Raw genomic sequence first — 115,343 nt, forward strand, 5'->3', positions numbered from 1 at the left:
GCAATGTGCTCCACAACGACAAGACTCTCATGCGAGACGCGATATGCCTTGTAGACGACCTCCAGTGGATTATTGAATGTCATGGCCACAAACGTCTGCAAGCAAATCCATGAATAACGCTTCATCGAGCAGCACCGCGCGGCGCACCCTCGACTCGATCCAATACCATCCGTCCTCTTCCACTCTTCGTACGAGCCGCGCTCTCAGCGGATTCCCGGGTCGGCGAATAACAATCGTCGCTGATTTGAACCCGGGGTCGTACTCTCCGTAGAACACCAGATTGTGGAATGTGTACGAACCAACGATATCCACAAGGCCATCTGCCGCGATGGCGTCCGACGCTCTCGGAACGAGTTTGGCCAGCAGCTTGCCGTCTTTTGAAATGTACAAGGCAGGCGCTTCGTACCTCCCCTCTCGTTCCTCGCTCAAAAACTGAAGTCGGGTTTCGACCTCCAGCTTGTGTTGCCGGCACCACCGCGTCGCGTCTTGTAGCAAGGCGTCTACGCGCTCGAGATATTGCTCAAGGAGAGGCGATTTTTCCGGACGTATTTCGCTCATTTCATGACTCGCTGGACTCGGCGGACTCCGCAGCGAAGTGTTCGCGCGCGGCACCATCACCGAGGGGTTGAAGAAGTCATGAGCGTACTGGACACACTAACGTGTGCGACGAGAGCATTTGCTCTGGGAGACGTAAAGCCGTACGCCTCCGGCTTGAAACTACGGCGTGAGGCGCATACGGCAGGCTTCCGACAGGCCCGTTCCTTTGAAACGAAAATCGGAAATTGCCGGGCTTTTCGCAAAGCCCTACGCAAGCCGTTCAGTACCCCGTCAACACCGCAAACGCGAGTGCACCGCCCGAGAGCAACAGCAGCACGATGAACAACGGCAGGATGAACTTGATCCACTGACCGAACCCCACGCGTGCCGTGGCAAGATAGGCGAGCAGCATGCCCGAGGTCGGGGTAATCATGTTCGTCAGTCCGCCACCGAGCAGGAACGCCAGCACCGACGTTTGCGGACTGACGCCCGAAAGCTGCGCAATCGGTCCGATGATCGGCATGCTCACCGCCGCCTTGCCCGACACCGACGGAATAAAGACGTCGAGCGCCATCTGCACGCCCATCAGCCCGTTGGCCACCGCCACTGCCGACTGTCCACGCACCGTGCGCGTGAAGTCATTGATCAGCGTATCGAGCACGTAGCTGCCATGCAGGATGATCTCGACGGACGCCGCGAGCCCGATGAGCAACCCGGCGAGCATCATGCCCTTGAGTCCCTCGACGAACGCGTCCGCTGCCGTGCGTGAATCGAGACGACCGACGACAGCCGTCACAAGACTCGTCAGCACGTAAAATGCCGACAACTCCAGATTGCCCCACTTCAGTTCGCGCGTGCCGTAGACGAGCATCGCAGCCGCCACAGCCAGCACAAGCAACGTCGCCTTGTGACGCCCCGACAACCGCGCATGCAGATGCGCCACCGTCGCCATCTGCGCGCGTGCCTCGCTTAGCCGGTACTCACTGCGATACACGTGCCACAGGAAGTACGCGATGCCCAGTGCCAGAAAAACCACGAACACCGCGATACGCAAACCAATCCCGGAAAACAGTGGCAAGCCGACGAGCGGCTGCGCCACGGCCAGCGCCAGCGGGTTCGTCACCGACGCGATGTAACCGATCTTTGCCGCAATCGCCACGAGCGCGACGGCAAACAGATTCGACAGTCCAAGTCGGCGCGTAAGCACCATCACCATCGGAATGACGACGAGATACTCGGAGATGAACCCGAGCAGCGTGCTGCCCAGCGCGATCAGCACCATCAGCAGCGGCGCGAGCACGTACATGTTGCCGGACGTGAGTTGCAAGAGCCGGTCGATGCCAGCGTCGATGGCCCCCGTCCTGCGCATCACGCCGAACATGCCGCCGACGAACATCACCATGAAGATGAGCGGTGCGTTCTTCACCAGTCCTTGCGGCACCGAAAGAAACGCGGAAACGACGTTCGCCGGTTGCGCCTGTTCGGGCGTGCTGTGTGTGGCTTTGGGCGCGATCAGCATGCCGATGTCGTGCGTCTTCGGCACCACCTCGTAGGTGCCCGGCACCACGAGCTTGCCGTCGCGCTCGAAGCGTCCGGCATCGACCCACCACGTCATCGCCACTGCCATCACGAGCACCCACAGCATCATGACGACGGGGTGCAACATCTTGCCGTGCGGCTTCTCGGTAGGCCCCGCGGGCGGGTCCGGCAATTCGGATTGTGAGGATGCGGAGTGCCCGTCGACGGGCGTCGGCGCGAGTGCTGTCATGTCTGTCCTGCCTGTTGTCTCTTGTTGTATTCGTGAAATGACGTCGCACCGCGCCTGAGGCAGCCGACTACGCCACCTTATTGGCTTGCGCCTGGAACGGGGCCGGTGCGCCAGCGCCGCCCGTGTAACCCAGTTCAGCGGAAATCTGACGGCTGCACGCCTGCAAACGCTCCAGATAGTCCGGGATCTCGATACGGCTGATGCGCGCTTCGGGTCCGGAAATCGAGAGGGCTGCCACAACCTCACCTGACACGTCGCGCACCGGCACCGCAATGGCGACGGCGCCACTCGTGACTTCGCCCGCACTCATCGCATAGCCCTTGCGGGCGACGGCCGAGAGTTCATCCGCGAATGCCATCGCGTCGGCCGCAACCGGCACGTGCTTCATCCGGGCAAAAAACTCGTTGCGAATGGCGTCCTGCGAAAACGCGAGCAGCAATTTGCCCGACGCTCCCGAGCTGAGCGGCCGACGATTACCGACCGAGCCGACCGAGCGCACCTGATGCGTGGTCTCGCAACGTGCGACGCACACCGTTTCCAACCCTTCGGGCACGCGCAGCACGACGGTCTCGTTGATCGCCTGATTGAGCGTCAGCATGTGCTTCTGCGCCGCTCGCACAAGAATGTTCTGCTGCGACGCAGCCACCCCGATCACGAACGCCTGCGGGCCGAGCGCGTAGGTCGTCGTACGCTCGTCCTGCAGCACGAAGCGGTTGTGCTCCAGCGTGCACAGCATGCGATAGGTGCGTGACTTATTAATGCCCAGGCGGTTGGACAACTCGGTCACGCCAAGCCCCGGATGCTCCGCGACGAGCGAGAGCAATTTCAGGGCGCTGTCGACGGAATCGACGATGTAGTTCATGGGATTTCCTTCGGGCTTGACTGCGAGCGGACCCACCGGGCGAGCGCAGCCGTGAACGTTTCCAGATGGCGCCCGAGCGTATCAAATCCTGCGTGCTTCACAAAGCGCGCCTCGTCCATGTACAACGCGCGATTGATTTCGATTTGCAGGCTCGAACGGCGAAGGGCCGGATCGCTCACCGCCGTGAGCAGATCGCCTCCCTGATATGGCGTATTGACCTGCACCCGATAACCCAGTTCGCGCAACTGGTCGGCGACCCACTGCGTGAACACGGGATCGGACGTCGTGCCCAGCCGGTCGCTCACGACCATGTCGGGGCGTGCCGCACCGTCGTCCACATTCATGGCGTTACCGCGCGACTTCATCGAATGACAGTCGACGTGCCACAACGCGCCATGACGCGCATAAGCGTCCTGCGCCGCATCGATCAGCGCCTGACGGTACGGCTGGTAATACGCGTCGATGCGATGACGCACCTCGGCCACCGTCAGCTTCCGGTCGTACATCGGCATGCCCGGCAAGGCGTAGCGGCGCAGCAGCCCCATGCCGCGCGCCGAGTACTTCTCCGGCGCAATCGGGCCGGGCCAGGGCGCGTCGAGCATATCGGCGTCGATGTCGGTCACGGCTCGATTGGCGTCGATGTACATGCGCGGAAAGTTCGCGGCGATCAGCGTGCCGCCGTGGCGCGGTACACATGCCCAAAGCTCGTCGACGAAGGCGTCCCAGCCGGTAAGGAGCGCCTCATGCGGCACCGACGTGTGGAAGTCGTCCGGCATGACGACGCCGCTGTGCGGCGAGTCGAACACGATAGGTAATGACACGCGGGACAAGTCCGCCGCCCCCTAGCCGGACGCATGACGACGCACGCTTTGCTGCGCGACACGCAAATGCCTGCCGACGAATCCGTTGTGCGGTTCGCGACTTCAGCCTTGTTGTTTTCTGGCGTCACCATCAAAAATTTTTTCCGCGTTCGCATGACCGCTGACCGGTCGAAATCGCTGCCATCGAAGCTCACGAATCCTTGTTGTTTTATTTATTAAAACAACGTATTAAAAATTAAACATCAAAAATTTGAGCTGGTCAATTGAGGAATCTGTCATCGACGCAAGAGATGACAAATGCCCCATTGGCAATCACGGCAAAAACCAATGTCACAAAGCATGTTTTAGTGATTGAAATACAAAAATCGGCAATCCCCTCTCCTACCGTCTGTCGAATTTTTTTCTCGACGGTTGACGTGTTCGAAGCATCGACTCGATAATTTTCAAAACATTGTTTTAATTATTAAAACATTTGTAACAAGCCAAATTTCACACAAACACCCGGAGGGGGGATATGAAGCACAAGGCCTGGCCAATCGCTCGCGTGGCCGTTATGGGGATGGGAATGGTACTGACGGGGCTCAGCACGTCGGCGCTCGCGCAATCCAATGTCACGCTTTACGGCCTGATCGACAGCGGAGTGACCTATGTCAGCAAAGTCGCGGGGCCGACCGGGACCGCCACGGGCAGCCGCTTCAGCGTGGACAGCGGCGATCTCCAGCAATCGCGCTGGGGCATGAAGGGGACGGAAGATCTCGGCGGCGGCCTGAAGGCGCTGTTCATTCTCGAGGGCGGCTTTTCAGTAGCCAACGGCACGTCCGGCCAGGGCAATCTGCCGCTCGGACGCACGTCCGTCGTCGGCCTGTCCAGCCCGTACGGGACGGTGCAAATCGGCCGTCGCAAGGATTACATCGACGAGATCGCCACCTGGTATTCGAGCGTCTACAACTTCGGCGTCTTCATCAACGGTGTGCACGACAACAACCTCGACCGTGTTGGCGGCAATCGCGCCAACAACTCCATCCGTTATGACACGCCGGACTTCCGCGGGCTGACCGCTAACGTGACGTACGGCTTCGGCGGCACCGCCGGGTCGATGGCCACGGGGCAATCGCTGGGCTTCGGCGCGAACTACAAGTACGGTGGTTTCGGTGTGGGCTTCGGCTACTGGCAGTCCCGTCTGGGCACAGGCACGGCGAGCACGAACACGTCGAGCGACGTCGGTGCGTCATCCGGCGCAGGCTGCGATCCGGCCTACGGCAACGCAGGCGCGGTATGTATTCGCACGTGGATGGTCGGCACGAGCTACAAGTGGGATAAGGCGCGCGTCTATGCATCGTGGTCGCGCACTTTGCAGCCGCTCGCACGCTTCGGCGGCACCGCCGCCCCGTTCGCCACGACGTTTACGAGCACTGCAAGCAGTGGCGCGTTTGCGGCCGCAGGGTCGAACAACAACGCAACGAATGTCTTCGACGTCGGTGTCAACTACTGGGTGCTGCCGAATCTTGAGCTGATCGGCGCAGTGCTGCACTCGCGCTATTCATTCGTCGGCGCACCGGCGACGGGTCGTCTGCTGCAATTCAACGTAGGCCTGGACTACTTCCTGTCCAAACGCACTGACATCTACACGTACTTCGCCAATTTGCGCGCGACGCACATGTATAACCCGGGCATCACGGGCGGCGCACCGGGACGCGACGCGACCCAAAACGCCATGACCATCGGCATGCGTCATACGTTCTGACGCGGCCCTAACTCAAGGTAGGAAAGCCGCACCCTGCAACGGGGTGCGGCGGTGCTTTGCCGAACGTCAGCGGGGAGGCGACTCCCCGTCGTCCCGGCAATCGCTCCCGGAACAGCGCGACGGCGCACCGCGCGCATGCGCGGCGTGGCCGGACGACGTGCCCTGACGTCCGAAGCCAATCTGCTGAAAGACGCCGCCACCGATCTCGAATCCGGTAGCGTAGTGATAAGCGGCAACGGTCGAACCAAGTGCCACCGACAGCAACAACAACGTACCCGTACGCCAGCGGCGTCGGACCGTGGAAGCCATGTCTCCTCCCTGTCAGAGGTCGGCCCGCTCGGAAGACGTCTGTCGCCGGTTCCCGGTGAACAGCATTCCGGCACTGCTACGTCTTGGCGGGGATCGAGTTTCCAGTCACTACTGAGTCTCGTTTTTTCGCGATTCTGCACGCATCAGCCGCGAATTGTCACCCCGGCTATCCCTAAGACAGAACCTATATATCGCAATGTGATATATTTTTTGCTTTTCGGAAACATCCCATTTCCCTGACGGCCGACTTATGACTGCACCGACTCCGCCGAACGCACCGATCACAGGTGACGCGCTGACCAAGAGCGATTTCGAAGCGCTCTCCGAGTTTCGCTATCGCCTGCGCCGCTTCCTCAATTTCAGCGAGACGGCGGCACGCGAAGGGGGCATCACCCCGCAGCAATATCTGTTGTTGCTGCATGTCAAAGGTATCCCGGGACGCGAATGGGCGTCCATCAGTGAATTGGCGGAGCGCCTGCAAGCGGTGCACCACAGCGTAGTAGCCCTCGTCGCCCGATGCGAAAAGGCTGGCCTCGTAACTCGACGCCAGAACGAAAGCGACCGGCGCGTGGTCGAGGTGCATCTCTCGCCTAGCGGCGAAGCGTGCCTGGCGAATCTCGCCGCGCAGCACCGTAACGAATTGAGCACGTTTGCGGACATCTTCCACATTCGTGGCGTTCATCTGTAATTCCCAGGACTGTCATGGCATCGGCTTCTCAATCGACGCACGCGTCGAACGCCCAGCACTCACCGCTCGCGCCCATGGCCTTACCGGAACACGCCCGCGACTTCGCGCGTGCGCCGGGACTGCCCCGCCTCATCGCACTGGCCGCCGTTATCGGCTTGTGCGGTGTGCCCGCCGCCTGGTTGCTGCTGAATCTGATTCAGGGCTTCACCAACCTCTTTTTCTATCAGACGCTCTCGTTCGCCCCGCACTCCCCTGCGGGCAACACGCTTGGTGCCGTGGTGATCGTGCTACCGGTCATCGGCGGTCTGATCGTGGGCGCAATGGCGCGCTTCGGCAGCGAGAAGATTCGCGGCCACGGCATTCCGGAAGCGATCGAAGCGATTCTCTTTGGTAAGAGCAAGATGTCACCGCGCGTGGCCGTGCTCAAACCGCTGTCGTCGGGCATCGTGATCGGCAGCGGCGGACCGTTCGGCGCGGAAGGTCCGATCATCATGACGGGTGGGGCCATCGGCTCGCTCATCGCGCAGTACTTTCACTTGAGCGCTGCCGAACGCAAGACGCTGCTCGTAGCCGGTGCCACTGCGGGCATGACGGCCGTGTTCGGCACGCCGGTCGCGGCCGTGCTGCTTGCTGTCGAACTGTTGCTGTTCGAATGGCGTCCGCGCAGTCTGCTGCCGGTGATCGTGGCCTGTGCCGTCGCCGGTTTTGCGCGTCCGCTGCTGCTCGAAGCCGGACCGCTCTTCCCCATGACGACGCCCGCCGTCTCTCCGAGTGCGCTGGTGTCGTGCGTGATCGCGGGTGTGTGCGCCGGGCTGCTGTCCGCCGGGATGTCGCGCGCGCTTTACGCCATCGAAGACGCCTTCCACAAGCTCCCCCTGCACTGGATGTGGTGGCCAGCCATCGGTGGTCTCGCCGTGGGCATCGGCGGCTATCTTGAACCGCGCGCGTTGGGTGTTGGGTATGACGTGATCGCCGACCTGCTCGCCGGTCATTTCACACTGCATGCGGCAGCGGCGCTGCTACTCGTCAAGGCGCTGATCTGGGCGATTGCGCTCGGCTCGTGCACCTCCGGCGGCGTGCTCGCCCCGCTGCTCATGATCGGTGCCGGTCTGGGCACGTTGCTCGCACCGATTCTGCCTGGCGGCGACATCACCCTGTGGGCGCTCGTGTGTATGGCCGCCACCCTCGCGGGCGTGCTCGGTACCCCGCTCACGGCCATTGTCTTCGCGTTGGGCCTCACACACGACGTCAATGCCCTGCTGCCGTTGCTGCTGACCTGTGGCGTGTCGTATGGCGTGACCATCTGGATCATGCCGCGCTCGATCATGACGGAGAAGATTGCGCGGCGCGGACGTCACATTCACCGTGAATATGGCGTCGATCCGCTAGAACGTCTTCACGTCGGCGAGTTGATGACGCGTGAGCCGCAAGCACTTGTCGCCGACATGACCATCGACGAAGCGGCGCAACGCGCCTTTGGGGCGACGCAACGTCACCGCGCTTATCCGGTGATCGACGCCTCACGTGCCGTGCTGGGCATGATCGACCGTCAGGCGCTCACGCGGGCACAGGAACAGGGTCTGCAAACGCTGGGCCAGCTATACGGCGTGAATCCGCCACTCGTCGCCCTGCCGTCCGAAACCGGACGCATCGTGTCGGCCCGCTTCGCGGCGCACCATCTGGAGCGTCTGCCGGTGGTGAGCGACGCCACCTCGCGCGAGCTGATCGGCATCATCAGCCGTAGCGACCTCGTCAAACCGGCCGAACACTGGCGCTCGGAAGAGGAAGTGCGCGAGCGCATGCTGCACCTCGGACGCAAACGTGGGTAAGCATCGCTGAGCGTCGCTGAGCGTCACCGGGCGCACGTCGACACCATTGACGCGCGCCCGGCCGTTGATTCACCATCGGGGCTTCCTCCCACCGAATGCGCACCGGCGCGTGCGCCTCTACCCGATGGCGACGACCCGCTCCACCAAAGCTTCGTCCTACGCAACAACGCCGTCCAAAGTCCCCGACACGCGCATTCGCATCGGCGTCGGTGGCTGGAACTTCGCGCCGTGGCAAGACACGTTCTATCCCGAGAAGTGGCCCAAGCGACGCGAACTCGAATACGCGAGCCGTCACCTCACGTCCATCGAAATCAACAGCACCTTCTACGGCTCGCAAAAGCCCGCAACATTTCGCCACTGGTTCGACGAAACGCCGGACGATTTCGTGTTCTCGGTCAAGGCGTCGCGCTATGCCACGCACCGGCGCGTGCTGGGCGAAGCTGGCGAATCCGTGGCGCGTTTCTTCGACAGCGGTGTGCTGGAACTCGGCAGGAAGCTCGGTCCGGTGAACTGGCAGTTCGCGCCGACGAAACAGTTCGACGCCGAAGACTTCGAGCATTTCCTGAGCCTGTTGCCCACGTCCGCGAACGGGCACACGATTCGCCATGCCCTTGAGGTCCGCCACGAGACCTTCGACGTGCCCGAGTTCGTCGCGCTCGCACGCAAGTACAAGATGGCCATCGTGCTCGCCGGCGATGCCAAATTCCCGTGCATCGCCGACGTCACCGCACCCTTCGTCTATGCACGCCTGATGGGCACCGAGGAACGCTACAAACTCGGCTACGCCCCCAAAGCCATGGCGCAATGGATCGAGCGCGCGACCACGTTCGCGAACGGCGGCGTTCCCGACGATCTCGACACGGTAGCCAAAGCCCCGCCGAAGGCTAAACATCGCGAAGTCTTTCTGTATGTCATCAGCGGCTTCAAGGAACGCAACCCGGCTGCTGCAATGGCGATGATCGAGGCACTATCCAAGCAAAAATAAGCGGCCTATAAAAAACGCGGCGCACAAGGCGCCGCGTCGCTACAGCCACTGCTACGGTCAATCGATGAACCGCATACGCTTCGCACGTCAGTGCATCGCGGCCGAGTTGCGTGCCTCGCTGGCGTTCTGTACCGGTCGGTTGCCGCTCGAACGTTCCCATGCGTTCTTGGCGAGCAACGCGACGGTCGCAATCACAGCCGGAATCGCCAGCAACGAGAACGTAGCCGAAAAGCCCAGGTGACGACGCACCAACTCTGCACCGAGCAAGGCCCCGGCAATGCCTCCGAAGCGGCCGATGCCGAGCATCCAGGCGACCCCAGTCGCACGACCGTTCGTCGGGTAAAACATCGCCGCCAGCGACGGCATGGACGATTGCGCACCGTTCATTGCCGTGCCCGCGAGGAAGATCAGCGTCACCAGCATGCCGATGTTGCCGATTGCCTGTCCGACGGCGTAGACCAGCACAGCGGTCAGCGCATAGCCCGCAGCCACGACCTTCTGCGCGTTGAACTTGTCCATCAGCCAACCCGACAGGATCGTGCCGATGCCCCCGCCGAGCGGGAACAATGCCGTGATCAGCGCAGCGCGCTCGATGGTGAAGCCCGCATCCTTGAACAGAATCGGCATCCAGCTCGTGAGCAGATAGAAGATCACCAGCCCCATGAAGTAGGTGACCCACAGCATCAGCGATCCGAAACCGTATTGCTTCGACAGCACCACGCCCATCGCCGACCCGGCGCGCTTCGGTGCGGCTTCCACCACGGTGAATGCGCCAACGTCATCGAGCGATTCGCCGGAAATGCGCGACAAGATGCGGCGCACACGCTCCACCGGCTTCTGCTTCACCACAAGGAACTTCACCGACTCCGGCAGGCAAACGATCAGCAGCACCGACAGCACTAGCGGCAGTACGCCACCGAGCACCAGCACGCTATGCCATCCGAAGTGCGGAATCAGCCAGGAAGCGACGAATCCGCCAAGCGATGCGCCCAGTGGGAAGCCGCAGAACATAGTGTTGACGATCACCGCACGGCGCGCCTGCGGCGCGTACTCGGAAATCAGCGTCACGGCGTTGGGCATGGCCGCGCCCAGACCGAGACCCGTGAGAAAGCGCAGCACGGTCAACGTCTGGAGATCCTGCGCGAACGCCGTCGCGAGACTGGCGACCCCGAAGAACACCACCGACAGCACGAGCATCGTCTTGCGACCGACCTTGTCGGCGAGCGGCCCGGCGAAGATCGCGCCACCCGCCAGACCGAAGAGCGCCGCCGAGAGCACCGGACCGAGCGAACCCTTGTCGATGTGCCACTGCTGCACCAGCGACGGCGCGATGTAACCGATGGCCGCCGTGTCGAATCCGTCGATGGCCACGATGAAGAAACACAGAATCAGCACCAGCCACTGATAGCCGGAAAATCGCTGTGCATTGATGTAGGCGGGCACGTCCACCGTGCGCGGTTGATTCATGACGCTGTCTCCTCGGGGCGATGCCGCCCCGTTGTTCATTCCATTATTTTTTTTTGAAATCGTCACCGGCGGTGCGCCCCCGGATGTCGAGGGGGTGAGCATAACAATGCTAGGGGTGTCCGGCCCAGTGGCTGCCCGCCGTCTTCATGCGGCATTGCAGCGAAGCAGATTTCTGCCGCTAATGTACGTCCTTACCTTGCCTACCGAAATGATCTTTCGTCAAGCCATCCATAACCGGCAGTTATGGATGACCTGACACCCGTAACGCTCAGGCCAGCGGCAACCCGACGTAATTCTCCGCCAGCATGAGCGACGCGGCGCGCGAGCTGACCACGTACTCCAGCTCCGAGCGCTGCATCTGCTGTTCGAACGGCGTGGCATCGTCGATCCGGTGCAGCATGCGCGTCATCCAGTACGAGAAATGCTCCGCGCGCCAGATGCGCTTGAGCGCCGCCTCGGAATAGCCTTGCAGTGCGGTTTCACTGTCGCGATGAAAGAAGTCGTCGAGCGCACGCGCCAGACGCCACACGTCCGCCACCGCCAGATTCATCCCCTTCGCGCCGGTCGGCGGCACGATGTGGGCCGCGTCGCCCGCCAGGAACAAACGCCCGTACTGCATCGGCGTCGCCACGAAGCTGCGCATTGCAACCACGTTCTTCTGGAAGATTGGCCCTTCCTTGAGACGCCAGCCATCGTCGCTCTCGGTACGCGCATGCAGTTCTTCCCAGATGCGCGCGTCGCTCCACTCCTGCGCGCGTTCGTTCGGATCGCATTGGAAGTACATGCGCTGCACCGTGGGCGAGCGCGTGCTGATCAGCGCGAAGCCACGGTCGTGCGCGGCATAGATCAGTTCGTCCGATGACGGCGGGGCCTCCACCAGTACGCCAAACCAGCCGAACGGATACACGCGCTGGTACTCCTTGCGCACCGACGCAGGCATGGCCGGGCGGCAGACGCCGTGAAAGCCGTCGCAGCCTGCGATGAAGTCGCACGTGAGTCGACGCGACTGACCATCCACCGTGAACTGCACGCTCGGTTGTGTGCTATCGATGTCGTGCACCGAGACGTCGGACACGTCGAACAGAATCTCGCCCTGCGCCGCTTCTCGTGCCGCAATCAGATCCTTGATGACCTCGTGCTGCGCATAGACGGTGATCGCACGGCCAGTCAGCTCCGTGAGTGCAATGCGGTGACGCTGCCCGCCGAACGCCAGCTCGACACCGTGGTGCACCGCGCCTTCGCGACGCATGCGCTCACCCACGCCGGTCTCGTTCAGGATATCCATCGTGCCCTGCTCCAGCACTCCGGCACGAATGGTCGATTCGACGGCTTCACGCGAGCGCGATTCGAGCACGATGGACTCAATGCCTTGCAAATGCAGCAGATGGGACAGCAGTAGACCGGCAGGGCCGGCACCGACGATGACGACAGGGTAATGGGTGCGCATAAGTTGTCTCCTTTCATTGCACCGCCCGCGTCCGGCGCACCTGCGCCGGACATCTCGTGACAGGAAAACTGCCTGTCGGCGGATTGCATTTCTTGGATGCTTCACGCCAACCGCCCCAACTTAGGACTGCGCGTAAACGAGCATGTCCGAAGTCATTTTGATGCCTTGTCACGAGGGGCGAATGCGTCATATCTTATGGAGCGCGCACGTCGCGTTGAATGGATGAATCGACGACTTTCTTGTACTTTTTTGACAACTTCGACCAAGGGAAAACCAGTATGTCAGGCGCGTCATCCCGGCTGCGCGCGGCGCGCGAGACGATTCCGGAATTCTCCTTGTATGGCGAGTTGACGGAAACCGACAGCGGCGACTTCGTCCATATCGAATGGATCGAGACACGTAGCCGCCTTTACGACTGGCATATCGATACGCATCGCCATCTGGGGTTGTTTCAGGTGCTCGCGATTTTCGAGGGCACGGTGGAAGCGAACGTCGACGACGCGACGTGGGAAGTCGAAGGCCCGGCCGTCATCACGGTGCACCCGTCGGCCGTGCACAACTTCCGTTTCTCACGCGGGGCACACGGCTTCGTGCTCACGATGGCGCAGAGCGTGCCGTTCGATGCCGCCCTCGGGGCGGATGCCGATATGGCGTCGCTGCTGCGAAAACCGTGGCTATTCCCGCTGGCCGATGTGCCGCAGACACGCGACCGTCTCTACACGCTGCTGGGCCTCATCATGGACGAGTTCTCGCGCCCGCAACTCGGGCACGCGGAGATGGTCGGATGGCTCACGCGCAGCGTTCTGTTGTTGCTCGCCCGTCTGCATGCGCATCACGATTCGGCCACGCGCACGGGGCGTACCGAACTGGATCTGTTCGCGCGCTTTCGGGCGCTGGTGGAGGCGCACTACACCGAGGCGTGGGCCGTCCCGGCATACGCGGAGCGACTGCATGTGACGGAGAGCAAGCTCAACCGTCTTTGTCGTCGCATCTCAGGAAAATCGGCTTTCGATCTGGTGCAGGACCGGCTGATGCTGGAGGCACGGCGCAAGCTGATCTACATTCCCGCACCGGTCTCCCATGTCGCCTACGAACTGGGGTTTCAGGATCCTGCCTACTTCTGCCGCGTGTTCAAGCGGCACGTCGGCGTCACGCCGTCGGCCTTCCGACGAACGGCGCAACACGCGCATCTGGGCGACGAATCCGATCTTGCATCGGATCTCGTCGCTGCCATCACCGAATAATCACGCGCGCAGGAAGCTCAGCAACGCCTCGGTGACCGCCGGTGCACACTCGATGTTCGAGAGGTGTGCGCCTGGCACGATGACCTGCTTCGCCCCCGGAATGCGCTCGACCATCGCCGTGGACATCGCAGGCGGCGTCGCCAGATCGCCCGAGCCGGTAATGACCAGCGTCGGCGCAGTGATCGCGGCGATCTCGTCCAACTGATTCATGTCGCGCACCGCCGCGCAAGCGGCTGCATACCCGGCGGGGGTGAGCGAGCGGAACATCGCCTTCATACGCTCGACGGTCGCGGCCTCGCGCTCGGCGAACTCGGGCGTGAACCAGCGCGAGACCACGGCGTCCGTCACGGCGCTCATGCCGTCGGCCTGCACAGCGCGAATGCGGCCGTTCCAAACGTCCTGCGCACCGATGTGCGCCGACGAGCAGACGATGGCGAGACGATTCAGGCGCTGCGGCGCGTGAATGCCCAGCCACATGCCCGTCATGCCGCCCATCGACACACCCGCGAGGCTCGCACGCCCGATGTCCAGCGCGTCGAGCAACGCGACGACATCGCGCCCCAACTGGTCGATGACGTACGGTCCCGGCGTGACGGACGAGCCACCATGCCCGCGCGTGTCATAACGAATCACACGGAACTCGCGCGCGAGCGCGGGCACTTGCGGCGCCCACATGTCGAGCGTCGTGCCCAGCGAGTTAGACAGCACCAGCGCAGGTGCGTGGTCGTCGCCATCGATGGCGATGCGCAACTGGGCGTCGCCCACGTCGATCAGACGTTCTACCGTCATTTGCTTCGTCTCCTCAGGCGGTCTTCTCGTCATCCACATTGCGCACGCGCGTGGTCGATCCCGGCTCGGCGGCTTCCATCTCTGCGAAGACCTTCTCGGCATCGTGAATCGCCTGATTGGCGGCGGGCAGCCCGGCGTACAGCGCAGCGTGCATGAACAGTTCCTTCATCTCCTCGCGCGTCACGCCATTATTGAACGCCGCGCGCACGTGCATGCGGAATTCGTCGCCGCGATTGAGCGCGATGAGCAGCGACAGCGTGATCATGCTGCGCATGTGGCGCGTCAGTCCCGGGCGCGTCCAGATATCGCCCCAGGCGAAGCGCGTGATGAAGTTCTGAAAGTCGTCGTTGAAGTCGTTACGGCGCGTGAGCGTGCGGTCGACGTGCGCGTCCCCGAGCACACCGCGTCGCACTTGCATGCCGTTGTCGTAGCGTTCCTGATCGTTCATTTGGATGTCCTGCCGTGTTGGGTTGACGGCACCGCCGCGTCCGCGAGCGCAAGCACCTGACTCACGAACGTATCGGCAGCGCCAAGATAGTGCTGTGGGTCCGTCAGGCGTTCGAGCGCCTCGACGGACAGCACGCGGGTGATCTCGGTGTCTTCGCGCAGGACGTCGAGCAGGTGACGGTGCTGCGCGAGCGCGTCGCGGCAGCGTGCTTCCACGCGACGATGTGCTTCGAGCCGTCCCATCGATTCGCCCAGCGCCATCGTCACGGCCTCGGCCATGATGAGCCCGTGCGTGACGTCGAGATTGGCGCGCATGCGTGCGGTGTCGACCGTCCAGTCGCTCACGAGGGCGCGCGCCGTCGCCAGCGCGCCACCGCAAAGCATGAGCAGCTCGGGCAGCGTTTCCCACTCGGCGTGCCAGGTGCCCAGCCCGCGCTCGTGGTCCTGCTGCATGGCCGAGAACAACGTCGCGACAAGTTGCGGCGTGCGCGCGGCCGCTGCAAGGATAGCCGCACAGCCGACCGGGTTGCGCTTGTGCGGCATGGTGGATGAGCCGCCCCGCCCCGCGCCGGAGGCTTCGGCGATCTCGCCGACTTCCGTTTGCGTCAGCAGCGCCGTGTCGCGCGCAAACTTGCCTAGCGAGCCGGTCAGCGTCGCCGCCCAGCTTCCCACTCTCACGATGCGATCGCGCTGGCCATGCCAAGGCGTCGCGCCTTCGGACAGACCGAGATGACGTGAGAGCGCCGCCGCGACCGCCGGGCCTTGCGTGCCAAGCGACGCCAGCGTGCCCGCTGCGCCGCCGAACTGCACGCAAAGCACCTGTTCGCGCACGCTGGCGAGGTCGTCACGCGCGCGCAACAAAACGTCGAGCGTACCGGCAAGTTTCAGTCCGAAGGTGATCGGCAACGCGTGCTGAAGCCACGTACGGCCGATCATGACCGTCGCGCGATGTTGCCTGACCTGCTCGGCGAGCGTAGCGACTAGCGCATCGAGATCCGCACCGAGGTCGTCGAGCGCACCGCGCACTTGCAGGATGAGACCGGTATCGATGGCGTCCTGACTGGTCGCGCCCCAATGGACAAAGCGGGCGGCATCGGCGTCGTGCGTCTTCACGCGCGCCGTCAGTTGCTTGACCAGCGGAATGGCGAGGTTACCCGCGCAGGCGGCGGCGTCGCGCAACGCCATCCAGTCGAGATCGCCCGCACGGGCGGCCGCAGTGATCGGCGCGACGGCGGCGGCCGGGATCAGGCCGACTTCGGCTTCGGCGACAGCGAGCGCCACTTCGAAGTCGAGCATGCCCTGCAGCGTGGCGTCGCGGGAGAATCGCGCCGACACGGCAGCGCCGCGCAGTAGAGAGTCAAGCAGTTCCGTCATCAGAGAATTCGATGCGTTGCAACAATGCGGATACGGCCACGGGCTGCCGGCATTCGCATGCCGGCAGCCCGAAGCCGCGCCAGATTCAGCGTGACATGACAGACGTCAGAGGTCGAGGAACACCGTCTCCTCGTCGCCCTGCATGCGAATGTCGAACCGGTACGACACACGCCCGCCGTTCACCTCACGACGCGCAATCAGCGTGTGACGGCGCTCGGCCGGCACTTGTTGCAGCACGGGGTCAGCCGCATTGGCCGCTGCCTCATCGTCGAAATAGATACGCGTAAACAGGTGATTGAGCAAGCCCCGCATCGTGAGAATCACGTCGATGCGCGGTGCGTCGCCCCGCGCGGCCGCGCCAGGCTTGACCGTCTCGATGATGAAGCGGTTCTCGGCGTCTGTGCCCGTGCCGCAACGGGCCGCGCCTGCGAAGCCAGTGCGTTCGATGTCTTCGGCGGTTTCGACGTAGCGGCCATGGGCGTCCGCCTGCACGATTTCGATGAGGGCGTCGTTGACCGGATTGCCCGCACCGTCGAGCACCTGCCCGATCAGACGGATGTGCTCACCTTCTGCGCGCTCGGTCGCGACCACGGGCGTAAAGGCGCTCTTGAAGTCGTACAGGTACTGTTCCGGCGACAGGCCATAAGCGAAGTACGGGCCGACGGTCTGCGACGGCGTTTGCTTGAATTCGGGAGTAGTGGACATGGCTCAGGACTCCATCGGCGTTTGGTCGGCACCGCGCAGGACGATGTCGAATTCGTAACCCAGTGCGTACTCCGGCTCGGTGATGTCCAGCGAGAAGCGCGCGATCAGGCGGTCGCGGGCATGCGCCGGCGTCGCCTCGAAGATCGGGTCGTAGGCGAGCAGCGGATCGCCCGGAAAGTACATCTGCGTGACCAGACGGGTCGCAAAGTAATGGCCGAACACCGAGAAGTGCAGATGCTGGGGACGCCACGCGTTGTGGTGGTTCTTCCACGGATACGCGCCCGGCTTGATCGTCAGGAATTTGTAGCGGCCTTCGGCGTCGGTCATGGCGCGCCCGGCACCGAGGAAGTTCGGGTCGAGCGGCGCGTCGTGCTGGTCGACCTTGTGGACGTAGCGCCCACACGCGTTTGCCTGCCACAACTCCACGAGCGTGTTCGGCACCGGACGCCCGCCTTCGTCGAGCACGCGGCCCGTGACGATCATGCGCTCGCCCAACGGCTCGCCGTTTCGCACCGCGTTACGTGTGAGGTCGTTGTCGAGCGCACCGATGATGCCGTTGCCATAGACCGGCGAGCGCAGGTCGGCCAGGTTCTGCTTGACCGGTACGAGCAATTGTTTGGGGCCGCGCAGCGCCGTGGACTTGTACCCGCTGTCGATGAGCTTGGGATGCGAATCCCAGTCGCGGGGGCGCAGGACGGTTGTCGTCTTCGACATGGTCTCACTCCATTTTATGTTGACTGATCTGGCAGGCACATTGGCCGGTCGCCAGCTTGTTTTCGACACTATATCCATAATCAACGGATATATTTATTGACATTTTCTTAGGCTTTTCATAACTTTCCGGCATGGAAAGACACCTACTCGACGGACGCATCAAGCTGCGTCATCTGCAATGCCTGCTGGCCGTCGCCCAGCACGGCAGCTTGCAGCGCGCAGCGGAAGCGCTGTCCATTACCCAGCCCGCCGTCAGCAAGACCATTGCCGAGCTCGAAGGGCTGCTGGGTGTGCGCCTGTTCGACCGGGGGCGCAACGGGGCCCGACCCACGGCACAGGCGGAGCTGTTCTTGCGCCATGCGGGCGCGAGCGTCAGTGCGCTGCGTCAGGGCATCGACGTGTTGTCGCGTGCCGTCGGCCAGACCGGCGGCGTGATCGAGATCGCCGTGCTGCCCACGCTCGCGGCCGCGATGATGCCTGGCGTGCTCGAAGCGTTCCGGCGCGAATGGCCGGGCATCGTCGTGCAGGTGCATACCGGCGCCAACCAGCAACTCCTCACGCAACTGAAGTCCGGTCAGGTCACGTTGGCGCTGGGGCGGATGTCCGACCCCGAAGGCATGGCAGGACTCACGTTCGAACATCTGTGCGCCACGCCGCTTTGCGTCGTCGTGCGTCCCGAGCATCCACTGGCGCAGCAGCGCAGCGTGTCGATGGCGGACATCGCCCACCACCACGTGATCCTGCCGCCGCACGGCACGATCCTGCGTCACACGGCGGACAGCTTTCTGCGTGCGCATGGCGTCGGCACGCTCGACGACTATTCCGAACTGCTCTCGATGTCGCTCGCCCGCGCGATGACTTTGCGTGACGACGTCGTCTGGATCGCCTCGGAGATCACCGTGCAGGACGACCTCGCCGACGGCGCACTGTGCGCGCTGCCCTTCGCGACGAAAGGCACCGAGGAGTCCATCGGCATTCTGTGGCGCAACGACACGGTGCCGACGCCGCCCGAGCAGACGCTCATCAGCGCCATGCGCGAAGCCGCGCGCGTGCGTTACGGGATGCCGGGGTTGCGCTGACGACATCCCGGCTCACGCTACGACGGTGGCCATTGCATCCGACGCGGCCGCCAGCCCGAGCATACGCACGGCGTTGTCCTTGAGCAGCAACGGTTTGACCTCGTCGCGAAAGCCCGCGGTCTCGAAGTCCTTCAGCCAGCGGTCCGGCGCAATGAGCGGGAAATCCGAGCCGAACAACATCTTCTCGCGCAGCAGCGAATTCGCGTACTGAATCAGTTCGGGCGAGAAGTACTTGGGCGACCATCCCGACAGATCGATGTAGACGTTCGGCTTGTGCAGCGCGATGGAGAGCGCCTGCGATTGCCACGGCCACGACGGATGCGCGATCACGATGTTCATATCCGGGAAGTCGGTCGCCACGTCGTCGAGGTGAATCGGCTCCGAGTACTTGAGCCGCAAGCCGCCGCCGCCCGGCATGCCCGAGCCGATCCCCGAATGCCCGCTGTGGAACACCGCCGTGAGTTTGTGCTCGGCGATGAGTTCGTACATCGGGTACGCCATGCGGTCGTTGGCGAAGAAGCCCTGCATCGTCGGATGGAACTTGAACCCGCGCACACCGAATTCCTCCACTAGCCGACGCGCCTCACGCACGCCCATCTGGCCCTTATGCGGATCGATGCTCGCGAACGCGATCATGATGTCGGCGTTCTCCTGTGCAAAGCCCGCGATCTCCTCGTTCGGAATACGGCGTCGGCCGATGTTCGCCTCGCAGTCGACGGTGAACATCACAAAGCCGATATTGCGCTCGCGGTAATGCGCGATGGTCTCTGGAATCGTGGGGCGGCGATTCTGCTTGAGCACCGTGCCGAAATACTTGTCGGCGGCGTCGTCGAACGCCTTGCCGAACAGGTCCGGCGGCTGACAGCAGGACACCTCCGCGTGCACGTGTGTGTCGATGGCGACGAGATTGTCGAGGTTCATTCGGCGGTCTCCGGATCGTGAATCTGCGACGCAACGATCGCCATGGCGCGGTGCGTCTGCGGCAGTTCGAACTTCAGCCAATAGCGTGCGGCACGGCGTTTGGTGTCGGAAGGAGTGCCCGACGCGGCCTCCGCCAGCGATGCCTGCGCCCAAAGCCCCGCCATCGACAAGCCGTGAACCGCCTGCATGACTTCCCCGGCGACGCACAGCGCGGCACGAGGCGTCGCGCGCGCCACTGCGATGAGCAAGGGCATCAGGTCGGTCCACGTATTGAAGCCGTGAAGTGCATCGTCGAAGCCGCTCATTCGTTCCAGCGCCCTCGCCTCTCGTACCATCGCCTGCCCCCACGCCAGCCAACGCGACAGCGTCACGCCGTCGTCTTTGACGATCTTGCGCATCAACAAGTCGATGGCCTGGATTTCGTTGGTGCCCTCGTAGATCATCGGAATGCGCGCATCGCGCACGAACTGCGAGATGCCTGTCTCTTCGACGTAGCCATAACCGCCGAAGACTTGCAACGCGTCGCTACTGCCAGCGAATGCCTGCGCCGTCGCGGTGGCTTTGACGACGGGCGTGAGCAGCGCCACCAGTGCATCGGCATCGGCGCGCATAGCCAGTGTGGGCGCGTGATGGGCTTCGTCGATGGCGAGTGCGGCGCGATACAACAACAAGCGCGCGCCCTCCACACCGACACGCTGACCTTCGAGCAGACGCCAGACGGCTGGATGTGCGGCAATCGGCGTTCCCGCGTCCGCGCCCGGCACGCGCGACTGGACACGCTCGTGCGCATGACGCACCGACATCTCGTAAGCGCCTTGCGCCAGCCCCACCGCCGACGCACCGACATGCAAACGTGCCGAGTTCATCATCGCGAACATCGCTTCCAGACCACGGTGCGCTTCGCCGACGAGATACCCCGTCGCACCTTCGAACGCCATCGAACAGGTCGCGCTGCCGCGAATCCCCATCTTGTGTTCGATGCCGGTGCAGCGCACCTCGTTGCGCTCGGCGTTCGCGAGAATCTTCGGTACCAGAAAGAGCGACAAACCGGCGCTGCCTGCGGGCGCATCAGGTGTGCGCGCCAGCACCAGATGCACGATGTTCTGCGTCAGATCTTGCTCACCGCCGGAGATGAAGATCTTCTCTCCCGTGACACGCACGGTCTCCTGTCGCTCGTCAGTCCAGACCGCGCGCGTACGAATCTGCCCCAGATCGCTACCCGCGCCCGGCTCCGTCAGACACATCGTCGCCAGCCACTCGCCGCTGACCAGCGGCGCGAGCCAGGCGTCGCGCAACGCCGCGCTGCCGAAGCGATGCACGCACTCGTACGCCCCGTGCAGAATGCCGGGATACATCGTCCAGGCGAGATTCGCGCCCGCCGTCAGTTCTTGCACGGCAATCTGCGCGACAAGCGGTAGTCCTTGCCCGCCCAGAGACGGATCGCATGGCAACGATGGCCATCCTGCGTCGCGATACTGACGATAAGCGTCGGCGAACCCGACAGGCGTGCTCACCTCGCCGTCGCGCCACGTGCAACCCTCGCGGTCGCCGACAGCGTTCAGTGGGGCAAGCACCTCTCGCGAGAAGCGAGCCGCCTCGTCGACGATCTGCACGAGCGTGGCGGTATCGAATTCCTGGAACGGTGCGAGGCGCATCAGCGCTTCGCCCACCCCGAGCGTCTCCAGCACGAACGCGATGTCCTCGGCCGCGCTGCGCAATTGCGGTGGATGCATGACAGCGTCCTATCGACGTGCGGGCGCAAAGATCACGCGCGGGTCGCCTGCGGTGGCGGCGTGCAGCGATTCGACCGTTGCGGATCGATGGTCCTGCACCGCGCGCTGATTGATCGAGCCTTTGTCCGTTACCTCGCCCCGGTCGAGCGACGGCGGCGTGTCGAGCAGCAGCAGACGGGCAACGCTCGTGGCGCTGCCGCTCGCGCTGGCATTGAGCCGAGTGAGGAGCGACGCGAACATCTCGCGCACCGGCGTGGATGCCAGCACGTCGGCCAGCGACGCATCCTTCGGCAGACCGCTCAACCGGCGACAATCGTCCACGCGCGGGAAGATCATCAGACCGATATCGTCGCGATTGATGCCGGTGATCACGGCGTCCTGCACGTAGGGCGCACCTTCGGAGATCACGCGCGCCCGCAGCGGTCCGACGCTGACGAAGGTGCCCGAGCTGAGCTTGAAATCCTCGGTGATGCGGCCGTCGAACTGAAGACCGGCTTCGGGGTCTTGCGTATCGACGAAAGTCGCGGCGTCACCCGTGCAGTAGTAGCCCTCTTCGTCGAACACCGGGTCCGACGCTTCGTGACGCCAGTACCCCGCCATGACGTTCGGGCCGCGAAAGCGCACTTCGAGCTTGCCGCCCACGGGCGCCAGCTTCACCTCGCACCCCGGTGCGGGCAGACCGATGTAGCCCGCGCGCATGACCGGCCCCGTGGTGAACATGCAACTCGGCGACGTCTCTGTCATCCCGAGACCGGACATGATACGAATCCGCTCGCCGCAATGCGTTTCGGTCACGCGCTCCAGACGGTCCCACGCCGCTTGTGACAGTCCCGCACCGCCGAAGAAGTAAAGATTCACACGAGCGAAGAAGCGCTCGCGCAGGGCCGCGTCGCGCTCCAGCGCAATCGCCAGGTCTTCCCAGCCCTTGGGCACATTGAAGTAGACGGTCGGAGAGATCTCGCGCAGATTGCGCAATGTCTCCTCGAACTTGCCAGCGACGGGCTTGCCGTCGTCGATGTACAGCGTGCCACCGTTGTAGAGCGCGATGCCCACGTTGTGACTGCCGCCATACGTGTGATTCCACGGCAACCAGTCGACGAGCACGGGCGGTGCCTCGCCGAACGTCGGGAAAGTTTGCAGCAACATCTGCTGGTTGCTGCAAAGCATGCGCTGCGTCGTCGGCACGGCCTTCGGCTGCCGTGTCGATCCCGACGTGAACAGAATCTTGGCGACGGTATCGCCGTTCACCTTTGCGTGCACGGCGTCGATGTCGCGTGGCACCACGTCCACGAGCGTGTCGAACGACATGGCGCGGGAATCGCCGTGTGCCGTGACGCGAATCACCTCGTCGCTCAGCACAGCGTCCATCGCACGCCCGTAAGCCGTCACGTCGCTCGCATACACAAGGCCCGGCTTCAGCAGACCCAGCGTATGACGCAGCTTGCCGTAGTCCGTCGACACGATGGAGTACGCGGGCGAAATCGGAGCAAACGGCACGCCTGCGTACATCGCGCCCAGCGCGAGCTGAAAGTGTTCGAGATCGTTGCCCGACAGAATGGCGATGGGGCGCTCCGGCGACAGCCCCCGGTCGCGCAATGCCTGTCCGATGGCGCGCACGCGCAGCAACATCTGCGCATAGGTAATGCCGACCCACTCGCCCTGTGCGTCACGGCGAGCAACGAGCCATCGCGTCGGATGCTTCGCGGCGCCCGACACGAGCCGGTCGGTCAGACGCTCGGGAAAATCGCCCAGCGCCTCACGCGAGCGCAGATACCAGAACTCGCCGTCGCGCTGCACTTCGACACCGGGATTGCCGATTGCGACGTGCCGGTAGCGGTGCCCGGCCATGTTGTTGCCTTGATTCAACACACTGTCTCCTGCTGGGTCATGCATTCACCCGGCACGACGCGCTTTTTATTCTCTGGGCGGCGTTCGTGCACGGGGACATTGTCGTCTCCCGCGTTGCGGGGTTCAGATCGGATAGTGACGCGGTGACGTCTGCACGGTGATCCAGCGCAGCTCTGTGAATTCGCCGATGGAGGCCTTACTACCGAAACGTCCGTAACCGCTCGCCTTCACGCCACCGAACGGCATCTGCGCTTCGTCGTGCACGGTCGGGCCGTTGATATGGCAGATGCCCGATTCGATACGTTTGGCCAGTTGCAGCGCGCGGGAGACATCGCGGCTGAAGATCGCCGCCGACAGGCCGAACTCGCTGTCGTTCGCGACACGCACCGCCTCGTCGTCGTCGCTCACACGCTGAATCGTCACCACCGGACCGAACGACTCCTCGCCATACAGACGCATCGCCGGGGTGATGCCGTCGACAATCGTCGCCTGCATGATTGCGCCGTCGACGCGGCACCCGAGCGGCAGACGCGCACCGTGTTCACGCGCATCCTCGACCAACGCCGCGACACGCGACGCCGCCTGCGCGCTCACCATCGCACCGAGCACGCTGTCGGGCGACGTCGGCGAACCGGCATGCAGCTTCGCGGCCTTCGCCGTCAGCTTTTCCACGAACGCATCGGCAATACGCGCATCGACGATCACGCGCTCGGTCGACATGCAGATCTGCCCCTGGTTGAAGAAGGCACCGAAAGCGACGCCATCGACGGCGGCATCGAGATCGGCATCGTCCAGCACCAGCACGGGTGCTTTGCCGCCCAACTCCAGCAACGCAGGCTTGAGATGCTCGGCCGCGAGACGCGCGATGATGCGACCGACGTGCGTCGAGCCGGTGAAGTTCACGCGGCGCACTGCCGGATGCGCAATCAGACGCGCCACGATGTCACCCGCATCCTGAGGTGCATTCGTCACGACGTTGACGACACCGTCGCCAAGCCCCGCTTCGTGCAAGCAAGCACCGATCAGGGCATGCACGCCGGGACATTGTTCCGACGCCTTGAGTACCACGGTATTGCCGCACGCGAGCGGCATGGCGAGTGCGCGCGTCGCCAGAATCACCGGCGCATTCCACGGGGCGATGCCAAGCACCACACCGACCGGCGAACGCACGGCCATTGCGAGACTGCCGGGCACGTCGCTAGGAATGACGCTGCCGTCGATCTGCGTGGTCATTGCCGCCGCTTCGCGCAGCATGTTGGCAGCGAGCATGACATTGAAGCCGTACCAGTTCGCCATCGCACCGGTCTCGGCTGCGCCAATCGCGATGAACTCCGCAGCACGGGCGTCCATGCGCTCGGCCGCGGCAAGCAGACGCTGACGGCGCGCCGTCGGAGAGAGCGCCGCCCACGCGGGGAACGCGGCCTGCGCGGCATCGACGGCCGCGTCGGCGTCGGCCAGCGTAGCCGCCGGGGCGCGCGTCGCCACATCGCCGGTCACCGGATCGATTCGCTCGAACGTCGCCTCGCTTTGCGCGCCGCGCCACTGGCCGCCAATCAGCATCTGCACTTCATGCATCGCAGTCTTCCTCAATGTTCAACGCTTGTAGGCTTGCAGGCCCGGCTTGATCGACTTGTCGTCGAGGAATTGCTTCAAGCCCTGCTCGCGGCCATGCTCCGGGTCGCGCAGTTGCGCCTGATCGAGCTTGGCGTACAGGTAGTCTTCGCACTGCTCCCACGTGAGTTCGCGCGAACGCTTGAAGCCGTGCTTCGCCGCACGCAGCACCACGGGGTTCTTTTCGAGCAGCTTGGCGGCGAGCGCAAGCGTAGCGGCGCGCAATTCGGCGAGCGGCACGCTCTGATTGACGAGGCCCATGTCGGCGGCTTCGCGGCCGGTGAAGGTGTCGCCCGTCATGATGTAATGCAGCGCGCGACGATGGCCCACGGTGTCGGCCATGGCCTTGCTCACCAGATTGCCCGGCGGAATGCCCCAGTTGATTTCCGACAGACCGAACACGGCGTCGTCGGCGGCAATCGCCAGATCGCAGGCCACCAGCGGCGAGAAGCCACCGCCGAAGCACCAGCCGTTGACCATCGCGATGGTCGGCTTGGCGTACATGCGCAGACGACGCCACTGCCAATCGGACGCGTCGCGGCGAATGCGCTCCTGCACGATTTCCGGTCCGCCGTCGATCTCGCGGAAGTATTCCTTCAGGTCCATCCCCGCCGTCCACGCTGCACCAGCACCGGTGAGCACAACAACGCGGGCATCGTTGTCGAGTTCAAGCGCGTCGAGCACCTGATTCATCTCGGTGTTCAGCGTCGGGCTCATGGCGTTGCGCTTGTCTGGACGATTGAAGGTCACCCAGCCAATGCCACCCTCCACCTTCACGTCGACCGTCTTCCAGCGTCCTTCGTATGCATTCATTTTGCGTAATTCCCATATGTCCAGGGCAACCGGACCGCGCGCCGGGAGTGGTGCGCGGCGTTGCCGACAGACACAATTTAATATCAGGTTACCTTACATTGCAAGCATGGCGACTTCAGGGGAAACCCTGAAGATCGGTCCGCGCTTGCGATCAGAACGTGTGACGCATGCCGAGCATGACGCCTGCTTGCCCCTCGCCTGCGGGCGGCGTGGTACCCCCACCCCCGCCGCTGACCGAATAGGCTGCGCGGGGGCTGTTGAAGAGGTAGGCGGCCTGTGCATAGACGGCGGTGCGCACGGAGAGCGAGTACGTGGCGCGCAGCGTAGTCATCGTGCCGCGCGTGTCGTGGTCGCTGTTAATGATGCGATAGACCTCGGCGTCGACCAGCCAGGCGGGCGTGACGCTGTACGCCGCACCGAGATAGAACAGATTCGAATGCGTGTTGACGGCAGACGTCGACACACGGCGTCCCAGCCAGCCGCCACCGACCTTGAAGGCACCGTACTTGTAGTACGCGCCGAGGGTGGTGCGCGTGTCCTTGTCGCCGCTGCTGGTGAAGGCGGATGTGGCTTGCCCATCGAAGAAGTTGGCAGCCGCGTTTGTACCGCCGCGCTGCTCTTCGTACGACGCCGCCACGCCGAAGTTGCTCGCGTCGTACTTGAGCATGACTGACCAGTCGCGACACTGCACCGACTGACCCGGCACTTGCCCGGCGCAGGTGCCCTGGCCCGGCGAATTACCGGTGCCTGCCGAGTCGCGGCCGAAGGAATAGCCTGCGCCGAACGTCAGCCCCTGCCAGCCGACCTGATACGTCACCGAGTTGTCGGTGCGGGCGTTAGGGATGTAGGCGTCGAACGACCCCATGCCGTAGATGTCCGGGCCGAGAATGTCGGAGCCCAGCAGCGCGTAGTACGTCATGGTGTACTGGCGGCCGAACGACAGCGTGCCATACGGCCCTTTCACACCGACGAACGCCTGACGGCCGAATAATCGACCGCCCTGACCGAGATCGCCGCCACGAATGTTGAAACCGCTTTCGAGTTGAAAGATGGCTGCGAGTCCACCGCCGAGGTCTTCGCTGCCACGCAGCCCCCAGCGCGACGGCAGTTCGCCGGTCACGCCCGGCATGCGCACGACCGAACCGTTCGGGCTCGCATGCGAGACGTATTCGATGCCGGTGTCGACGATGCCGTACAGCGTGACGCTCGACTGCGCGCTGGCAAGAGACGGAACCGCCAATGCGGCGACCGCCGCCAATGGCGCAAGCGTGTGACGTGAAATGCGAAAAGCCATGAAAGTCTCCAGATTATTGATGTCGTTATATGTGCTACGTGAATCAGGCGATGCGTCTGGCGGTGCGCCAGAAAAAACGCGACGGCGGCCTTTGCATGCCGTCCGTCGCGCACAAGCGAGGCCGAGTCGAGTCAACCTTTCCAGCCGACTCGTGAGGCGAACTCAGTCGGCCGCGCGGGGACGACGGATCAGCGTGAGCGCCGCAAGCGCGGCCACGATCGTCACGGGAATGCTTGCACCGATCACCACCGCAGCGCTGCTGCCCACCGCGAGCAACATGCCGGCAGCGAGCGGGCCAACCACGGAGCCGATGCGACCGATGGCAACCGCTGCGCCTACGCCGGTGCCACGCATGGCCGTCGGGTAATAGGCGGCAGCGAGGGCATAGAGCACCGACTGGCCGCCGATGATGAACATGCCTGCGAAGAACGCTGCCGCAGCAAGCACACCGAAGCCGTGCGCGGCGGCCAGACCGACGAGCGACGCGATCATGCCGAGATACATGCCACCAATCACGAACGACATGCGCGCGCGGTCCATCAGATAGCCCAGTCCCAGCACGCCGACGGCGCTTCCCAGGTTGAAGAGAATCTGCACCCAACCGATTTCGCCACGTGCAAGGCCACGCGCCCCCATCAGCGACGGCAGCCAGTTGAGCAGGAAATACAGCACGATCAGCGTGCAGAAGTAGGACAGCCAGAGCTGCACTGTCGAGAGGCCTCGCCCTTCGGAGAACAGCACCGACGTCATCGGCGCAGGCGTCGCGCGTTGCCCTTGCGATGTCGCCGCGGCGAATGCACGCGACTCCGGCAGGAACCAGGCGAGCAACGGCAGCAGCAGGATCGGGCCCAGGCCGCCCACATAGAAAATGTGCCGCCAGTCGGCATCGCTCACCGCCAGCATGCCGATGGTCGCCGCAATGCCGCCGCCCAGCGGAATGCCGCAATACATGATGCTCACGGCCGTGCCGCGCAGACGCGGCGCCACCGCCTCCGACGACAGTGCAATCAGATTCGGCATCGCGCCACCCAACCCGACGCCCGTGAGCATACGCACGATCACCAGCATCCAGAAGTCCGACACGAACGCGGTGGCGATCGACAACACGCCGAACAGCGCGGCACTCAGCATCAGCACGCGCTTGCGGCCGATGCTGTCGGCGAGACGGCCACCCACCATCGCGCCCGGCAACAGACCGAACGTGCCCGCAGAGAACGCAATGCCCATCTGCGCCACGCTCAGGCCGAATTCCTTCGCCATGCCGCGCGCCGCCACCCCGACCGACTGCAAGTCGAGTCCTTCGAGCAACGCCACCGCGAAGCACAGCGCGAGTGTCAGCGCAGCGGAATTCGCCGCACTGCCGACCCCGCCGGTCCCGTCATCTCCCAACGGCAACGCCTGCGCGCCGCCCTCCCGATTCGATTTCATGGTGTCTCCTGTCATCTTCTTTATGGATGTCGGTTGCCACCCCGCACGGTCCATCGACATCGGTAACGAGTGCGTATTACACAACCATTTAATCAGGTAACCTGATATTAAAGGCGCATATACGACGGACGTGACAACGCCGCGAGAGCGTTGCATCGCTTTCGTCTTACCGGGTCACTGGGATTCGGTCGCGCACGCTTTATTTACGCTTGTCTGTCGTCGGCTGACTGCCGACGACGGGGCGCGATCCGGTTTGCCGCCGGTGGGCACACAACGATGCCTACCGGGGTGACGGACTCCATTTAATATCAAGCAACCTGACAATACAAGCTATTGTCCGGTCGGGACAAACCCGGAGTCAGTCGCGCAGATTGCGCACGAACAGTTCGAGATGACGCTGCACGGCGGCGGCGTCGTCGCGCGTCACGCCCGCACGCATGCGCGTGTCGATTTCCTTGGCGACGGCTTCGCATTGCGCGAGCACACGCCGTCCTTCGTCGGTCAGTTGCAGCAGTACGATCCGGCCGTGATTCGGATCCGGTTCGCGGGTGATCCACTGACGCGAGGCCATGATGCTCACCACCTCATTGGCGGACTGCGGTGTGATGAACGAGCGTTGCGCGAGTTGCGCGTTGGAGAGCTTGCCGCGCGCATCGAGCACGGAAAGCGCGGTGAATTGCGCGAGCGTGAGGCCCAGCGGGGCGAGCGCCTCCGACATGTGTCGGCGCAGCAAACGGTCGAGACTGGCGATGACGTAGGTCAGGCGCAGCTTCGAGCGGCGCGGGCGGGCGTCGGCACCTGCCGCATCGGCGGAGGCCACGGGTTGCGCGTCGCCGTCGGCCGCGAGCGCGACGTTCTCCGGCGTGTCGTGCGAACGTGAGTCGCTGGCGGCAACCGCAGCGGCAGTCTTCTTCTTCGAGGGTACGACGCTCATGATGACTCAGCGAGAATGCGCAGATTTTCGCGTAATGCGGGAAAGTCAGCAGTGTAACGCCGCCACCGGGGCGGTGGCGACGGTCTGCCCGCGATTCATCCCGACGATGAGCGGCGTTCGCCGCCTGACCGGCTCGCCGGAAGCCCCCTCAGACCTCCGACGCAGCCAGCAAGCGGTATCAGCTGGCGAGCTTGCGAAACGTTTCCAGCACGGCGTCGCCCTTGAACGGCTTGACGATCCAGCCCTTCACGCCAGCGGCCTTGCCGCGTTCCTTCATGGCCGGGCTGCTTTCGGTGGTGAGCATCACGACATTGACGGATGCGTTCGCGAGTTCGCCGCGAATCTTCTCGACCATCGTCAGGCCATCCATATTCGGCATGTTCACGTCGCTGATGACGAGACGTACGCCGGGGCTGGCCTTGATCTTGGCGAGGCCGTCCTTTCCGTCGACCGCAGTGTCCACGTCCAGGCCGTTCTTGCGCAGAAAGCCGGCGACTTCGTCGCGCACAGTGCTCGAATCGTCGACCACGAGAATCTTCGACATGGTGTTGTCCTTTGTGTGTAAGAAAGAGTGAATTGGCGAGCCGGGATCTCAGAACATTTCCAGCGCCCCGGTCTCGACGGGCTCAGCCGCGCTCTGTGACGCTTCGCGAAACGCTTCGGGCGACCAGTTCAGGCTGAATACAAAGTGCTGATGCAGCGTGACGATCTGACCATTGACCGGATCGGTCAGACGGTAGACGAAACACAGCTGCGGGTTATCGGTGCCGAAGGTGATGTACTTTTGCTTGTGGTTGATGAGCAGCGGCACTTGCACCTGCGTGCGGTCCACGGCGAGCGGATCGCCCATGTAGCGGTTCTTGAATGCGCCCCAGACGAGGTTCGTCAGTTCGCCCAGCATACCGTTGAGTTCACGAAAACCGGCCTGCCCTTCGCAGCGGCCCGTGTGTTCGAGCAGTTGCATGAACGGCACCTGCTCGGCCTGCATCATCATGTAGCCACGGCACCAGGCGCTCTCGAGCGGAATCAGGCTGAACACTTCGCCGAAGATGATGCGCTCGCGCACCACGCTGGGGGATTCGCAGGTCACTTCGATGTCGCCGAACAGGCCACGGAACACGCCGTCGGTGATGTCGATCATGCCGCGGACCAGCGCGTCCGGATACTCATGCTCGACGCTGTCTTCGAGGATCAAGAACTGGCTGACCGACTCGCGGGGGATGCTTCGGTTCATTGTGGTGGTTTCCTAAAGCGTAATTCGTGAGAGGCGATGGGGTGCGACCTGAAGCGATTTCCGGTGCACGAGCCGCGTCAAAACAATTCGAGTTCGCCGCCGCTGTCCTGCGTCACGCCGACATCGGCGTTGAAGTCCAGCGGTGCATGCGCACACACGCACAACGTGGCCACGAGACTGACCGAACCGTCGAGCGTGATGTCCCACGACGCCAGATGGTTCGGCTTGAGCTGCATGAGGTGAGGCACGCAGCGCGCGCTGAGCACGTAGGGCGTGGACATGCCCAGATCGGGGAAGTACCCCAGCAACTCCTGGTTAATCGCTCCGCAGCACAGATTGCTGATTTCGAGGAAGGCTTCGCGAAACGACTTCTCCTGATCGTCGCCCACGAAGTACGCGCGGGTGGCGTCGTCTTCATCGAAATGCAGTACGAGCAGCATGCGAAAGTCGATGCCCGAGATCGTGAGCACGACCACGTTGGCGTGGCGTACCTTCAGCTCGATGCTCATGGTCGTATCCGATGCGTCGACCTGCTGCACGGCGAGCGGTGCAATCTCGCACAGTGCGTCGGCCGAGCGGGCGAGCCGCGTGCGCGCCGCCTTGTGAAGGATGCGTTCGAAACTGTCGCGTGCGTGAGCGCTGATCACAACGAAACCTGCCTGCTGAGTGCTTAGTGGAGACGGGAATGCAACTGCTGCGCCAGCGATTCGACGCTGGAGAGCGACGCCGCAATCATCTTGCCGCCGGCCTGAATGTCCTGGAACGTCGCCGTGGTCGTGACGTCGTTGCGATGCAGGCTATCGCGGTAGCTCTTCGAGAGTTCTTCCGAGCGCGTCGCCAGCGCGCGCACTTCGCTCGCGACGATGCCGAAGCCGCGACCGGCCGTGCCCGCGCGCGCCGCTTCGATGGACGCGTTAAGCGACACGATCAGCACATGACGCACGATCGACGCGAGTTCGTGGTTCTTCGCGTGCATGTCCTGGTTCTGCGTCATCAGTGAAATCATCTGCTCGTGCCAGCGCTCGAACGTGGCTGCCAGTCCGCGCAGGCGAGCCGCTTCGCCCGCGATGCGCTGCGCTTCGCTCTGCCACATCGCCTTGTCTTCCAGCACCGACGCTTCCGACTTCTGCGCACTCTGCAAGTCCTGCTCGGCTTGCGTCAGGCGCGCCTGCAACTCGGCGATAGCATCGTCGTGCGACTGTACAAGTGCGTCCCTGCCTGCGACGGCGACACGCTCGCGCTCAAGCGCCTGCTCCAGCGCTTCGTCGTGCGTTTTGGTCAGCGCGCGCCAATGCGCCGTGGCCTGCGCCATGCGCCAGCGATGCACGACGTACCCCGCGACGCCCGCACCGACGAGGCCCGCCGCCGCACCCGCGAATAGCCATTGAACTGCTTCCATACTCGATCCATCTCCGAAAACGGCACGGCGGCCGCAGACACGCCAGGTCTGCGCCGCCTTGCCGATCGTCCTGACGCCGGGAGCCCGACGCTGCTGTCCTCGCCTCAGATCAGACCTTGCCGGCTTGCGACAGGTCGTCGCGCGACGTGTCCCGTGCCGCCGTCAGGCTGTTCGATCCGGCTTGCGCGGCACCGCCTTCCAGCGCGGGCAGGTCGACGGCATCGGCCGCCACGCTATTCAGGTCGAAGCCGTCGACTACGAGGTTGTCGGGCAGGCATACCACCGTCTGGAACTGACGGAATTCCGCGCCCTTGCGCTCATCCGTGAAGCGCAGTTCGATGCGGCCGTGTTCGCGGCGCACGAAATCCTGCACCGCGTCCATGCCAACGCCACGTCCCGACACCTCGGTGACGCTCGACGCCGTCGAGAAGCCCGGGCGGAAGATGAACTGCGCGATCTGTTCGTCGGTCACATACGTCTCGGCCGTGATCCAGCCGCGCTCCACAGCGATGCTGCGGATGCGATGCAAAGCAAGGCCACGACCGTCGTCGGTGAGCGTGACTTGCAGCATGTTGTGATCGAGACCCACTTCGATATCGATGGTGCCTGCCGCTGGCTTACCTTTCGCACGACGCTCGTCCGCCCCTTCCAGACCGTGGTCCATCGAGTTGCGCAGCAGGTGCATGAAGACGTCGCGCAGAATGCGCACGGCCGGGGCGCGCAGACGGTAGCCGTTGTCGTCGATGCGCACGGCCGGGGCCGGTTTGCCGAGTTCGCCCGCGAGCGACGGCAGCGAATCGAGCACGCCGCCCAACGCTTCGCCCACGCCTTCGGTACCCAGCAGTCGCAGCGTCTGGTGAACGGCGTCGCGCATGGCGACCAGTTGATGCAAATCGTTCGGGTCGGCGGCTTCGAGCATGCGCAGGCTGGCGCGGATGTGCGCGCGGTCCACCACCATCGACTGTTCGTCAGCGGTGCGGCCCGGGCCCTTGCGACCGAGGCTCATCTCGTTGATGTGTGCGTACGTGTCGACGGCGTCGCGCACGCGTTCGAGTTCGCGCATCAGGCCGTCCTGATCCCACAGACGCGCTTCGTCCGGTGCACGCAGCTCGTGATAGCGCTGCTCGGTCTCGTGCACGACGTTCGTCAGGTATTGCAGGTTGTACGTGCGCGCATTGCCCTTGATCGTATGCATGTTGCGGAACAGTTCGGCAATGGCTGCGCTGTCGGCTTGGGAGTGCTTGCGGATGATGCGTTCGTTCTCGCGAATGAAGCCCGTCGAGCTTTCGATGAAGTGATGGAACTTCTCCTGGCTCACGGCCAGAATCTCGCCGATCATCTCCAGACGCTGCTTCTGCTCGTTCGCTTCGGCCGCGAGTTCGCGCAGTTCGGTCACGTCGCGCACGCACAGCATCAGTCGCAGGATCGTGTCGGTCTCGTCGGTGATGGCCGACCACGTCAGATCGAGCTGCTTGACGCGGCCGTCCGGCATGCGCTTGCCGATCTCGCCGACCAGCAGGTGTTCGTTGAACGCGAAGTTGATGGCGTCCTGACCGATGCAGGCGTCGATGGCCGCTTCGACTTGCGAGACGGTGTCGGACCCCAGATCGCTGTCGGCGAACACCAGATCCATGACGCCGCGACCGGCAATGTCCTGCGTCTCGAAGATCGCTTCAAGGTAGGCCGAGTACTCGCCGTGCACTTTCGAGCCGTCGACGACCGTCAGAATGCCCTGCTGCATGTTCTGCAACATCGCCTGAATGTCGGCCGTCTTCTGCTTGAGCTGGGCGGAGCGCTCCTGAATCTTCTCGATCATCCCGTTGAAAGCGACGATGGAGTGCCCGATTTCATCCATGCGCCCCACCGGCACGCGACGGGTGAAGTCCTGGCTGTTCGCGATCTCGCTCATCATGGCCTGCATGCGCGAGAGCGGACGCGTAATTTGGCGGTACAGCAGCGCACCGATGGCCGTGAGCAGCACAATGGCCAGCCCCGTCACGATGCCGATGGCAGTCGTGGTCGTCGAGAGCGTGTCGTTGAGCGTGGCGATGGCCGAGTCTTTCTGGCGGTTCTTCTCGACGCGCAGCGTGTTGACCACGCCTTCGAGCTCGTCGCGGTACTGCGCGACCATCGCGAAGAGGAACGCCTGTGCCATCTCGGTCTTGCCCGCCTGCTTGAGCTTGGCGGTGTCGTTGATAGCGTTGAAGTAGTTGTCGACACTCTCGCGCGCCTGCGTTACCAGCCCCTTCTGAGCGTCGCTTGCGGCGCTTTCGGCCTGACGGGCGAGCGACTGGTCGATGTCGCCGCGCAGCTTCTTGAGATTGTCGAGCGCCTGTTCGACGACGGTTTCGTCGGGCGCGTAGACCAGCGTCATCGTGGCGATCTGCACCGCCTTGACTTGCGAGACGAGATCGGCGGAAGCGAGCGCGCTGGGCACCACACCTTCCGTTACCTGCCGTACTTTCTGAGCACTGGCGCGTGTCTGATAGACCGCGTAGCCACCAATGATCGAGAGCGCGACAAACGTCAGGATCACCAATAGCGTTATTCGATGACGGATGGTCATTGCGTCATTTCCCCGGGTCGCACCGGCGCCCGGTGCCACGCGTGATTTGACGCAGTAGATCGGCCGCCGAATTAGTTTGTGAGTTCCTCGTGCGCCGTGATTATTGCGGGTGAACTGTGACGATTCGATGAATCAACAGAAGCTTCACGTTACCTCGATGCCGTAGTGCCGTGTAGGAATCCAAGATGAGTGAGCGCGTACTGACGATATCGCCATCCCTCGACCATCAAGATTTCGGTCCTCACAACGTCCCCCATCCTTCGCGTTGGCACAGCCACCCAGTCAGTACTAACTTCTGCGCTCGTCCGCGATGGCATCGATGCGTTGCAGCGACTCGACGACCAGCTCGGTGAACTGGCGCCACAGTTCAGGCTTCGCGCGCCCGCGCTTCACGATACGATGAAAGCCCAGTGTGACTTCCGGGTCAGTGAGCACCTCCCAACGTACCGCGCGATGACGACACGCAGGTAGCGCGAACGTCGGCATGATCGCGGTGCCGATACCGGCTTCGGCCATGCCGATCAGTGTCTCGAAGCGACGAAACGCCGTACGTGGCTCGTCGGCGCGGTCGATGCGCGCGAGATGTGTCTCGACGAGTTGCTGAATCGGATTGTCCGACGGCAGACCGATGAGTGTTTCGTCCCGCAGGGCGTGCCATGTCGTATCGCCCGCCTCCGCTTTGGCGCTTCCCGTTTTGCGCGCAGGCCGCTTCGTCGCCGTCACGCGCATCAGACGAAACGATTGCAGCAGCGTTCGCTCGATGCCGTGCGACGCCTTGGTGAAAAAGCCGAATCCCATGTCCGCTTCCCCCTGCTCGACGAGCGCATGCACCTGTGCGAGTTCGGTTTCATGCAGCCGCAGGTCCACGTCGGGATTCGCCCGTTGAAACGTGCCGAACCACTCGGGCATCAGATGCGACGACACGAGTGGCGTGGCCGCAATGCGCAGCGTCTTGCGCGACACCTGCCCGAACGTTGCAATCTGTCCCGCGACGGCATCGAGCTGGCTGACGGCCGCGCTCGCGACCGGGAGCAACGCATGACCCGCGTCGGTCAGCGTCACGCTGCGCGTCGTGCGGTCGAACAGACGGCTGCCAAGTTGCGTCTCGATCTCGCGCATCATCACCGACAAACCCGCCTGCGTGATGTGCAGCCGCTCGGCCGCACGCGTGAAGTTGCCCAGCGTGGCCACGAGTACGAACGCTTTCAGTTGACGCAGGGAGATGTTCATCGGCAACTCATAACTGATTCATATTAATTCATATGATAGTCAAAATTCCCTGATGACTAACGACGCGCTTTAATGGTCGTCATTCCAGAACCATCTGCGCAGTCGCGCTCAGGAGACTTTCCCATGCCCCCATCGATCGACGTGGCCATCGTCGGCGCAGGTATCGGCGGTTTGACGCTCGCGCTCAATCTGCATGAAGCCGGTATCGCTTGCCGCGTGTTTGAGGCCGTCCCCGAAATTCGTCCGCTGGGTGTCGGCGTGAACATCCTGCCGCACGCTGCACGCGTGCTCGACGGGCTGGGCCTGACGCCTGCGCTGCGCGACGTCGCCGTGACGACGCGCGAGTCGGCATTCTTCAACCGCTTCGGCCAGTTCGTCTACAGCGAACCCGCCGGAGAACATGCCGGATACGCGTGGCCGCAGTTCTCGATTCACCGGGGCGATCTTCAGGGCGTGTTGCTTGCCGCCGTGCGTGAGCGCCTTGGCGAAGACGCGGTCGTCGTAGGGCATCGCTGCACCGGCTTTCTCCAGGACGACGACGAGATCACGATCTCGTTCGAGTCGCCGCAGGGCGACACGCTGCCGCCGGTGACGGCACGCCTGCTGGTCGCCGCGGACGGCATCCATTCGGTCGTGCGCAAGCAGTTCTATCCGACCGAGGGCGCGCCGCGATACTCCGGCGTGAACATGTGGCGCGGCAGCGTCGTGATGCCGCCGTTCCTGAGCGGCGCGTCGATGGTGCGCGCGGGCTGGCTGTCGGTGGGCAAGATGGTGATCTACCCGATTCGTAACAACGTCGACGGCCATGGCAACCAGTTGGTGAACTGGGTCGCGGAGATCGAAGCGCCACGTCCGGCGCGTCGTGACTGGAACGGCGTGGGGCGTCTGGAAGACTTTTTCCCCGCATTCGCCGACTGGCACTTCGACTGGCTCGACGTGGCAGGCATGATCGAGGCGACCGAGACGATTCTCGAATATCCGATGGTCGATCAGGACCCGTTGCCGCGCTGGAGCTTCGGGCGTGTCACGTTGCTGGGCGACGCCGCGCATCCGATGGTGCCGCGCGGCTCGAACGGCGCAGGGCAAGCGATTCTCGACGCACCGTGCCTGGCCGCGCAATTGCGCGAGCATGGCCTCACACCTACGGCGCTGGACGCCTACGAGCGCCTTCGGGGCAAGGCGACCGCCGAGGTCGTGCTGATGAACCGCAAAGCGCCGCCGGACGCGATCCTGCAAACGGTGCACGAACTGAGCGGCGACAAGCCCTTCACCCATATCGACGATGTCATCAGCGCCGCAGATCTCGCGGAGATTTCGAATCGGTATAAGAACGTCGCAGGTCTGAACCGGGAAGCACTTAATGCAGCTCAGGCGGCTCAGACGGCTCGGACCGGTCGTTGAGTCACCCGGCAGCCGACTGCCAATGACGCGTGCGCGCCTCCGGGTGCGCACGCTTTTGCCTATTCGACAGAGCCTCGCCAAAGAGGCCAATCATGGAGACAGTGCCATGCCCCAACCTAGCATCGATCTGCGGTCGCTCATCGACGAGCGGCCCTTCAGCCGTTATCAGATATTCGTCACAGCACTCTGCGGGCTGATCGTCTTTCTCGATGGCTTCGACACACAAGCCATCGGCTATGTGGCCCCCGCCATCGTGCATGCGCTGGGCATCGAGCGCTCGGCGCTCAGCCCTGTCTTTTCGGCCAGTCTGGTCGGCCTCACGCTCGGCGCGCTCGTCGGCGGACCGATGTCCGATCGCGTGGGGCGGCGGCCGGTGCTGATCGTGGGCATGCTGATCTTCGGAGCGATGTCGCTCGCGACGGCGTTCGCGTCGTCCGTCACGTCGCTGCTGGTGCTGCGCCTGCTGACCGGCATCGGGCTGGGCTGCGTGATGCCCAACGCGATTGCGCTGACCGGCGAGTTCGCCCCCGAGCGCGTGCGCTCTACCGCCATCATGGTGATGTTCTGCGGATTCTCGCTGGGCGCGGCGCTCGGCGGACTCGCTGCGGCTGGCCTGATTCGCGACTACGGCTGGCCGTCGGTGTTCATCGTGGGCGGTTTGCTGCCACTCGCCGCTGCACTGCTCGCCTGGCGGCACCTGCCTGAATCGCCCCGTTTCCTCATCGTGCAGGCAAAGCATCCGGCGCGCCTGCTTGCCGTCCTGCGGAAACTCGCCCCCGATCTACCAGCAGACGCTCGCGTCGACAGCGGTGCCGATGTGCACGCCAGGGCGCATGCCAGCGTGTCTGCCCTCTTCGCGGACAAGCGTGCGCGGATCACCGTGCTGCTGTGGGTGATCTTCTTCATGAGCCTGATGGATCTGTACTTCCTGTCGAGCTGGCTGCCGACGGTGATTCACGATGCAGGCATCGCACTCGATACCGCCGCGATCATCACCTCCATGCTGCAAATCGGGGGCACGCTCGGCACGCTCACGCTCGGACGAGTATTCGACCGCGTGCCGCCGTTCAAGGCGCTCGGCGTGGTGTATCTGGGCGCAGCGGTGTGCGTCGTGCTGGTGGGACTGGCGGGCACATCGGTCGCGGTGCTCGTTGCGACGATCTTCGGGGCAGGGTTCTGCGTCGTCGGCGGCCAGATCGGCGCGAACGCGCTGGCCGCACGCACCTATCCCACGACGATCCGCGGCACGGGCGTGGGCTGGGCTTTGGGGATCGGGCGCATCGGCTCCATCGTCGGACCGATCGTGGGCGGTGTGCTGCTGGCCCTGCATTGGGACCCGCAGCACCTGTTCATGATGGCCGCCGTGCCGGTGACCATCGCCAGTGCAGCGGCCTTCACGATCAGCGCTGTCATGCAGCGTGAAGCACGGCTTGCAGCCCGTCGCGTCGCCCGCACTGCGAGCGACGCTATCTGACGAAGACGTGACTCAGCGAACTCAGTAGCCCGCAGCGAGGCCGTCGCGACGGCTGTCGCTCGCGGCCACGTAGCCGCGCTCCGGATCGTTGCGATCCAGACGCCAGATGTACTGGCCGGAGCCGAAGTCCATGTACGGGTCGTCGATGGACTTGAGCTTGTGGCCCAGCGCCACGAGCCCTGCCACCGTTTCGCGATCCATCGTCGATTCGATATCGACGGTGAAGTCGCGATTGACCTTCCAGCGCGGTGCGTCGCAGGCAGCCTGCGGTTGCTGACCGTAGTCGAGCATGCGCACGACCGACTGCAAATGGCCTTGCGGCTGCATGTCCCCGCCCATCACCCCGAAGCTCATCACGGCTTCGTGCTGACCGTTGACCTTCTGCGTGAGGAATGCCGGAATGATCGTGTGGAACGGGCGCTTGCCACCCTCGACCACGTTCGCCGACTTCGGGTCCATCGAGAAGCCGCAACCACGGTTTTGCAGCGCGATGCCGTAGTCCGGCACCACGACGCCCGAGCCGAAGCCCATGTAGTTCGACTGGATGAAACTGACCATCATGCCCTGCTCGTCGGCGGCGGTCAGATAGATGGTGCCGCCGGACTTCGGCATGCCGAAGTCGAAGTGCGTCGCCTTGTCCGGATCGATGAGCTTCGCGCGTTCGGTCAGGTAAGCGTCGTCGAGCATCTGCTCCGGCGTCACCTCCATCGAGCGCGGATCGGCCACGTACTTGTAGAGATCGGCGAAGGCCAGCTTCATCGCTTCGATCTGCAAGTGTTGCGAATGCACGCGGTCCACCGCCAGGCTGGAGACGTCGAATTTGTCCAGAATGCCCAGCGCGATCAGGGCTGCAATGCCCTGGCCGTTCGGCGGAATTTCGTGCACGGTGTAACCGCGATAGTCCTTCTCGATGGGCTTGACCCAGTCGGCGCGATAGTTGCGCAGATCGTCGGTCGTCATCGCGCCGCCATGCTCGGTGCTCCAGGCTGCGATGCGCTCGGCGATCTCGCCTTCGTAGTACGCGCGCGGGCCTTCCTTCGCCAGCAGACGCAGCGTACGGGCGTGGCCCGGCATGCGCATCATCTCGCTGGTCGTCGGTGCGCGGCCGTTCGGCATGAACGTTTGCGCGTATCCCGGCTGATTCTTGAGTTCGGGCACCGCTGCGGCCCACTTGCGCGCGACGATGTTCGCCACAGCGTGACCCCGCTCGGCGATCTCGATGGCCGGGGCCATCAGGTCCGCAAACGGCAACTTGCCGAACTTCGCGTGCAAGGCTTCCCAACCGGCGATCACGCCGGGAATGCTCACAGAGTCGACGCCGCGAATCGGCTGTTTGGCGATGCCGTGCTCCTCGCCGTACTTCTTGCGGAAGTAGTCGACGTTCCATGCACCGGGCGCGGTGCCCGAGGCGTTCAGGCCATGCACCTGCTTGCCGTCCCATACCAGCGCGAAGCAATCCCCGCCCAGACCGTTGGAGACCGGCTCGACGATGGTCATGCAGGCGGCTGCGGCAATCGCTGCGTCGACGGCATTACCGCCCTGCCAGAGAATGCGCAGACCGGCTTGCGCGGCGAGCGGATGCGACGTCGACACGATGTTGCGGGCGAACACCGGCAGGCGCGGCGTCGGGTACGGGTTTTGCCAGTTGAAGTGCGTCATGGAATTACGGATGACCTCTGTCTCGATTGGTTGGAATACGTCTGCCGGAGCGTGATGCTGCTTTGGTTAAGTGACGGTTATTGCTCGCGAGGATCCAGCGCGTCGCGCAGTCCGTCACCCAGCAGGTTGAAGCCGAGTACCGTCAGGAAAATGGCGATACCGGGAAAAATGGACATCCAGGGCGCCTGCTCGACGAAGTCCTTGGCCGTGTTGAGCATCGAGCCCCACGACGGCAGCGGCGGCAGTTGCCCCAGTCCGAGGAACGACAGGCTCGCCTCGGCGATGATCGCGGTCGCGACCGTGAGACTGGCCTGAACGATGATCGGCGGCAGCACGTTCGGCAGGATGTAGCGCACGATGATGCGCGTATCCGTGAGGCCGATGGCACGGGCCCCCTCGACATACTCTTCCGCTTTCACGGTGAGCGCCTGCGCGCGTGCCAGCCGGACGAAACGTGGCATGGCGGACACGCCGATGGCAATCATCGCGTTGGTCAGGCTCGCCCCGAGAAACGCCGCCATCGCAATGGCCAGGATCAGGAACGGAATGGACAGCAGCGCGTCGGCCAGCCGCGAGACGATGGCGTCGACCCAGCGGCCAAAGTAGCCCGCCAGCAGCCCGAGCGGCACGCCCACGATCACCGCGATACCGACCGACACCACACCGGCGGCCAGCGACGCCTGCGCGCCGTAGATCATGCGCGCGAGAATGTCGCGGCCCAGTTCGTCGGTGCCGAACCAGTGCAGCGCACTAGGGGCCTGACGCACCGCCATGAAACTAGTGGCAATCGGGTCGTAGGGCGAGATCCACGGCGCGAGCATTGCGACAAGCACCGCGAACGCGACGATGATCGCCCCGGCAACCGCCGCCTTGTTGCGCGCAAACTTGCGCAGCCCGCGATAGCGACGGCGCGGCAGGCGCTCCGCGCTCGCGGCGACGGCCACCGGCGCGACGGCAGGGTTCGCGTCCGGCGCTGGCGAAGAGGATGACGTCTGTGTCGTCTGGATAGCAGCCATGTTCTTGAATTCTCAGGCGCGACGCAGGCGCGGGTTAAGCAGGACGTAAAGCACGTCGGCCAGCAGGTTCAACACGATGAAACTCACGGCGGTCACCAGCACGACACCCTGCACCACCGCATAGTCGCGGTTGAACACGGCGTCGACGACCAGCTTGCCGAAACCCGGAATCGTGAAGACCTGCTCCGTCAGCACCGCCCCCGCGAGCAACTCGCCGAACAGCAGCGCCAGCACCGTCACAATCGGTATCAGCGCATTGCGAAACGCATGCTTGAGCACCACCGTACCGCGCAGCAAGCCCTTCGCACGCGCCGTACGGATGTAGTCGGTGCGCAGCACGCCGAGCATGGCGCTGCGCGTGTGACGCATCAGTTGCGCGCCCAGCGCCGCCCCGAGCACGAACGCGGGCATCACCATCGTCTTGAAGCTCATCCACAAATCTTCGCCCGGCGGCACGTAGCCCGACGACGGCAGCAACTGCCAGCGCACCGAGATGAGGAAAATCAGCAGAATGCCGAGCCAGAAGTTCGGAATCGACATGCCTGAGAGCGCCAGCACGTTGGATCCGTAATCGATCGCTTTGCCACGATTGGCCGCCGAGAGAATACCCAGCGGAATACCGATCCCAATGGCGATCACGAGACCGAACATGGCCAGTTGCAACGTGACCGGCAACTTCTGCGCGATGAGTTTCGTCACCGGCTCGCCGGTGCGCAACGAGTTGCCGAGATCGCCGCGCAGCACGCTGCCAATCCACAGCGCGTACTGCGTGGGCAGCGGCTTGTCGAGGTGATACTTCTCGCGCAGGGCGGCGATGACCTGCGGGTTCTGATCCTCGCCAGCCATCGCGAGCACGGGATCGCCGGGCAGCATCTTCTGCAACCCGAAGATCATCATCGACACGATGATGAGCGTGGGAATGGCAACCAGCGCACGATGGACGACGAGGCGCAGCATGGCGGCAGTCCCCTTAGCCCTTGATGGTCACGCCGCGCAGACGGATCAGACCGTCCGGGTAGGCCACAAAGCCCTGCACCTTCTTCGTGAGCACATACGGCCACGGCTGCACGTACAGATAGAGGATCGGGTCTTCGTCGGACAGGATCTTGTTCGCGGCGTCATACAGCGGCTTGCGCTCGGCGACGGTCGACTTCACGCGCGCGTCGTTCAACAATTTGTCGACCTCGGCGTTGCAGTACTGACCGTAGTTCAGATTGCCCTTGCACGAGACGAACTGGTGCAGGTTGCCGTCCGGATCGACACGTCCCGACCAGCCGTTGTAGAGCACATCGAAGTCGCCACGGTGCGCGGCGTCGAGTGCCGCCGCGTAGTCCATCGGGCGCAACTTGAGCGTGATACCGGCTTCCGCGAGCATCGCCTGCAACATCTGCGCCATCTGATTGGAGACGGTGCTATTGCCGAAGCTCAGCGTCACATTGACCTTCTCGAAACCGGCCGACTTCAGCAAAGCCTTCGCCTTCGCAACGTCGCGCTTCGTGGTCTTGATCGACGTGTCGTAATACTGCCCGGAGCGCGGCAATGCCTGATTGGCTGGCGTGAAGATGCCGCCGCCGATTACCTGATTGATCGCGTCGCGGTCGATAGCCAGATCGAACGCCTGGCGCACGCGCTTGTCACGCAACGCCTTGTTCGCGTTCGGGGCGACGTTAAACGTCAGACCATAGTAGCCGAGCCCGTCCATCGAGATGAAGGTCAGGTTTGCATCGCGCTGAACCGACTTCACGTCCGACGGCGAGAGACGCTCCAGCATGTCGAGCGAGCCGGAACGCACGTTCGCAAGACGCACCGTCGTATCCGGAATCGGCAGGAAGATGACCTTCTGGATGGGGTATTTGTCGGCTTCCCAGAAGCCCGGGAATTTCTCCAGCACCACGCGATCGTTCTGCACGCGCTGCACGAACTTGTACGGACCGGAGCACACCGGCTTCGATTGCACGCTCGCATCGTCGGCCAGCGTCTTGGGCGCGAGCATCATTCCCGCGCGGTCGGACAGCGTGGCGAGCAGTGCCGAGTCCGGGGCCTTGAGCACGATGTTGACGGTCGAGTCGTCCACCACGTCGACATGGTCGATGGACGAGAGCTCGCTCTTGCGGTTGCTTGCCTGCATCGTGCGCGCGCGGTCGAGATTGGCCTTCACGGCGGCGGCGTTGAACGGCTCGTCGTCGTGGAACTTCACGCCTTTGCGCAGTTTGAACGTCCAGGTCTTGCCGTCGGCACTCACATTCCATGCGGTGGCCAGCATCGGCACGAACTTCAGATCGGTGCCGATATCGACCAGCGAGCTGCACAGCGAGCGCAGCACCATGCGGTCGACCACCTGCGAACTGCGCGCAGGATCGAGCGAACCGATGTCTTCCTGCAAACCAATCCGGATAGTCGATTGCGCCATGGCCGAAGCCGCGCCGGTCGTCAGAGCCGCCGCCAATACAAGATCGAGCAGAACGTTGCGCATGCGTGTGATCCCTTGTCTGTGTGATGGTGTCGTGAAGGTGTTGTTATGTACTCGTGCGGGCTGCGCTCGCGTCGGTCTGCGACTGTCGCGCCCGATACAGCGCGAGTCGCTCGCCCAGCTTCTCGCTCGGTGCCGCCGCCCGCGCCGGGCTTGCTCCGGCGTTCTGAATCTCGCGCCAGAAGTGGCAGGCGACCTGTCGGCCGTCCGGCAGCACTTCGTCGACCGGCTTGTGCTCCCGACAAGCGTCGCGCGCATGCGGGCAGCGCGGGTGAAAGCGACACCCCGGCGGTGGTGCAGTCGGACTCGGCAGCTCGCCACCCAGCGGTGCGCGCTCACGTCGCAGATGCGGTCGGCTCGCCGGAATCGCCTGAAGCAGCGCCTGTGTATAGGGATGCAGCGGGTTGTCGAAGAGCGCGTCGGCGCTCGCCAGCTCGACGATCTCACCGAGGTACATCACCGCCACCCGGTCGCTCATGTGGCGAATCACCGCCAGATCGTGGGCGACCATGACGAGCGTGAGGCCGAAGTCGTGCTTCAGCCGTTCGAGCAGGTTGATGACCTGCGCCTGCACGGAGACGTCGAGCGCCGAAACCGGTTCGTCGCCGATGATCACGCGCGGCTCACCGGCCAGTGCGCGTGCGATACCGATGCGCTGGCGCTGCCCGCCGGAAAACTCATGCGGGAAGCGTTGCGCATAGTCCGGTTGCAGGCCGACGGTACGCAGCAGTTCGGCGACGCGCTCGTCGCGGGCACGTCCGTGTGCGAGGCCGTGTAATGCAATCGGCTCACCGATCAGACCGCCCACGGTCATGCTCGGATTGAGCGATGCGAACGGGTCCTGGAAGATGATCTGGAGTTCGCGCCGCAGACGCCGCATCGCGCCCGCCCCCAGCGTCATGATGTCTTCGCCCTGATAGCGCACTTCGCCGCGCGTTGCGTCGAGCAGGCGCAGCAGCAAACGTCCCAGCGTAGATTTTCCGCAGCCCGATTCGCCGACGATGGCGAACGTCTCGCCCGCCTGCACTGCGAACGATACCCCGTTGACGGCATACACCGTGGGGGCGCGTGAAAAGCCCACGCGATGGCCGCCGAAGTGCTTGGTCAGATCACGGGCTTCGAGCAGCGGCGTCATTGTCGATGGTGCGTTCATGCCACGGCCTCCTCTCGCAACGACGGCGGCGGAGTGAGTGACTCGACCGGCGCGAGCCAGCACGCCACGCGGTGCGCGCCGGTCAATGTCCGCTCGGGCGGCGCCTCACGAGTGCAACGCGCCTCGGCGAACGGGCAACGCGGCGCAAAACGGCATCCGGCAGGCATGCGCTCCGGCGAGGGCACTGCGCCGCGAATCGTCGCCAGCGTGCCTTCGCGTTTGCCGATGGACGGAATCGCGCCCATCAGCCCGATGGTGTAAGGGTGCTGCGGATCGTCGAAGATCTCGCTCACCGTGCCGTACTCGACGATGCGCCCGGCGTACATCACGGCCACGTCGTCCGCGACCTCGGCCACCACGCCCAGATCGTGCGTGATGAGCACGACGGCGGTGCCGGTTTCGCGCTGCAACGTCTGAATGAGTGTGAGCACCTGCGCCTGAATCGTGACGTCGAGCGCCGTCGTGGGCTCGTCGGCGATGAGTAGCGCGGGCCGGTTGGCGAGCGCCATCGCGATCATCACGCGCTGGCGCATGCCGCCGGAGAGCTCGTGCGGATAGTTGTCGAGCCGGGTTTCGGGCGCGGGAATGCGCACGAGCTTGAGCATGTCGAGCGCTTCGGCACGCGCGGCGCGTCGGTCCAGTCCGCGATGTCGCCGAATGCCCTCCTCGATCTGATGGCCGATCGTGAACGACGGATTGAGCGACGTCATCGGCTCCTGAAAGATCATCGCCAGACGGTTGCCACGCAGGTCCGCGAAATCGCGTTCGTCCAGCGCCAGCAGGTCGCGGCCTTCGAAGACGGCGCGTCCTGCTACGAGGTTCGCCGGCGGGCTGGGCAACAAACCCATGAGGGCCAGCGACGTCACGCTCTTGCCGCATCCCGATTCGCCGACGATGCACAAAGTCTTGCCGGGGTGCACGGCGAAAGAGACGCCATCGATCAGATTCGGCGCGTCGGGTGCCTTGGAGAATTTCAGCGACAGTCCGGTGACTTCAAGCACCGGCCCAGCATCTGCGGGCATGGTCATGGGGCGCGTTGTGTGGGTCGGCCACCCGCTCATGCGGGATGTGCATGACACGATTATGTCTTCCCCGCACGCAAAGGAAATATTAATATTTCTTTTTCATGCTTAAGTTATTTTTACTTTCCAAATGCTCACGCTGCGCATGTTGAAGACGTTTCGTCTGGTGGCGCAAACCGGCTCGTTCGCGGCGGCGGCTGAGCGCGCCGCATTGACGCAGGCGGCCGTCAGTTTGCAGATGCGCGGATTGGAGGACGCCGTCGGCCAGCGGCTGTTCGACCGGCGCGGGCGTCAGATCACGCTCACGCGTCAGGGGCGCGACCTGTTTCCCCGCGTCGAGCAGATTCTGGCGCTCACGGCCGAGCTGACCACCTCGCCCGTCGATGCGATGCAAGGCCCGGTGACCATCGGCGCGGTGGTGTCGGTCATCGGCGCGCTCTCGCTCGTGGTCGCCGAACTGAAGACCGCGCATCCGCAGCTCGATGTGCGGCTGACGTCCGCCCGCTCGGACGAATTGACCGACCTCGTGGAGCAAGGCGAAGTGGACATCGCCGCCGTGGTCGCACGTGCGGACGACGCCCGCGCCGACGGACTGGTGTGGACGCCGCTCTACACCGAGCCGATGGTGATGGTCGTCAATCGCGATATCGCCGAGTCCGATCCGCAGCAGATACTCGATGCACACGCATTCCTGCGGTTCGACCGTCGCGTGCGAACCGGTCTCGTCGTCGAGCAGGCGTTGCGCGCAGCAAAACTCAGCGTAACGGAGTATCTGGAGCTGAACTCCATCGAGACGATCGTCGCGCTCGTGCGCAAGAACGTCGGCGTGTCGGTATTACCGTTGCTGCACCGGGGCGATTGGCACGCAGACCCTCTGCTGCGCATTGTCCCCATTGCCGAGCCGCCGCTGCTTCGCACCGTCGGCATGATTCATCGCGAACACGACTCACGCACGCACAACATTACCGCCGCGATTGCGGGCATGCTGTATGACGTTTGAACGGGTTTGACATGCACGAACATGTCGCACAAATGTCAACGGCGCGAACTTTATCGCGCCGTTGGCGGGAGACAACGTGAGGTGAAATTGTTGAGCGGCGTTTGGCGTTCAGTCTTTCGTTTCGAGCGCCTTGTTGATACGCAGTGCGAGCAGCGTGCAGACCGTGCCGGAGAGCAGATAGCCGCTCACGGCGATCAGCCCGAACTCGGCCGATAATCCGAGTGCCACAAGCGGTGCGAACGCCGCGCCAAACAGCCACGCGAAGTCCGTCGTAAGCGCCGCCCCGGTGTAGCGAAAGCGTTGCTCGAAGTTGGACGTCACCGTGCCGGCCGCCTGTCCGTAAGACAGGCCGAGCAGGCCAAAGCCGACCAGAATGAAGATGTCCTGCCCCACCGAGCTGCCGCCCATCAGGAACGGTGCAAACAGGGCGAAGACGCCGATGAAGAGAGCGAAAAGGCCCAATGTCGTGCGTCGGCCGATGCGGTCGGCAATGCGTCCGGAAATCACCGTGCAGATGATCGCGATGACCGCACCGCAGAGCTGCACAATCAGCACGCTGTTCAGATCCTGTGTGTTTTGCAGCGAAACCCACGAGAGCGGGAACACCGTGACCAGATGGAAGAGCGCATAACTTGCCAGCGCCGCGAACGCGCCGAGGAAGATGTTGTAGCCCTGCGAGCGCACCATCTCTCGCGTGCTGATCGGCTCCAGTTGCCCCTCTTCGAGCATGGCCGTGTATTCGTTCGTCACGACCAGACGCAGCCGCGCGAATAGCGCCACCACGTTCACGGCGAACGCGACGTAGAAGGGATAACGCCAGCCCCAGGTGAGGAAGTCGTCCGGATCGAGGCTCCAGTGCAGGAACAGGAACAACGACGCAGCGATGATGAAGCCGATCGGCGCGCCCAGTTGCCCCATCATCGAATACCAGCCGCGCCTTTGCGGCGGGGCGTTCATCGCCAGCAGCGACGGCAAGCCGTCCCACGAGCCGCCGAAGCCGATGCCCTGTACCAGACGGAAGAAGGCGAGTAACCAGATGGCCTTGTCGCCGATCACGGCATGCCCGGGCAGGAAGGCCATGCCCGCCGTGGCCGTACCGAGCACGAACAGCGCCGCCGTGAGCTTGACGCTGCGTCCCCAGCGGCGCTGCACGTTCATGAAGAGCGCAGTGCCGAACGGGCGCGAGATGAAGGCGAAGGAGAAGATCGTGAACGAGTACAGTAGCCCGTGAAGGCCGTCCGCAAACGGGAAAAAAACGTGTGGAAACACGAGGACGGCAGCAATGCCGAACACAAAGAAGTCGAAGTACTCGGAAGCGCGTCCGACAACCACGCCGACCGCGATTTCCTCAGGCGCGATGCGAGATTTGCTCCCGTGATCGTGCGCTGTCGGCGCGCCGGGTACCCCCGGTGGCGTCGGCGATTGATGAGCACTGCTTGACATTATCGGACCCCCTCGCGGATCGGGATGACGATGACACTCGTGCCAGAAAAGCATCGCAGGTATCTCGAATTGCCGCTATAGGGTTTACCCTAAATTGATGCATCAGGGAGGGCGGTCCATGATGGGTACGGTCTAAGGCTACGGTTCCATCGATCGCAGCATGACTTCCCCCAAGTTCCTCCGCGGGGTACTTTTACTCCCCGCCTTCGCGCTGCTGTCCGGCTGCAATACCGTATTGATGTCGCCTTCGGGGGATCTCGCGGTAAGGCAGCGGGACATCATCATCGTTTCCACTGTTCTGATGTTGCTGATCATCGTGCCGGTGATCGTGCTGACATTGCTGTTCGCCTGGCGATACCGGGCATCGAACAAGAACGCCGTCTACACCCCCGAATGGGATCACTCCACGCTGCTCGAACTGCTGATCTGGGCCGCGCCGCTGCTGATCATCATCGCGCTGGGGGCGCTCACGTGGGTCAGCACCCACAAGCTCGATCCATACCGGCCGCTTGAGCGCATCGATGCGAAACGGGAGATTCCGCCCGACACGCGTCCGCTCACGGTGCAGGTCGTGGCGATGGACTGGAAGTGGCTGTTCTTCTATCCCGACCAGGGCATCGCGACCGTGAACGAACTGGCTGCGCCGGTCGACCGTCCGATCCGCTTCGAAATCACGTCGACCACAATGATGAATTCGTTCTTCGTCCCCGCGCTCGCCGGTCAGATCTACGCGATGCCGGGCATGGAGACGAAGCTGCACGCGGTCATCAACAAGCCCGGCGTGTACGACGGCTTCTCTGCGAACTACAGCGGCGCGGGCTTCTCCGGCATGCGCTTCAAGTTCCACGGCATGACGGCGGACGAATTCGACGCGTGGGTGAAACAGGTCAAGACGAAGGGCGAAAACCTGTCGCGCGACAAGTACGAGGCGCTCGCGAAACCGAGCGAGTGGGTGCCGGTCAAGTATTACGCCGACGTAGCGCCCGACCTCTACGACGCGATTCTGAACCGTTGCGTTCAGCAGGGACAGACCTGCCTGAAGGACATGATGGATCAACCGAATCACGCGCACGCCAGCCGGGCCGGTTCGCGCAAGACCGATGCGTTGCTCGCCGATGCGATGTGTACCGCACAGAACACCGTGCAGTTCGCCGCCGACGCGCAACGTGCCCCGGGGACTGCGCTCGCGCAGTGACTTCGTGAAGCCGACTCGCGACGACCTACCCGTGACGCGCACTGCGCCTAACCGTCGACAATGATGCGCCTCGCGCGCGAATGATCCCAGGTTCGAGCTTATGGACATCGTCAAGCTGATCTTCGGTCGCCTCACGCTAGAGGCGATCCCGTACCACGAACCGATCCTCCTCGCGACCTTTGCGGGGGTGGCGATCGGCGGCGTCGTGGTACTGGGCGCCATCACCTACTTCAAGCTGTGGGGCTACCTGTGGCGAGAGTGGTTCACGAGCATCGATCACAAGAAGATCGGCATCATGTACGTGATCCTCGGCATCATCATGCTGCTGCGCGGCTTCGCAGACGCCGCGATGATGCGCCTGCAACAGGCGGTCTCGTTCGGCGACAACATGGGCTATCTGCCACCGCACCACTACGATCAGATCTTCACCGCGCACGGCGTGATCATGATCTTCTTCGTGGCGATGCCGCTCGTGACCGGACTCATGAACTTCGTGGTGCCACTCCAGATCGGCGCGCGCGACGTGGCCTTCCCGTTCCTCAATAACTTCAGCTTCTGGATGACGACCAGCGGCGCGGTGCTCGTGATGATGTCGCTGTTCGTGGGCGAATTCGCGCGCACCGGCTGGCTCGCGTATCCACCGCTCTCGGGCGTGCTGCAAAGCCCGGACGTGGGCGTCGATTACTACATATGGGCCTTGCAGATCGCAGGCGTCGGCACCTTGCTCTCGGGGATCAACCTGCTCGTGACCATCGTGAAGATGCGCGCACCGGGCATGACGATGATGCGCATGCCGGTGTTCACGTGGACGTCGCTGTGCACCAACGTGCTGATCGTGGCCGCCTTCCCGGTGCTCACCGCCGTGCTCGCCCTGCTCGCCCTCGACCGCTACGCCGGGACCAACTTCTTCACGAACGATCTCGGCGGCAACGCCATGATGTACGTGAACCTGATCTGGATTTGGGGTCACCCCGAGGTCTACATTCTCGTGCTGCCGGTGTTCGGCGTTTTCTCGGAAGTGGTGGCGACGTTCTCGGGCAAGCGACTGTTCGGTTACGCGTCGATGGTCTACGCCACGGTCGTGATTACGGTGCTGTCGTACCTCGTGTGGCTGCACCACTTCTTCACGATGGGCTCGGGCGCGAGCGTGAACTCGTTCTTCGGGATCACGACGATGATCATCTCGATACCGACCGGGGCCAAGATTTTCAACTGGCTCTTCACGATGTATCGCGGACGCATCCACTTCGAAGTGCCCATGCTCTGGACGATCGGCTTCATGGTGACGTTCGTGATCGGCGGCATGACCGGTGTGCTGCTCGCCGTACCGCCTGCGGACTTCTCGCTGCATAACGGCCTGTTCCTGATTGCCCACTTCCACAACGTGATCATCGGCGGGGTCGTGTTCGGCGTGTTCGCCGCCATCAGCTACTGGTTCCCGAAGGCCTTCGGCTACAAGCTCGATCCGTTCTGGGGCAAATGCTCCTTCTGGTTCTGGTTCATCGGCTTTTACGTGGCGTTCATGCCGCTCTACCTGCTCGGTCTGATGGGCGTGACGCGACGCGTGAGCCACTTCGACGATATGTCGTTGCAGATCTGGTTCCAGGTCGCCGCCGTGGGCGCGCTGCTCATCGCCATCGGTATCGGTTGCTTCATCATCCAACTGGTGGTGAGCTACATGCGTCGCGATCAACTGCGCGACGAGACGGGCGATCCGTGGGGCGGGCGCACGCTGGAATGGTCGACGTCGTCGCCGCCGCCGGTCTACAACTTCGCCTTCACGCCGCTCATTCACGACAACGACGCCTGGTGGCAGATGAAGCAACACGGCTTCAAGCGCCCGCTGGATGGCTTCATACCAATTCACATGCCAAAGAACACCGGCGCGGGCATCATCCTCGCGGGGCTCGCCACGGTGTGCGGCTTCGGGCTGATCTGGCATATGTGGCTGGTGGTAATCGTCGCCTTCGTCGCACTGATCGCGACGGCCATCGGACACACGTTCAACTATCACCGCGACTACTACATCCCGGCCGATCAGGTCGAACACACGGAGGCAGCGCGCACGCGACTGCTCGCCCAGCATGTCTGACACGACCGCACCGCTGCCTGTCGGAGGCGTGCCGCTCGGCGGCGGCGCCCACGCCCCCTCCCCACCGCGCGAGGGTGACCTGAAGTTCATGATGTCGACGGATTACCACCCGCCGGGTGGCACGTTGCTCGGCTTCTGGATTTATCTGATGAGCGACTGTCTCGTCTTCGCCTGTCTGTTCGCGGCGTATGGCGTGCTCGGTCGCAACTACGCGGGCGGGCCGACCGGCGCGGAGCTGTTCGAACTGCCGCTCGTGGCGGTCAACACCACGTTCCTGCTGCTCTCGTCGATCACCTACGGCTTCGCGATGCTGGAGATGCAAAAGCGCCGCCAGAGCGCTGTGACCGGCTGGCTGATCGTGACGGGGCTGCTCGGTGCGGCGTTCCTTTCGCTCGAACTGTACGAATTCGCCACGCTGATTCATGAGGGCGCCGGGCCGTGGCGCAGCGCGTTCCTGTCGTCGTTCTTCACGCTGGTGGGCACGCACGGGTTGCACGTCACGTTCGGCATCATCTGGCTCATCACGCTGCTGGTGCAGATCGGCAAGCACGGTCTGAACGCACCGAACCGTCGGCGGCTGATGTGCCTGTCGATGTTCTGGCACTTTCTGGACGTCGTGTGGATCGGCGTCTTCACGTTCGTCTATCTGATGGGAGTGCTGCCGTGAGCACCCATGACTCGACTTTGCACGATGCCCACGGGCATGACCATGATGACGATCATGGCAATGAGGGGCCGCACAGCACGCTGCGCGGCTACGCGACCGGTTTCATTCTGTCGGTGGTGCTCACCGCGATTCCCTTCTGGTTCGTCATGGGTGGCGTGTTCGAGAAATCGAGCACGACCGCGATCATGATCCTGTTCCTCGCGGCGATCCAGATCGTGGTGCACATGATCTACTTCCTGCATATGAACGCGAAGTCCGAGGGCGGCTGGAACATGCTGTCGCTGATCTTCACGATCGTGCTGGTCGTCATCACGCTCTCAGGCTCGCTGTGGGTGATGTATCACCTGAACCAAAACATGATGCCGGGTATGATGCAGGATACGAAAAACCTCCCTTGAACGGCATTTCCCTTGAGTAGCGATCGACTTCACGATTCGGGGGACGCACAGCGTCCCCCGCGCGCTTCCGGCGCCCCCTCCCGCACATCTCCCCTTCGCGTGGTGATTCTCGGCGTCATCACGCTGGTGCTGATTTCCCTCTTCGTCTCGCTCGGCACGTGGCAGCTGCAACGCCGCGCGTGGAAACTCGATCTGATCGAACGCGTGAATTCGCGCGTGCACGCGCCTCCGTCGGCCGCGCCCGCGCGCGCACAATGGGCCGACGTCAGCGCAGAGAAGGACGAGTATCGCCATGTCACCCTGACCGGCACCTACCAGTTCGATAAGGACACGCTCGTGCAGGCCGTCACGGATCTGGGCGGCGGTTACTGGGTGCTCACGCCGCTGCGCACGGCAGAGGGTGGCGAAGTATTGGTCAATCGAGGCTTCGTGCCGCCGGGCTGGAAAGAGTCGGTGCCGCCCGCCCCGGCAGGTGAAGTCACGGTGACGGGTCTGCTGCGCATGCCCGAGCCCATCGGTGGCTTCCTGCGCAAGAATGCCCCGGCGGAGAACCTCTGGTATTCGCGTGACGTGGTCGCGATTGCGGCGGCGCGGGGTCTCAACGCGTCCGACGTCGCCCCGTATTTCGTGGACGCCGACGGCAAACCGGGCGCGAACGCGGGTGCCGGTGCAAACGCGATCACCAACGATGCGGAAGCTATGACCAGCAAGGTTCAGTCGCAAGCTCGCGACTATCCCGTGGGCGGTCTGACCGTGGTGCAGTTCCCGAACAACCACATGAGCTATCTGCTGACGTGGTACGCACTCGCCATCATGTCGGCCGTCGCAGGCTGGTTCGTCATTCGGCTCGAACTTCGCAAGCGCGGCGAATAGACGTCGCGATACACGTCGCAATACAGGTCGCAATTTCCGGCAGCCGCGCATCGTCGAGCGCGGCGTAGCCGAGCACCAGAGCCGGGGGCACCGTCTGCGCCCGGGTGAACTCCCGGGTGAACTCCTTGAGTCCTTCCACGAACACGCCTTGCGCGCGCAGCGTCTCGACAAGCGCCGCCTCGTCCACCTGCGACGGCAGCCACAGCACGCAGTGAAAACCTGCGTGATCGCCGGTGATGCGACACGGTGCCGTCATCCTCGCGCGTAACGTCTCCAGCAGCAGATTCCGACGTCGGAGATACACGCTGCGCGAGGCGCGCAAATGTCGCGCGAAATCCCCGCCATCGATATAGCTCGCGAGCGCCATCTGCTCGATGAGGCTGTTCGAACGTCCCGACGCCGAGCGCTGCCCCGCGATTCGCGCGAGCAGCACTGGCGGCGCCAGCAAATAGCCAATGCGCAGCGACGGAAACAGCGACTTGTTGAAGCTGCTGCAATGAATCACGCGCGCCTGCGTGTCGATGGCCTTGAGCGCAGGTAAAGGCGCACTGCCGTAGCTGAACTCGCTGTCGTAGTCGTCTTCGACGATCCAGATGTCGCGCGCGCTTGCCCACTCCAGCAGTTGCATGCGGCGATTGATCGACATCGTGGTGCCAAGCGGCGCCTGATGCGCAGGCGTCACGTAGGCGATGCCGGGACGCCCCGCCCCCGCATGGTCGGCGGCCTCCACGACAAAGCCCTCGTCGTCGACAGGCACGCTCACGCAACGCTGCGACGGCGCACGCACCAGCGTCGACAGATTCTTGTAACCGGGGTCTTCGAGATAGAACACCGTGGCGTCGTTCGCGAGGACTTCCGTGACGAGATCGATGGCATGGCGAATGCCGGTCGTCACCACGATTTCGTCTGCTTCGCAGGCGATGCCCCGCGTCATGCGCACATAGCGAGCGATGCTCTCGCGCAGCGGCAAATAGCCGCGCGGGTCCGTGTCCGCCAACAATTCGGGGGTGACCGCCCGCAGCGCGCGGTTCATATGCTTGCGCCAGACGGGCAGCGAGAACAACGCGGCATCGGGCGAACGGCCGGTTTTCGACGCGAGCGACGCAGCGCTTTCGGGTAGCGGTTGCGTCGAGCGCTTTGCTTGACCGGAGGCAGCCGGTGTCGCCACCGCCCCGGAGAAGTCCGCGACCACTTCCGTGCCCGCCCCAACGCGACTCGCCACATAGCCTTCGAGCGTCAGTTGCTCGAACGCCAGCTCGACGATGCCGCGCGACACCCCCCACCGCTCCGCCAGCGTTCGTGTAGAGGGCAGACGATCACCGCGGCGCAACTCGCCCGCGACGATGCGCTCGCGCACGCAACGGTAGACCCATGCCTGACGCGTCTCCTTCTCGTGACGAGCGGAGAGCGGCAGTTCCAGCGGCTGGCTGAGGTGGCGTCGGCGCATGAGGCGGCTGCAAAAAGGGATGGAAGCGCGTCGGTGTCACTGCGGTCGAATCGTCGATCCGAGGCAAAGTGGCCCAATCCACTGCGCAACAAATGGCGCTTCGAATTATACAAGTTAGGCTTTATCCTAAACACCATGACGTCTGTTCCGCAGGTTGCAACGCGACTGGCGTTCCCCCCGATCAGAATAATCAGTGGAGAAATTCGATGGAGTTGACGGAGTTAGCCCGGCGCGAAGCGGTCGGAACCAAGTACAGCGTCGAAGCCATGCAACGTGCACAGGCGCTCACGTGGGAAGCCACCGAGAAAATCGCCGCCCTGATCAAGCCTGGCATGCGCGAGTCGGAAGCCATTGCCGCCAGCAAGACGCTGCTTGGCACGCTCGGCATGGACCGCATCTGGCACCCGGTCCTGATCCGCTTCGGCGAAAACACGTTGCGCACGTTCAGCGAGCGCAGCGATAGCGACCCGGTGCTCGGCGACGACGACATCTATTTCATCGACATCGGCGTGGTGTTCGGCGCGCACGAAGGCGATTGCGGGTTCACGCGCACGACCGGCAGCGACCCCGAGATGCAGCGTTGCGCGGACGACGCCAAGCGTCTGTTCGACATCGTCCACCAGCATTGGCGCACCGAAGGGGTGAACGGTCAGGCCCTGTACGAATTCGCGAAGGCACAGGCCGAGGCAATGGGCTGGGTGCTCAATCTCGACATCAAGGGTCATCGCGTGAGCGACTTCCCGCACGCCATCTATAAGGGTGGCAAGCTCGGTGATTTTGAAGGTACGCCCAACGGCGGCCTGTGGATTCTCGAGATTCAGATCGCGCATCCGACGCGTGCGTTCGGCGCTTTCTACGAAGACCTGTTGATTTAATCGGCAGCGAAGACGCGAGCGCCGCCAGGGATGCTCGCGTCATTCATCGCGCATCAAAACTCAACACGCAGTTCAATCCTGCTCAACACGGCATTATTTGCCCGTTATCTGCCCGTTATCCGTGCAAGTCGCGCTTGCCTTCCAACTTCGATTCGCTAATACTCGGGTCACATGACAGCGTGGTGATCGCGCAACAACAACGAGTGGATTCCGAACTTTTCGCGCCGTTTCGCTTCGTGATCCCCTCCGTTTCGACGGACAAACCTCCATCGATATCTGACCCCATATCGTGTGAAATGCGCGTCGTCCAAGGCCTGTGAGGGCGAGCGCACGATTTTGCGAATTGTCCAGAGCCACCCGAAGTCGCGTTGTGGCCCGTCGCCCGGACTTTTGGCGCATCTTTCCCCAATTACCCGTTATGCGTTAACGTTCGATGGTCGACGGGATTGTTCCCGCACGTCGCAACGTCGGTATAGGCAGCGGAGACATCACCCCGCAACCGTGTCGCCCGCTGAGGCACATGGGCGAGGGCGAGCTGCCCGTCGTGTGTCCGTCGCTAGCGCAGTTGAAGCTCCAGCAGTTGCAGCTACCTCCATCTCGCTCACCATAAGAACCACAGAAAGACGATGAAAAACCCAACCTTCACTAAAGCGCTCTTAGCGACAGCTCTGAGCTGCGCGCTGTTCAACGTTCACGCGGCATCGCAGGCACCGGTCGGCGCGCAGAACGGCATGGTCGTGACGGCCCAGCACCTCGCCTCGAAAGTCGGCGTCGACGTGCTCAAGGCCGGCGGCAATGCCGTCGACGCAGCGGTCGCGGTCGGTTACGCGCTCGCCGTGGTGTACCCCGCAGCGGGCAACATCGGCGGCGGCGGCTTCATGACGATCCAGCTCGCAGACGGCCGCAAGACCTTCCTCGACTTCCGTGAAAAGGCCCCGCTCGCTGCAACGGCCAACATGTACCTCGACAAGGACGGCAACGTCATCAAGGGCGCCTCGACGACCGGTTATCTGGCCGTCGGCGTCCCGGGCAGCGTGTCCGGTATGGAATACGCGCGCGAGAAGTACGGTACGAAGACGCGTCAGCAACTGCTCGCACCGGCCATCACGCTCGCCGACAAGGGTTTCGTGCTCGATCAGGGCGACGTCGACATGCTGTGGACGTCCACCAAGGACTTCGAGAAAGACCGCGCCAACTCGGGCGCCATCTTCCTGAACAAGGGCCAACCTTTCCAGCCGGGCGAACGCCTCGTGCAGAAGGACCTCGCCCGCACGCTCAAGCTGATCAGCGCCAAGGGCACCGACGGCTTCTACAAGGGTGAAGTTGCCGACAAGCTGGTGGCATCGATGAAGGCAGGCGGCGGCATCATCACGCAGGCCGACCTCGATCAGTACAAGACGCGCGAATTGGCCCCGGTCGAGTGCGACTATCGCGGCTATCACGTGGTGTCGGCACCGCCCCCGAGCTCGGGTGGCGTGGTGATCTGCGAGATCATGAACATTCTCGAAGGCTACCCGATGAAGGAGCTGGGCTATCACTCGGCTCAGGGCGTGCACTACACCATCGAAGCCATGCGTCACGCGTACGTCGACCGCAACAGCTATCTGGGCGACCCGGACTTCGTGAAGAACCCGATCGCACAGTTGCTCGACAAAAACTACGCAGCGAAGATTCGTGCCGCGATCAACCCGCAAAAGGCTGGCATCTCGCAGGAGATCAAGCCGGGTGTGCCGCCGCATGAAGGCAGCAACACGACGCACTACTCCATCATCGACAAGGACGGCAACGCCGTATCCGTGACCTACACGCTCAACGACTGGTTCGGTGCGAAGGTCATGGCCAACGGCACGGGCGTGCTGCTCAACGACGAAATGGACGACTTCACCTCGAAGGTGGGCGTGCCGAACATGTACGGTCTGATTCAGGGTGAGGCGAACGCCATCGGCCCGGGCCGTCGTCCGCTGTCGTCGATGAGCCCGACCATCGTCACGAAGGACGGCAAGCCGGTGATGGTTGTCGGCACGCCGGGTGGCAGCCGCATCATCACGGCCACGCTGCTGACGATGCTCAACGTGATCGACTACGGCATGACGTTGCAGGAAGCCGTCGATGCGCCGCGTTTCCACCAGCAATGGATGCCGGAAGCGACCAACATCGAAGCGTTCGCATTGAGCCCGGACACGCAGAAGATCCTGGAAAGCTGGGGCCAGAAGTTCGCGGGCCCGCAACCGGCTAACCACATCGCGGCGATTCTCGTCGGCGCACCGTCGCTCGGCGGCAAGCCGGTCGGCAAGAACCGCTTCTACGGTGCGAACGACCCGCGTCGCAACACGGGTCTCGCACTCGGGTATTGATGACTGAATGGATTCGGCACCGCGCCGGATCCGGGTAACGAATGAAAAGAGGCCGCAGATGCGGCCTCTTTTTTTGTCGGATGCTGTGCGTCTTCAGTGTTCAGCGGCGATGATCCACACGACGCGCGAGACGCTCCCCCGCAAACTGCACCAACGTCACGAGCGCCACGAGAATCACAATCACGTTGAACATCACACTCGTCTCGTAACGCTCATAGCCATACCGTACGGCGAGATCACCAAGACCGCCCGCCCCGACCGCGCCCGCCATTGCCGAAGCGCCGACCATCGCAATCACCGTCACCGTCGCACCGCCGAGAATGGCGGGCAACGCTTCGGGCAATAGCACGTGACGCACGATATGCCACCGACGGCAGCCCATCGCGCGCGCCGCTTCGATCAGTCCCGGATCGATCTCGCGCAAGCCGACTTGCGTCACCCGCGCGAAGAATGGAATCAGATGAACGGCAAGCGGCACCACGGCGGCCCATGTGCCCATCGTCGTGCCGACAATCCAGCGCGTGACCGGCAACAACGCCACCAGCAGGATGATGAACGGGACCGCGCGGAACAGATTCACGACGACCGACAACGCACGGTTGAAGCGCGGACGCGGGACCAACCCGCCCGGTGCGGTGATCACCAGCACAATGGCGATCAGCATGCCCACCGCAAAGACGATGGCGCACGCGCTCGTGACCATTAGCAACGTTTCGCCGAAGGCGCGCAGATATTTGTCGAGCATAGCGATTCCGTAGGAATTAGACGGCCTGGGCCTGATGGCGCTGCGCACTTTGCGCGAGGCGTCCCTGCCAGGCGTGTTGCAACGGGCGTAGCAGCGCACGCGTCGCTTCGGCCAGCGGGTTCGCGAAGACTTCGTCGACCGGACCGAGCTCGGCGATGCATCCCTGATCGAGCACCAGTACGCGGTCGCAAGCCTGATGGATTACCCCCATGTCGTGCGTGATGAGGACAACCGTCAGGCCAAATTCGCGCTGGACGTCGCGCAACAACGAGAGAATCGAATCGGTCGTCTCGGGGTCGAGTGCAGACGTCGCTTCGTCGCACAGCAGAATTTCGGGGCGATGCACCAGCGCACGCGCGATCCCCACGCGTTGCTTTTGTCCGCCGGAGAGCATGGCGGGATAGGCGTCGGCCTTGCCCGACAGTCCCACGAGCGCTAATAGCTCATTCACGCGCGGCGCGATTTGTGCTTTCGGCACGCCCGCAACACGCAGCGGCAGCGCCACGTTTTCGAAGACAGTCTTCGCCGACAACAAGTTGAAGTGCTGGAAGATCATGCCGATGCGTCGACGCAGGCCGACCAGCGCCGCTTCGTCGAGCGACGCCACGTCGACGCCATCCACCTTGACGTGTCCCGTGCTCGGCAACTCCAGCGCGTTGATCGTGCGCAGCAGCGTAGACTTGCCTGCGCCGCTGCGTCCGATGATGCCGAAGCTCTCACCACGATGCACGGCGAACGCGATGTCCTGCAACGCCGCACTCGACGCCCCGGGGTAAATCTTGCCGAGTCCGTCGAAGGTGATGTGTGCGACTTCGCGCGCTGCCGCCGTGGGCAAGCGGGTCACCGTGGTCGTGGGCGCGGTGGAAGTGTGCCGGGTTGTCATCGACGGGGTCCTCGAAAATGAGACTGGAGAGTGGGGGATCAGAACGCCGGGACGACCGAACCCTGATACTTCGCCTCGATGAACTTGCGCACTTCTTCCGATTGATAGGCCTTCACGAGGGGCGCGACCCACGGCGCGTTCTTGTCCTTTTCGCGCACGGCAATGATGTTGACGTAAGGATTGTTCTCGCGCTTCTCGACCGCGATGCCATCGCGCGTCGCGATCAGCCCTGCCTGATACGCGAAGCTGTTGACGATGGCCGACGCGTCGACGTCCGGCAGCGAGCGCGCCAGCACGACCGATGCGCTTTCGATGAACTGAAGCTTGCGCGGGTTGGCCGTAACGTCCGAGAGCGTGGCCGTGCCGGTGTACGGGTCGAAGCCGTCGCGCAGCTTGATGAGACCGTGATCGCGCAGGATCACGAGCGCGCGGGTCTGATTGCTCGGGTCGTTCGGCAGGCCGATCTTCGCGCCTTCGGGCAGCGATTCGAGCGACTTGTACTTCTTCGAATAGAACGCGATGGGCGAGATCAGCGTGTCGCCGACCGACACAAGCTTGTAGCCGCGTTGCTTGATCTGGTCGCGCAGGAACGGAATGTGCTGGAACGAATTGGCGTCGAGATCGCCGTTGTTCAGCGCTTCGTTCGGACTGGCCGTGCCGCTCACCACCACGGATTCGACGTTCAGGCCGCGCGATTTCGCGACCTTCGTGACCACTTCCCAAATCTCTTCGTCGACACCGCCGCGCACGCCGACCTTAAGCGGTTTGTCGGCAGCAAAGGCGCTCGCCGAGCCCAACGTGCCGAGCGAGCCGATGGCCAGTGCGAGCGAGAGACTACCGAGCAGACGAAACAATTGACGGCGTTGCATGACGAATTCCCCTTGGATAGTCGATATAGGTGAGGCCGATTCAGGCGAGCGCTCAGTCTAGGAAGTGGGGGCCAGCAGCGTCCAATAACCAATTGCGCAAAGCTAAGTCGCCAGGGGGCGCAGAGCATTCGTATGCTGAAGGTTCTGCACTTGTAACTTTTTGTAATACGTCGCCGACAAACTCAGGAACTCCTCCTCTGACCGCCGTCCAACAGGTTTCCCCGTGGATTGCGTCTATCTCTCGTGTGGCGGTTGCCGTCGCGCGCGCAGAGCATTTTTTGTTCGACGCACATCGCTTTCTCGTCCCTTCTCTCTACGGAACCGCGCGAAGATGTCTGCCCTGTGGTACCCGCTGCTCAGCCCGTCCCTGCCCCGCCTTTACCGTATGCCACCACGTGCGATTGCCATTGCGCGCCTCGTGCTGTTCGGCGTCATTCTGCTCATCGCGGGACTGCCGGTGAGCGACGCCCTCGCCGCGAACGCGCATCAGACGAGCACAGGCAAGCGTCGGCATGACGCCGTCAAGAAGAAGAAAACGGTGGCGAAAAAGGCGAAGGCCGCACCGCAGCGCAAGGCGACGGCAGCGAGCACGTCGCGCAAGCGTGCGGCGACTCACGCGGCAAAGGGCCGCACAAGTCGTACCGCGAAAAAGGCGACACCGCCGCGTCGCGCCAAGGTGACGAAGTCCACGGCGAAGCGATCGCCGACGGTCGCGCGGCGCAAGGCCGTGCCGAAGGCTGCTGTGGCGATGGGGGCCTCGGCAGGCGCTACGGCCGCAACTGCGACGAAACCAGGAGAAACGGCGGTGGTATCAGCCCAAGTGAGCACTGACGCCAAACCCAGGCTGCTTGCCCGTTGCGGCTTCACGTCGGCATCGCGCAAACGACTGTTCTCGAAGGCGGTGTACATCGTCGACGAGAAAACGCATACGCCGCTGTTTGCCCTGAATGCGGATCAGGTGCGCCCCATCGCGTCACTCTCGAAGCTGATGACGGCCGTTGTCTGGCTCGACAGCGGCCCGGCCATGCGCGCGCCGCTCACGGTCACGAATGCGGATCTCGACACGCTGAAGTTCACGCATTCACGTCTGGCCGTGGGCTCTACGCTCTCTCGCGCCAACATGCTGCACATCTCGCTGATGGCCTCCGAGAACCGTGCGGCCGCCGCACTGAGTCGTGACTATCCGGGCGGGCGGCCCGCGTTTATCTCGGCAATGAACGCCAAGGCACGTTTGCTCAACATGCCCAATACGCGTTTTGAAAACGCCACGGGGCTTTCGCCGCGCAATGTGTCGACAGCGCGTGAACTAGCGCGGTTGGTGCGCGCGTCGAACGGCTATCCGCTGATTCGCCGCTACTCGATCGATCATCAGCAGTTGGTGCCCACTGGCAAGGGACAGTTGCAATACGTCAATACCAACCGATTGGTACGCTACGGCAAGGTGCACGCCAGTGTGCAGAAGACGGGCTTCATCAACGAGTCCGGGCACAACATGGTGATGCGAGTGATGGTGCACAAGACGCGTCCAGTAATTGTGACGATGCTCGGCAGCGACACCCCCGAAGGGTCACGCCTCGATGGCGTTCGCATCGCGCATTGGTTGTCGTGCTCGCTGCGTTGAGCTCACATCGCGCCGCGAGAAAAAACGCGCGCTCACCCGTGGGTGAGCGCGCGCTTCGGTAACGATGCATGCAGGGGCAGTTAGTGCTTACGTGCGTGCCAGCGTCCCCAGATGGCCGTGGCGAAGAGCAGGAACGCGCCTGCGCCGATCACGGCGTCGAACCCATGATTGAACGCGGTGTTAGAGAGCGTCGCCAGCGCATCGGCGGCCATCGGCGGCAAGTGCTCAGCCACGATCTGCGCTTCGTCGAGGCTGTCGCGCACGGTGTCCGGAAGCGTCGCGACTTGCGGCACATCCATCGAACGGCCGTAGACGAACGTCAGCAGGCTCCCCATGAAGGTCACGCCCAGCGCACCGCCGAGTTCGTACGAAACCTCTTCGACCGACGCTGCCATCCCGGCGCGCTCAGGCGGTGCGCTCTGCATGATCGTGCTCGACGCCGCCGTCATGGTCGCACCGACGCCAACACCGAGCGTCGCCAGTGCCAGTGCCGACAACAGCAGGCCCGAGTCACGCAGGATCAGATAACCGGCCATGCCCACGGCCGACGTCAGCAAAGAGATGAACAGCATCCGCGCGCTGCCCGTGCGGGGGAGCATGCGTCCGGCAATCGGTCCCGCGACGAAGGCGGCGATCGATAACGGCATGCCCGCCCATCCGGCTTCCAGCGGCGAGTAGCCCAGCGTCAGTTGCAGACGCTGACTGAACACCAGTTGCATGCCGATCAGAGCCGCCGCAGCCATCAGTGCCGCCGCCACCGCACCGGCGAACACCGGATTACGGAACAACGTGAAGTCGAGCAACGGATGCGCGCTGCGCTGCTGGCGTTTGACGAACGCCCACAAGAACGCGACGCCCACGACAACTGCAATGGCGACCGTCGCCCAGTCGGGGGACAGCTTGCCCGCGCTCTTGATCGCGTACGTCACGCCGATCAGACCGACCATGAAGAGCAACGAGCCGAACCAGTCCCACGGTTGCGACGACGTCGCACCGCCCTTCGGAATCAGCCACCAGGCCACAGGCAAAGCGATCAGCACGATCGGGACGTTGATCAGGAAAACCGAGCCCCACCAGAAGTGTTCGAGCAGTGCGCCACCGACAATCGGGCCGAACGCCGCTCCACCTGACGCCACCGACGCCCAGATACCGATAGCGAGCGCCTGCTCACGGGGATCAGCAAACGTCAGGCGAATCAGCGACAGCGTGGCGGGCATCATCATGGCCGCACCGACCCCGAGGAAACCTCGGGCGACGATCAGGACGTTGGCGCTCGGTGCAAAGGCGGCGGCGAGCGACGCCACGCCGAAGACGACCAGACCGGCGAGAAACAGTTGCTTGTGGCCCAGACGGTCGCCGAGCGTGCCCATGCCGAGCAACAGGCCCGAGACCACAAGGGCGTAGGCGTTGACGATCCACAGCTTGGCGGAGGCCGTCGCTGCCAGATCGTGGGTCAGACGCGGCAGTGCCGTATAGAGCACCGTCATGTCGATCACGATGAGCAGCAGCGCCACCGACACGACGGCCAGCACCAGCCAACGGCGTGCACCGCTCGCATGAGGTACCGGATGTGTTGAGGTGTGCAGACTGGACATCGGAAAAGCTCCTTTCCTTTTTGGTGCGTAACTTCCGTTGGGTCCATTTGGTCCATTTGGTCCGACGGGGTTACGTACTGGCTTTATTTCTAGGGAAAACCCGCATCATCCATCAATAAATCGATTGAGAAAAGTTGGATTCCATCTGATAAGTGGATGGATTTGAAAGGTTTTTCCGTTTAACGACCATCCGACGCGGATGCTGACGATCTGGCGGGTGATAGGGTCAGATTCGAACGGTCGTTCTAGTGCGCTCGTCAAGACTGGCGGTGCACCACGCAGGCGCATACAATCTGCGCCACATTCCCATTGGGCGAAAATCCCCCCTATTCGTACATGGCATCTCATCCGACCCGAATTCCCGACGCCGTCTCGCTCCCCGAGTTGACGGTACGCGGCATGATCCTGGGCGCACTGATCACCGTAGTGTTCACCGCCTCCAACGTTTACCTCGGCCTAAAGGTCGGTCTCACGTTCTCGTCCTCCATTCCTGCTGCCGTGATTTCGATGGCGGTACTCCGCGCGCTGCGTGGCGGCAACATCCTCGAGAACAACATGGTGCAGACGCAGGCGTCTGCGGCCGGCACGCTCTCATCGATCATCTTTGTGCTGCCCGGCTTGCTGATGATCGGACACTGGCAGGGCTTTCCGTTTGGCCTGACGTTGGCGATCTGTGCGTCCGGCGGCATTCTTGGCGTGCTGTTCACGATTCCGCTGCGTCGCGCGATGGTCGTCGACAGTGACTTGCCGTATCCGGAAGGCGTGGCGGCGGCGGAGATCCTGCGCGTCGGCAGTGAAGGGGACGAGGGCACGTCGTCTACCAATGCAAAAGCATCGACGGGTAACGAAGCGAGCGGTGTGCGAGAGATTGCCTTCGGCGGGATCGTCTCGGCGCTGTTCGCGTTTGCAACGGCGGGCCTGAAGATCCTAGGCGAGAGCATTACCGCGTGGATCCCGGCGGGCGCTGCGGTCTTTCGTCTGACGACCGGCTTCTCGCTCGCGTTGATCGGTGCCGGTTATCTCATCGGCATCGTGTCGGGGCTGGCGATTTTGCTGGGTGCAGTGCTTACATGGGGCGTTGCGGTACCGGTGCTCACCGCTATCACGCCGAATCCCGATGGGCTGGCGATGGCTGCTTTCGCGAATGGGCTGTGGCAACACAAGGTCCGATTCATCGGGGCAGGTGTGATCGGCGTGGCGGCTATCTGGACACTGATCACGCTGGCAAAGCCGATGGTCGATGGCGTGAAGACGTCGTTCGCGGCGTTGGGCAAGGCGCGTGGCGCGCGGGGTAAGTCGGGTAATGGACAGGCGCCAGGTCGCACGGAGCAGGATCTGTCCCCGTACTGGGTGATCGGTCTCACGTTGCTGTGCGTGGCGGTGTGGGTCGTGACGTTCGGTGTGTTCCTCGCGGATGCGCCGCTCTCGTTCGGCGGTATCGCGACGTTGGTGATTTGCAGCGTGGTGTTCGCCGTGGTCTTCGGCTTTCTGGTCGCGGCGGCATGTGGCTACATGGCGGGACTGGTGGGATCGTCTGCCAGTCCGATTTCGGGTATCGGCATCGTGGCGGTGGTGTTGGTGTCACTGCTGATTCTGAGCGTCAGTCAGGCGAGCGGGCTACTCGATACGGCTGGCGGCAGCAAGCTCGCGATTGCGTTGGCGCTCTTCACGACGGCTGCGGTCATCGCCATTGCCACGATTTCCAACGACAACCTGCAGGATCTGAAGACGGGTTGGCTGGTGGGCGCGACGCCGTGGCGTCAGCAGGTGGCGCTGTTGGTGGGTTGTGTCGTGGGTGCAGCGGTGATTCCGCCGGTGCTGAACCTGCTGTACAACGCATATGGGTTCACCGATGCGCTGCCGCGCGCCGGGATGGACCCGTCTCAGGCGCTATCGGCGCCGCAGGCGATTCTCATGACGGCGATTGCCAAGGGCATCTTCACGCACCAGCTCGACTGGTCGATGCTCGGCATCGGCGCGGTGCTGGGGCTAGCGTTGATTGCGATTGATGCAGCGTTGGCCAAGCGTGGTGGTGTTGCGCGTGTCCCGGTCATTGCGGTGGGCATCGGTATCTATCTCCCCCCGACGATTGGTTCCGTACTGGTGATCGGTGCGGTGCTGGGTTGGATTGCACAGCGTGTGTTGAAGGCACGCGCTAAGGCGCAAGGGAAGGACTTCGGACCGTATGCGGAAGCGGCTGAACGACGCGGCGTGTTGCTGGCATCGGGCCTGATCGTAGGTGAGAGTCTGGTGGGCGTTGCGATGGCGATGGTCGTTGGCTTCACTGGATCCGACGCCCCCCTGGCCATCGTCGGCAGCAGCTTTGCCCCGACGTCGGAATGGCTTGCCTTGCTGGTCTTCGCAGGCATCTGCATCGTCATCGTCCGCCGAGTCCTGTCGACAACTCGTTCGGCATGATCCGCGCGATTGGGACGTTTGGCGTAGTGTGCTATTCCCACGCTACTGCGCTTAACGTCGTATAAATTCCAGCGTCCTCCTGTGAGTCGATAAGCGTGATCCCGCGCACATCGACTCACAACATCCCCTCAGCCAATCCCTCTCCTCCCTGTCAGACCACTCGCCAGAGCGTCCAAACGTTGGTCATGGGCGTGACACGTCGCGGAACACACGACCTAGTATCCGCGCTCCTGAAAATGCGCATAAAGGGTGGCCAAACCCGCTCATACTGAACACGTCCACGTTAAGGCTGGGATTTCCTGTCATCCGGTGAAGATGCCGATGGGCGTCGTAGTTGATGGGAGTGCAGGCGGTACCGCTGATCGTAGCCAACGTGTTCTGGTCGAATCACGTCCCCCACGGGAATGATCGACGCCAGTTGCACGCTTGGGGAATACGGCGTCAGGCAGCCAGGCAGGCGTTGATACCAATCGTTGATACGTGACCAGGCGATTGAGCAAGTCTCGGAAGGAGCGCAATCGTTGGGGAGACGAAGAAAGTGCTTTGGCCTCAAGCGAGCCAGGCGGAGCATCAGCAAGAGACCGAAGATTTGCTGTCGCAATCAGAGCGCTACTTAGCGGTCATCGCCGTGTCGCCTGACGCAGACGCCATAGGATTTGCCGAGGCGCCCATGCGACGAGATTACGCCAACGGCTGCGACAAATCCCCTGTGGTCTTTCTCGAAGGCATTTACGTTAGCCCTCTGTCGCGACGTATGGGTGTCTCGCGCGCCTTGTGTACGTCGATCGAGCAGCGCGGCGTCTTGCAGGGATGTGAGGAATTTGCGCAGGACTAACGCTGCCCAAAGGCTGGATGAGTTGTTCAAATCACTTCGATGAACCCGGCGTGCTTGGCCGGACGACAGCGACGCGTCCGAGCGGTTGATCGAGAGAGGGCTTCGATCGGTGGGGGGGGATCCGCGCGTCATTCAACGAACAAATCTTCAGCGAGCATCGTTCGCCAGTCGACGTTCAGTTGCCAAGCGCCCACGTCTAGGCAAAACAAAGTGCTCAACAACGTCAGGAATCTGACGGATTGCGAGAGAGCGTTGATCGCTGGACCTGTCTTAACGAAAACCGAACGCGTCGTTTTCTTCAGGAAGCGTTGCCGCACTCGCAATACATGAGTGGGATAGATTAAGAGCGGTGGATGCCCGAGTGCGCTCAAAGCGAGTGCTACAAAGCGAGCGCTACAAAGCAAAAACCCCTTGCTACTGCTGTAGCAAGGGGTTTTTAAGGGGAGCCTGACGATTACCTACTTTCACACGGGTATCCGCACTATCATCGGCGTGGAGTCGTTTCACGGTCCTGTTCGGGATGGGAAGGGGTGGTTCCAACTCGCTATGGTCATCAGGCTTAACTTGTATGTTCTGCTGACCTGAGGTCAACAAAACCAATTCGGAAGAAGCGTAGTACAACAAATATTGTGGGTTGTGAGTTGTATCGGCACAGCGATACTCACACCAGGAAAAACACACTGGTTATAGGATCAAGCCTTACGGGCAATTAGTATCAGTTAGCTTAACGCATTACTGCGCTTCCACACCTGACCTATCAACGTCCTGGTCTTGAACGACCCTTCAAAGGAATCGAGTTCCTAGGGAAGTCTCATCTTAAGGCGAGTTTCCCGCTTAGATGCTTTCAGCGGTTATCTCTTCCGAACATAGCTACCCGGCGATGCCACTGGCGTGACAACCGGTACACCAGAGGTTCGTCCACTCCGGTCCTCTCGTACTAGGAGCAGCCCCCTTCAAACTTCCAACGCCCACGGCAGATAGGGACCAAACTGTCTCACGACGTTTTAAACCCAGCTCACGTACCTCTTTAAATGGCGAACAGCCATACCCTTGGGACCGGCTACAGCCCCAGGATGAGATGAGCCGACATCGAGGTGCCAAACACCGCCGTCGATATGAACTCTTGGGCGGTATCAGCCTGTTATCCCCAGAGTACCTTTTATCCGTTGAGCGATGGCCCTTCCATACAGAACCACCGGATCACTATGACCTGCTTTCGCACCTGCTCGACTTGTCAGTCTCGCAGTTAAGCACGCTTTTGCCATTGCACTATCAGCACGATTTCCGACCGTACCTAGCGTACCTTCGTACTCCTCCGTTACACTTTGGGAGGAGACCGCCCCAGTCAAACTGCCTACCATGCACTGTCCCCGATCCGGATTACGGACCTAGGTTAGAACCTCAAACAAGCCAGGGTGGTATTTCAAGGACGGCTCCACAGAAACTAGCGTTCCTGCTTCAAAGCCTCCCACCTATCCTACACAGACCGGTTCAAAGTCCAATGCAAAGCTACAGTAAAGGTTCATGGGGTCTTTCCGTCTAGCCGCGGGTAGATTGCATCATCACAAACACTTCAACTTCGCTGAGTCTCGGGAGGAGACAGTGTGGCCATCGTTACGCCATTCGTGCAGGTCGGAACTTACCCGACAAGGAATTTCGCTACCTTAGGACCGTTATAGTTACGGCCGCCGTTTACCGGGACTTCAATCAAGAGCTTGCACCCCATCATTTAATCTTCCGGCACCGGGCAGGCGTCACACCCTATACGTCCACTTTCGTGTTTGCAGAGTGCTGTGTTTTTATTAAACAGTCGCAGCCACCAGTTTATTGCAACCCCTTCACCCTTCTGGCGCAGGCCAGTTAAGCTACAAGGGCGTACCTTATCCCGAAGTTACGGTACCAATTTGCCGAGTTCCTTCTCCCGAGTTCTCTCAAGCGCCTTAGAATACTCATCTCGCCCACCTGTGTCGGTTTGCGGTACGGTCTCGTATGACTGAAGCTTAGAGGCTTTTCTTGGAACCACTTCCAATTGCTTCGCGAACAAGTTCGCTCGCCCCACAGCCTTGAATTACGCGCCCGGATTTGCCTAAGCGCCTTCTCCACTGCAGGGACCGGGACTTCCAACACCCGGACAACCTTCCGCGATCCGTCCCCCCATCGCATCATACGACGGTGCAGGAATATTAACCTGCTTCCCATCAGCTACGCATCTCTGCCTCGCCTTAGGGGCCGACTCACCCTACGCCGATGAACGTTGCGTAGGAAACCTTGGGCTTACGGCGAGGGGGCCTTTCACCCCCTTTATCGCTACTCATGTCAGCATTCGCACTTCTGATACCTCCAGCATCCTTTACAAGACACCTTCACAGGCTTACAGAACGCTCTCCTACCATGCGAGCAAGCTCGCATCCGCAGCTTCGGTATATTGCTTAGCCCCGTTACATCTTCCGCGCAGGACGACTCGATCAGTGAGCTATTACGCTTTCTTTAAAGGGTGGCTGCTTCTAAGCCAACCTCCTGACTGTTTTAGCCTTCCCACTTCGTTTCCCACTTAGCAATATTTAGGGACCTTAGCTGGCGGTCTGGGTTGTTTCCCTCTTGACACCGGACGTTAGCACCCGATGTCTGTCTCCCGTGATTGCACTCTTCGGTATTCGGAGTTTGCTATGGCGAGGTAATCCGCAATGGACCCCTCAACCATGACAGTGCTCTACCCCCGAAGGTGATACACGAGGCACTACCTAAATAGTTTTCGGAGAGAACCAGCTATTTCCAAGTTTGTTTAGCCTTTCACCCCTATCCACAGCTCATCCCCTAACTTTTCAACGTTAGTGGGTTCGGTCCTCCAGTACGTGTTACCGCACCTTCAACCTGGCCATGGATAGATCACTTGGTTTCGGGTCTACACCCAGCGACTGAACGCCCTATTCGGACTCGCTTTCGCTACGCCTTCCCTATTCGGTTAAGCTCGCCACTGAATGTAAGTCGCTGACCCATTATACAAAAGGTACGCCGTCACCCCTTACGAGGCTCCGACTGTTTGTATGCATGCGGTTTCAGGATCTATTTCACTCCCCTCCCGGGGTTCTTTTCGCCTTTCCCTCACGGTACTGGTTCACTATCGGTCGATTACGAGTATTTAGCCTTGGAGGATGGTCCCCCCATCTTCAGACAGGATTTCACGTGTCCCGCCCTACTTTTCTCAAGCTTAGTTCCACACCAGGGTTTTCTCATACGGGGCTATCACCCACTATGGCCGGACTTTCCATTCCGTTTTGATAACACCGGTGCTAAATCTTGAAGGCTGGTCCCATTTCGCTCGCCACTACTTTGGGAATCTCGGTTGATTTCTTTTCCTGCAGCTACTTAGATGTTTCAGTTCGCCGCGTTCGCTTCGCTAGACCTATGTATTCAGTCTAGGATGACCTAAAAGGCCGGGTTTCCCCATTCGGACATTTGTGGATCAATGCTTATTTGCCAGCTCCCCACAACTTTTCGCAGGCTATCGCGTCCTTCATCGCCTGTAATCGCCAAGGCATCCACCACATGCACTTATTCGCTTGACCCTATAACGAGTGCGTCTTTCGACACATTCTTCATAGGTTGAGTATTAGCGTTGTGCCGTATTCCAAGTCATCTTTCGATCACTTAAATACTGGTTGATACAATCACAACCCGTACAATTTCCACGCGCCATCTCTAACGCGCTTCCGTTGTACTACTTCTTCTTCCAAATTGTTAAAGAACATAAACTGCATGACATTGCTGTCATTCAAAAGCACTCACTTAGCTTGTAATTCATCACAGGGGATTTACTACAGACGTAAAGCGCTTTTGACTGACATCGATGTGATCTAAGGTTTTTGGTGGAGGATGACGGGATCGAACCGACGACCCCCTGCTTGCAAAGCAGGTGCTCTCCCAGCTGAGCTAATCCCCCAATCAAGCCGACTTACCACCACTTGAGTCTGTCACGCAGTGGTTAAAAGCTTGGTGGGTCTAGATGGACTCGAACCATCGACCCCCGCCTTATCAAGACGGTGCTCTAACCAACTGAGCTATAGACCCGACTTAGATCTACGCAGTCAACAACCGATAAGCGTGAACACTCAACTTCCAGTGCATGCTCTAGAAAGGAGGTGATCCAGCCGCAGGTTCCCCTACGGCTACCTTGTTACGACTTCACCCCAGTCATGAATCCTGCCGTGGTAAGCGCCCTCCTTACGGTTAGGCTACCTACTTCTGGCAAAACCCACTCCCATGGTGTGACGGGCGGTGTGTACAAGACCCGGGAACGTATTCACCGCGACATGCTGATCCGCGATTACTAGCGATTCCAGCTTCACGCAGTCGAGTTGCAGACTGCGATCCGGACTACGATCGGTTTTCTGGGGTTAGCTCCACCTCGCGGTTTGGCAGCCCTCTGTACCGACCATTGTATGACGTGTGAAGCCCTACCCATAAGGGCCATGAGGACTTGACGTCATCCCCACCTTCCTCCGGTTTGTCACCGGCAGTCTCCTTAGAGTGCTCTTGCGTAGCAACTAAGGACAAGGGTTGCGCTCGTTGCGGGACTTAACCCAACATCTCACGACACGAGCTGACGACAGCCATGCAGCACCTGTGTTACGGTTCTCTTTCGAGCACATCCGCCTCTCAGCAGACTTCCGTACATGTCAAGGGTAGGTAAGGTTTTTCGCGTTGCATCGAATTAATCCACATCATCCACCGCTTGTGCGGGTCCCCGTCAATTCCTTTGAGTTTTAATCTTGCGACCGTACTCCCCAGGCGGTCAACTTCACGCGTTAGCTACGTTACTAAGGAAATGAATCCCCAACAACTAGTTGACATCGTTTAGGGCGTGGACTACCAGGGTATCTAATCCTGTTTGCTCCCCACGCTTTCGTGCATGAGCGTCAGTATTGGCCCAGGGGGCTGCCTTCGCCATCGGTATTCCTCCACATCTCTACGCATTTCACTGCTACACGTGGAATTCTACCCCCCTCTGCCATACTCTAGCCTTGCAGTCACGAATGCAGTTCCCAGGTTGAGCCCGGGGATTTCACATCCGTCTTACAAAACCGCCTGCGCACGCTTTACGCCCAGTAATTCCGATTAACGCTCGCACCCTACGTATTACCGCGGCTGCTGGCACGTAGTTAGCCGGTGCTTATTCTTCCGGTACCGTCATCCCCCCGAGGTATTAACCCAGAGGATTTCTTTCCGGACAAAAGTGCTTTACAACCCGAAGGCCTTCTTCACACACGCGGCATTGCTGGATCAGGCTTTCGCCCATTGTCCAAAATTCCCCACTGCTGCCTCCCGTAGGAGTCTGGGCCGTGTCTCAGTCCCAGTGTGGCTGGTCGTCCTCTCAGACCAGCTACAGATCGTCGCCTTGGTAAGCTTTTACCCCACCAACTAGCTAATCTGATATCGGCCGCTCTTGTAGCGCGAGGCCCGAAGGTCCCCCGCTTTCCTCCTCAGAGCGTATGCGGTATTAATCCGGCTTTCGCCGAGCTATCCCCCACTACAAGGTACGTTCCGATATATTACTCACCCGTTCGCCACTCGCCACCAGGTGCAAGCACCCGTGCTGCCGTTCGACTTGCATGTGTAAGGCATGCCGCCAGCGTTCAATCTGAGCCAGGATCAAACTCTTCAGTTTAAACCTGTTACTGTTTTCGGTTTTTCGTGATAAATCACTAGAACCGGTCGCTCTCAAAGTATGCTGACAAGTTAATTACTTAACTTACCTATTACTATGTGAGCCTCAATAAATTTAAAGCTTATCTGCCGAAGCAGACGCACTATTCATCGAGTGCCCACACTTATCGGTTGTTTAATTTTTAAAGATCAATCGCATCTGACTTGGCTTCGTCGCTTAATTACCGCGCCGTCGCTTCGTTTTCTGCGTCGCTGCATCAGCAACAGAGAAGTGAGATTATGTCGCAGCTTCTCGTCGTCGTCAACAGTTTTTTTCGCTTTCTTCGTTCGTCGCCGCAGCGACTCGCAAGCTCCAAAACCACTAACCACCGGGCTTTGCGGCCCGTCGCTCCAACCTCGTCGCTGCTTTCGCTGCGTCGCTGTCGTTGCGAGAGACGAGATATTAATGACGTTCGTGGGTGAGCGCAAGCCCTTTGTGAAACAATTTTTACGAAGGCGCATTTTCCTCGGTCTGTCTCGCATCGCATGCGTCGTCGCTCTCTATATAGGGACCGCTCGACGCGCCCTCACATGCGCCCTCACCTTTGGGCACAATAGGCGCATGAACACCGATCTCCCCCAAGGCGCCGATGCGCCCCAGCACCCGTTCGCCGCACTGCTCCCCGACACGGTCATTACCGCCGTGGAACAACTTGGGAGTTTTAGCGACGGGCGTCTGCTCGCCCTCAATAGCTACGAGAACCGCGTTTATCAGGTGGGAATGGAAGACGGCCCGCCGCTCATCGCGAAGTTCTACCGCCCGCTGCGTTGGACCGACGACGCCATCCTCGAAGAGCACGCCTTCACCCTGACGCTCGCGCAGCAAGAAATTCCTGTCGTCGCCCCGCTCGAGATTCACGGCGCGACCCTGCATCACTTCGACGGCTTCCGCTTCGCTCTCTTCCCGCGACGCGGCGGCCGCGCGCCCGAGCTCCAGGATCCAGACACGCTCAACTGGCTCGGGCGCTTTCTCGGACGTATCCACGCCCAAGGCGCAACGCAACCGTACCAACACCGCCTCACGCTGGACATCGACACCTACGGCCGCGCCCCCGTCGACTATCTGTGGACGAACGACTTCATCCCGTCCGACTTGCGCGACGCCTGGCGCACCATCGTCGACCTGGCGCTCGACAGCATCGCCCGCGCCTATGAGCGAGCGGGAGACGTAAAACTGCTACGGGTGCACGGCGACTGCCACGGCGGCAATGTCCTGTGGACGGACGCAGGCCCGCACTTCGTCGATTTCGACGACACGTGCATGGCCCCGGCAATGCAGGACTTGTGGACGCTGCTCTCCGGCACGCGCGCGGAGATGACCGCCCAGTTGGACGAAGTCCTCTCCGGCTACGAAGACTTCGCGGACTTCAATCCCCGTGAGCTGCATCTGACCGAAGCTTTGCGTACGTTGCGCCTACTACATTACAGCGCCTGGCTCGCCCGACGTTGGAACGACCCCGCATTTCCCGCCGCGTTCCCGTGGTTCAACACGCAACGTTACTGGCAGGACCGAATCCTTGAGCTTCGTGAACAAGTGGCATTGATGGATGAACCGCCGTTGACCTGGCGCTAACCATCATCACCTCACGCTGACAGGCGCTCAGTCAGTCCAATCACTCAACCTTCGCCGTCCGACACCCACGCCCGACGAACGACATCGCCGAACGCGTGCCGCCGGGTGCACTACCACCACCGCCACATCGCAAACGCCAGCGCCGCCGCGACGCACCACTCCGCACCCGAGCCCGTTGTTACATACAGCGGGGACCGAAAGCGCGTTCGAAGCGGCCAGCAAAGCGGCACACCGGAGGGCGTCAACCAGTCGGCCAGCAGATGCGAGAGATATCCCGCACATAACGCGAGCATCCACGGCGGCACATGTCCCCAACTAAAAATACATGCCGCGATGGCGAGCGCCGGCAGCAACAAAGAGTGCGTCATACCGCGATGTCCGAACACCCCGGAGATCACCATCGACAACGGGGCAATGCGCCGCCCTAACATACTCTTTGGATGATCGATGTCGGGCAACAAAGCGCCGACGAGCGTAAGCGGCCACGCATGAACGCTGGCGGCCCAACCGGTGCGATGCATCAGCCACGTAGCGCCGACACCGAAAATGAGATGACTTCTGGCTTGCATGAAGAACGAGTGGATAGGTGACGGCCCGCGAAAACCGCATGCGATTCCGCACTTAAAAGGGGCCGAAGTCTATCACCGCGCATCGACCACGGCTTGCAGAATTTCGCTGCTCGTCACCACACCGAAAACCAACGCGCAAGGCCCTCGCCCTCACAAACCGGAAACATCGGCAAATACGACACGTTCGCCGTTTTTTCAGCGCAATCCGATTGACGGTGTCATATACGGACATTACGATCCCGCCGACCGATTGCGCAATCCATCGCGCTCCCGGCAAATCGACAGTCGGATTCACAGCAAATCCACAGCAGATTCACAGCAAGACCACGCCGTACACAGAGAACAGGTCCCGCCGGAGTTTTCGATGAAGAAGTTTCTGATCCTCGCTGCGACACTCGCTCCGCTGGCAGCACACGCGGCGAACCCGCTCGTCACGGACGACACCGGTACGCAAGATACTGGCAACTGGCAGCTGGAACTCAACAGTGAATGGCTGACGCAACCGACGTCGCGTCAACAGCAGTGGAACAACACACTGACCTACGGCGTGCTCTCGAATCTCGACGTCGCCATTCAAGCGCCCTATCAGCGCACGCGCCCCGATGGCGACGGCTGGACCAGCGGCTTCACCGATCTTCAACTACAAGCCAAATGGCGCTTCCTTGAAGGGGAACAATGGAGTCTCGGCTTCAAACCCTTCATCACACTCCCGACGGCCAGTCAGGACCGCGGCCTCGGCAACGGCCGCGCGACGACCGGAGCGAATCTGTTGATGCAGTACAACCTCGATCGCTGGACATTCCTCGCGAACGTCGGCTACACGTGGAATAACAACGGTCTGGGCAATCGCACGAGCTTGTGGAACGCGTCGACGGCCGTACTCTTCAATGTGACGGAGGAGGTGCGGCTCGTCGGCGACATCGGTCTGGCGACCAATCCCGACAGCTCGACGTCGACCAAACCGGCCTACGCACTGGTCGGCGTTATCTATAGCCCGACGAAGGATCTCGATCTGGATGTGGGATACAAACGCGGCCTGAATCCCGCCTCCCTCAGCCATTCCGTACAGGCGGGCGTTACGATCCGGTGGTGAACGGGGAATGCGCAGGATGCCTAAAAAACGCACACCTCGCGCATGAATTTCGGGAGCGCCTTAAATTTAATGTCATAAATGCTTGACACAATGCGCAGAATACCCGTATTATTCTTCTTCTCAGACGCGGGGTGGAGCAGTCTGGCAGCTCGTCGGGCTCATAACCCGAAGGTCACAGGTTCAAATCCTGTCCCCGCAACCAAACGCTGTAAAAAGCCTTGATTTCGCGAAGAAATCAAGGCTTTTTGCTTTTCAGGTCCCTGCGACGCGTTCTCAAACGTACCGCCAGCCCCCACCTTGTCGCCAAGCGTCTACGTGACTCCCACGGCGAAACTCAGTCTTCAGCAAAATACCCACATCGCAGCGTCCGATTTCCGATCACTCATGGCGATGGGCATCGTCACATCAAGCAAACATATTGGCGCCTTCTGGTAAAGTCGTCGCGTCACGCGCCATCCCTCTGCGTCACACTCTCTCTCGAGACATCCGATGACGTCACCTGTCGAACGCAAGTCCGCCGATCCGGCGTCGCAGAACCCCGACGCCTTCAGCAAGACCCTGATCCCGACGAAGACGGCACTGATCGTCATGCACTATCAGACGGACATCCTCGCGCTGTTCCCCACCGTCGCGCCAACGCTGCTCGCCAACACACGTGCGTTATGTGACGCAGCGCGCGCCCGGGGGATCGCCGTCTACTTCGTCAAATTCCACTTCAGCCCCGGCTATCCGGAAGTCAGCCCGATGAACCGCAACGGGCAAGGCGTGAAACGACTGGGATTGTTCGTCGACGACAGAATTTCGCCTGAACTGGCGCAACGCGACGACGAGCCGCTCGTCATCGCGCACCGCGCCAGCGCTTTCTACGGCACCGATCTTCAGTTACGACTGAGCGCGAGCGGCGTAGACACCCTGATGATGGTCGGCATCGCCTCGACCGGGGTCATGCTGTCTTCCGTGGCCTACGCGAGCGACGCCGATTACCGACTTTTCACTGTCAAGGACTGTTGCTACGACCCCGATACGATCGTTCACGATCATCTTTTCGCAACGGCTTTCGATTCGAGAACGACGGTGCTGTCGCTTGGCGATGCCCTGACACTTCTTACGTAAGTCGTGACCGCTCACGCCTTGCGACGCGCCTTGCGACGATTAAACCGCTGCTCGACGACGCGGCTTCCCCATTGCTCACCCTCCGCTTCCTCGGCAAGACGAAAACCGAACGATTCATAAAGATGACGCGCAGCGTCGAGCCCTTTGAACGTCCACAGGTAGGTCTCGTCGAATCGCGCGTCGACATACGTCATGGCCGCCGACATGAGGCGCCGCCCAACGCCCGAGCCCCGCAGCGCGTCGTCCACGATGAACCAACGCAAGTGGGCGACGCCCGTCTCGAGATTCCCATCGATGGCGAGCGAGGCCAGCGTGCGTCCGTTCTCGACGTACAACCATAGCGCTTTGCCGTCCGCTGGCAACGCCCCGGCAAACTCCGCCAGCCCCGTCGCCACTTTCTTCTCGAAGTAAGCGCCGAAGCCCCAGTGCTCTGCGTAGTAGCGTGCGTGCAGGCTCGCGATATCGCCGATACATCCGGGCTGATATCCCTGCGCAATCTGCGCATCGATCCCGACCTCGTCCACCCGCTTCGCCGAATTGTCCTGGGCAAGCGCATCGGCATATAACGCGAGTGAGCGGACCAGCGCCTCCTGATCTGCGGGCACGATACGTCGCAGTGCACTCGACACCTGATCCGTCGCGAAGCGGTCGATCTTGCGCCGCAGCTTTTGCCCGGCCTCGGTCAGCGAGAGTTCGGAGGTTCGCGCGTCGTCGTTGGCTGTCGCACGACGCACGAGGCCGCTGGCCTCCAGCTTCGCCACTTGCCGACTCGTGTTCGATTTGTCGAGACGCAGAATATTGCCGAGATCTTTGGCGCTGATGCCGGGCGTCGCGCCGATTTCGATGATGGCATGGACGGCCGATGGCGAGAGATCGCTGTCGGCGAGCGTGGTTCGCATGAACCCCAGCTCGCGCACCAGTTTTCGGGAGAAATCGCGGAGTTCGAGAATCTCCGCTTCGCGGGGCTTACCGGGCAGATCGACGAGGTCCATAGGGCATCTCACACAGATCGGAAATAACGTCAGACGTGACGGCGGCGCAAAAAAGTTGCGCCTCGCAACCAATGTAGTTGCGAGGCGCAACTTATGCAAGGTAGTGAAATCCCGTGATGCGAGAGATCCGCTGCCGCCCATCACAACGGCATCCGCTCGATGACCTCGCGCACCTCGGCGAGCACCGGCGCGACCTGCGCCTCGCTCATCGAACTCAACCCCAGCCGAAGGGCATGAGGCGCGTGGCGTGTGGTGGCGTACGCCTGCGCCTTCGATACGGCGATACCGCGGGCAGCCAGCGCGGACGCCACCCGATCCATGCGCACCCCCTCGGGCAACGGCAGCCAGAGAAACAATGACGACGGATGCGCGACCACATCCATGCCGTGCAACGCCTCACACGCAACCGTCTGACGCCACTTCGCCTGTGCGCGCTGACGTTCCTCCTGACGCTCGACATCGCCGCTCGCCAGCCAGCGGGTCGCGATGGCTGTGACCACACTCGACAGACTCCAGTACGACGCCCGCATTACACGTTTGACCTGCGCTGCGCAGGCTTCAGGCGCAACGACATACCCGAAGCGCAACCCCGTCGCCACACTCTTCGAGAGACTCGAAACGTAAAACGTCCGCTCGGGCGCGAGCGTGACGATAGACGGTCCCGCGTTATCGACGAGATGCGCATAAGTCGCATCTTCAATGATCACGCAATCGTAACGTCGCGCAATCTCCACCAAGCGCCGACGCTGTGCCGCACTCAACACCCAGCCCAGCGGGTTATGCAACGTCGGCATCGTGTAGATGGCGCGCACGGCATGGCGACGGCACACCGCTTCCAACGCGTCGAGATCGGGGACCACATGCCCTCTTCGCGCGTCACGACCGCTGTGCCCCGACGCGACGGGCTTCAACGCCAGTCCCGCTAGCGATGCCGTCATCTTGAATCCTGGATACGTCAACGCGTCGACGGCCACAGCGTCGCCGGGGCGCAACGCCGTTCGCACCACGACGTCGAGACCTTGTTGCGCGCCACCGACGAGAAAGACGCGTTCGCCCGGCACGTCGATCCCCCGCGCGCGACGCAGATACGCCGCCACCGTCTCGCGCTCATGTTGCCGGCCACCGGGCGGCTGCTGATGCATCAGCGCACGGAGATCGCCAGCGGTCGCCAACTCGCGCAACGTCGCGCGCAACAACTCGCTCTGGTCCGGCCATGACGGATGATTGAACGAAAGATCCACGGCACTAGAACTCAGCCGTGCCTCGTCGTCGACGTCCCACTCGCGCTGCATCGGACGATCCCGTACGAATGTCCCCCGCCCCACCTCGCCGACGACCAGTCCCAGATCTCGCAGCTTCGCGTAGACCTTGGTCGCGGACGCAATCGCAATCCCGTACTGCGACGCGAGCTTTCGATGCGTCGGCAGTGCAGCGCCGGGTGGCAGCACACCGCTGCGGATATCGTCCGACAGGCGCTCGACGAGCGCGGATACCGGGGAAACGGGGGAAACAAGGGAATCGGTCATGACTGTACGTAGGACAATTTCTTGATTGTCCGATTTTAGGCGGCGACACTTCAGATCGCAAACGCCAAAAGAGACCCCCATGCCCCAGACGACCGACATTCCCCAAGATGCGCAATACCCCGTGCTGACCTACTTGCAGCGACTGCTCGACGGCACGCTCAACGGCGACGATGCCATCCACATGCGCTACCCGACGGCGATCTCGCAATTCCTCGGCTTTCGGATCGTGGAAGTCGGCGAGGCGCTCGCCGTCATCGAACTCAATACCCATCCCGAGATCCACGGCAACCAGCAAGGCACCGTACACGGCGGCCTGCTGTGCGAGCTGGCGGACGCGGCCATCGGCACCGCACACTCGACGCTCATGGGCGAAGGCGAGACGTTCACGAGCATCGATCTGAAGGCGACGTTCCTGCGCCCGGTGTGGAACGCACGACTTCTGGCACGCGCGTGGGCGACGCATCGCGGACGCACCGTCTCGCACTATCAATGCGACATCCAACGTGAGGACGGCAAGGTCGTCGCGCGCGTGGACAGCGCGGTGATGACCCTGCGCGGCGAGCACGCCAGGGGGCGATGACAGAATGTAAAAGGCCCGCCGATCCAATGATCGGCGGGCCCTTTTAACCTCTGACGACGACGCTCAGAACGGTGCGGTGAACGTCAGCCGGAAGCCCTGCTGCAATCCGCCCATCCCTGTCGTTACGCTGTAGTCCAGCCCGAAGACGAGCGTGCCCGTACGCAGTTTCGTTCCCGCACCGACTTGCACGCGATCGCTGCCATACGGACTGCCTGGCACGAAGTACACCGGCCCGCTCGACGCGATATCTGCATAGGCCAGCCCGGCAAGACTCTGCCCGTTGAAATCGTGCTGCAACTCCACACGCACATAGGGTGAGAACGTGCCGATGCGCGTCGCTTTCGCGAAGCCGGCGCGCACACCGAGCGTGCCCGACAACGTGTTGACGTTTTGTTTGAAGTACGTCAGCGCATTCAACCCCGCACCGGATTCGCTGTACTGATCAAGCGTGGAGCGCGATGCCGTCAGACGCCCGTACGGAGAGAACAGCCAATCGTCGGTGCGGTATTCATAACCCGCCGATAACGAGCCAAAGAACTGCTGCCCTTTGCGCTTGCCGGTGGCGAAGTCGTTCGCATCGACGACCCAGCGACGCGAGTCGAAACTGAGCGTGCCGTAGCCCGCGACGGCGTCGACGAACAACGTCGGCATCGGACGGAAGCTCGCGTAAATCGCGCCGCTGTAGCTGTCGCCCGTGCTTCGCGTGCCCGAACTGCCGATATCCGTGGCGTCATGGCCATAACCCACGCCCGCGCCGAGTGAGAACTGGTCCGAGAAGCGATAGTCCGCCCCCATCGTCACGCCACCGGTCGTGAACTTGAAGCCCGAGCGCTGGGCCGCCGTGTTGGCGAAACCGAAGTCCACCGTACCGGCCGTCCAGTAGGCGAAGCGCTGGTCGTCTCCCGCGCCGACGCCGGGCAGGTTCGGACCGTCTCCCGACTCGCCGGTCGCCACGCCGCTCGCACCCACGCTCTTGTCGCGCACGTCGAGACTCTTGGCCTTGCTCAGTGCCGTCGGGCTGACTTCGCCGCGCAGACAGGCGTCGCGATCGGTAATGCCTGCGATGTCCTGGCAACGCGACAGATCACGGCTGCTGCCGCGATCCGAAGACGGCAGCACCACGTTCAGTCCATTGCTGGACGGCGCGCGTCCCTTGCCGTGCAGCGCTTCGAGACGCTGGTTGTAGTTGCCGATCTGCGTCGTGGCGAAGCGCCGCGCCGCTTCGACCTGCGCACCGATAAGGCCAGTGACGTCCGGGTCCGTGCTCGGATCCTTACGCGGGGCGACGGTGACCTTCACGGTGCCCGGCGCGGATGTCGCATTGGCATTCGAGATCGTGTACGTGATCACCGCCATGCCGGCAAACGCCGCAGCAGGCACGAAGCGCAACGTGTACGTGTTGCCCGTCGGCAAAGTAGCCGCTCGTGTCACGCCAGCGGCCGCCGGCGTCGCCGCGGCCGTCGAGATGATCGTGACGGTTCCCGCATTCGGCGGGGAAATCGATATGAGGTTGGCCCCGGTGAATGGACCACCGGTCGCACCGGACGTAATGTCCAGATCGGCCGTCCCGTTCGCCGCCACCGAGGCTTCGAGCGAGGCCGCCGTGACCGGCACGGCTTTCACCGACACCGTCACACTGATCGGTGCAGACGTGCCCACGGCGTTCGTCAGCGTGTACGTAAAGGCCACGTCGCCGTTGGTGTTCGCCGTCGGCGTGTAGACAATGTCCTCCCCTTCCACGACCGCCGTACCGCTTTGCGGCGGCGTGGCGATGGCAATACGCGTGAATGGTGCACCTACGGCATTGGCCGTCGCACGAATGCGCAACGGTGCGTTCGACAGCGTTTGTGTCTGCACCGCCGGGGCCGAAGCGACCTGGCCGGTAATGTTGAACGCGAACGCCTTCGCTACCGTGAGCGGCGTGCCGGGACCGGTGCTGGAATCCGTCGCGGTGACGGTGAAGTTGCTGGCACCGGTCGATGTAGGCGTGCCGCTCAGAATCCCCGTGGCCGGATCGAGCGTCAGCCCTGTCGGCAGCGTCCCGCTCGTGACGGCGTAGCGATACGGCGCCGTGCCCCCCGAGGCTGATAGCGTCTGCGTATAGCCTTGTCCGGCAATTGGCGTGGTCAGCGTCGACGGTGAGAGCGTCATCGGCGACGCATTCACCGTCAGCGACAGCGTCTTGTCGACGAAGTACGGTGCGCCGACCCCTGCCGTGCTGTCCGTCATGCGGACCACCACCGTGAACGTGCCCGTCTGCGTCGGTGTGCCGGAGATCGCGTTGCCCGTCACGCTCAGACCGGACGGCAATCCTGTCGCCGTGAAGGTGTAGGGCGTGACGCCGCCCGAGGCGGTGAGTGTCTGGGTGTAAGACGTCCCGACGGCCGCATCGGTCAGCGCGGTCGTGGTGACCGCCAGCACCGGTGCCGTGACCTGAAGGGTCAGTACGACCTGCGCGGGGAACTGATTCGCATCCTTCGCTTGCAGCGTGAACGTGAAGCTGCCGACATTCTTCAGATCACCCGTGATTGCCCCCGTCGCGGTGTTCATACTGACACCCGGCGGCAGACTCCCTCCGACGATCGAGTAGCTATAGGGAGCGGTACCGCCCGATGCCGTGACCGACCGGTTGTATGCTGTGCCGCTGGGCACCGCCGTCAGCGACGTGGTGCTGAACGCAATCGTCGGCGCAACCGTGGTAATCCGGATCGTGCCGCTCGTCGCCGAGTAAGGACCGCCGGGCGTTGCGTTATCAGTGGCCGTCACCGTGATGTCCTGCACATCGACCGAAGTGGGCGTGCCATGCAGCGTACCGTTCGAATCGAGCGTCAGACCCTGCGGCAGGTGTCCGGTGGTGATGGAGTAGCTATACGGTGTCGAGCCGCCGCTGGCGACAGCGAGTGCCGTCGACGAATACAACGCCCCCACGCTCGCCTGCAACGTGGTTGGCGGGGAGTACGTGATGGTCGGCGTTCCGACGGTGACCGTCACCGTACCGGCGGTGGACGTGCCACCGACGTTCGTCAGCGTGTACGTGAACGAGTCACCTCCCGAGTACCCGGCCGTGGGCCGGTAAGTGAGTGAGGTGTTGCTGCTGACGGTTGCCTGTCCGTGCAACGGACCTGTGCCGACGCTCACCAGCGTCACGGCGCTCGCCCCGCTCGACAGGTCGACGTTGACGGGTGCGGCAGCGCTGTTGAACGGCACCGACACCGAGACAGGGGCAGCCGTCGGCGCAGCGACATACGTGAACCGATCGCCAGCGCCCGTGGCACTCGTTCCGCCCGGTGTGGTGACCGTCACATCCAGCACACCGGCCGCGCCAGCAGGCGAAATGGCGGTAAGTTGCGTCCCCGTACCGCCGCTGAACGAAATTGCGTTGGTTGCGCCGAACTTCACGCCCGACACGTTGGATAGATTAGTGCCGTTGATGGTCACGGTCGTTCCCCCGGCCGTCGGGCCTGCGGCCGGCGAAATCGACGTCACGGTCGGCGCGTCGACGTAGGTGAACTGGTCGGCAGCGCTCATCGCGGTCGTGCCGCCCGGCGTCGTCACACGAATGTCGACCGTGCCCGTACCTGCGGGCGCTTGCGCCGTCATCGACGTGCTGCTGGTCACATTGAACGTCGTGGCGGCCGTCCCCCCGAAGGTCACCGCCGTAGCGCCCGTGAAGCCCGTACCGTTGATCGTCACGTTCGTGCCGCCCCCGCCCGGACCGTTCGTTGGCGAGATTGACGTGATGGTGGGTGCCCCGATGTAGGTGAATACGTCGCCCGACACGATTGGCGAGGTACCGTTGGCGGTCGTCACGCGGACATCGGCCGTGCCGGTCCCTGCGGGGGCCGTGGCGTTGAGCGTGGTCGAGTTCATGAAGGTGACACTCGTTGCCGCCGTGGAACCGAACGCCACCGTCGAGGCCGCCGTGAAATTCGCACCGGTGATCGTCACGCTGGTACCGCCCGCTGCGGGACCGGTTGTCGGCGAAATCGACGAGACGGTCGGCCCCGGGATATACGTGAACTGATCGGCCGCGCCTGTGGCGCTAGTACCGCCCGGCGACGTCACTGTGATATCCACGGTCCCGGTCCCGCCGGGTGACGTCGTGGTAATCGAGCCGGGGCCGGTGACCGTGAACGCGGCGCTCGTCGCGCCAAACCTGACATCCGTGACATCGCTCAGGTTGGTGCCGTTGATCGTCACGGGCGTGCCGCCCGACGCCGACCCCGTGGGCGGGAGGACGCCGGTCACCGTCGGCGCGGCTACATATTTGTAGCTGGAGGGGAGCGTAACACTGCCGCCCCCCGTGCTCACCACGACATCGACACTGCCCGCAGCGTGCGCGGGCGCGTTGACGCTCGCCGACGTCGCACTGTTCACGACGAGGCCGGATGCCGACGTGCCGCCGAACGTCACGGTCATGCCCGCGGTAAATCCTGTGCCAGTCAATGCCACCGACGTCGAACCGCCAGTCGGCCCGGCGCTCGGAGAGACGGCCGACAGCGTCGGCGTCGCGAGATAGGTATAGCGGTCGCCCGGCACGGGCGGGCTGGTACCCGCAGCGGTCGTGACGGAAACGTCGACGGTGCCCGCCGCGCCTGCCGGAACGGTGGCCGTCAGCGACGTGGTGCTGTTCACGACGACGCCTGTCGCCGGGGTACTACCGAAGCTGACCGTGGTCGAACCGACCACGAAGTTAGTGCCCGTGATGGTGACCGTGTTGCCACCGCCGAGCGGCCCCTCGTTCTGCGTCACCGAGGCCACCGTCGGTGTACTGACATATGTGTACTTTGCCGAAGCACTGATGGCGCTCTGGCCGCCATTCGTCGTCACCAGAACGTCGACCGTCCCAGCACTTCCCCCCGGCGCGGTGACCGTGATCTGCGACGCCGTGTTCGAGGTGATCGCTGCCGCGTTGCCGCCGATGGTCACGCCCGTCGCCCCGCCGAGATCGGTGCCGTTGATCGTCACGCTGTTGCCACCGCCTGTCGATCCTTGCGTTGGCGACACGGATGTCACGACGGGTAACGGGAGAAAGGTAAACGCGCTGGTCGCCGTTGCCGAACCGCCGGAGGTGGTCAAGACAACGTCAACGGTGCCGACGGCGTGCGGCGGCGCGGTCACATTGACCTGCGTGGGGCTGACGACCGTCACCCCGGTGCCCGCCGTTCCACCGAACGTCACCGTTGCGTTGTTGACGAAGTTGTTACCGGTGATGGTTACCGAACCGCCTGTGGCAGAAGGCCGGGAGGAGGGAGAAATGCCCGAGATTGCCGGACCACCGCGCTCACGGTTGATGACCAGATCTCTGGAACTTCCGTCGCTGCCAAACAGCTTGAAAGTCCACTGCGTCTGGGTCGTCGTCGAGCTCGGTGTGAAAACCACGACGTCCTCGGGAAGTACAGCGTTGGTATCGATCGTTAGCTTGGAACCGTCTCCGGTTGACGAAGGAATATCGGACGTCCCCTGACTCGCGTCCGAATAAATGCCGCCGGCGTCGAAGTCCCCATAAAAAGGGTCGCAGTTCTGGAACCCTGCCGTGGTTTGTGTCGACAGCGTGTAAGAACTTGCACCGGCCGGGCCTGCATTCCACACGTAGCACACCGCAGCCATAGCCGACGACGCAAAGCCGAACAGCAACAGCGCGACCAGCACGCGCAAGCAATGGAACCAAACGGCACACAGACCTGAGCGCACATGGGAGAAGCGCGAGGCCGCGCCGGGGGCATTCATACCTGGGAACATGACGTGAACGGGGAAAAAGCGAGAACAGACCACCGACCGTGTCGCGCGCCACGCGCGCGACCGCACCTGCGTCGACAACGGGAGTCGCACGCGCGTAATCGCGGTGCATCAGCGACGTCTACGAAAAGGAAAACTCAGGAAGTTTCCACGCGCATCGGGCGTGGTAGTGACCGTGGCGGGTCGATGAATGTCCGGCTACCCAACTGCCGCATCGTTGCGGAATTACCCCGTAAGTACTCGCGCTTCATGTCTATGGCCCCCGAACCCCGACCGAACGATCGGCCGGAACTCCATTGTTATTTTCACCATTTCAACCACCGAAATAGCCAGCAGCACTCGCCTACCATATTTTTCGGTATTTTTTATAATGCTTTTTTGTACTAACCAACTGGATTTGCTTTGTTGGCGAAGGTTAAAAGAACCATGAAATATACGTCAAGCAATGTTCCTCCCACCCCACCTTCAAGCGACATTTCCTAGGGTTAATCCGTAGAGATATTGGCATTCAAATCACCGGCAATCCGACTTCAAACGATCGTTTTATAAAAATCTCAAACCCAAAGGACTTCAAAATAAATTTGAAAGTTTGGTTTGAGATGGCACAATTCGCGCCAATAAGAATTCAAAGATCGTGGCGTCGCCACTTAACGAGGAAAGACCAGTGGAAGAAGCATATCTCGGGGAAATACGATTGTTCTCGTTCGCCATGTCTCCACGCGATTGGTTGCCGTGCGACGGGCGCTACATGAACGTTAATGTCAATCAGGCGCTGTATTCGTTGCTTGGCGTGCAATACGGAGGAGACGGCCGGACGACGTTCCGGCTACCAGACTTGCGTGGGCGCGTCGCGATGCACCGCCAGCCCGGCAAATATGAGCAAGGGGTCCCGAACGGCACAGAGACCGTCACCCTGACTGCGCAACAGATTCCGGCGCACACGCACGAATTCCACACTGCCGCGATCGGCGCCACGCAACCGGTGGTGGGGCCGGACAAGAACCGGGTGCTCGCCAAGAGCGTGAATGTGAAGGACGGCCAAACGACCGACGGTCCGTTGCTCTACGGTCCGGTCACGTCGAGCACGCTGTCAGCGGAATCCCCGGAAGCCTGCGGCACGACGAGCGACGCTCTCGGCCATAACAACATGCAGCCATCGCTGGTCATGAACTACATGATCTGCGTCAATGGCATCTACCCTTCGCGCAGCTAGGAGTTCGACATGACACCGTACATTGGCGAAATTCGCCTGTTCGCCGGCACCTACGCGCCCGTTGGCTGGATGCTTTGCAACGGACAGAAGGTCAACATTTCCGACTTCGAAGTGCTCTACTCCCTGATCGGTACGACCTACGGCGGCGATGGGCGGTCGGACTTTGCGCTCCCGGACCTGCGCGCTCAGGTGCCGATTGGCATGGGCCAGGCGCCTGGATTGACGCCGCGCACGATGGGTCAAAAGATCGGCAGCGCGAGCGTCACGCTCAAGCCAGAGGAAATGCCCGGACACACGCATGTGATCAACGCCACGTCGAGCGATGCGACATCGGTGACGCCCGCCAGCGATCTCCTGCTGGCGGTGACGAAGGAGAACTTTTACGACAACGGCACCCGTAACCCCACGGGCAAAGCAGCGTTATCTCCCCAGGCCATCGCGCCATCCGGCAGTGCCGCCCCTGCTGCCCACGCCAACATCATGCCAACCGTGACGATGAACTACATCATCGCGATGGATGGCCTTTATCCGTCGCAAGGCTGACCCGAGCAAATCATGGACGAATACTATATTGGCGAAGTGCGTATCTTCGCCTGCAACTATGCGCCGAACGGCTGGGCATTCTGTGACGGCTCGATACTCCAGATCCGATCGTTTCCGACGCTGTTCGCCGTGATCGGCAATCTGTATGGTGGTGACGGCAAACTCACGTTCGCAGTCCCCGATCTGCGCGGCCAGATCGTACAAGGCATGACGGCACCGACCGATATGTACAAGCGACAGGGCTCCGAGACCGTGACCCTGGACGACACCCAAGTCCCGATGCATACGCATACGGCCTACGTGAACGGTGGTCGTCCATCGTCGCTGACGCCGGGCGACCGTCTGCCAATGCGATTCTTCGCGGGGGGCAACAATACCTATCTCGAAGACACGGCGTTGCAGTCGCCCGTCTCTCTCTCGCCGCAGGCGATTAGCGTCGTCGGCAACGGCGGCTCGCACAACAACATGCAGCCGTTCCTGCCGATGAATTTCTGCATCGCGGTGCAATACGGGGAGTTTCCGCCGCGTCCGTAAGTCCGATGCGGACGGTCGTGACGTTCAGTTGCCGAACAGATCGTGGGCGTTCAGGATTTCGTAGGCGATTTCCGGACGCTCCTTGAGACATCGGCGCACGGCCGCAGGAATGGCGGCCCGGGTTTTGCGACACAGACCCGGGCATTCCTCAAGATGAATATCGAAACCGCTCACCGTGCGGACTTCGTTCGGGCCGGGACCGATCTGCAACTGAATGCCCAGTTGCTCGTGGATCCGTTTCGCCAGATGCCTGAGATCAGCATAGCTCGTCGCCGCCTCGATGCGGGCCACCAGTCGCTTCTCCTCGGCCTGCGTGAGCATCAGAATGCGCCGGTCGCCATTCGGGTCCTGCAACAGGACCTCCCGCTCGCAGGTGCAGGCACCGGGCGGGCACTCCGTACGAATGGGAATCTGAATCTCGGCGGCCATGACAGGGGACAGCGCAATAAAGGGAATGGTGGGCGTGGCGCCCATTATCGTCCCAACCAGTATCGCCGGTGTGACGCCACCGATCCATTAGGGATTTCGACGGCGGTGAGCCCCGACCATCAGGCTATCCCGATGACGAAGCGGCTCAGACGGCTGTCCGATAGCCATGATCGACAAGATGCTGCTGCAACCACGCACCTCCCGACCGGGCGACAACGATGTTCTTCGCAAAAAACAAGCTGCTCCCCGCCAACATCGCCGCCGGATGGCCGATTGACCAAAGCAGTCCTGCTGCGCAATCGACGGCGATTAATCGCCCGCCCCGACGGACCAATCCCTCGGCGTACGCCCACAGCGATCCGAACAGTAGCGCAGCCCAGTTGAAACCTGTCTTCACTCGTCGCTCAGACTTGGTTGGGTGAATCATCAAGAGTGATGGCATGGCAAAACCAAGAAAGTGGGACACACGCGGGTTATCGTACCGATCTCTTGATTCTTTAGGATTTTCGACACGGATGATAGGGGCAATAGCGACGTCCGCAGGTCCTCCCGGTTACAGAATTCGGCTTGCGTGCCGTAATCAGGACAAGGTCCTCGTCGACCACGCCGCACTGACGATGACGTCATCGTCGATTTAGCTCTCCACGCGCAACATGCAAAGACCCGCTCTAGTTACCGTCATTGGCTACTTGCAGTTCATCGCAGCCATCACATCCGTACAGATGTTTCAGGAGCCGCTCGTTGGCAAGGTGGCCATATTTCCGGGTTCATGGCTTTCGGTACATGCGCAATGGAACTACCTCGCGTATTCCGTGCTGCTGAACCTGATCACGGGATTCTCGATTCTCCGCGGATACCGCTTTGCTCCGTGGCTGCTGGCAATGGCCAACTTCGCGGGATTTTCACTGATGATTCCCTCGTTCTCGCAGACCACGTCACTGTCCCTTCTCTCTGCCGCTTACTCGGTAGTGACAGTCGCGCCGCTGTTTCTGGCGCCAAGCGCAAAACAGTACTTCAGGGTACGCCGCACCGTGAGGGCAAAATTTTCCGTAAGAGACATCCTCTCGACGCTACTCCAGATTCTTGCCGCGTTTACGATTCATCGTCAGTTGATCGGGGGATTCACGCACGTCTTTGAACCATGGGCGGCTGGCGTGGCGATCGTGTTCGTTTCCGGATTTGCCATCCTGATCGGCTCATTGATCCGGTGGCGCTTTTGGCACGCATGTAGCGACTTCGCGATAACACTTGTTACCGCCGGCATTTTTTCAGGTTATATGCTTCTGGTCAGTGCATCAGTATGGCCCGCAAATCCTGACGGCCAACTCTTCGAACGTCTGCAGATCGTCGCCATCAACTTTTTGCTTTTGGTGGCAGGCATTGGGCTGGCCCGCTTGTCCACACGCCGTATCGGCGTTGCACGCGCAGCCATGCCGACAAATTAAGCATTTCAGTGGAGATGGCAGTTCCGCATTCAAAGGCTGGCTGCGGGAGTCTTATCCCGGCATTTGAGCCAGCGCAAACGGGCTCGACCTAACGGACGCTATACTCTCGCGCTCTTATCGCCTTCGCATCACTTCAGGGAAATACCAAATGAGCGCTCTGCCCCCGTGCCCGAAATGCAACTCCGAATTCACGTATGAAGACGGCGGGATGTGCATCTGCCCGGAATGCGGCAACGAATGGTCCATGCAGGCCGAAGCTGCCACTGAGACCGCCGAGCGCATCTATCGCGACGCGACCGGCGCGACGCTGCAAAACGGCGATACCGTCACCGTCATCAAAGATCTAAAGCTCAAAGGCGGCGGTGGCACGATCAAGATCGGCACAAAAGTGAAGAACATCCGCCTTGTCGATGGCGATCACGACATCGACTGCAAGATCGACGGCTTCGGTGCAATGAGCCTGAAATCGGAGTTCGTGAAGAAGGTGTAAGGCCACGGTCTCAGGCCACCGTTTAAGGCTATTCCTGCGGCAACCCATCCTCAATCTCGTACCACGACGCTTTCGACGCCACGTGGAGATGCCGCTGTCCAGGCGCGGCAAACGGGGTGTCGATCGTTCCCAGCGCCACCGAGATCCAGTCGGCCAGGTCAGGCGTGTTGCTCGACCAGAAAAGAGAAGTCCCGCAGTCTGCGCAGAACTCCCGGCGGACCGATTCGGACGAGGCGTACGCTTTGATGCGCTCATTACCCGACAGGATATAAAGGTCTTTACGCTTCGTCCGTCCATAGCTAGCGAATGCCGCGCCGTGACCCTTGCGGCATTGTGTGCAGTGGCAGTGACTGAATTTGACCATCGGCGCACGAATCTCGAAGCGGATGGCACCGCACAGGCAGCGTCCCTCAAGCACCGTCGACATACGATTCCCTCCTAAACGTCATTCGGCGATTCCCCTCACTTTACGCAAGAGAGGCTTTCATTTTCGCGCGTTTATCGAAATGAGGCCGCTCCCTACACTGTCACACATGCTGTGATGCAGTGAGACGGGAGGAGACGCCCGCCAAAAATGGAAAAACCGGCGCACATCGGTGCGCCGGTTTCCGTTAAGAACCCAACCGTCTCCAGCAGGTGCGTCCTCACAACGCCCTCACCACACACGACGGCCATGAAAAAGAAGATTGCTTTAGCGGCGTTTCTCGCAGTGCCCGGATCTTTCGCGATCCTCGCCCTCGCTTGTCTCCACCCTGTCCTGCGCCGTGAACTGGCCCGCGCAGCCGGGCTCGGCCCCGTCTTCGCCAACGTGTCGCGACAAGTCGTCCTGCTCGCGCTCGTGTATCACCTGAACATGCATCACCGTCACCGCGAACGCGCCATGCGCGCCTGCCTCGCACGTGGTGGCGTCGATTGCGACGTCTTCGCACAGTAAGACGTCCCCTCAGCGCGCCCGAATGGCGAACCCGTCGATGTAAGCCATCAGATCGGCGGCACTCGCCGCATCCCACCGGCGACCATCGCACAGCACTTCGCCGGTAGCCTCGGACACCGCTGGCACCGCCTCGGCGCGCGCCGCCGCTGCGAACAGTTCGGTCTGATTCACTTCCGCCGCCGTTTGCGCGGCATGAACGACCGCATCGTCTCCCACCATCCCCCAACGTCGGTACTGCGAGACGAACCACATCCCGTCCGACGGATGGGGGTAATTCACCACGCCACCGTCGAAGAAACTCACCGGTAACAGCGCGTGCCGCCCGGACAGCCGTCCGAAATCCCCAAGCAAACGCGCCGCGATCAGATCCCGCGGTGCCCCCACCCACGCCGGTTCGGCCAGCCAGCCCGCAGCTTCCGCCCGGTGTCCCGGCTCGTCCAGCCACCGGCACGCGCTCAGCAGCGTGCGCACCAGCGCGTGCGCCGTCTTCGGATAACGGGTGACGAAGTCCCGCCGACTGGCGAGCACCTTTTCCGGATGATTCGGCCAGATATCGCTCGACACCGCGACGGTCCGCCCCAACCCACGCGCCTGCGCCACCGCATGCCACGGCTCGCCGCAACAGAAACCGTCCAGCCCGCCCTCCTCCATCGCCGCGACCATGTGCGCGGGTGGAATCACCATGCTCGCAATGTCGCGCAACGGATCGATGCCCTGCGCGGCGAACCAGTAATTCATGAACATCGCGTGCGTGCCCGTCGGGAACGTCTGTGCGAATACGGGCTTGCGACCGAGCGACGCCAATGCCTCACGCAAGTCGCCCGTCTCGGCGAGCGCATCGGCCAGCGACGGCGTCACCGTCACCGCCTGCCCGTTGCGGTTAAGCACCATCAGCACGGCCATGTCCTCACGCGGTCCGCCAATGCCCAGTTGCACGCCGTAGACCAGCCCATAAAGCGAATGCGCCGCGTCCAGTTCACCGGTGAGCAGCTTGTCGCGGATCGCCGCCCAGGACGCCTCCCGGCTCAACTCCAGCGTGAGCCCATGCTCGTGCCCCAGTTCCAGACGCTTCGCCACGACCAGCGGCGCGGCATCCGACAGCGCGACGAACCCCACGCGTAAATGACGCTTCTCGGGCGCCCCATCCGAACCCCGGTCCGGCGATGGCCCATCGGAGGCCAACCATGATGACGTCGACATGTGCAGTGTCTATCCCAATAATTCGGCAATCGAGACGAGCTGGCGCGCCACTTCGACGAGCTTCTCGCCCTGATCCATCGCCCGTTTGCGCAGGATGGCGTAGGCCTCCTGCTCTGAAATCCGTCGCCGGTCCATGAGCAGCCGCTTGGCGCGGTCGATCAGCTTTCGGTCGGCCAGTTCGCTTTCCGCCTTGGCCAGCCGCGCGCGCAACTTCTCCTCGTGCGCAAAGCGCGCGAGCGCGACTTCGAGAATCGGTGCGAGACGGTCCGCCGCCAGCCCTTCGACGGAATACGCCGTCACCCCGGCGTCGACGGCCGCGCGGATGAGCGACTGATTGCCGTCAGCGGAAAACATCAGCACCGGACGCGGTGCGGCCGCATTCATGACCGCCAGTTGCTCGAGCGTGTCGCGCGACGGCGACTCGGTATCGATGATGACCACATCCGGCCGCTCGCTCTCCACCACGCGCGGCAACGCCTGCGGCTTGGCGACCTCGGCCAGCATCTCGCATCCCAGACGCGCGAGCGCCGCCCGCAACTCGCCAATCGGCTTGTCGGTGTCGGTCACGAGCAGCACGCGCAGCATGCCGTGCTCGCTCTTGGTGACGGGAACGTCAGGCGGCACGAGCGACAACTTCCTCAACGACCCCGCCCATCACCCCCATCCCACCCATCGCTACCGACGCCTCACCCACGGCGCCGCCGACGAGCAAAATGGTCGGACTGGCGAAGCCCTGCGCGCGCACGTCGGCCGCCAGTTGCCCCAGCGTCGTCACCATGCGGCGCTCCTGCGGTGTGCCCGCCCACTGGACCGCGCCCGCCGGTGTGCCTGCATCGAGATGCGACAGCAACGTCGCGCTCAGTTCCTCCACCCGGTGCAGTCCCATGTATATCGCCAGCGTGGTGCCCGCCGCGGCGAGCGCCGCCCAGTTCGGTGCACTGCCGTCCTGCCGATGCGCGGTGACGAAGGTCACGCCCGCGCAGTGATCGCGGTGCGTGAGCGACATGCCGAGACCGGCCGCCGCCGCGAACGCCGACGAGATGCCGTTGACGATCTCGACCGGCACGCCCGCACGCCGCAACGCCGTCATCTCCTCGCCCGCGCGGCCGAACATCAACGCGTCGCCGCCCTTGACCCGCACGACATGCGCGCCGCGCTTCGCGAAACGGCACATCATTCGTTCGATGAACGCCTGCGGCGTCGAGCGGCAACCGCCGCGCTTGCCCACGGCAATCACGCGCGCCTGCGGTGCGAGCGTGGCGATCTCGGGATTGGCCAGATCGTCCACGAGCAAAACGTCGGCCTCGCCGAGCACGCGTGCCGCGCGCATCGTCAGCAGATCGAGCGCGCCAGGCCCGGCGCTGAGCAGAGTGACTTTGCCGTTCTTCATGATCGTTCTCCCTTGAATCCTTCACATCCTCGATGTCGTGCATGGGTGCTCGGCGCTCACCAAACTCAGGCCGCGCTCGTCGTCACCGCCGACGAGATCCCGACTGACGCCACACACATGCGCTGCAACTCGGGCACGCACGAACCGCAAACGGTGCCGCAGCCGAGCTTCGCCTTGAGTTGCGCGACGTCGGCACCGGCGGCAATCGCCGCGTCGATGCTCGACGCCGTCACCGACTTGCACTGACAGACGGTGCGATCTCGCGGCACCGCCGGTCCGCTATCTGCCACGAACACCGCGTGACGTGCGCGGGTCCACGGCGACGCGCCTTTCACGCGCGCCAGCAACGTTGTCGATCCAGCGACATCCGCCTCACTGCCCGCGACCAGCACGCCGTCGATGAGCGTGTCGCGCCACGCGACGCGCTTGGTCATCGCCCGGCGCGCGTCGCGATACTCCAGCAGCGATTCGTCTCGCGGCAGGGCCAACGCCGTATGCAGACGCTCCAGCCAATCGGCATCCGGCTCGGCATCCGCGGCCGTCACTACCAGCCGGTCGTCGCCCTCCAGGCGCACCGTCGCAAACCGACGCTGCGCGAGCAACGGCTGCACGGCCGCATGCAGTTGCAGCGCATCGCCACGACGCACCGCCGCCACGCGCCACGGCAACGTCACGGGTTCGACACGCACCGCTGCATGCTTCAATTCCGGTTGCTTCGAGTATTTGTCGACGGCACCGATCGTAGTGTCGTTCACGCCACCGCCGCCGAGAAACTGACCGCTCCAGTGCATCGGGACGAACACCGTGCCCGAGGCCACGTCCTCGCTCACCGTCAGCATCAGCACCCGCTCGCCGCGACGGCTCGACATGCGCACGAAATCGCCCGCCCGCAGGCTGCGACGCGCCGCATCCGCCGGATGCATCGTCAGCGCCGGTTCAGGCGCATGCTCGAACAACTGCCCCACGCGTCCCGTGCGGCTCATGCCGTGCCACTGATCGCGCAACCGTCCCGTAATCAGACGCAGCGGATGTCGCGCATTGATCGGCTCAGCCACCGGCCGATACTCGAACGCGTGAAAGCGCGCACGGCCGTCGCCGGTCGCGTACACGCCGTCCTCATAGCGCCGCGCCGCGCCGCGCGCTGCGCCCGCCGGATACGGCCACTGCTGCGGACCGTCGCGCTCCAGCAAGGCGTAATCGATGCCGCCGATATCGAGATCACGGCCGAGCGTGAGCGCGCGATGCTCGTCAAAGATCGTCTCGATGGACGAAAACGCGAACGGCTCGGGTAACGCGTCGAGCTTCGGTGCGAGACGCCTCGCCACTTCGCTCGCAATCCACCAGTCGGCACGCGCATCGCCCGGTGCGGAGATCGCCGCACGCACACGAGAAATTCGGCGCTCGGAATTCGTGACGGTACCGGACTTCTCGCCCCAACTCGCAGCGGGCAGCAGCACATCCGCGTAGGGCACCGTATCCGTCTGATGAAACGCTTCCTGCACGACGACGAACTCCGCCGTTGCCAGCGCTTCACGCACGCGAGCGCTGTCCGGCATCGAATGCACAGGGTTCGTACAGGCAATCCAGATCGCCTTGATGCGCCCGTCGCGCACCGCGTCGAACATCTCCACGGCGGGCAGACCCGGCGTATCGGAGAGTCCCTGCACGCCCCAGAGCTGTTCGACTTCGGCGCGATGGGCCGCATTGCCGATATCGCGATGCGCGGCGAGCATGGTGGCCAGTCCGCCGACTTCGCGTCCGCCCATGGCGTTGGGCTGACCGGTCAGCGAGAACGGCCCGGCACCGGCGCGTCCGATCTGCCCGGTCGCCAGATGCAGATGAATGAGCGCGAGGTTCTTCTCCGTGCCGTGGCTCGATTGGTTGAGTCCCATGCAATACAGCGAGAGCGCCGCCGGACTCTCTCCGAACCAGTCTGCTGCCTGACGCAACGCCGACTCTTCGATGCCGCAGATGTCCGCGACCAACTGCGGCGGGTAAGCACGCAACACTTGCTTCAGAGCGTCGAACCCTTCCGTATGCGCATCGATATAACGACGGTCGATGCGTCCTTCCCAGATAAGGTGGTGCAGCATGCCGTGAAACAGGGCGACGTCGGTGCCCGGCACGATCGCCAGATGCAAATCCGCCATCGCCGCCGTATCGGTGCGGCGCGGATCGACCACGATCCAGCGAATCGACGGGTCGCGCGCCTTCGCCGCTTCCAGACGCCGGAACAGCACCGGATGCGCATACGCCATGTTGCTGCCCGCGAAGATCACCGTGCGCGCGGCTTCGAGATCGTCGTAGCACGTGGGCGGGCCGTCGGCACCGAGCGCCATCTTGTACGCGCTCACGGCGCTCGACATGCAAAGTCGCGAGTTCGTATCGATGTTGTTGGTGCGCACCAGCCCTTTCGCAAGCTTGTTGAAGACGTAATAGTCCTCGGTCAGCAGTTGCCCCGAGACGTAGAACGCCACCGAGTCCGGTCCGTGACGACGGATGACGTCGGCAAAGCGCGACGCCACGGTTTCCAGCGCGGCGTCCCACGTCGCGGGGACACGCCCGGCATCGCGCGTGGCGCGCATCTCGGGCATCAGCACACGTCCGGCGAGCGATTGTGCTGTCAGCGGCAGCGTCATGCCCTTGCTGCACAGCCGCCCGTAGTTCGCCGGATGGTCCGGGTCGCCCTGCACACCGACGATGCGCTCGCCGTCGCTCTCGACGAGCATGCCGCAACCGACGCCGCAGTAGCAGCAGGTGGTTTGCGTGAGGGTTGTCATGGGAACTCCGGCGCTTGTGGGTGGGTGTCGTGGGTGATACGAGGGACGGAAGCGAGAGGCGGTAAAAAGGCGGCGACCGTCAGGCCGCGACCGTCTCGGCCGCGGAGGTGCTTACCGTCTCGTCAATCGACAGATACACCTCGCCCGCGTCGACCCTCACCGGGAAGCGCTGCGCGCAGCCGACGTCCGGTGCGCAGGCTTCGCCCGTCGTCAGATCGATGTTCCAGGCGTGCAGCGGACACGTCACCTTCTCGCCGTGCACGATGCCCTGCGACAACGCGCCGCCTTTGTGCGGGCACTTGTCGCGCAGGGCGAAGACGTTGTCGCTCTCGGTGCGAAACAGCGCGATGTTGCCGCTTGCGTGGTTCAGCACGCGCGTGCCCAGACGCGGGATCGCGTTCACGTCGCAGACATGCAGCCAGATCGGTTGGGATGGCGTCGTCATGGAAACTCCTCAGACAGTCGTGGTTTCGGTTGCGACATCGGCTGACGTCGTACTCTGCGCCGTCGCCATCGCTGTAAGCGGCCGGTACTCGTTGGCCTGCGCGCCGTTGATACGCGCCTGCCACGGGTCGGGCAGTCCGTCGAGCGCGAACAACAGACGCTCGTACAGTGCCCGGCGATTGGCGGCGTCCGCCACCACGCGCTGCTTCACGTAATCGAGGCCCACCCGGTCGAGGTAATGCACCGTGCGGTCGAGGTAGTAAGCTTCCTCGCGATACAACTGAAGGAACGCGCCGGTGTACTCCTTGACCTCCTCGGCCGTCTTCACCTTCACGAGGAACTGCGCCACTTCCGTCTTGATGCCGCCGTTGCCCCCCACATACAACTCCCAGCCCGAGTCGACGGCGATCACACCCACGTCCTTGATCCCGGCTTCGGCGCAGTTGCGCGGGCAGCCCGACACGGCCAGCTTCACCTTGTGCGGTGACCACATGTTCGCGAGCATCGTCTCCAGATCGATGCCCATCTGCGTGCTGTTCTGCGTGCCGAAGCGGCAGAACTCGCTGCCCACACACGTCTTCACCGTGCGGATCGACTTGCCGTAAGCGTGCCCAGAGGGCATGCCCAGATCGCGCCACACATTCACCAGATCGTCCTTCTTCACGCCGAGCAAGTCGATGCGCTGACCGCCCGTGACCTTGACCATCGGAATCTGATACTTGTCCGCCACGTCGGCAATGCGGCGCAGTTCGCTCGCATTCGTCACGCCGCCCTTCATCTGCGGGATGACGGAGAACGTGTTGTCTTTCTGGATGTTGGCATGCACGCGTTCGTTGACGAAGCGGCTTTGCGGATCGTCCACCGCTTCCTTCGGCCATGTGCTGAGCATGTAGTAGTTCAGCGCCGGACGACACGTTGCGCAGCCGTTGGGCGTGCGCCATTCGAGGAAGTCGAAGGCGGCGCGGTGCGTGGTCAGGCGATGCTCGCGCACCGCGCGACGCACATCCGCATGCGACAGGTCGGTGCAGCCGCACACGGCCTTCTCCTTCGGCGCGGCGTCGTAGGTCGAGCCGAGCGTGCTCATCAGCATCTGTTCGCACAGACCCGCACACGAGCCGCAGGAACTGGCGGCCTTGGTGTGCTTCTTCACTTCGTCGAGCGTGAACAGGCCCTTCTCCGTGATGGCCTTCACGATGGTGCCTTTGCAAACGCCATTGCAGCCGCAGACTTCATCGGTGTCGGCCATGGCCGACGCGCGGTTCTGCCCTTGCGTGCCGACGTCGCCCACACTCGACTCGCCGAACATGATGCGCTCGCGCAACTCCCCCAGCGTGCGCCCTTCGCGCAGCAGCTTGAAGTACCACGCGCCGTCGGCCGTGTCGCCATACAGACACGCGCCGACGAGCTTGTCGTCGCGAATCACAAGCTTCTTGTAGACGCCGCTCGCCGGGTCCGACAGCACGATTTCCTCCGTGCCTTCGCCGCCCAGAAAGTCGCCCGCCGAGAACAGATCGATGCCCGTGACCTTGAGCTTGGTGGAGAGCACCGAGCCGCGATAGCTGCCGATGCCCATCAACGCGAGGTGATTTGCGCAGACCTTGGCCTGCTCGAACAACGGCGCAACGAGACCGTACGCCACGCCGCGATGGCTCACGCATTCGCCCACGGCGTAGATGCGCGGATCGTAAGTTTGCAGCGTGTCCGACACCACGATGCCGCGTGCGCAGTGCAAACCGGCCGCTTCCGCCAGCGTGGTATTCGGACGAATACCGGCGGCCATCACCACGAGATCCGCCGCGATTTCGTCGCCGTTGCTGAACCGCACGGCGCGCACGCAGCGGTTGTCGTCACCGAGAATCTCCGTCGTCTGATGCGACAGACGGAACGCAAGGCCGCGCGCTTCGAGCGACTGTTGCAGCAGCTTGCCCGCCGTGCTGTCGAGCTGACGCTCGAGCAGCGTGTCGGCCAGGTGCACGACCGTGACGTCCATGCCGCGCAGTTTCAGGCCATTGGCCGCTTCGAGCCCGAGCAATCCACCCCCGATCACCACCGCGTGACGCTTCACTTTGGCCGTCTCGATCATGATTTCGGTGTCGCGAATGTCGCGATAGCTGATCACGCCATCGAGATCCTTGCCCGGCACCGGCAGAATGAACGGGCTGGAGCCGGTCGCGATAAGCAGACGGTCGTAGGGCGCTTCTGTGCCGTCGGCACAGCGCACCACGCGGCAACGCCGGTCGATTTGGCTGACCTCGCGGCCGAGGTGCAGCGTGATGCCCTTCTCCGCATACCAGTTGAGCGGATTGAGCACGATGTCCTTGAACGCCTGCTCGCCAGCGAGCACCGGCGAGAGCAGGATGCGGTTGTAGTTCGGATGCGGCTCGGCGCCGAACACGGTGATGTCGTATTGGTTCGGTGCAATCTCAAGCAGCTCTTCGAGCGTGCGGATGCCGGCCATGCCGTTGCCAATGACGACCAGACGAGGTTTGCGCATGCTGTCTTCTCCTGTTGCGCCTGCAGCGCCCGAAAAACAAAACGGCGTCCGTCCGTGCCGAAGCACAGAGGGACGCCGTTGTCCTGTGGGTACGTCGCAGGCTGTCCCGCCCGACGTCGCACCTGAATTCGTTGCCGGCGACGCCTTTGCCGCTGGCACTAACGCTTACGCAACAAGCGTGCCAGGCCGCACTAGATCATCGGCAATGCCACATCGGGCAAGGAAAAGAAGTCAGACTGTCTATGGGAATCGTCCGATAAATCTGCGCTACATCACCCAACTTCAGCACCGCATCAGTGCATGACGCGGGACATTCGCTTCGCGCGCACCAACATGAAGCCCTCAGGCGACATGGGGGTTGCCGCGAGACCGGACGCTCCCTCCTCGACGCGCTGCGGTCTCCATCTTGCGCCTCACCTCACGGATACGGCGTCACGGGCGGGATGCCGGCAAACAAAGCGCCCGCGCTATCGTAGGTCGCCTCCCCCAGGAACGCGTGCTGTGTCACGACCAGCGAGTCTCGCATGATCCACTGCAGTCGATTGTCGTTGTAAATCGCCGCCGTTCCAGCCAAACGGTAGGCTTTCTGCACGACATCGGCGCAGATCTGGGCAGCGTGCGTCGCGCTCAGGCGTAACAGGTTCGCCTGCTCAGACGTCACCGGATGTCCCGCCAGAATCGAATTCCACGCGGCCTCGGGCGCCTCATAGAAGAACGCCCGGGCGCTGCGCAACATGGCTTCCGCCTTGCCGAGCTCGATTCGGTAATAGGCGCGATCCCCGAGGCGCGGCGCCCCCGTCACGGTTTTCGTGCCGCCCGCCATCTCCGTGACCATATCGAGTGCTGCGCGTGCAAGTCCCAGATTCACGGCGGCGTGGACCTGCGCCTGGTAGGACACTGCAGGATAGCGGTACAACGGCTCGTCAACCGTCGGTGCCGTGCCGCGCGTGAATGTCCATGCCGTATCCACCCGCTTTTTGTGCAAGCGCAAGTCATGACTGCCCGTGGCTTGCATTCCCACCACGTCCCAGTTGTCCACGATCTCGACTTCCGACGCCGGAAACACAGCGGTCAGCGGTTTGCCAGCAGCAGCGCCACCGCCATTCGCTGGCGTGCCGCCAATGCCCACGCCGAGCCACGAAGCCCCTTTGCAGCCGCTGGCAAAACGCCATTGCCCCGTGACCTCCCATCCGCCTTCGACGGCGACCGCAGGTTGCAACGGATATAACCCGCCGCCGAAGACCTGATCAGGGCCGCTCGCATAGATCACTGCCTGAGTCTCAAGTGGCAACGACGCGAGGTAGATGTTGCCGGAACCGAAGGCAGCGACCCATCCCGTGGACCCGTCGACCTCCGAAATGCGCTCCACGACGCGCAGGAATTCCGCGGGTGCAAGCGCATCGCCACCAAAACGCTTCGGCGTGCTCGCGCGGAAGATGCCAACGGCTTTCATCTTTTCCACCATGTCGCGCGGTACATGCGACAGACGGTTGAATTCCTCTCGACGGTTTTTCACCTCCGCAAGCAACGCGTCGAGCGCTGCCACCGTTACCGGTTCACGTTCACGCGAGGTAAGCAGCACTTCACTGGGTTCGATCTTCATTGGCATCTCCAGGACGGAATCAAGCGCCGAACGGAAAAAATTTCCGTTCATCGCTCAAATGATTAATGCAATGCAGGATCTCGTCAGACTAATGAATGGTCAAATTACCAATTCGAATACACAAAATAAGCAGAATTAATTTCTCAAGAAAAAACTTTCAAAGAAATAATCACCGCTAATAGCGCCAATTATTTAATTGAATTTGCTTGCCGCATCCCCTGCAAACTATGCTTTACGCATTCATTGCTACCGATGGCACCGACATGCAAATCAACGAATTGAAGGCGAAGGAATTCCGACAGGCGATGTCCCAATTGTCTGCAGCGGTGAACGTCGTGAGCACCGATGGTCCCAACGGTCGCTACGGCGTAACGGCAAGCGCCGTTTGCTCGGTGACCGACTCCCCGCCAACCGTTCTGGTCTGCCTCAACAGAAAAGGCGCCGCTCACGATGCACTGCTCAGTAACGGCAGGGTGTGCATCAACATTCTTTCCGGTCATCACGAGGCCCTTGCCATGCAATTTGCAGGCATGACGAACGTTCCTCATGCGGAGCGCTTTGCTTCGGAAACATGGGAAGACGGACCGTCCGGCCTGCCGGTGTTGCGCGACGCGCTTGCCAGTCTGGAAGGGGTCATCGTCTACACGAAAACCGTCGGCTCGCACACGGTGATTTTCGTCGAGATCGCCAACATTCGGATGGGCGATAGCGGCGAAAGCCTGACCTACTTCAGCCGAGGCTTTCACCGTTTGCCCTACGTCGCCACGGCATAACGCTGCCGCAGGTCAATCCACGAACCGCCGAAACATCCGACCGACCATGTCCCTGTGTGTATTCCTGACGGCGACCGCCGACGATCGTCATCCCAAACACGCCGCTCCCGTTAGCGCCACTGCGATTCGCGAAAGACTGCACCGCATTTCCGGGCTGCAAAAGCTCGCCGTTCATCTCCCCGACACTGCTAAAGCGGACGATCCCTTCATCGCAGCGGAGCGTCCGCCGACGTGCGCGATGCAGTTGTACTTCGGTGGGATCGAAGTGCTGGAAGCCGCGCTGGCGAAAGACGGCGCGTTGCAATCGCTGCTCGACCCTCGCTCGTTTCCTTCGCTCGTCGATTGCGACTGGACATTACAAGCCATGCTCACGCGCCGTTTTTCGGTGCCCGGGCTCAGTCCGCAAAGCCCGCCTCCCCATGTCGATGGCCGTGAGAAATGCACGTATCTGGTTGCCTACGAGGGTCCGGCAGACGACGAGAACGCCTGGCACGATCACTACATCCGCCACCATTCCCCCCTCCTCGCACAACTTCCCGGAGTGCGCGAAATCGAGATCTATACCCGGATCGACTATCGCAGCAGCCTGCCCGTTAAGCGTGTGAACCATATGCAACGAAACAAGGCGGTCTTCGACTCACAGCCCGACTTGACGCAAGCGTTGGCCTCCCCCGTCCGGCATCGGCTTCGCGAAGACTTTCTGTCCTTGCCTGCGTTTTCCGGCGCAAGCCCTCACTACCCCATGCGAACTTTCGAATACCGCATTGCCTAGGCTTTCAGGCATCGTTTCTCCAGACTCGATGCCGTTACCGTGTCCAAGCGCATCCCGGGAGGTCTTTGCGTTGACCAGGGATTCTCGGGACTCGATGAAAATAGCTCGATCAGCACGGCGCGCAGCCAGTCGATACCGTCGTCTTCGGCAAACTGATCGTGGCTATAAACGCCCACCGTTATCGGTGGCAGCGCTAGCGGAAGTCGTAACAACCGGTAGGTGCCATTGCGATTCACCTGTTCGGCAATCGCCTGCGGGAGAATGAACGCCAGGTCCGTCGTTGCGACAACCTGCGGTGCAATCGTAAATTGCGGAACCTGCAACGCAATATTCAGTTGAATCCCCGCGTTACGGAACGCAGCTTCCATGGCCGAATGGTGACCGGTGGTATTCGTGCATGAATGCACAAACTGCAGGCGATTCACATCGTCGGTCGTCAGCTCGCTCGCCCCGAACGGGTGCTCCGCTCGCAGCATGCAGACAAACTCGTCCTCACGCAGTCGGTCAAACCGACATTCCTGACCGGGTTCAGCGAGATATCCGAGCGCGAGATCGATGTCGCCTTTGCGCAAAGCCGTCGTAATCAGATCGACCGGCAACTGTTGCACTTGCACGGCGACGTTAGGCGCACGGGCAGAGAGCACGTGCATCAGCGCTGGCAGCACGTGCAACTGCGCCATGTCGGACATCGCCAGCCGAAAGGTTCGCATTGCGCTAACAGGTTCGAATCTCACATGCTTGACCAGCGCACCACGAATGAGGGCGAATGCCTCCTGGATGGGGGAATGCAGCCGCATTGCGGCAGGCGTGGGTTCCATCGACAACGCGGTTCGAACGAAGAGCGGATCGTCGAACACTTCTCGAAGGCGACGCAAGGCATGACTCACTGCGGGTTGGCTCACATGAAGCCGGTCCGCAGCGACTGTCAAACTGCGCACATCCCAAATGACAAGAAATGTCCTGAGCAGATTCAGATCGACCGTGGTCATGTTGACTTGCTTCATTCGGCCTGTCCTACCGTAACGCGCGCTGAAAATGCGTGGGCAGGTGTCCTGTTTCATCGATTCGGTGCTGCATTTCTGCGTTTCCGATCGCTGACTGACAGGCCACCGGCCCGACGGCTGATTCTGCTTCTCGACAGCCTTACGCCAATCGGTCACGCATCCGTGCGTCTCTTGGGTAGGTTTCCGGCGCGATCAACGTCGCGACCACCGTCACCATCCCTAGCGCCGCGAGATACAAGGCGATCGGGCCGATAGTTCGATAGTGCGCGAGAAGTGCCGTCGCGATCACCGGCGCGAATCCCGCGCCCAGCACCGAAGACAATTCCCGACCGATGCCGAGCCCCGAATAGCGAAGTCGCGGCGGAAGCAATTCACTGATGAATGCTGGTTGCGCGCCCTGCAGCGTGCCCAATACCAGGCTATTGGCCAGGATCAGTGCAGTCATCACGGCGCTCGTGGTGCCTGTCTGAAAAAGGGCGAAGAACGGATAGGCCAGCGCGACGATGCCCACGGCGCCAACCAAATACACAGGCTTGCGCCCCACGATGTCGCTGACATAACCGGAAAACAACGACACCGGGATCGACAGCAACATCGAAATGATCAATCCGCTGTAGACCAATTGATCAGAAATACCGCTGAATTTTCCAAACGCGATCGAGAAGGCAAAGAAGATCCACGACGCAGTCCCCTCGCCCAGGCGCAGTCCGAACACCATGAGCACACGTCCCGGGCATGTTCGTAACACGTCGACCAGCGGTGCATGCGCGATCTTGCCCTCTTTGCTGATCTTCGCGAAGTCCGCACTCTCCGCGATATGTGACCGGAGATAGACGCCGATTCCGATCATGACGAGGCTGAGCAGAAACGGAACCCGCCAGCCCCACGTGAGAAAGTTCTCTCCCGAAAAACGTTGCGCGAGCATGAACGCGCCGGTCGAAAGCGCAAATCCGATCACTGCGCCGGACGGGCTCCATGCCGACAGGCGGGCGCGTTTATGCTGCGGCGCGTTCTCGCTGATCAGCAGAATGCTCCCGCTCCACTCCCCGCCTGCCGCCAGCCCCTGCACCAACCGAAGCGCGACCAGAAGCACCGGCGCTGCCAGACCGATTTGCGCGTATGACGGAATGAGCCCCATGAGAAAGGTACTGCTCCCCATCGCGCCCAATGTCAGCATCATCACGGCGCGGCGGCCATATTTATCGCCAAAGTGCCCGCATAGAATGCCGCCGAGCGGGCGCGCCACGAACCCTGCGGCCAGTCCACCAAAGGCTGCGATGGTGCCGGTTAGCGGATCGACGCCAATGGGAAAAAAGATCGTCCCGAAGACTGACGCCGCCGCCGTTCCATACAAGAAAAAGTCGTACCACTCCAGTATCTGACCGATGACCGAGGTCAAGACCGCCCGACGGATGCGCTTCTTATCGCTGTCCGTTGCCCCGACGCGCATGTCGTCTGAAATTTCCGCCGCAACGCTCATAGCCTCATGCCTCATAAAATGTGAACTGCCATTTCACGGATTTCCGTTGATGCAACATCGGGATCTCGTCCCTCCCGATGAACCGGCGTCGGTCGATCACCTGATATCGGTCGAGTTTCAGATCACGATCGTGCGATCGTTCCAACCCAACGAGAACGCACAATGCAGTTCATTCGGAAGGTTGTCCTCCAAAGCCGCATTTCCAACACTGAGGAAACACCGCGTTTCCGATTCGAGAATCGGCTGAATCACACGTTTCTCGTGTCACGTATCGGTGAGTAAATTCTGGTGTCTGCCCGCTGATTCAACAAATTCATCTAAAATCGCAGCGTCATCAGCCAGACGAATAATTCGTTGAGCATCGGCGGGGGCGTGTCGAAGCGTCAGGAAGCGCGATCTGCGCATCGTCTCGCTTGCGGGAAAATCCCGAGGCCGTTGCTGCGCAAAGGTTTCTGCTTGAGAATCCATGGCGCGAGGTAGGTGGTACCCATGAAATCCCAACGCTAATTGCACGGCATCGCCATGACGACCGTTGACAGTATCGATTTGAATCTGCTGCGCGTTTTTGATGCGATTGCGAAGGAGCGCAGCCTTACCCGGGCCGGAGAGCGACTCGCTTTATCACAGCCCGCGATCAGCTACTCGTTGGGCCGCTTGCGCCTCTTGTTTGGCGACACGCTTTTCGTACGGACACGCACCGGCATGCAGCCGACGCCGTTGGCCGTCGCCCTGGAGTCCCCGATTTCGCGCGCGCTCATGACCTTGCGCGAAGCGCTGCGCTACGGCGAATCCTTCGACGCCGAACGAAGCAAGCGCGCATTCAGACTTTCGCTGTCGGACGCCGGCGAGCTGGTCTACCTTCCCCCGATCTGCAGCGCGCTCAATCGCCTGGCCCCGAACGTCAAAATCACGGTCGACCCGCTGCCTTACGATTCGGTCGAGGAGGGACTGCGCTCCAATCGCATCGATTTTGCGATCGGGAATCTGCCCGGCCTGCGATTGAAGACCCGCGCGGAAGTATTGTTTGAAGAGTCGTATGTGTGCATCACCCGAGCGCGCGCCAACCTGCCCTCCGGCCATGTCATCGATATCGACTATTTTTTGTCGGCCTCTCACGTCCATATCCCGTCGCAGGATCGTTACCGCCAGTCGGTCGATTCCGCGTACCGTCTACAGGGTGTGGATCGGAATATCGCACTCGAAGTACCGCATTTCTCGGCCTTGCCGAAGATTCTGGCCGTAAGGGACATTGTTGCGACCGTGCCGCGACGATTGGCCAGCGCGCTGGCGGCGAGAGATGGGCGGCTCAGGATCTACGAACCGCCCGTCCCCCTTCCCAAGGCAGAGATCTCGCTGCACTGGCATGAGAACTTCGACGCCGAGGGTGGCAACATCTGGCTTCGCGGACTGTTATCCGACGTGATCCGCAAGTCGTGTCAGCCAGGCATCGGGACGCCGGTCATTGCAGATATCTGATAAGCATTCCTAATTTTTTCTTGCAGATATCATGAACTCGATCGAAGGCATAGACCTCAATCTATTGCGCGTTTTCAAGGCAATTGTCGAGGAGAGGAGCCTGACGCGCGCAGGGGAACGCCTTTCGCTTTCCCAGCCAGCGGTCAGCCACTGTCTCGGCAAACTCCGCACGCTGTTCGACGATCCGCTATTTGTTCGCACACGCACCGGGATGCAACCCACAACTGCGGCGCTGGAGATCGCGGCCATCGTCTCGAAAGCACTGGACTCGGTTCAGTTTGCGCTGCGCTATGCGCAACGGTTCGAACCTTTGGTCAGTGCCCGCACGTTTCGGCTTTCGGTCTCGGATGCCGGTGAACTTGCTTATCTCCCGGCAATATGGAGCGCTTTGCAGCAGGCCGCGCCGAACGTCCGTCTCGGCGTTTCCCCGCTGCCAGTCGACGAAATCGAAGAAGCATTACGCTGCAGCAATATCGACTTCGCCGTCGGCAATTTGCCGACACTGAAACCCCGCACGCGCAACTTGCCTCTGTTCGACGAAACCTACGTTTGCATCACTCGAAAGCGCAAGGGTCTGCCCGTCGGCAGAACGATAAGTCTTCCTGCCTTGCAGAAAGCGCGCCACGTACAGGTCTCGTCGGCAGAGCACAGTCATCACGCCATCGACGCCGCGTTCGTGCAAGAAGGCGTGAAGCGTCATGTCGTACTCGAAGTGCCGCATTTCGTAGCATTGCCCGACGTTTTGGCTGCCACCGATTGGTATGCCACCGTTCCCCATCATCTTGCCGCAGTGTTCGCGCAGGACTACCCGCTGCGGATCTACGAATTCCCCGTGGACCTCCCCCGTGCCGCCGTGACCCTGCATTGGCACGAGAACTTCGAATCGGACGAGGCGAACGTGTGGATGCGACAGTTGTTGACCGACGTCATTCAGGGATTCGATAAAAGGTGGGCCTGACGACGTGTGCGCTGGCGTGAGAATCCGCGCGGTCAATCCCCCTGCATCAACGCGCGACCAATGATGAGTTGCTGAATCTGCGTAGTGCCTTCGTACAGGCGCAGCAGACGCACGTCGCGATAGAAACGCTCGACCTTGTACTCGTTGATGTAGCCCGCCCCGCCGTGCACTTGCACGCCGCGATCCGCCACGCGCCCGACCATTTCCGTGCAGAACAGCTTGGCGCACGAGGCTCGCGTACTGACGTCGGCGTCGCGCTTGCCCACGGGCTTGGCGTCGTATCGCGCGGCACAGTCCTGCACCATCGACCACCCGGCGTAGAGTTCGGACTGACTGTCAGCGAGCATCGCCTGCACTAACTGGAAGTCGCCGATGCGCTCGCCGAACTGCTTGCGCTCACGCGCATAGGCCACGGATTCGTCGAGAATGCGCTGCGCCATCCCGCAAGCGAGCGCCGCCACGTGCAAACGCCCCCGGTCGAGGACCTTCATGGCCGTCTTGAAGCCCTTGCCCACCTCGCCGCCAATGATGTTCGACGCCGGGACACGTGCGCCTTGCAGCACGACGTCGCAGGTCTTCGTGCCGCGCTGCCCCATCTTCTTGTCCGGCTTGCCCAGCGACAGGCCCGGCGTATCGGCGGGGACGATGAACGCCGAAATGCCGCCCGCCCCTTCGCCGCCGGTACGCGCCATCAGCGTGAACGCCCCGGCGCGCGGCGCATTGGTGATGAAGCGCTTCACGCCGTCGAGCACATAGACGTCGCCGTCACGCACCGCACGGGTCTTGAGCGCGGCCGCGTCCGAACCCACGTCAGGCTCGGTGAGTGCGAACGACATGATCAGATCGCCGCACGCCACGCGCGGCAACAGATCGCGCTTCTGCGCGTCGGTGCCGTCCATCAGAATGCCCTGCGAGCCGATGCCGACGTTCGTGCCGAATACCGACCGGAACGCGAGCGACGTTTGCCCGAACTCGTAGGCCACGCGCACTTCCTGCACCATCGACAGACCGATCCCGCCGAACTCCTCGGGAATCGACAGGCCGAACAGCCCCATCTCCTTCATCTCCTCGACGATGGCCGCTGGCACTTCGTCGTGCTCCTCGACGTCGTTCTCGGCAGGCACGAGCCGCTCGCGGATGAAGCGTTGCACGGCAGCGAGCAACAGCTCGAACGATTCGCTATCGAGTCCCTTCGATGTCATTGGGCGTCCCCTGAAATATGTCGTAACACTTGGCGACGGACGTAAAACCCGCGCGCCGGATGCCGCTATCTTACCCGCCGACATCGCCGAAAGGCACGCCACATCTACCTTCGCGACGATAAGGGATGCGCGCCCAACAAGGCTTCCCACGATTCCCGCGGATTTCGCAACAGCCCATTAGCTAGCATCCTAATTATTAGTTAACATATAATCTTTCGCCATGACCTCCCTAGAATCGCTGCGCTTTGTCTTCACCAGCCATCTGCTGCTGGCAGGCAAGCAATGGCGCCAGTTATCGCAGGGCGCGATCGTCGAATATGGCATTTCCGCGGCGAGCGCTGGCCCCTTGCTGTTCATCCGCCGTCTTGGCCAGGGTGTGCGTCAGGTCGAGCTAGCCGAATACGTCGGGCTCGAAGGCGCGTCGCTCGTGCGCCTGCTCGATCAGTTGTGCGCGGCCGGTCTGGTCGTTCGCGAGGTCGATGCGAGCGACCGTCGCGCCAATGCACTGCGACTCACCGAAGCGGGTGAAGCGCTCGCTGAAAAGCTCGAAGTCGAACTCAGTCAGTTGCGTGCCAAGGTCTTCGCGAATATCCCCCGGGAAGATTTCGATGCCGTGCTGCGCGTGTTCGAGACGCTCAACCGTGCGGCGGACCCGGACGGTTCCATCCTCGCGATGGAACTCCCCAAGAAGTAGTCAAAGACGTCGACCGTGCTTACCTGGCCTTCCTCCCGCGACTGGATTTTCTCGATCAAGGCGTTCGTCGCCTCGATGCTGGCGCTCTACATCGCGCTCGCGCTCGGCCTGCCACGTCCCTACTGGGCGATGGCCACCGTCTACATCGTCTCGCACCCGCTCACCGGCGCAACCCGCTCCAAGGCGCTGTACCGCGTGCTCGGCACGCTGCTGGGCGCTGCGGCGTCCATTGCGTTCGTGCCTGCGCTCGTCAACACGCCAGAATTGCTGATGGCCGCCGTCGGTCTGTGGACCGGCACGCTGCTCTATATCTCGCTGTTGCATCGCTCGCCTCGCAGTTACGTGTTCTTGCTGGCGTCGTACACACTGCCGCTCATCGCCCTGCCCGCCGTGAACACTCCGTCGGGCATTTTCGACATTGCCATCGCGCGTTCGGAAGAGATCATTCTCGGCATCGTTTGCGCCAGCGTCGTGGGCGCGGTGATTCTGCCGACGAGCGTGGCGAAAGTGTTGCACGACCGCTCGACCCGCTGGCTCACCGACGCTGCGCGCTGGACCACCGATATGTTGTCGGCCGACCCCGAGGGCAAGGCCACGCGTCACATGAGCCGTCACCGCATGGCGGCCGACATTCTCGCGCTCGACCAGTTGATCAGCCAACTGTCGTATGACGCCGATACGTCCGCGCGCGTGCGCGACGCACAGGAGCTGCGCGGGCGCATGTCGATGATGATGCCGGTGCTCTCGACGGTGGCGTCGCTGGTGCAGACGTTACGTTTGCATCCGAACGGTGCCCCCGAAGCGCTCGAAGCGAAGATGGCGGAAATCGTGGCGTGGTTGCGCCGGGGCGCACCGTCGCCCGCGCCCGCCCATCTGCTCAAGCCGCCACAATCCGCCGGTGAAGCGTCGGACTGGTACGGCGCGCTTGTGTCCGCGACGGAAGATCGTCTACGCTCGCTCGTGCAGTTGTGGCAGGACTGTGCCTCGCTGCAACGCCGTTTCGGGCAGCATGAAGACGCTCCCGAATGGACGCCAGCCTTCCCGCACTGGGAACTGGGCGGCGCGCGTCACTACGATCACGGCCTGCTGCTGTTCTCGACGATCTCGGCGGCACTCTGCACGTTCCTGATGGGCATGGCGTGGATCTATACGGGCTGGAACGACGGCGCGGCCGGCGTCTCGCTCGGCGCGGTGGCCTGCTGCTTCTTCGCGGCGATGGACGAGCCCGCGCCGTTCATCCGCTCGTTCTTCTGGGCGACGGCCGTGTGCGTGATATTCGCCGCCGTCTACGTGTTCTTCATCCTGACGAACGCGCACGACTTCGGTCTGCTCGTTGCGCTCTTTGCCATACCGTTCGTGTTGCTCGGCACGCTGATCCCGCAACCGCGCTTTACGATGGTGGCCATGCTCGTAGCGGTGAACACGGCGACTTTCGTGGGAATTCAGGGCGGATACAACGCCGACTTCCAGAGCTTCCTGAACAACAACATCGCCGGTCTGGCCGGGGTGCTGTTCGCACTGTTGTGGACCTTGCAGACGCGCCCGTTCGGCACCCGCGTCGCCATGCGTCGACTGATTCATTCGAGCTGGCGCGATATCGCAAAGAACGCGATGGGCCGCTCGGTGAGCGAACACAACCGGCTGCGGGCGCGGTTGCTCGACCGGCTCGGCCAGCTGGTGCCGCGTCTGGCGGCGAGCGAGAGTGAAACGTCGAGCGACGGCTTTACCGAAGTGCGCGTCGAACTCTCTGCGCTCGCCCTGCAACGCGAATTGCCGAATCTGAATCCATCGCAGCGCAATGCCGTCGAGGCCGCGCTGTCCGACGTAGCGCGCTTCTACCAGTCGCGACTCGACGCACAGGTGAGCCAGCCCGACGCCACGCTGCGAGACAAACTGCTGGGCGCCGTGCGCTCGCTGGTAGCCCATAGCGATCAGGCCTCGCGCAGTGCGCGCGCCTCGCTCATGGACATCCACGTCGCACTCTTCCCGCCTGCGTCCCCCACCCCTGCTTCGACCCGGAGTGCCCAATGAGCGGCGAGATCGACATCTACGGTGTATTCGTGCCGACGCTGCTGGCCCTGATGGTCGTGGCGTTCGTGCTGACGGGCGCGCTGCGCTTCGTGCTCGCGCGCATCGGCTTTTACAAGCTCGTCTGGCACCGCTCCTTATTCAACCTCGCTGTGTACATCATCGCGCTGGGCGGCATCGTCGCCATTGCGCACGCCTGCCAACCATGAAACTGAAACTTCGCTCTCTTGGCCCCGTCGTTCTGACGCTCGCGGTCTCCTGCGTGGCGGTCTACGTGCTGCTGCATCTCTGGGACTACTACACCGTCGCCCCGTGGACGCGCGACGGCCGTATTCGCGCCGACATCGTGCAGATCGCCCCCGACGTCTCCGGTCTGATCACCGACGTCGAGGTCAAGGACAACCAGCCGGTGCACCGTGGCGATCTGCTTTTCGTGATCGACCGCGATCGATACACGCTCGCGTTGCAGCAGGCCGAGGCGAGCGCCGCCGCGCAGCGCGCCTCGCTCGCGCAGGCGCGTCGCGAGAACGCACGCAATCGTCAGTTGACGGAAGTGGTGGCCAAGGAAGTCGTCGAAGCCGGTCAGGCCAAGGTCGAATCCGGTGAAGCGGCAGTGGCTCAGGCCGACGCTGCGGCGCGTCTCGCGAAGCTCAACCTGGAACGCACTCGCGTGGTTGCGCCCGCCGATGGCTACCTGAACGACCGTCTGCCGCGCGTGGGCGACTACGTGACGACGGGCCGTCCGGTCCTCTCGATGGTCGACGCAGGCTCGCTGCATGTCGAAGGCTATTTCGAAGAAACCAAGATGCGCGGCATCCATATCGGCGACAAGGTGGAAATTCGCCTGATGGGCGAGCGTCACGTGCTGCATGGGCATGTGCAGAGCATCGTCGCCGGTATCGAGGATCGCGACCGCACCAGCGGCGCGTCGATGCTGCCGAACATCAACCCCACATTCAACTGGGTCCGTCTCGCACAGCGCATTCCCGTGCGCATCGCGCTCGACGACGTGCCCGCCGACATGCGTCTCGTCGCCGGTCGCACCGCTACGGTGACGGTCGTCGAAGGTCAGGACAAAGCCGCCCAGCCGAAGCACGCAGCGCAGTCTGACGGCGCAGCACCGACGGCGATGGCCGCCGTCACGCGAAGCGACGCACCGGCGGGAGTGCGCAAGTGAGCGCGACCAGAACGACCAGAGCAACGAAGGCGACGAGAGCAGTCTTGAAGACCACTCGACCCCGCCTCCTTCTGCTGAGCGCCGTGGCCATCGCCGCCGTGCTTGTCGCAGGGTGCACGACGGTCGGGCCGGACTACCACCTGCCCGAAAACTCGGTCATGCGCTCGTCCGAGGCGAATGGCGCGCTCGCGAATGTCGCGAAGCCGGGCGCCGTCTCCATCGAAGCGGTGCCGGATGACTGGTGGCAACTGTACGACGATCCGAAGCTCGACGCGCTCGTGAAAGAGGCGCTCGCCGCCAACACGAACGTGCGCGTGGCGCTGGCCAACGTGCAGCGCGCGGTCGCGCTGTATCACGAAGTGGAGTCCGAGAATCTGCCGCAGGGCGGTGTGCAGGCCGAAGCGGCCCGCGCACAGATTTCGGGCGAGAGTCTGCTCAAGGAAGAAAAGCTGCCGGTGGTGAACATTGCCGTCGCCACGCTCGGCATCTCCTATCAGATCGACTTCTTCGGCAAGCTCGCCCGTGCGGACGAAGCCGCACTCGCCGCCGCCGAAGCGAGTCAGGCGGCACTGGATGTCGCGCGTGTCAGCGTGGCGGCCGAGACCGTGCGCGCGTACGTGCAAAGCTGCGCGGCCAATCACGAGTACGACATTGCCAATGAGCAACTGAAGTTGCAGGAACGCAGCGTAGCGATCACCCGCAAGCTGGTGGACGCCGGTCGCGATCAGCCGACCGATCTGCTTCGCGCGCAGGCGCAGGCCGACACGTTGCGTGCCGGGCTGCCGCATTATCTGGCGCAGAACGAAGCCGCCAACTACCGGCTGGCCGTGATGCTCGGCAAGGTGCCGGGCACGCTCGACGCGAGCCTCACGCAATGCCGTCGGATTCCGCAACTCACGCAGGCGCTGCCCGTCGGCGACGGCACGGCGCTGCTCAAGCGCCGCCCGGACGTGCGTCAGGCAGAGCGCGAACTGGCATCGGCCACGGCGAAGATCGGTGTGGCGACGGCGGACCTCTATCCGACGATTCGCTTCGGCGCATCGATTGGTGCGAATGGCGTGCTGGAACACTTCGGTCAGGGACGCACCGAACAATGGACGGTCGGTCCGATGATCTCCTGGTCGCTGCCGACCAACGGCGTGCGCTCGCACATCAAGGGCATGGAAGCTGGCGCGAACGCCGCGCTCGCGCACTTCGACGGTGTGGTGCTCAAGGCGATACAGGAAACGCGGACATCGCTCTCGGCGTACACCCGCGAATTGCAACGCGACGATGCGCTGCGCGACGCGCGCGACAAATCCCGCGCCGCTGCGCAACAGAACCACAAGCTCTATCAGGCGGGCCGCGCGCCTTACCTCACGAGTCTCGATGCCGAGCGCACGCACGCGAGCGCCGAAGCAGCACTCGCTGCGTCTGAAACGCAGGTCGCCATGGATCAGGTCAATCTGTTCCTGGCGCTGGGCGGCGGATGGCAATCGAGCGTCGCAAAGGACAAGGCCGCCATGGCCGAATCTCCTTCGTCCGAAACATCCACGCATTGAATCGAGGTGGCTGGCGCGTATTTCACGATACGCCGCCGGACCTCCAGAAACACACAAGCCCCGTCGGGACCGAGGTCCTCTGGCGGGGCTGTGGCAAGTGACGCGCTACGGCGTCGTGAGGAAGATTCGCGCGGCGCGGGCGGGACTCGTAATGGTCGAATGGTCGATGCGATCAAACGAATCAGGCGGGCCGTCGGCGAATCGGGTGCAGCTTCAGAAACTCAGTACATCTCGGGACTGACTGTCCCCCTTCCACACATCGAGACTTCAGTTGACTGCCGGGGCTTGCGGGGCAGCGCTGTGTTGCGCCGCTTCGATTTCGGCGGTGCGCTTTTGCAACTGGACCGATTGCTCGAAGGTGTACGGGAAGTTGAATTCCGTCACCGGCGACAGACCGAGTTCGCGTGCAGCTTGCAATTCGGCACGCACATGTTCACGGGTCACACCGGTCGATTGATCGGCAGCGAAAGCCGAGCCGGCGGCTACGGTCAGGCTGACCAGCGCAATGGCGCTCAGCAGGTTCTTT

At 62.4% G+C, this 115,343-nt stretch carries 95 protein-coding genes, 3 tRNA genes, 3 rRNA genes and 1 pseudogene (2 of these 102 running past the window's edge); 39 read left to right on the top strand and 63 right to left on the bottom strand.

Features of this window, described 5'->3' with window-relative positions; all coding sequences use genetic code 11:
- The 5 genes from NA29_RS18730 to NA29_RS18750 all read right to left on the bottom strand — a co-directional run.
- Positions 1 to 125, bottom strand: the beginning of a protein-coding gene (locus NA29_RS18730; RefSeq protein ID WP_167370905.1) for a hypothetical protein. 538 nt of this gene lie to the left of the window's left edge; 125 of the gene's 663 nt are visible here — the first part of the coding sequence; its start codon is at positions 123 to 125; its stop codon lies beyond the left edge, outside the window.
- Positions 70 to 558, bottom strand: a complete 489-nt coding sequence (locus NA29_RS18735) for a hypothetical protein (RefSeq protein WP_039400427.1) — start codon at positions 556 to 558, stop codon at positions 70 to 72. The genes NA29_RS18730 and NA29_RS18735 overlap by 56 nt, the downstream gene beginning before the upstream one ends.
- A 259-nt stretch (positions 559 to 817) precedes the next feature.
- Complete coding sequence (locus tag NA29_RS18740; RefSeq protein WP_052253052.1) at positions 818 to 2,305, bottom strand: YfcC family protein; 1,488 nt, start codon at positions 2,303 to 2,305, stop codon at positions 818 to 820.
- Positions 2,306 to 2,372: 67 nt separating this feature from the next.
- A complete protein-coding gene (locus NA29_RS18745; protein ID WP_052253053.1) occupies positions 2,373 to 3,167 on the bottom strand; it encodes an IclR family transcriptional regulator in 795 nt (264 codons plus the stop codon).
- The gene (locus NA29_RS18750; protein ID WP_072633327.1) at positions 3,164 to 3,997 is read right to left on the bottom strand and encodes an N-formylglutamate amidohydrolase; all 834 of its coding nucleotides are present in this window, start codon (positions 3,995 to 3,997) and stop codon (positions 3,164 to 3,166) included. The genes NA29_RS18745 and NA29_RS18750 overlap by 4 nt, the downstream gene beginning before the upstream one ends.
- 505 nt (positions 3,998 to 4,502) lie before the next feature.
- Between NA29_RS18750 and NA29_RS18760 the strand changes: the two genes are divergently transcribed.
- On the top strand, positions 4,503 to 5,732 hold the full coding sequence (locus NA29_RS18760; RefSeq protein WP_052253054.1) for a porin: 1,230 nt from the start codon (positions 4,503 to 4,505) through the stop codon (positions 5,730 to 5,732).
- A gap of 66 nt (positions 5,733 to 5,798) precedes the next feature.
- Here NA29_RS18760 and NA29_RS18765 read toward each other — a convergent pair whose 3' ends face one another.
- Positions 5,799 to 6,041, bottom strand: a complete 243-nt coding sequence (locus tag NA29_RS18765) for a hypothetical protein (protein WP_039400430.1) — start codon at positions 6,039 to 6,041, stop codon at positions 5,799 to 5,801.
- 250 nt (positions 6,042 to 6,291) lie between these two features.
- Here NA29_RS18765 and NA29_RS18770 point away from each other — a divergent pair, with 250 nt between their 5' ends.
- The 3 genes from NA29_RS18770 (at position 6,292) to NA29_RS18780 (ending at position 9,543) form a co-directional block, all read left to right on the top strand.
- A complete protein-coding gene (locus NA29_RS18770; RefSeq protein ID WP_052253055.1) occupies positions 6,292 to 6,729 on the top strand; it encodes a MarR family winged helix-turn-helix transcriptional regulator in 438 nt (145 codons plus the stop codon).
- Positions 6,730 to 6,803: 74 nt separating this feature from the next.
- Positions 6,804 to 8,558, top strand: a complete 1,755-nt coding sequence (locus NA29_RS18775; RefSeq protein ID WP_039403990.1) for a chloride channel protein — start codon at positions 6,804 to 6,806, stop codon at positions 8,556 to 8,558.
- 124 nt (positions 8,559 to 8,682) lie between these two features.
- Complete coding sequence (locus tag NA29_RS18780; protein WP_039400433.1) at positions 8,683 to 9,543, top strand: DUF72 domain-containing protein; 861 nt, start codon at positions 8,683 to 8,685, stop codon at positions 9,541 to 9,543.
- Between the two features lie 87 nt (positions 9,544 to 9,630).
- Here the strand turns inward: NA29_RS18780 and NA29_RS18785 are convergent, their stop codons facing one another.
- Together NA29_RS18785 and pobA are read right to left on the bottom strand one after the other, a co-directional pair.
- On the bottom strand, positions 9,631 to 11,010 hold the full coding sequence (locus NA29_RS18785; protein WP_039400435.1) for an MFS transporter: 1,380 nt from the start codon (positions 11,008 to 11,010) through the stop codon (positions 9,631 to 9,633).
- A gap of 268 nt (positions 11,011 to 11,278) precedes the next feature.
- Positions 11,279 to 12,457 carry a 4-hydroxybenzoate 3-monooxygenase gene (pobA, locus tag NA29_RS18795; protein ID WP_039400440.1) on the bottom strand — a complete coding sequence of 393 codons (1,179 nt, stop codon included), beginning with the start codon at positions 12,455 to 12,457 and terminating at the stop codon, positions 11,279 to 11,281.
- A 278-nt stretch (positions 12,458 to 12,735) separates the two neighbouring features.
- On the opposite strand from pobA, the gene NA29_RS18800 reads away from it, so the two are divergent.
- Positions 12,736 to 13,701 (top strand): helix-turn-helix domain-containing protein, encoded by a 966-nt coding sequence (locus NA29_RS18800; RefSeq protein ID WP_052253310.1) that lies wholly within the window; start codon positions 12,736 to 12,738, stop codon positions 13,699 to 13,701.
- Here NA29_RS18800 and pcaD read toward each other — a convergent pair whose 3' ends face one another.
- From pcaD to pcaH, 5 genes are all read right to left on the bottom strand, one after another.
- The gene (gene pcaD / locus NA29_RS18805; RefSeq protein WP_052253056.1) at positions 13,702 to 14,490 is read right to left on the bottom strand and encodes a 3-oxoadipate enol-lactonase; all 789 of its coding nucleotides are present in this window, start codon (positions 14,488 to 14,490) and stop codon (positions 13,702 to 13,704) included.
- A gap of 13 nt (positions 14,491 to 14,503) precedes the next feature.
- Complete coding sequence (gene pcaC / locus NA29_RS18810) at positions 14,504 to 14,938, bottom strand: 4-carboxymuconolactone decarboxylase (protein ID WP_039400443.1); 435 nt, start codon at positions 14,936 to 14,938, stop codon at positions 14,504 to 14,506.
- Positions 14,935 to 16,311 carry a 3-carboxy-cis,cis-muconate cycloisomerase gene (locus NA29_RS18815; RefSeq protein WP_039400446.1) on the bottom strand — a complete coding sequence of 459 codons (1,377 nt, stop codon included), beginning with the start codon at positions 16,309 to 16,311 and terminating at the stop codon, positions 14,935 to 14,937. Before NA29_RS18815 ends, pcaC begins: the two co-directional genes overlap by 4 nt.
- A 105-nt stretch (positions 16,312 to 16,416) precedes the next feature.
- Positions 16,417 to 17,016 carry a protocatechuate 3,4-dioxygenase subunit alpha gene (gene pcaG, locus NA29_RS18820; RefSeq protein ID WP_039400449.1) on the bottom strand — a complete coding sequence of 200 codons (600 nt, stop codon included), beginning with the start codon at positions 17,014 to 17,016 and terminating at the stop codon, positions 16,417 to 16,419.
- Between the two features lie 3 nt (positions 17,017 to 17,019).
- Complete coding sequence (gene pcaH / locus NA29_RS18825) at positions 17,020 to 17,730, bottom strand: protocatechuate 3,4-dioxygenase subunit beta (protein ID WP_039400452.1); 711 nt, start codon at positions 17,728 to 17,730, stop codon at positions 17,020 to 17,022.
- A gap of 131 nt (positions 17,731 to 17,861) precedes the next feature.
- Here pcaH and pcaQ point away from each other — a divergent pair, with 131 nt between their 5' ends.
- Positions 17,862 to 18,809, top strand: coding sequence for a pca operon transcription factor PcaQ (pcaQ, locus tag NA29_RS18830; RefSeq protein WP_039400455.1), 948 nt, complete (start codon positions 17,862 to 17,864; stop codon positions 18,807 to 18,809).
- A 12-nt stretch (positions 18,810 to 18,821) separates the two neighbouring features.
- Here pcaQ and NA29_RS18835 read toward each other — a convergent pair whose 3' ends face one another.
- The 14 genes from NA29_RS18835 to NA29_RS18900 all read right to left on the bottom strand — a co-directional run bounded on the left by NA29_RS18835 (position 18,822) and on the right by NA29_RS18900 (position 35,820).
- Positions 18,822 to 19,730, bottom strand: coding sequence for an amidohydrolase family protein (locus NA29_RS18835; protein WP_039400456.1), 909 nt, complete (start codon positions 19,728 to 19,730; stop codon positions 18,822 to 18,824).
- Positions 19,727 to 21,463, bottom strand: coding sequence for an acyl-CoA dehydrogenase family protein (locus NA29_RS18840; protein ID WP_039400459.1), 1,737 nt, complete (start codon positions 21,461 to 21,463; stop codon positions 19,727 to 19,729). The genes NA29_RS18835 and NA29_RS18840 overlap by 4 nt, the downstream gene beginning before the upstream one ends.
- 9 nt (positions 21,464 to 21,472) lie before the next feature.
- Positions 21,473 to 23,311: a feruloyl-CoA synthase gene (locus NA29_RS18845; protein WP_224786900.1), complete on the bottom strand. Its 1,839-nt coding sequence runs from the start codon at positions 23,309 to 23,311 to the stop codon at positions 21,473 to 21,475.
- 123 nt (positions 23,312 to 23,434) lie between these two features.
- On the bottom strand, positions 23,435 to 24,886 hold the full coding sequence (locus tag NA29_RS18850; RefSeq protein ID WP_039400464.1) for an aldehyde dehydrogenase: 1,452 nt from the start codon (positions 24,884 to 24,886) through the stop codon (positions 23,435 to 23,437).
- 18 nt (positions 24,887 to 24,904) lie between these two features.
- Entirely contained in the window at positions 24,905 to 25,735 is an 831-nt protein-coding gene (locus NA29_RS18855; protein WP_039400467.1) for a p-hydroxycinnamoyl CoA hydratase/lyase, read from the bottom strand.
- Positions 25,736 to 25,886: 151 nt separating this feature from the next.
- On the bottom strand, positions 25,887 to 27,029 hold the full coding sequence (locus NA29_RS18860; RefSeq protein ID WP_039400469.1) for a porin: 1,143 nt from the start codon (positions 27,027 to 27,029) through the stop codon (positions 25,887 to 25,889).
- Between the two features lie 162 nt (positions 27,030 to 27,191).
- Positions 27,192 to 28,457 (bottom strand): 3-(3-hydroxy-phenyl)propionate transporter MhpT, encoded by a 1,266-nt coding sequence (gene mhpT / locus NA29_RS18865; protein WP_224786893.1) that lies wholly within the window; start codon positions 28,455 to 28,457, stop codon positions 27,192 to 27,194.
- Positions 28,458 to 28,815: 358 nt separating this feature from the next.
- Positions 28,816 to 29,391, bottom strand: coding sequence for a MarR family winged helix-turn-helix transcriptional regulator (locus NA29_RS18870; protein WP_039400472.1), 576 nt, complete (start codon positions 29,389 to 29,391; stop codon positions 28,816 to 28,818).
- Positions 29,392 to 29,569: 178 nt separating this feature from the next.
- Positions 29,570 to 29,935: a response regulator gene (locus NA29_RS18875; protein WP_039400475.1), complete on the bottom strand. Its 366-nt coding sequence runs from the start codon at positions 29,933 to 29,935 to the stop codon at positions 29,570 to 29,572.
- 48 nt (positions 29,936 to 29,983) lie between these two features.
- Positions 29,984 to 30,625, bottom strand: coding sequence for a chemotaxis protein CheX (locus tag NA29_RS18880; protein WP_052253057.1), 642 nt, complete (start codon positions 30,623 to 30,625; stop codon positions 29,984 to 29,986).
- A gap of 77 nt (positions 30,626 to 30,702) precedes the next feature.
- On the bottom strand, positions 30,703 to 31,272 hold the full coding sequence (locus NA29_RS18885) for a hypothetical protein (protein ID WP_039400477.1): 570 nt from the start codon (positions 31,270 to 31,272) through the stop codon (positions 30,703 to 30,705).
- A 23-nt stretch (positions 31,273 to 31,295) separates the two neighbouring features.
- Positions 31,296 to 32,024 carry a methyl-accepting chemotaxis protein gene (locus NA29_RS18890; protein WP_039400479.1) on the bottom strand — a complete coding sequence of 243 codons (729 nt, stop codon included), beginning with the start codon at positions 32,022 to 32,024 and terminating at the stop codon, positions 31,296 to 31,298.
- Between the two features lie 109 nt (positions 32,025 to 32,133).
- Positions 32,134 to 34,590, bottom strand: a complete 2,457-nt coding sequence (locus tag NA29_RS18895; RefSeq protein ID WP_052253058.1) for an MCP four helix bundle domain-containing protein — start codon at positions 34,588 to 34,590, stop codon at positions 32,134 to 32,136.
- A gap of 288 nt (positions 34,591 to 34,878) precedes the next feature.
- On the bottom strand, positions 34,879 to 35,820 hold the full coding sequence (locus NA29_RS18900; RefSeq protein ID WP_052253059.1) for a LysR family transcriptional regulator: 942 nt from the start codon (positions 35,818 to 35,820) through the stop codon (positions 34,879 to 34,881).
- Between the two features lie 123 nt (positions 35,821 to 35,943).
- Between NA29_RS18900 and NA29_RS18905 the strand changes: the two genes are divergently transcribed.
- Both NA29_RS18905 and NA29_RS18910 read left to right on the top strand, forming a co-directional pair.
- A complete protein-coding gene (locus NA29_RS18905; RefSeq protein WP_039400482.1) occupies positions 35,944 to 37,221 on the top strand; it encodes a flavin-dependent oxidoreductase in 1,278 nt (425 codons plus the stop codon).
- A gap of 106 nt (positions 37,222 to 37,327) precedes the next feature.
- Positions 37,328 to 38,695 (top strand): MFS transporter, encoded by a 1,368-nt coding sequence (locus NA29_RS18910; RefSeq protein ID WP_039400485.1) that lies wholly within the window; start codon positions 37,328 to 37,330, stop codon positions 38,693 to 38,695.
- Positions 38,696 to 38,716: 21 nt separating this feature from the next.
- On the opposite strand, the gene NA29_RS18915 is transcribed toward NA29_RS18910, so the two are convergent.
- The 6 genes from NA29_RS18915 to NA29_RS18940 all read right to left on the bottom strand — a co-directional run bounded on the left by NA29_RS18915 (position 38,717) and on the right by NA29_RS18940 (position 46,015).
- Positions 38,717 to 40,354 (bottom strand): gamma-glutamyltransferase family protein, encoded by a 1,638-nt coding sequence (locus tag NA29_RS18915; RefSeq protein ID WP_039400489.1) that lies wholly within the window; start codon positions 40,352 to 40,354, stop codon positions 38,717 to 38,719.
- 77 nt (positions 40,355 to 40,431) lie between these two features.
- A complete protein-coding gene (locus NA29_RS18920) occupies positions 40,432 to 41,370 on the bottom strand; it encodes an ABC transporter permease (protein ID WP_224786895.1) in 939 nt (312 codons plus the stop codon).
- A 12-nt stretch (positions 41,371 to 41,382) separates the two neighbouring features.
- Positions 41,383 to 42,327: an ABC transporter permease gene (locus tag NA29_RS18925; RefSeq protein WP_039400492.1), complete on the bottom strand. Its 945-nt coding sequence runs from the start codon at positions 42,325 to 42,327 to the stop codon at positions 41,383 to 41,385.
- 13 nt (positions 42,328 to 42,340) lie between these two features.
- Positions 42,341 to 43,843, bottom strand: a complete 1,503-nt coding sequence (locus tag NA29_RS18930; RefSeq protein ID WP_039400495.1) for an ABC transporter substrate-binding protein — start codon at positions 43,841 to 43,843, stop codon at positions 42,341 to 42,343.
- Between the two features lie 43 nt (positions 43,844 to 43,886).
- Positions 43,887 to 44,993, bottom strand: a complete 1,107-nt coding sequence (locus NA29_RS18935) for an ABC transporter ATP-binding protein (RefSeq protein WP_039400498.1) — start codon at positions 44,991 to 44,993, stop codon at positions 43,887 to 43,889.
- The gene (locus NA29_RS18940; protein WP_197701862.1) at positions 44,990 to 46,015 is read right to left on the bottom strand and encodes an ABC transporter ATP-binding protein; all 1,026 of its coding nucleotides are present in this window, start codon (positions 46,013 to 46,015) and stop codon (positions 44,990 to 44,992) included. Before NA29_RS18940 ends, NA29_RS18935 begins: the two co-directional genes overlap by 4 nt.
- A gap of 130 nt (positions 46,016 to 46,145) precedes the next feature.
- On the opposite strand from NA29_RS18940, the gene NA29_RS18945 reads away from it, so the two are divergent.
- Positions 46,146 to 47,015 carry a LysR substrate-binding domain-containing protein gene (locus NA29_RS18945; RefSeq protein ID WP_039400500.1) on the top strand — a complete coding sequence of 290 codons (870 nt, stop codon included), beginning with the start codon at positions 46,146 to 46,148 and terminating at the stop codon, positions 47,013 to 47,015.
- Between the two features lie 108 nt (positions 47,016 to 47,123).
- Here NA29_RS18945 and NA29_RS18950 read toward each other — a convergent pair whose 3' ends face one another.
- Positions 47,124 to 48,458: an MFS transporter gene (locus tag NA29_RS18950; RefSeq protein WP_039400502.1), complete on the bottom strand. Its 1,335-nt coding sequence runs from the start codon at positions 48,456 to 48,458 to the stop codon at positions 47,124 to 47,126.
- 160 nt (positions 48,459 to 48,618) lie between these two features.
- On the opposite strand from NA29_RS18950, the gene cyoA reads away from it, so the two are divergent.
- The 5 genes from cyoA (at position 48,619) to NA29_RS18975 (ending at position 53,683) form a co-directional block, all read left to right on the top strand.
- Positions 48,619 to 49,653 (top strand): ubiquinol oxidase subunit II, encoded by a 1,035-nt coding sequence (cyoA, locus tag NA29_RS18955; protein ID WP_052253061.1) that lies wholly within the window; start codon positions 48,619 to 48,621, stop codon positions 49,651 to 49,653.
- A gap of 100 nt (positions 49,654 to 49,753) precedes the next feature.
- Positions 49,754 to 51,745 (top strand): cytochrome o ubiquinol oxidase subunit I, encoded by a 1,992-nt coding sequence (gene cyoB / locus NA29_RS18960; protein WP_039400507.1) that lies wholly within the window; start codon positions 49,754 to 49,756, stop codon positions 51,743 to 51,745.
- Positions 51,738 to 52,412, top strand: a complete 675-nt coding sequence (cyoC, locus tag NA29_RS18965) for a cytochrome o ubiquinol oxidase subunit III (protein ID WP_039400510.1) — start codon at positions 51,738 to 51,740, stop codon at positions 52,410 to 52,412. Before cyoB ends, cyoC begins: the two co-directional genes overlap by 8 nt.
- Complete coding sequence (gene cyoD, locus NA29_RS18970) at positions 52,409 to 52,810, top strand: cytochrome o ubiquinol oxidase subunit IV (RefSeq protein WP_039400513.1); 402 nt, start codon at positions 52,409 to 52,411, stop codon at positions 52,808 to 52,810. The genes cyoC and cyoD overlap by 4 nt, the downstream gene beginning before the upstream one ends.
- A 12-nt stretch (positions 52,811 to 52,822) precedes the next feature.
- Complete coding sequence (locus NA29_RS18975) at positions 52,823 to 53,683, top strand: SURF1 family protein (RefSeq protein WP_306592131.1); 861 nt, start codon at positions 52,823 to 52,825, stop codon at positions 53,681 to 53,683.
- Here the strand turns inward: NA29_RS18975 and pdxR are convergent.
- Complete coding sequence (gene pdxR / locus NA29_RS18980; protein ID WP_052253062.1) at positions 53,649 to 55,130, bottom strand: MocR-like pyridoxine biosynthesis transcription factor PdxR; 1,482 nt, start codon at positions 55,128 to 55,130, stop codon at positions 53,649 to 53,651. The two genes, NA29_RS18975 and pdxR, sit on opposite strands and share 35 nt — an antisense overlap.
- Before the next feature lie 206 nt (positions 55,131 to 55,336).
- Here pdxR and NA29_RS18985 point away from each other — a divergent pair, with 206 nt between their 5' ends.
- Together NA29_RS18985 and ggt are read left to right on the top strand one after the other, a co-directional pair.
- Positions 55,337 to 56,005 carry a M24 family metallopeptidase gene (locus tag NA29_RS18985; protein WP_039400516.1) on the top strand — a complete coding sequence of 223 codons (669 nt, stop codon included), beginning with the start codon at positions 55,337 to 55,339 and terminating at the stop codon, positions 56,003 to 56,005.
- A 731-nt stretch (positions 56,006 to 56,736) separates the two neighbouring features.
- Positions 56,737 to 58,359: a gamma-glutamyltransferase gene (gene ggt / locus NA29_RS18990; protein WP_224786901.1), complete on the top strand. Its 1,623-nt coding sequence runs from the start codon at positions 56,737 to 56,739 to the stop codon at positions 58,357 to 58,359.
- Positions 58,360 to 58,459: 100 nt separating this feature from the next.
- Here ggt and NA29_RS18995 read toward each other — a convergent pair whose 3' ends face one another.
- From NA29_RS18995 to NA29_RS19005, 3 genes and pseudogenes are all read right to left on the bottom strand, one after another.
- Positions 58,460 to 59,104 (bottom strand): methionine ABC transporter permease, encoded by a 645-nt coding sequence (locus tag NA29_RS18995; RefSeq protein WP_039400521.1) that lies wholly within the window; start codon positions 59,102 to 59,104, stop codon positions 58,460 to 58,462.
- A 52-nt stretch (positions 59,105 to 59,156) separates the two neighbouring features.
- Positions 59,157 to 59,987: pseudogene (locus NA29_RS19000) on the bottom strand (methionine ABC transporter ATP-binding protein); the annotation flags it as partial.
- Positions 59,988 to 60,025: 38 nt separating this feature from the next.
- On the bottom strand, positions 60,026 to 60,856 hold the full coding sequence (locus NA29_RS19005) for a MetQ/NlpA family ABC transporter substrate-binding protein (RefSeq protein ID WP_039400524.1): 831 nt from the start codon (positions 60,854 to 60,856) through the stop codon (positions 60,026 to 60,028).
- Positions 60,857 to 61,187: 331 nt separating this feature from the next.
- Here NA29_RS19005 and NA29_RS26385 point away from each other — a divergent pair, with 331 nt between their 5' ends.
- Entirely contained in the window at positions 61,188 to 62,477 is a 1,290-nt protein-coding gene (locus NA29_RS26385; protein ID WP_224786896.1) for a serine hydrolase, read from the top strand.
- Positions 62,478 to 62,557: 80 nt separating this feature from the next.
- On the opposite strand, the gene NA29_RS19015 is transcribed toward NA29_RS26385, so the two are convergent.
- On the bottom strand, positions 62,558 to 64,072 hold the full coding sequence (locus NA29_RS19015; RefSeq protein WP_052253064.1) for an MFS transporter: 1,515 nt from the start codon (positions 64,070 to 64,072) through the stop codon (positions 62,558 to 62,560).
- A 336-nt stretch (positions 64,073 to 64,408) separates the two neighbouring features.
- Between NA29_RS19015 and NA29_RS19020 the strand changes: the two genes are divergently transcribed.
- On the top strand, positions 64,409 to 66,490 hold the full coding sequence (locus NA29_RS19020) for an OPT family oligopeptide transporter (RefSeq protein WP_039400527.1): 2,082 nt from the start codon (positions 64,409 to 64,411) through the stop codon (positions 66,488 to 66,490).
- A gap of 538 nt (positions 66,491 to 67,028) precedes the next feature.
- Positions 67,029 to 67,325, top strand: a complete 297-nt coding sequence (locus NA29_RS19025) for a GNAT family N-acetyltransferase (protein ID WP_052253065.1) — start codon at positions 67,029 to 67,031, stop codon at positions 67,323 to 67,325.
- A 445-nt stretch (positions 67,326 to 67,770) separates the two neighbouring features.
- On the opposite strand, the gene rrf is transcribed toward NA29_RS19025, so the two are convergent.
- From rrf to NA29_RS19050, 5 genes are all read right to left on the bottom strand, one after another.
- Positions 67,771 to 67,883 (bottom strand): 5S ribosomal RNA (gene rrf / locus NA29_RS19030).
- A gap of 130 nt (positions 67,884 to 68,013) precedes the next feature.
- Positions 68,014 to 70,891 (bottom strand): 23S ribosomal RNA (locus NA29_RS19035).
- A gap of 298 nt (positions 70,892 to 71,189) precedes the next feature.
- Positions 71,190 to 71,265, bottom strand: a tRNA-Ala gene (locus NA29_RS19040).
- Positions 71,266 to 71,316: 51 nt separating this feature from the next.
- Positions 71,317 to 71,393, bottom strand: a tRNA-Ile gene (locus NA29_RS19045).
- Between the two features lie 64 nt (positions 71,394 to 71,457).
- Positions 71,458 to 72,990 (bottom strand): 16S ribosomal RNA (locus NA29_RS19050).
- The 16S, 23S and 5S rRNA genes sit together here with 2 tRNA genes alongside, the layout of an rRNA operon.
- 600 nt (positions 72,991 to 73,590) lie before the next feature.
- Here NA29_RS19050 and NA29_RS19055 point away from each other — a divergent pair.
- Positions 73,591 to 74,601, top strand: a complete 1,011-nt coding sequence (locus NA29_RS19055) for a serine/threonine protein kinase (RefSeq protein WP_039400533.1) — start codon at positions 73,591 to 73,593, stop codon at positions 74,599 to 74,601.
- Positions 74,602 to 74,711: 110 nt separating this feature from the next.
- Here the strand turns inward: NA29_RS19055 and NA29_RS19060 are convergent, their stop codons facing one another.
- Positions 74,712 to 75,170: a metal-dependent hydrolase gene (locus tag NA29_RS19060; RefSeq protein WP_039400536.1), complete on the bottom strand. Its 459-nt coding sequence runs from the start codon at positions 75,168 to 75,170 to the stop codon at positions 74,712 to 74,714.
- 364 nt (positions 75,171 to 75,534) lie between these two features.
- Between NA29_RS19060 and NA29_RS19065 the strand changes: the two genes are divergently transcribed.
- The 3 genes from NA29_RS19065 (at position 75,535) to NA29_RS19075 (ending at position 77,376) form a co-directional block, all read left to right on the top strand.
- Positions 75,535 to 76,263, top strand: coding sequence for a transporter (locus NA29_RS19065; protein WP_039400539.1), 729 nt, complete (start codon positions 75,535 to 75,537; stop codon positions 76,261 to 76,263).
- 125 nt (positions 76,264 to 76,388) lie between these two features.
- Positions 76,389 to 76,465: transfer RNA gene (locus NA29_RS19070), tRNA-Met, on the top strand.
- A 287-nt stretch (positions 76,466 to 76,752) separates the two neighbouring features.
- Positions 76,753 to 77,376 (top strand): cysteine hydrolase family protein, encoded by a 624-nt coding sequence (locus NA29_RS19075; protein WP_084103937.1) that lies wholly within the window; start codon positions 76,753 to 76,755, stop codon positions 77,374 to 77,376.
- Positions 77,377 to 77,387: 11 nt separating this feature from the next.
- Here NA29_RS19075 and NA29_RS19080 read toward each other — a convergent pair whose 3' ends face one another.
- Positions 77,388 to 78,368 carry a bifunctional helix-turn-helix transcriptional regulator/GNAT family N-acetyltransferase gene (locus NA29_RS19080; RefSeq protein WP_039400542.1) on the bottom strand — a complete coding sequence of 327 codons (981 nt, stop codon included), beginning with the start codon at positions 78,366 to 78,368 and terminating at the stop codon, positions 77,388 to 77,390.
- Positions 78,369 to 78,508: 140 nt separating this feature from the next.
- Entirely contained in the window at positions 78,509 to 79,894 is a 1,386-nt protein-coding gene (locus NA29_RS19085) for an aminotransferase-like domain-containing protein (RefSeq protein WP_039400545.1), read from the bottom strand.
- A 79-nt stretch (positions 79,895 to 79,973) separates the two neighbouring features.
- Here NA29_RS19085 and NA29_RS19090 point away from each other — a divergent pair, with 79 nt between their 5' ends.
- Positions 79,974 to 80,474: a PaaI family thioesterase gene (locus NA29_RS19090; RefSeq protein WP_052253066.1), complete on the top strand. Its 501-nt coding sequence runs from the start codon at positions 79,974 to 79,976 to the stop codon at positions 80,472 to 80,474.
- 63 nt (positions 80,475 to 80,537) lie between these two features.
- Here NA29_RS19090 and NA29_RS19095 read toward each other — a convergent pair whose 3' ends face one another.
- Positions 80,538 to 86,204 (bottom strand): IPT/TIG domain-containing protein, encoded by a 5,667-nt coding sequence (locus NA29_RS19095; protein ID WP_052253067.1) that lies wholly within the window; start codon positions 86,202 to 86,204, stop codon positions 80,538 to 80,540.
- A 703-nt stretch (positions 86,205 to 86,907) separates the two neighbouring features.
- On the opposite strand from NA29_RS19095, the gene NA29_RS19100 reads away from it, so the two are divergent.
- The 3 genes from NA29_RS19100 to NA29_RS19110 are packed head-to-tail and all read left to right on the top strand — an operon-like array spanning position 86,908 to position 88,503.
- Positions 86,908 to 87,426 carry a phage tail protein gene (locus NA29_RS19100; RefSeq protein ID WP_052253068.1) on the top strand — a complete coding sequence of 173 codons (519 nt, stop codon included), beginning with the start codon at positions 86,908 to 86,910 and terminating at the stop codon, positions 87,424 to 87,426.
- 9 nt (positions 87,427 to 87,435) lie between these two features.
- A complete protein-coding gene (locus tag NA29_RS19105; protein WP_039400551.1) occupies positions 87,436 to 87,969 on the top strand; it encodes a phage tail protein in 534 nt (177 codons plus the stop codon).
- 12 nt (positions 87,970 to 87,981) lie between these two features.
- Positions 87,982 to 88,503 (top strand): phage tail protein, encoded by a 522-nt coding sequence (locus NA29_RS19110; protein ID WP_039400553.1) that lies wholly within the window; start codon positions 87,982 to 87,984, stop codon positions 88,501 to 88,503.
- A 24-nt stretch (positions 88,504 to 88,527) separates the two neighbouring features.
- Here the strand turns inward: NA29_RS19110 and NA29_RS19115 are convergent, their stop codons facing one another.
- Positions 88,528 to 88,932: a hypothetical protein gene (locus NA29_RS19115; RefSeq protein WP_039404015.1), complete on the bottom strand. Its 405-nt coding sequence runs from the start codon at positions 88,930 to 88,932 to the stop codon at positions 88,528 to 88,530.
- Positions 88,933 to 89,077: 145 nt separating this feature from the next.
- Positions 89,078 to 89,398: a hypothetical protein gene (locus NA29_RS19120; RefSeq protein ID WP_224786965.1), complete on the bottom strand. Its 321-nt coding sequence runs from the start codon at positions 89,396 to 89,398 to the stop codon at positions 89,078 to 89,080.
- A 187-nt stretch (positions 89,399 to 89,585) separates the two neighbouring features.
- On the opposite strand from NA29_RS19120, the gene NA29_RS19125 reads away from it, so the two are divergent.
- Entirely contained in the window at positions 89,586 to 90,377 is a 792-nt protein-coding gene (locus NA29_RS19125; protein ID WP_039400556.1) for a hypothetical protein, read from the top strand.
- 148 nt (positions 90,378 to 90,525) lie between these two features.
- On the top strand, positions 90,526 to 90,867 hold the full coding sequence (locus tag NA29_RS19130; protein ID WP_039400557.1) for a zinc ribbon domain-containing protein YjdM: 342 nt from the start codon (positions 90,526 to 90,528) through the stop codon (positions 90,865 to 90,867).
- Positions 90,868 to 90,895: 28 nt separating this feature from the next.
- Here NA29_RS19130 and NA29_RS19135 read toward each other — a convergent pair whose 3' ends face one another.
- Positions 90,896 to 91,294, bottom strand: a complete 399-nt coding sequence (locus NA29_RS19135; RefSeq protein WP_039400559.1) for a GFA family protein — start codon at positions 91,292 to 91,294, stop codon at positions 90,896 to 90,898.
- A gap of 246 nt (positions 91,295 to 91,540) precedes the next feature.
- On the opposite strand from NA29_RS19135, the gene NA29_RS19140 reads away from it, so the two are divergent.
- The gene (locus tag NA29_RS19140; protein WP_039400562.1) at positions 91,541 to 91,801 is read left to right on the top strand and encodes a hypothetical protein; all 261 of its coding nucleotides are present in this window, start codon (positions 91,541 to 91,543) and stop codon (positions 91,799 to 91,801) included.
- Positions 91,802 to 91,810: 9 nt separating this feature from the next.
- On the opposite strand, the gene NA29_RS19145 is transcribed toward NA29_RS19140, so the two are convergent.
- From NA29_RS19145 to NA29_RS19175, 7 genes are all read right to left on the bottom strand, one after another.
- Entirely contained in the window at positions 91,811 to 93,001 is a 1,191-nt protein-coding gene (locus tag NA29_RS19145) for a CmpA/NrtA family ABC transporter substrate-binding protein (RefSeq protein ID WP_039400563.1), read from the bottom strand.
- Between the two features lie 9 nt (positions 93,002 to 93,010).
- Positions 93,011 to 93,586, bottom strand: coding sequence for an ANTAR domain-containing response regulator (locus NA29_RS19150; RefSeq protein ID WP_039404017.1), 576 nt, complete (start codon positions 93,584 to 93,586; stop codon positions 93,011 to 93,013).
- Between the two features lie 28 nt (positions 93,587 to 93,614).
- Positions 93,615 to 94,391, bottom strand: coding sequence for a uroporphyrinogen-III C-methyltransferase (gene cobA, locus NA29_RS19155; RefSeq protein WP_039400567.1), 777 nt, complete (start codon positions 94,389 to 94,391; stop codon positions 93,615 to 93,617).
- Between the two features lie 65 nt (positions 94,392 to 94,456).
- Positions 94,457 to 97,171 carry a nitrate reductase gene (locus NA29_RS19160; RefSeq protein ID WP_039400568.1) on the bottom strand — a complete coding sequence of 905 codons (2,715 nt, stop codon included), beginning with the start codon at positions 97,169 to 97,171 and terminating at the stop codon, positions 94,457 to 94,459.
- A gap of 79 nt (positions 97,172 to 97,250) precedes the next feature.
- The gene (nirD, locus tag NA29_RS19165; protein WP_039400571.1) at positions 97,251 to 97,616 is read right to left on the bottom strand and encodes a nitrite reductase small subunit NirD; all 366 of its coding nucleotides are present in this window, start codon (positions 97,614 to 97,616) and stop codon (positions 97,251 to 97,253) included.
- A gap of 9 nt (positions 97,617 to 97,625) precedes the next feature.
- On the bottom strand, positions 97,626 to 100,109 hold the full coding sequence (nirB, locus tag NA29_RS19170; RefSeq protein ID WP_052253069.1) for a nitrite reductase large subunit NirB: 2,484 nt from the start codon (positions 100,107 to 100,109) through the stop codon (positions 97,626 to 97,628).
- A 418-nt stretch (positions 100,110 to 100,527) separates the two neighbouring features.
- On the bottom strand, positions 100,528 to 101,712 hold the full coding sequence (locus tag NA29_RS19175) for an acyl-CoA dehydrogenase family protein (RefSeq protein WP_039400574.1): 1,185 nt from the start codon (positions 101,710 to 101,712) through the stop codon (positions 100,528 to 100,530).
- Between the two features lie 263 nt (positions 101,713 to 101,975).
- Between NA29_RS19175 and NA29_RS19180 the strand changes: the two genes are divergently transcribed.
- Positions 101,976 to 102,485: a flavin reductase gene (locus NA29_RS19180; RefSeq protein WP_039404021.1), complete on the top strand. Its 510-nt coding sequence runs from the start codon at positions 101,976 to 101,978 to the stop codon at positions 102,483 to 102,485.
- Positions 102,486 to 102,531: 46 nt separating this feature from the next.
- Positions 102,532 to 103,257: an EthD family reductase gene (locus NA29_RS19185; protein ID WP_039400577.1), complete on the top strand. Its 726-nt coding sequence runs from the start codon at positions 102,532 to 102,534 to the stop codon at positions 103,255 to 103,257.
- On the opposite strand, the gene NA29_RS19190 is transcribed toward NA29_RS19185, so the two are convergent.
- The 3 genes from NA29_RS19190 to NA29_RS25850 all read right to left on the bottom strand — a co-directional run bounded on the left by NA29_RS19190 (position 103,254) and on the right by NA29_RS25850 (position 106,254).
- Positions 103,254 to 104,261 carry a LysR family transcriptional regulator gene (locus NA29_RS19190; protein ID WP_072633332.1) on the bottom strand — a complete coding sequence of 336 codons (1,008 nt, stop codon included), beginning with the start codon at positions 104,259 to 104,261 and terminating at the stop codon, positions 103,254 to 103,256. The genes NA29_RS19185 and NA29_RS19190 overlap by 4 nt on opposite strands.
- Positions 104,262 to 104,400: 139 nt before the next feature.
- On the bottom strand, positions 104,401 to 105,711 hold the full coding sequence (locus NA29_RS19195; protein ID WP_039404025.1) for an MFS transporter: 1,311 nt from the start codon (positions 105,709 to 105,711) through the stop codon (positions 104,401 to 104,403).
- Between the two features lie 294 nt (positions 105,712 to 106,005).
- The gene (locus tag NA29_RS25850) at positions 106,006 to 106,254 is read right to left on the bottom strand and encodes a hypothetical protein (protein ID WP_150777703.1); all 249 of its coding nucleotides are present in this window, start codon (positions 106,252 to 106,254) and stop codon (positions 106,006 to 106,008) included.
- Between the two features lie 9 nt (positions 106,255 to 106,263).
- Here NA29_RS25850 and NA29_RS19200 point away from each other — a divergent pair, with 9 nt between their 5' ends.
- Together NA29_RS19200 and NA29_RS19205 are read left to right on the top strand one after the other, a co-directional pair.
- Positions 106,264 to 107,217, top strand: a complete 954-nt coding sequence (locus NA29_RS19200) for a LysR family transcriptional regulator (protein WP_052253070.1) — start codon at positions 106,264 to 106,266, stop codon at positions 107,215 to 107,217.
- A gap of 31 nt (positions 107,218 to 107,248) precedes the next feature.
- On the top strand, positions 107,249 to 108,175 hold the full coding sequence (locus tag NA29_RS19205) for a LysR family transcriptional regulator (RefSeq protein WP_039400579.1): 927 nt from the start codon (positions 107,249 to 107,251) through the stop codon (positions 108,173 to 108,175).
- Between the two features lie 32 nt (positions 108,176 to 108,207).
- On the opposite strand, the gene NA29_RS19210 is transcribed toward NA29_RS19205, so the two are convergent.
- The gene (locus tag NA29_RS19210; RefSeq protein WP_039400581.1) at positions 108,208 to 109,377 is read right to left on the bottom strand and encodes an acyl-CoA dehydrogenase family protein; all 1,170 of its coding nucleotides are present in this window, start codon (positions 109,375 to 109,377) and stop codon (positions 108,208 to 108,210) included.
- A gap of 220 nt (positions 109,378 to 109,597) precedes the next feature.
- On the opposite strand from NA29_RS19210, the gene NA29_RS19215 reads away from it, so the two are divergent.
- The 5 genes from NA29_RS19215 to NA29_RS19235 are packed head-to-tail and all read left to right on the top strand — an operon-like array spanning position 109,598 to position 114,817.
- Positions 109,598 to 110,071 carry a MarR family winged helix-turn-helix transcriptional regulator gene (locus NA29_RS19215; protein ID WP_039400584.1) on the top strand — a complete coding sequence of 158 codons (474 nt, stop codon included), beginning with the start codon at positions 109,598 to 109,600 and terminating at the stop codon, positions 110,069 to 110,071.
- Positions 110,072 to 110,086: 15 nt separating this feature from the next.
- A complete protein-coding gene (locus NA29_RS19220; RefSeq protein ID WP_039400586.1) occupies positions 110,087 to 112,102 on the top strand; it encodes an FUSC family protein in 2,016 nt (671 codons plus the stop codon).
- The gene (locus NA29_RS19225; protein ID WP_039400588.1) at positions 112,099 to 112,308 is read left to right on the top strand and encodes a DUF1656 domain-containing protein; all 210 of its coding nucleotides are present in this window, start codon (positions 112,099 to 112,101) and stop codon (positions 112,306 to 112,308) included. The genes NA29_RS19220 and NA29_RS19225 overlap by 4 nt, the downstream gene beginning before the upstream one ends.
- Positions 112,305 to 113,276 carry an efflux RND transporter periplasmic adaptor subunit gene (locus NA29_RS19230; protein ID WP_039400591.1) on the top strand — a complete coding sequence of 324 codons (972 nt, stop codon included), beginning with the start codon at positions 112,305 to 112,307 and terminating at the stop codon, positions 113,274 to 113,276. The genes NA29_RS19225 and NA29_RS19230 overlap by 4 nt, the downstream gene beginning before the upstream one ends.
- 44 nt (positions 113,277 to 113,320) lie before the next feature.
- Positions 113,321 to 114,817 carry an efflux transporter outer membrane subunit gene (locus NA29_RS19235; protein WP_371328943.1) on the top strand — a complete coding sequence of 499 codons (1,497 nt, stop codon included), beginning with the start codon at positions 113,321 to 113,323 and terminating at the stop codon, positions 114,815 to 114,817.
- A gap of 267 nt (positions 114,818 to 115,084) precedes the next feature.
- On the opposite strand, the gene NA29_RS19240 is transcribed toward NA29_RS19235, so the two are convergent.
- Positions 115,085 to 115,343 carry the 3' portion of a DUF4148 domain-containing protein gene (locus tag NA29_RS19240; protein ID WP_039400593.1) on the bottom strand. It continues 5 nt past the right edge of the window, so the window shows 259 of its 264 coding nt (coding positions 6–264); its start codon lies off the right edge, out of view; the stop codon is at positions 115,085 to 115,087.

Source organism: Pandoraea sputorum, assembly GCF_000814845.2.
GTDB lineage: Bacteria > Pseudomonadota > Gammaproteobacteria > Burkholderiales > Burkholderiaceae > Pandoraea > Pandoraea sputorum.

Coding starts and splice junctions, on each gene's coding strand:
- NA29_RS18735 (WP_039400427.1), bottom strand. CDS start 558: ATGAGCGAAATACGTCCGGAAAAATCGCCTCTCCTTGAGCAATATCTC.
- NA29_RS18740 (WP_052253052.1), bottom strand. CDS start 2,305: ATGACAGCACTCGCGCCGACGCCCGTCGACGGGCACTCCGCATCCTCA.
- NA29_RS18745 (WP_052253053.1), bottom strand. CDS start 3,167: ATGAACTACATCGTCGATTCCGTCGACAGCGCCCTGAAATTGCTCTCG.
- NA29_RS18760 (WP_052253054.1), top strand. CDS start 4,503: ATGAAGCACAAGGCCTGGCCAATCGCTCGCGTGGCCGTTATGGGGATG.
- NA29_RS18765 (WP_039400430.1), bottom strand. CDS start 6,041: ATGGCTTCCACGGTCCGACGCCGCTGGCGTACGGGTACGTTGTTGTTG.
- NA29_RS18770 (WP_052253055.1), top strand. CDS start 6,292: ATGACTGCACCGACTCCGCCGAACGCACCGATCACAGGTGACGCGCTG.
- NA29_RS18775 (WP_039403990.1), top strand. CDS start 6,804: ATGGCCTTACCGGAACACGCCCGCGACTTCGCGCGTGCGCCGGGACTG.
- NA29_RS18780 (WP_039400433.1), top strand. CDS start 8,683: ATGGCGACGACCCGCTCCACCAAAGCTTCGTCCTACGCAACAACGCCG.
- NA29_RS18785 (WP_039400435.1), bottom strand. CDS start 11,010: ATGAATCAACCGCGCACGGTGGACGTGCCCGCCTACATCAATGCACAG.
- pobA (WP_039400440.1), bottom strand. CDS start 12,457: ATGCGCACCCATTACCCTGTCGTCATCGTCGGTGCCGGCCCTGCCGGT.
- NA29_RS18800 (WP_052253310.1), top strand. CDS start 12,736: ATGTCAGGCGCGTCATCCCGGCTGCGCGCGGCGCGCGAGACGATTCCG.
- pcaD (WP_052253056.1), bottom strand. CDS start 14,490: ATGACGGTAGAACGTCTGATCGACGTGGGCGACGCCCAGTTGCGCATC.
- pcaC (WP_039400443.1), bottom strand. CDS start 14,938: ATGAACGATCAGGAACGCTACGACAACGGCATGCAAGTGCGACGCGGT.
- NA29_RS18815 (WP_039400446.1), bottom strand. CDS start 16,311: ATGACGGAACTGCTTGACTCTCTACTGCGCGGCGCTGCCGTGTCGGCG.
- pcaG (WP_039400449.1), bottom strand. CDS start 17,016: ATGTCCACTACTCCCGAATTCAAGCAAACGCCGTCGCAGACCGTCGGC.
- pcaH (WP_039400452.1), bottom strand. CDS start 17,730: ATGTCGAAGACGACAACCGTCCTGCGCCCCCGCGACTGGGATTCGCAT.
- pcaQ (WP_039400455.1), top strand. CDS start 17,862: ATGGAAAGACACCTACTCGACGGACGCATCAAGCTGCGTCATCTGCAA.
- NA29_RS18835 (WP_039400456.1), bottom strand. CDS start 19,730: ATGAACCTCGACAATCTCGTCGCCATCGACACACACGTGCACGCGGAG.
- NA29_RS18840 (WP_039400459.1), bottom strand. CDS start 21,463: ATGCATCCACCGCAATTGCGCAGCGCGGCCGAGGACATCGCGTTCGTG.
- NA29_RS18845 (WP_224786900.1), bottom strand. CDS start 23,311: ATGGCCGGGCACCGCTACCGGCACGTCGCAATCGGCAATCCCGGTGTC.
- NA29_RS18850 (WP_039400464.1), bottom strand. CDS start 24,886: ATGCATGAAGTGCAGATGCTGATTGGCGGCCAGTGGCGCGGCGCGCAA.
- NA29_RS18855 (WP_039400467.1), bottom strand. CDS start 25,735: ATGAATGCATACGAAGGACGCTGGAAGACGGTCGACGTGAAGGTGGAG.
- NA29_RS18860 (WP_039400469.1), bottom strand. CDS start 27,029: ATGGCTTTTCGCATTTCACGTCACACGCTTGCGCCATTGGCGGCGGTC.
- mhpT (WP_224786893.1), bottom strand. CDS start 28,457: ATGAAATCGAATCGGGAGGGCGGCGCGCAGGCGTTGCCGTTGGGAGAT.
- NA29_RS18870 (WP_039400472.1), bottom strand. CDS start 29,391: ATGAGCGTCGTACCCTCGAAGAAGAAGACTGCCGCTGCGGTTGCCGCC.
- NA29_RS18875 (WP_039400475.1), bottom strand. CDS start 29,935: ATGTCGAAGATTCTCGTGGTCGACGATTCGAGCACTGTGCGCGACGAA.
- NA29_RS18880 (WP_052253057.1), bottom strand. CDS start 30,625: ATGAACCGAAGCATCCCCCGCGAGTCGGTCAGCCAGTTCTTGATCCTC.
- NA29_RS18890 (WP_039400479.1), bottom strand. CDS start 32,024: ATGGAAGCAGTTCAATGGCTATTCGCGGGTGCGGCGGCGGGCCTCGTC.
- NA29_RS18895 (WP_052253058.1), bottom strand. CDS start 34,590: ATGACCATCCGTCATCGAATAACGCTATTGGTGATCCTGACGTTTGTC.
- NA29_RS18900 (WP_052253059.1), bottom strand. CDS start 35,820: ATGAACATCTCCCTGCGTCAACTGAAAGCGTTCGTACTCGTGGCCACG.
- NA29_RS18905 (WP_039400482.1), top strand. CDS start 35,944: ATGCCCCCATCGATCGACGTGGCCATCGTCGGCGCAGGTATCGGCGGT.
- NA29_RS18910 (WP_039400485.1), top strand. CDS start 37,328: ATGCCCCAACCTAGCATCGATCTGCGGTCGCTCATCGACGAGCGGCCC.
- NA29_RS18915 (WP_039400489.1), bottom strand. CDS start 40,354: ATGACGCACTTCAACTGGCAAAACCCGTACCCGACGCCGCGCCTGCCG.
- NA29_RS18920 (WP_224786895.1), bottom strand. CDS start 41,370: ATGGCTGCTATCCAGACGACACAGACGTCATCCTCTTCGCCAGCGCCG.
- NA29_RS18925 (WP_039400492.1), bottom strand. CDS start 42,327: ATGCTGCGCCTCGTCGTCCATCGTGCGCTGGTTGCCATTCCCACGCTC.
- NA29_RS18930 (WP_039400495.1), bottom strand. CDS start 43,843: ATGCGCAACGTTCTGCTCGATCTTGTATTGGCGGCGGCTCTGACGACC.
- NA29_RS18935 (WP_039400498.1), bottom strand. CDS start 44,993: ATGAACGCACCATCGACAATGACGCCGCTGCTCGAAGCCCGTGATCTG.
- NA29_RS18940 (WP_197701862.1), bottom strand. CDS start 46,015: ATGCCCGCAGATGCTGGGCCGGTGCTTGAAGTCACCGGACTGTCGCTG.
- NA29_RS18945 (WP_039400500.1), top strand. CDS start 46,146: ATGCTCACGCTGCGCATGTTGAAGACGTTTCGTCTGGTGGCGCAAACC.
- NA29_RS18950 (WP_039400502.1), bottom strand. CDS start 48,458: ATGTCAAGCAGTGCTCATCAATCGCCGACGCCACCGGGGGTACCCGGC.
- cyoA (WP_052253061.1), top strand. CDS start 48,619: ATGACTTCCCCCAAGTTCCTCCGCGGGGTACTTTTACTCCCCGCCTTC.
- cyoB (WP_039400507.1), top strand. CDS start 49,754: ATGGACATCGTCAAGCTGATCTTCGGTCGCCTCACGCTAGAGGCGATC.
- cyoC (WP_039400510.1), top strand. CDS start 51,738: ATGTCTGACACGACCGCACCGCTGCCTGTCGGAGGCGTGCCGCTCGGC.
- pdxR (WP_052253062.1), bottom strand. CDS start 55,130: ATGCGCCGACGCCACCTCAGCCAGCCGCTGGAACTGCCGCTCTCCGCT.
- NA29_RS18985 (WP_039400516.1), top strand. CDS start 55,337: ATGGAGTTGACGGAGTTAGCCCGGCGCGAAGCGGTCGGAACCAAGTAC.
- ggt (WP_224786901.1), top strand. CDS start 56,737: ATGGTCGTGACGGCCCAGCACCTCGCCTCGAAAGTCGGCGTCGACGTG.
- NA29_RS18995 (WP_039400521.1), bottom strand. CDS start 59,104: ATGCTCGACAAATATCTGCGCGCCTTCGGCGAAACGTTGCTAATGGTC.
- NA29_RS19005 (WP_039400524.1), bottom strand. CDS start 60,856: ATGCAACGCCGTCAATTGTTTCGTCTGCTCGGTAGTCTCTCGCTCGCA.
- NA29_RS26385 (WP_224786896.1), top strand. CDS start 61,188: ATGTCTGCCCTGTGGTACCCGCTGCTCAGCCCGTCCCTGCCCCGCCTT.
- NA29_RS19015 (WP_052253064.1), bottom strand. CDS start 64,072: ATGTCCAGTCTGCACACCTCAACACATCCGGTACCTCATGCGAGCGGT.
- NA29_RS19020 (WP_039400527.1), top strand. CDS start 64,409: ATGGCATCTCATCCGACCCGAATTCCCGACGCCGTCTCGCTCCCCGAG.
- NA29_RS19055 (WP_039400533.1), top strand. CDS start 73,591: ATGAACACCGATCTCCCCCAAGGCGCCGATGCGCCCCAGCACCCGTTC.
- NA29_RS19060 (WP_039400536.1), bottom strand. CDS start 75,170: ATGCAAGCCAGAAGTCATCTCATTTTCGGTGTCGGCGCTACGTGGCTG.
- NA29_RS19065 (WP_039400539.1), top strand. CDS start 75,535: ATGAAGAAGTTTCTGATCCTCGCTGCGACACTCGCTCCGCTGGCAGCA.
- NA29_RS19075 (WP_084103937.1), top strand. CDS start 76,753: ATGACGTCACCTGTCGAACGCAAGTCCGCCGATCCGGCGTCGCAGAAC.
- NA29_RS19080 (WP_039400542.1), bottom strand. CDS start 78,368: ATGGACCTCGTCGATCTGCCCGGTAAGCCCCGCGAAGCGGAGATTCTC.
- NA29_RS19085 (WP_039400545.1), bottom strand. CDS start 79,894: ATGACCGATTCCCTTGTTTCCCCCGTTTCCCCGGTATCCGCGCTCGTC.
- NA29_RS19090 (WP_052253066.1), top strand. CDS start 79,974: ATGCCCCAGACGACCGACATTCCCCAAGATGCGCAATACCCCGTGCTG.
- NA29_RS19095 (WP_052253067.1), bottom strand. CDS start 86,204: ATGAATGCCCCCGGCGCGGCCTCGCGCTTCTCCCATGTGCGCTCAGGT.
- NA29_RS19105 (WP_039400551.1), top strand. CDS start 87,436: ATGACACCGTACATTGGCGAAATTCGCCTGTTCGCCGGCACCTACGCG.
- NA29_RS19110 (WP_039400553.1), top strand. CDS start 87,982: ATGGACGAATACTATATTGGCGAAGTGCGTATCTTCGCCTGCAACTAT.
- NA29_RS19115 (WP_039404015.1), bottom strand. CDS start 88,932: ATGGCCGCCGAGATTCAGATTCCCATTCGTACGGAGTGCCCGCCCGGT.
- NA29_RS19125 (WP_039400556.1), top strand. CDS start 89,586: ATGCAAAGACCCGCTCTAGTTACCGTCATTGGCTACTTGCAGTTCATC.
- NA29_RS19130 (WP_039400557.1), top strand. CDS start 90,526: ATGAGCGCTCTGCCCCCGTGCCCGAAATGCAACTCCGAATTCACGTAT.
- NA29_RS19135 (WP_039400559.1), bottom strand. CDS start 91,294: ATGTCGACGGTGCTTGAGGGACGCTGCCTGTGCGGTGCCATCCGCTTC.
- NA29_RS19140 (WP_039400562.1), top strand. CDS start 91,541: ATGAAAAAGAAGATTGCTTTAGCGGCGTTTCTCGCAGTGCCCGGATCT.
- NA29_RS19145 (WP_039400563.1), bottom strand. CDS start 93,001: ATGTCGACGTCATCATGGTTGGCCTCCGATGGGCCATCGCCGGACCGG.
- NA29_RS19150 (WP_039404017.1), bottom strand. CDS start 93,586: ATGCTGCGCGTGCTGCTCGTGACCGACACCGACAAGCCGATTGGCGAG.
- cobA (WP_039400567.1), bottom strand. CDS start 94,391: ATGAAGAACGGCAAAGTCACTCTGCTCAGCGCCGGGCCTGGCGCGCTC.
- NA29_RS19160 (WP_039400568.1), bottom strand. CDS start 97,171: ATGACAACCCTCACGCAAACCACCTGCTGCTACTGCGGCGTCGGTTGC.
- nirD (WP_039400571.1), bottom strand. CDS start 97,616: ATGACGACGCCATCCCAACCGATCTGGCTGCATGTCTGCGACGTGAAC.
- nirB (WP_052253069.1), bottom strand. CDS start 100,109: ATGCGCAAACCTCGTCTGGTCGTCATTGGCAACGGCATGGCCGGCATC.
- NA29_RS19175 (WP_039400574.1), bottom strand. CDS start 101,712: ATGAAGATCGAACCCAGTGAAGTGCTGCTTACCTCGCGTGAACGTGAA.
- NA29_RS19180 (WP_039404021.1), top strand. CDS start 101,976: ATGCAAATCAACGAATTGAAGGCGAAGGAATTCCGACAGGCGATGTCC.
- NA29_RS19185 (WP_039400577.1), top strand. CDS start 102,532: ATGTCCCTGTGTGTATTCCTGACGGCGACCGCCGACGATCGTCATCCC.
- NA29_RS19190 (WP_072633332.1), bottom strand. CDS start 104,261: ATGAAGCAAGTCAACATGACCACGGTCGATCTGAATCTGCTCAGGACA.
- NA29_RS19195 (WP_039404025.1), bottom strand. CDS start 105,711: ATGCGCGTCGGGGCAACGGACAGCGATAAGAAGCGCATCCGTCGGGCG.
- NA29_RS19200 (WP_052253070.1), top strand. CDS start 106,264: ATGACGACCGTTGACAGTATCGATTTGAATCTGCTGCGCGTTTTTGAT.
- NA29_RS19205 (WP_039400579.1), top strand. CDS start 107,249: ATGAACTCGATCGAAGGCATAGACCTCAATCTATTGCGCGTTTTCAAG.
- NA29_RS19210 (WP_039400581.1), bottom strand. CDS start 109,377: ATGACATCGAAGGGACTCGATAGCGAATCGTTCGAGCTGTTGCTCGCT.
- NA29_RS19215 (WP_039400584.1), top strand. CDS start 109,598: ATGACCTCCCTAGAATCGCTGCGCTTTGTCTTCACCAGCCATCTGCTG.
- NA29_RS19225 (WP_039400588.1), top strand. CDS start 112,099: ATGAGCGGCGAGATCGACATCTACGGTGTATTCGTGCCGACGCTGCTG.
- NA29_RS19230 (WP_039400591.1), top strand. CDS start 112,305: ATGAAACTGAAACTTCGCTCTCTTGGCCCCGTCGTTCTGACGCTCGCG.